Annotated in this window: 100 protein-coding genes (2 of these 100 only partly in view); 64 read left to right on the forward strand and 36 right to left on the reverse strand. The window is 67.2% G+C overall.

The annotated features are described in order from the left end of the window. The 9 genes from FVQ98_RS08365 to FVQ98_RS08405 all read right to left on the reverse strand — a co-directional run. Positions 1-572 carry the start of an NAD(P)/FAD-dependent oxidoreductase gene (locus tag FVQ98_RS08365; RefSeq protein WP_370512934.1) on the reverse strand. Its footprint begins 790 nt before the window's first position, so the window shows 572 of its 1,362 coding nt (coding positions 1-572); it begins with the start codon at positions 570-572; its stop codon lies beyond the left edge, outside the window. Between the two features lie 61 nt (positions 573-633). Beyond that, positions 634-1,296, reverse strand: a complete 663-nt coding sequence (locus tag FVQ98_RS08370) for a phosphatase PAP2 family protein (protein ID WP_147912978.1) — start codon at positions 1,294-1,296, stop codon at positions 634-636. Continuing rightward, positions 1,293-3,596, reverse strand: a complete 2,304-nt coding sequence (locus tag FVQ98_RS08375) for an MMPL family transporter (protein ID WP_222707587.1) — start codon at positions 3,594-3,596, stop codon at positions 1,293-1,295. Before FVQ98_RS08375 ends, FVQ98_RS08370 begins: the two co-directional genes overlap by 4 nt. A 133-nt stretch (positions 3,597-3,729) precedes the next feature. After that, complete coding sequence (locus FVQ98_RS08380; protein ID WP_255507703.1) at positions 3,730-4,305, reverse strand: LolA-related protein; 576 nt, start codon at positions 4,303-4,305, stop codon at positions 3,730-3,732. After that, on the reverse strand, positions 4,292-5,155 hold the full coding sequence (locus FVQ98_RS08385; protein WP_147912981.1) for an LpxL/LpxP family acyltransferase: 864 nt from the start codon (positions 5,153-5,155) through the stop codon (positions 4,292-4,294). Before FVQ98_RS08385 ends, FVQ98_RS08380 begins: the two co-directional genes overlap by 14 nt. A gap of 65 nt (positions 5,156-5,220) precedes the next feature. Then, positions 5,221-5,538, reverse strand: a complete 318-nt coding sequence (locus FVQ98_RS08390; protein WP_147912982.1) for a hypothetical protein — start codon at positions 5,536-5,538, stop codon at positions 5,221-5,223. Continuing rightward, on the reverse strand, positions 5,535-6,887 hold the full coding sequence (locus FVQ98_RS08395) for an AMP-binding protein (RefSeq protein WP_147912983.1): 1,353 nt from the start codon (positions 6,885-6,887) through the stop codon (positions 5,535-5,537). Before FVQ98_RS08395 ends, FVQ98_RS08390 begins: the two co-directional genes overlap by 4 nt. Continuing rightward, positions 6,884-7,561: a COG4648 family protein gene (locus tag FVQ98_RS08400; protein WP_147912984.1), complete on the reverse strand. Its 678-nt coding sequence runs from the start codon at positions 7,559-7,561 to the stop codon at positions 6,884-6,886. Before FVQ98_RS08400 ends, FVQ98_RS08395 begins: the two co-directional genes overlap by 4 nt. Before the next feature lie 23 nt (positions 7,562-7,584). Further along, on the reverse strand, positions 7,585-7,869 hold the full coding sequence (locus tag FVQ98_RS08405; RefSeq protein WP_147912985.1) for a phosphopantetheine-binding protein: 285 nt from the start codon (positions 7,867-7,869) through the stop codon (positions 7,585-7,587). Positions 7,870-8,202: 333 nt separating this feature from the next. On the opposite strand from FVQ98_RS08405, the gene rimP reads away from it, so the two are divergent. The 9 genes from rimP (at position 8,203) to FVQ98_RS08450 (ending at position 20,052) form a co-directional block, all read left to right on the forward strand. Next, entirely contained in the window at positions 8,203-8,772 is a 570-nt protein-coding gene (rimP, locus tag FVQ98_RS08410; RefSeq protein ID WP_147912986.1) for a ribosome maturation factor RimP, read from the forward strand. A 77-nt stretch (positions 8,773-8,849) separates the two neighbouring features. After that, positions 8,850-10,334, forward strand: a complete 1,485-nt coding sequence (nusA, locus tag FVQ98_RS08415; protein ID WP_147912987.1) for a transcription termination factor NusA — start codon at positions 8,850-8,852, stop codon at positions 10,332-10,334. 24 nt (positions 10,335-10,358) lie between these two features. Then, positions 10,359-13,241: a translation initiation factor IF-2 gene (gene infB / locus FVQ98_RS08420; protein WP_147912988.1), complete on the forward strand. Its 2,883-nt coding sequence runs from the start codon at positions 10,359-10,361 to the stop codon at positions 13,239-13,241. A gap of 73 nt (positions 13,242-13,314) precedes the next feature. Then, positions 13,315-13,692, forward strand: a complete 378-nt coding sequence (gene rbfA / locus FVQ98_RS08425; RefSeq protein WP_147912989.1) for a 30S ribosome-binding factor RbfA — start codon at positions 13,315-13,317, stop codon at positions 13,690-13,692. Then, on the forward strand, positions 13,689-14,687 hold the full coding sequence (gene truB / locus FVQ98_RS08430) for a tRNA pseudouridine(55) synthase TruB (protein WP_147912990.1): 999 nt from the start codon (positions 13,689-13,691) through the stop codon (positions 14,685-14,687). The genes rbfA and truB overlap by 4 nt, the downstream gene beginning before the upstream one ends. Before the next feature lie 234 nt (positions 14,688-14,921). Next, positions 14,922-16,751, forward strand: coding sequence for a translational GTPase TypA (typA, locus tag FVQ98_RS08435; protein WP_147912991.1), 1,830 nt, complete (start codon positions 14,922-14,924; stop codon positions 16,749-16,751). A 58-nt stretch (positions 16,752-16,809) separates the two neighbouring features. After that, positions 16,810-17,844, forward strand: coding sequence for a GSU2403 family nucleotidyltransferase fold protein (locus FVQ98_RS08440; protein ID WP_147912992.1), 1,035 nt, complete (start codon positions 16,810-16,812; stop codon positions 17,842-17,844). Continuing rightward, positions 17,841-18,788: a DMT family transporter gene (locus FVQ98_RS08445; protein WP_255507704.1), complete on the forward strand. Its 948-nt coding sequence runs from the start codon at positions 17,841-17,843 to the stop codon at positions 18,786-18,788. Before FVQ98_RS08440 ends, FVQ98_RS08445 begins: the two co-directional genes overlap by 4 nt. A 136-nt stretch (positions 18,789-18,924) precedes the next feature. Continuing rightward, positions 18,925-20,052, forward strand: a complete 1,128-nt coding sequence (locus tag FVQ98_RS08450; RefSeq protein WP_147912993.1) for an enoyl-CoA hydratase/isomerase family protein — start codon at positions 18,925-18,927, stop codon at positions 20,050-20,052. A 300-nt stretch (positions 20,053-20,352) separates the two neighbouring features. On the opposite strand, the gene FVQ98_RS08455 is transcribed toward FVQ98_RS08450, so the two are convergent. Then, positions 20,353-20,775, reverse strand: a complete 423-nt coding sequence (locus FVQ98_RS08455; protein WP_147912994.1) for a COG4315 family predicted lipoprotein — start codon at positions 20,773-20,775, stop codon at positions 20,353-20,355. A 103-nt stretch (positions 20,776-20,878) separates the two neighbouring features. Beyond that, on the reverse strand, positions 20,879-21,358 hold the full coding sequence (gene smpB / locus FVQ98_RS08460; protein ID WP_147912995.1) for an SsrA-binding protein SmpB: 480 nt from the start codon (positions 21,356-21,358) through the stop codon (positions 20,879-20,881). 92 nt (positions 21,359-21,450) lie between these two features. On the opposite strand from smpB, the gene FVQ98_RS08465 reads away from it, so the two are divergent. Both FVQ98_RS08465 and FVQ98_RS08470 read left to right on the forward strand, forming a co-directional pair. Then, a complete protein-coding gene (locus tag FVQ98_RS08465; protein WP_147912996.1) occupies positions 21,451-21,903 on the forward strand; it encodes a type II toxin-antitoxin system RatA family toxin in 453 nt (150 codons plus the stop codon). Beyond that, complete coding sequence (locus FVQ98_RS08470; RefSeq protein ID WP_147912997.1) at positions 21,900-22,265, forward strand: RnfH family protein; 366 nt, start codon at positions 21,900-21,902, stop codon at positions 22,263-22,265. Before FVQ98_RS08465 ends, FVQ98_RS08470 begins: the two co-directional genes overlap by 4 nt. 170 nt (positions 22,266-22,435) lie before the next feature. On the opposite strand, the gene FVQ98_RS08475 is transcribed toward FVQ98_RS08470, so the two are convergent. Next, entirely contained in the window at positions 22,436-22,978 is a 543-nt protein-coding gene (locus tag FVQ98_RS08475; RefSeq protein ID WP_147912998.1) for a DUF4124 domain-containing protein, read from the reverse strand. A gap of 212 nt (positions 22,979-23,190) precedes the next feature. On the opposite strand from FVQ98_RS08475, the gene guaB reads away from it, so the two are divergent. Genes guaB through FVQ98_RS08495 form a run of 4 tightly spaced genes read left to right on the forward strand, consistent with a single transcriptional unit; the run spans position 23,191 to position 26,232 of the window. Further along, a complete protein-coding gene (gene guaB / locus FVQ98_RS08480; protein ID WP_147913085.1) occupies positions 23,191-24,660 on the forward strand; it encodes an IMP dehydrogenase in 1,470 nt (489 codons plus the stop codon). A gap of 41 nt (positions 24,661-24,701) precedes the next feature. Continuing rightward, positions 24,702-25,019 carry a hypothetical protein gene (locus FVQ98_RS08485; protein ID WP_147912999.1) on the forward strand — a complete coding sequence of 106 codons (318 nt, stop codon included), beginning with the start codon at positions 24,702-24,704 and terminating at the stop codon, positions 25,017-25,019. 54 nt (positions 25,020-25,073) lie between these two features. Beyond that, entirely contained in the window at positions 25,074-25,778 is a 705-nt protein-coding gene (locus FVQ98_RS08490; RefSeq protein WP_147913000.1) for a hypothetical protein, read from the forward strand. A 1-nt stretch (position 25,779) separates the two neighbouring features. Continuing rightward, positions 25,780-26,232 (forward strand): DIP1984 family protein, encoded by a 453-nt coding sequence (locus tag FVQ98_RS08495; RefSeq protein ID WP_147913001.1) that lies wholly within the window; start codon positions 25,780-25,782, stop codon positions 26,230-26,232. Positions 26,233-26,578: 346 nt separating this feature from the next. Here FVQ98_RS08495 and FVQ98_RS08500 read toward each other — a convergent pair whose 3' ends face one another. Together FVQ98_RS08500 and FVQ98_RS08505 are read right to left on the reverse strand one after the other, a co-directional pair. After that, positions 26,579-27,472: an N-formylglutamate amidohydrolase gene (locus tag FVQ98_RS08500; protein ID WP_187265678.1), complete on the reverse strand. Its 894-nt coding sequence runs from the start codon at positions 27,470-27,472 to the stop codon at positions 26,579-26,581. A 17-nt stretch (positions 27,473-27,489) separates the two neighbouring features. Then, a complete protein-coding gene (locus FVQ98_RS08505; protein WP_147913002.1) occupies positions 27,490-28,473 on the reverse strand; it encodes a tripartite tricarboxylate transporter substrate binding protein BugE in 984 nt (327 codons plus the stop codon). Between the two features lie 135 nt (positions 28,474-28,608). On the opposite strand from FVQ98_RS08505, the gene FVQ98_RS08510 reads away from it, so the two are divergent. Next, positions 28,609-29,508, forward strand: a complete 900-nt coding sequence (locus FVQ98_RS08510; protein ID WP_147913003.1) for a LysR substrate-binding domain-containing protein — start codon at positions 28,609-28,611, stop codon at positions 29,506-29,508. A gap of 146 nt (positions 29,509-29,654) precedes the next feature. Here the strand turns inward: FVQ98_RS08510 and FVQ98_RS08515 are convergent, their stop codons facing one another. The 3 genes from FVQ98_RS08515 to map form a co-directional block, all read right to left on the reverse strand. After that, complete coding sequence (locus FVQ98_RS08515) at positions 29,655-30,227, reverse strand: hypothetical protein (RefSeq protein ID WP_147913004.1); 573 nt, start codon at positions 30,225-30,227, stop codon at positions 29,655-29,657. A 285-nt stretch (positions 30,228-30,512) separates the two neighbouring features. Continuing rightward, on the reverse strand, positions 30,513-33,266 hold the full coding sequence (locus FVQ98_RS08520; RefSeq protein ID WP_147913005.1) for a [protein-PII] uridylyltransferase: 2,754 nt from the start codon (positions 33,264-33,266) through the stop codon (positions 30,513-30,515). 35 nt (positions 33,267-33,301) lie between these two features. Then, positions 33,302-34,126 carry a type I methionyl aminopeptidase gene (map, locus tag FVQ98_RS08525; RefSeq protein WP_147913006.1) on the reverse strand — a complete coding sequence of 275 codons (825 nt, stop codon included), beginning with the start codon at positions 34,124-34,126 and terminating at the stop codon, positions 33,302-33,304. A gap of 198 nt (positions 34,127-34,324) precedes the next feature. On the opposite strand from map, the gene purL reads away from it, so the two are divergent. From purL to FVQ98_RS20230, 5 genes are all read left to right on the forward strand, one after another. Then, a complete protein-coding gene (purL, locus tag FVQ98_RS08530) occupies positions 34,325-38,416 on the forward strand; it encodes a phosphoribosylformylglycinamidine synthase (protein WP_147913007.1) in 4,092 nt (1,363 codons plus the stop codon). A 53-nt stretch (positions 38,417-38,469) separates the two neighbouring features. Then, positions 38,470-39,492 (forward strand): hypothetical protein, encoded by a 1,023-nt coding sequence (locus FVQ98_RS08535; protein ID WP_147913008.1) that lies wholly within the window; start codon positions 38,470-38,472, stop codon positions 39,490-39,492. A gap of 250 nt (positions 39,493-39,742) precedes the next feature. After that, complete coding sequence (locus FVQ98_RS08540; protein ID WP_147913009.1) at positions 39,743-40,786, forward strand: hypothetical protein; 1,044 nt, start codon at positions 39,743-39,745, stop codon at positions 40,784-40,786. A 72-nt stretch (positions 40,787-40,858) separates the two neighbouring features. Further along, the gene (locus tag FVQ98_RS08545; RefSeq protein WP_147913010.1) at positions 40,859-41,866 is read left to right on the forward strand and encodes a hypothetical protein; all 1,008 of its coding nucleotides are present in this window, start codon (positions 40,859-40,861) and stop codon (positions 41,864-41,866) included. Positions 41,867-41,908: 42 nt separating this feature from the next. Continuing rightward, a complete protein-coding gene (locus FVQ98_RS20230; protein WP_147913011.1) occupies positions 41,909-42,526 on the forward strand; it encodes a GNAT family N-acetyltransferase in 618 nt (205 codons plus the stop codon). A 1,000-nt stretch (positions 42,527-43,526) separates the two neighbouring features. Here FVQ98_RS20230 and FVQ98_RS08560 read toward each other — a convergent pair. The 3 genes from FVQ98_RS08560 to FVQ98_RS08570 form a co-directional block, all read right to left on the reverse strand. Further along, positions 43,527-43,973 (reverse strand): universal stress protein, encoded by a 447-nt coding sequence (locus tag FVQ98_RS08560; RefSeq protein ID WP_147913013.1) that lies wholly within the window; start codon positions 43,971-43,973, stop codon positions 43,527-43,529. A 70-nt stretch (positions 43,974-44,043) separates the two neighbouring features. Beyond that, entirely contained in the window at positions 44,044-46,038 is a 1,995-nt protein-coding gene (locus FVQ98_RS08565; protein WP_147913014.1) for a peptidase U32 family protein, read from the reverse strand. Positions 46,039-46,099: 61 nt separating this feature from the next. Further along, positions 46,100-48,256 carry an AsmA family protein gene (locus FVQ98_RS08570; protein WP_147913015.1) on the reverse strand — a complete coding sequence of 719 codons (2,157 nt, stop codon included), beginning with the start codon at positions 48,254-48,256 and terminating at the stop codon, positions 46,100-46,102. Positions 48,257-48,459: 203 nt separating this feature from the next. Between FVQ98_RS08570 and FVQ98_RS08575 the strand changes: the two genes are divergently transcribed. Next, positions 48,460-49,260, forward strand: coding sequence for a DUF1624 domain-containing protein (locus FVQ98_RS08575; RefSeq protein ID WP_147913016.1), 801 nt, complete (start codon positions 48,460-48,462; stop codon positions 49,258-49,260). Between the two features lie 165 nt (positions 49,261-49,425). On the opposite strand, the gene FVQ98_RS08580 is transcribed toward FVQ98_RS08575, so the two are convergent. From FVQ98_RS08580 to FVQ98_RS08605, 6 genes are all read right to left on the reverse strand, one after another. Next, entirely contained in the window at positions 49,426-50,244 is an 819-nt protein-coding gene (locus tag FVQ98_RS08580; RefSeq protein WP_147913017.1) for a peptidylprolyl isomerase, read from the reverse strand. A gap of 66 nt (positions 50,245-50,310) precedes the next feature. Further along, complete coding sequence (locus tag FVQ98_RS08585) at positions 50,311-50,583, reverse strand: BolA family protein (RefSeq protein ID WP_147913018.1); 273 nt, start codon at positions 50,581-50,583, stop codon at positions 50,311-50,313. Continuing rightward, complete coding sequence (locus FVQ98_RS08590; protein ID WP_147913019.1) at positions 50,580-51,146, reverse strand: septation protein A; 567 nt, start codon at positions 51,144-51,146, stop codon at positions 50,580-50,582. The genes FVQ98_RS08585 and FVQ98_RS08590 overlap by 4 nt, the downstream gene beginning before the upstream one ends. A gap of 13 nt (positions 51,147-51,159) precedes the next feature. Further along, positions 51,160-51,567, reverse strand: coding sequence for a peptide-methionine (R)-S-oxide reductase MsrB (gene msrB, locus FVQ98_RS08595; protein ID WP_147913020.1), 408 nt, complete (start codon positions 51,565-51,567; stop codon positions 51,160-51,162). Beyond that, positions 51,564-53,048, reverse strand: a complete 1,485-nt coding sequence (locus FVQ98_RS08600; RefSeq protein WP_147913021.1) for a protein adenylyltransferase SelO — start codon at positions 53,046-53,048, stop codon at positions 51,564-51,566. The genes msrB and FVQ98_RS08600 overlap by 4 nt, the downstream gene beginning before the upstream one ends. A 252-nt stretch (positions 53,049-53,300) precedes the next feature. Continuing rightward, positions 53,301-54,389, reverse strand: coding sequence for an ABC transporter substrate-binding protein (locus FVQ98_RS08605; protein ID WP_255507705.1), 1,089 nt, complete (start codon positions 54,387-54,389; stop codon positions 53,301-53,303). A 326-nt stretch (positions 54,390-54,715) separates the two neighbouring features. Between FVQ98_RS08605 and FVQ98_RS08610 the strand changes: the two genes are divergently transcribed. From FVQ98_RS08610 to FVQ98_RS08650, 9 genes are all read left to right on the forward strand, one after another. Further along, positions 54,716-56,344, forward strand: a complete 1,629-nt coding sequence (locus FVQ98_RS08610) for a 3-(methylthio)propionyl-CoA ligase (RefSeq protein WP_147913087.1) — start codon at positions 54,716-54,718, stop codon at positions 56,342-56,344. 122 nt (positions 56,345-56,466) lie between these two features. Then, positions 56,467-57,699 (forward strand): branched-chain amino acid ABC transporter substrate-binding protein, encoded by a 1,233-nt coding sequence (locus FVQ98_RS08615; protein WP_147913023.1) that lies wholly within the window; start codon positions 56,467-56,469, stop codon positions 57,697-57,699. A 151-nt stretch (positions 57,700-57,850) separates the two neighbouring features. Further along, positions 57,851-58,885 carry a branched-chain amino acid ABC transporter permease gene (locus tag FVQ98_RS08620; protein WP_147913024.1) on the forward strand — a complete coding sequence of 345 codons (1,035 nt, stop codon included), beginning with the start codon at positions 57,851-57,853 and terminating at the stop codon, positions 58,883-58,885. Between the two features lie 4 nt (positions 58,886-58,889). Then, positions 58,890-60,194: a branched-chain amino acid ABC transporter permease gene (locus tag FVQ98_RS08625; protein WP_147913025.1), complete on the forward strand. Its 1,305-nt coding sequence runs from the start codon at positions 58,890-58,892 to the stop codon at positions 60,192-60,194. Further along, entirely contained in the window at positions 60,191-60,985 is a 795-nt protein-coding gene (locus tag FVQ98_RS08630; RefSeq protein WP_147913026.1) for an ABC transporter ATP-binding protein, read from the forward strand. The genes FVQ98_RS08625 and FVQ98_RS08630 overlap by 4 nt, the downstream gene beginning before the upstream one ends. A gap of 2 nt (positions 60,986-60,987) precedes the next feature. Continuing rightward, positions 60,988-61,683, forward strand: coding sequence for an ABC transporter ATP-binding protein (locus FVQ98_RS08635; protein ID WP_147913027.1), 696 nt, complete (start codon positions 60,988-60,990; stop codon positions 61,681-61,683). 292 nt (positions 61,684-61,975) lie between these two features. Further along, positions 61,976-64,090, forward strand: coding sequence for a 3-hydroxyacyl-CoA dehydrogenase NAD-binding domain-containing protein (locus FVQ98_RS08640; protein WP_147913028.1), 2,115 nt, complete (start codon positions 61,976-61,978; stop codon positions 64,088-64,090). A gap of 58 nt (positions 64,091-64,148) precedes the next feature. Beyond that, positions 64,149-65,324, forward strand: coding sequence for an acetyl-CoA C-acyltransferase (locus FVQ98_RS08645; protein ID WP_147913029.1), 1,176 nt, complete (start codon positions 64,149-64,151; stop codon positions 65,322-65,324). A 20-nt stretch (positions 65,325-65,344) separates the two neighbouring features. Next, positions 65,345-65,791, forward strand: a complete 447-nt coding sequence (locus tag FVQ98_RS08650; RefSeq protein WP_222707588.1) for a PaaI family thioesterase — start codon at positions 65,345-65,347, stop codon at positions 65,789-65,791. 180 nt (positions 65,792-65,971) lie between these two features. On the opposite strand, the gene FVQ98_RS08655 is transcribed toward FVQ98_RS08650, so the two are convergent. Beyond that, positions 65,972-66,385 carry a VOC family protein gene (locus FVQ98_RS08655; protein ID WP_147913030.1) on the reverse strand — a complete coding sequence of 138 codons (414 nt, stop codon included), beginning with the start codon at positions 66,383-66,385 and terminating at the stop codon, positions 65,972-65,974. A gap of 155 nt (positions 66,386-66,540) precedes the next feature. Here FVQ98_RS08655 and FVQ98_RS08660 point away from each other — a divergent pair, with 155 nt between their 5' ends. The 9 genes from FVQ98_RS08660 to FVQ98_RS08700 all read left to right on the forward strand — a co-directional run bounded on the left by FVQ98_RS08660 (position 66,541) and on the right by FVQ98_RS08700 (position 76,544). Next, entirely contained in the window at positions 66,541-68,376 is a 1,836-nt protein-coding gene (locus FVQ98_RS08660) for an acyl-CoA dehydrogenase (RefSeq protein WP_147913031.1), read from the forward strand. A gap of 295 nt (positions 68,377-68,671) precedes the next feature. Further along, positions 68,672-69,547 (forward strand): DMT family transporter, encoded by an 876-nt coding sequence (locus FVQ98_RS08665; protein WP_255507706.1) that lies wholly within the window; start codon positions 68,672-68,674, stop codon positions 69,545-69,547. Between the two features lie 107 nt (positions 69,548-69,654). Beyond that, positions 69,655-70,446, forward strand: a complete 792-nt coding sequence (locus FVQ98_RS08670; protein ID WP_147913032.1) for an SDR family oxidoreductase — start codon at positions 69,655-69,657, stop codon at positions 70,444-70,446. Positions 70,447-70,477: 31 nt separating this feature from the next. Beyond that, a complete protein-coding gene (locus tag FVQ98_RS08675) occupies positions 70,478-70,915 on the forward strand; it encodes a PaaI family thioesterase (protein ID WP_147913033.1) in 438 nt (145 codons plus the stop codon). An 85-nt stretch (positions 70,916-71,000) separates the two neighbouring features. Continuing rightward, on the forward strand, positions 71,001-72,017 hold the full coding sequence (locus FVQ98_RS08680) for an NADP-dependent oxidoreductase (protein WP_147913034.1): 1,017 nt from the start codon (positions 71,001-71,003) through the stop codon (positions 72,015-72,017). 15 nt (positions 72,018-72,032) lie between these two features. Next, positions 72,033-73,679 carry an isovaleryl-CoA dehydrogenase gene (locus FVQ98_RS08685; RefSeq protein ID WP_147913035.1) on the forward strand — a complete coding sequence of 549 codons (1,647 nt, stop codon included), beginning with the start codon at positions 72,033-72,035 and terminating at the stop codon, positions 73,677-73,679. A gap of 27 nt (positions 73,680-73,706) precedes the next feature. Then, complete coding sequence (locus FVQ98_RS08690) at positions 73,707-74,615, forward strand: SDR family oxidoreductase (RefSeq protein ID WP_147913036.1); 909 nt, start codon at positions 73,707-73,709, stop codon at positions 74,613-74,615. A gap of 178 nt (positions 74,616-74,793) precedes the next feature. After that, a complete protein-coding gene (locus FVQ98_RS08695) occupies positions 74,794-75,735 on the forward strand; it encodes a diacylglycerol/lipid kinase family protein (RefSeq protein ID WP_147913037.1) in 942 nt (313 codons plus the stop codon). Next, complete coding sequence (locus FVQ98_RS08700; protein ID WP_147913038.1) at positions 75,732-76,544, forward strand: metallophosphoesterase family protein; 813 nt, start codon at positions 75,732-75,734, stop codon at positions 76,542-76,544. The genes FVQ98_RS08695 and FVQ98_RS08700 overlap by 4 nt, the downstream gene beginning before the upstream one ends. Before the next feature lie 4 nt (positions 76,545-76,548). Here the strand turns inward: FVQ98_RS08700 and FVQ98_RS08705 are convergent, their stop codons facing one another. From FVQ98_RS08705 to FVQ98_RS08720, 4 genes are all read right to left on the reverse strand, one after another. Further along, positions 76,549-77,706, reverse strand: coding sequence for a tetratricopeptide repeat protein (locus FVQ98_RS08705; protein ID WP_187265679.1), 1,158 nt, complete (start codon positions 77,704-77,706; stop codon positions 76,549-76,551). A 138-nt stretch (positions 77,707-77,844) separates the two neighbouring features. Then, a complete protein-coding gene (locus FVQ98_RS08710) occupies positions 77,845-79,485 on the reverse strand; it encodes a DUF4384 domain-containing protein (RefSeq protein WP_147913040.1) in 1,641 nt (546 codons plus the stop codon). Positions 79,486-79,678: 193 nt separating this feature from the next. Next, entirely contained in the window at positions 79,679-80,083 is a 405-nt protein-coding gene (locus FVQ98_RS08715) for a hypothetical protein (protein ID WP_147913041.1), read from the reverse strand. 96 nt (positions 80,084-80,179) lie between these two features. Next, positions 80,180-80,935, reverse strand: a complete 756-nt coding sequence (locus FVQ98_RS08720) for a hypothetical protein (protein ID WP_147913042.1) — start codon at positions 80,933-80,935, stop codon at positions 80,180-80,182. Between the two features lie 566 nt (positions 80,936-81,501). Here FVQ98_RS08720 and FVQ98_RS08725 point away from each other — a divergent pair. From FVQ98_RS08725 to FVQ98_RS08740, 4 genes are all read left to right on the forward strand, one after another. Next, positions 81,502-82,236: a response regulator gene (locus FVQ98_RS08725; RefSeq protein ID WP_255507708.1), complete on the forward strand. Its 735-nt coding sequence runs from the start codon at positions 81,502-81,504 to the stop codon at positions 82,234-82,236. 76 nt (positions 82,237-82,312) lie between these two features. Next, complete coding sequence (locus tag FVQ98_RS08730) at positions 82,313-83,605, forward strand: sensor histidine kinase (protein ID WP_187265680.1); 1,293 nt, start codon at positions 82,313-82,315, stop codon at positions 83,603-83,605. Between the two features lie 98 nt (positions 83,606-83,703). Continuing rightward, complete coding sequence (locus FVQ98_RS08735; protein ID WP_147913045.1) at positions 83,704-86,103, forward strand: Tex family protein; 2,400 nt, start codon at positions 83,704-83,706, stop codon at positions 86,101-86,103. Positions 86,104-86,218: 115 nt separating this feature from the next. Further along, the gene (locus tag FVQ98_RS08740) at positions 86,219-87,448 is read left to right on the forward strand and encodes an alpha/beta hydrolase family protein (protein ID WP_147913046.1); all 1,230 of its coding nucleotides are present in this window, start codon (positions 86,219-86,221) and stop codon (positions 87,446-87,448) included. On the opposite strand, the gene FVQ98_RS08745 is transcribed toward FVQ98_RS08740, so the two are convergent. Further along, positions 87,445-87,786 (reverse strand): four-helix bundle copper-binding protein, encoded by a 342-nt coding sequence (locus FVQ98_RS08745; protein ID WP_147913047.1) that lies wholly within the window; start codon positions 87,784-87,786, stop codon positions 87,445-87,447. The two genes, FVQ98_RS08740 and FVQ98_RS08745, sit on opposite strands and share 4 nt — an antisense overlap. Before the next feature lie 152 nt (positions 87,787-87,938). On the opposite strand from FVQ98_RS08745, the gene FVQ98_RS08750 reads away from it, so the two are divergent. Both FVQ98_RS08750 and FVQ98_RS08755 read left to right on the forward strand, forming a co-directional pair. Beyond that, the gene (locus FVQ98_RS08750; RefSeq protein WP_147913048.1) at positions 87,939-88,637 is read left to right on the forward strand and encodes a glutathione S-transferase N-terminal domain-containing protein; all 699 of its coding nucleotides are present in this window, start codon (positions 87,939-87,941) and stop codon (positions 88,635-88,637) included. 10 nt (positions 88,638-88,647) lie between these two features. Then, positions 88,648-89,553, forward strand: a complete 906-nt coding sequence (locus FVQ98_RS08755; RefSeq protein ID WP_147913049.1) for a crotonase/enoyl-CoA hydratase family protein — start codon at positions 88,648-88,650, stop codon at positions 89,551-89,553. A 156-nt stretch (positions 89,554-89,709) separates the two neighbouring features. Here FVQ98_RS08755 and FVQ98_RS08760 read toward each other — a convergent pair whose 3' ends face one another. Next, entirely contained in the window at positions 89,710-92,100 is a 2,391-nt protein-coding gene (locus FVQ98_RS08760; RefSeq protein WP_147913050.1) for a heavy metal translocating P-type ATPase, read from the reverse strand. 129 nt (positions 92,101-92,229) lie between these two features. Between FVQ98_RS08760 and FVQ98_RS08765 the strand changes: the two genes are divergently transcribed. The 7 genes from FVQ98_RS08765 to FVQ98_RS08795 all read left to right on the forward strand — a co-directional run bounded on the left by FVQ98_RS08765 (position 92,230) and on the right by FVQ98_RS08795 (position 100,171). After that, positions 92,230-92,883, forward strand: coding sequence for a DsbA family protein (locus tag FVQ98_RS08765; RefSeq protein WP_147913051.1), 654 nt, complete (start codon positions 92,230-92,232; stop codon positions 92,881-92,883). Positions 92,884-92,908: 25 nt separating this feature from the next. Beyond that, positions 92,909-93,370, forward strand: a complete 462-nt coding sequence (gene cadR / locus FVQ98_RS08770; RefSeq protein WP_147913052.1) for a Cd(II)/Pb(II)-responsive transcriptional regulator — start codon at positions 92,909-92,911, stop codon at positions 93,368-93,370. Positions 93,371-93,590: 220 nt separating this feature from the next. Then, on the forward strand, positions 93,591-94,754 hold the full coding sequence (locus tag FVQ98_RS08775) for a phospholipase (protein ID WP_147913053.1): 1,164 nt from the start codon (positions 93,591-93,593) through the stop codon (positions 94,752-94,754). A gap of 436 nt (positions 94,755-95,190) precedes the next feature. Further along, entirely contained in the window at positions 95,191-96,801 is a 1,611-nt protein-coding gene (locus FVQ98_RS08780) for a TolC family protein (protein ID WP_147913054.1), read from the forward strand. Continuing rightward, complete coding sequence (locus tag FVQ98_RS08785; RefSeq protein ID WP_147913055.1) at positions 96,798-97,802, forward strand: HlyD family secretion protein; 1,005 nt, start codon at positions 96,798-96,800, stop codon at positions 97,800-97,802. Before FVQ98_RS08780 ends, FVQ98_RS08785 begins: the two co-directional genes overlap by 4 nt. Before the next feature lie 16 nt (positions 97,803-97,818). Then, positions 97,819-99,024, forward strand: a complete 1,206-nt coding sequence (locus tag FVQ98_RS08790; RefSeq protein WP_147913056.1) for an ABC transporter permease — start codon at positions 97,819-97,821, stop codon at positions 99,022-99,024. Then, positions 99,011-100,171: an ABC transporter permease gene (locus FVQ98_RS08795; RefSeq protein ID WP_147913057.1), complete on the forward strand. Its 1,161-nt coding sequence runs from the start codon at positions 99,011-99,013 to the stop codon at positions 100,169-100,171. Before FVQ98_RS08790 ends, FVQ98_RS08795 begins: the two co-directional genes overlap by 14 nt. Here FVQ98_RS08795 and FVQ98_RS08800 read toward each other — a convergent pair. Beyond that, on the reverse strand, positions 100,141-101,277 hold the full coding sequence (locus FVQ98_RS08800) for an iron-containing alcohol dehydrogenase (protein ID WP_147913058.1): 1,137 nt from the start codon (positions 101,275-101,277) through the stop codon (positions 100,141-100,143). The genes FVQ98_RS08795 and FVQ98_RS08800 overlap by 31 nt on opposite strands. A 132-nt stretch (positions 101,278-101,409) precedes the next feature. On the opposite strand from FVQ98_RS08800, the gene FVQ98_RS08805 reads away from it, so the two are divergent. From FVQ98_RS08805 to FVQ98_RS08835, 7 genes are all read left to right on the forward strand, one after another. Further along, the gene (locus FVQ98_RS08805) at positions 101,410-102,261 is read left to right on the forward strand and encodes a 2-keto-4-pentenoate hydratase (RefSeq protein WP_370512936.1); all 852 of its coding nucleotides are present in this window, start codon (positions 101,410-101,412) and stop codon (positions 102,259-102,261) included. A gap of 161 nt (positions 102,262-102,422) precedes the next feature. After that, positions 102,423-103,205: a DUF3011 domain-containing protein gene (locus FVQ98_RS08810; protein WP_147913060.1), complete on the forward strand. Its 783-nt coding sequence runs from the start codon at positions 102,423-102,425 to the stop codon at positions 103,203-103,205. 376 nt (positions 103,206-103,581) lie between these two features. Beyond that, positions 103,582-104,325: a DUF3011 domain-containing protein gene (locus FVQ98_RS08815; RefSeq protein WP_147913061.1), complete on the forward strand. Its 744-nt coding sequence runs from the start codon at positions 103,582-103,584 to the stop codon at positions 104,323-104,325. Between the two features lie 214 nt (positions 104,326-104,539). Continuing rightward, on the forward strand, positions 104,540-105,499 hold the full coding sequence (locus tag FVQ98_RS08820) for an alpha/beta hydrolase (RefSeq protein WP_417629346.1): 960 nt from the start codon (positions 104,540-104,542) through the stop codon (positions 105,497-105,499). A 72-nt stretch (positions 105,500-105,571) separates the two neighbouring features. Beyond that, positions 105,572-106,441, forward strand: coding sequence for a YbgC/FadM family acyl-CoA thioesterase (locus FVQ98_RS08825; RefSeq protein ID WP_147913062.1), 870 nt, complete (start codon positions 105,572-105,574; stop codon positions 106,439-106,441). A gap of 302 nt (positions 106,442-106,743) precedes the next feature. Further along, positions 106,744-106,923: a hypothetical protein gene (locus FVQ98_RS08830; RefSeq protein WP_147913063.1), complete on the forward strand. Its 180-nt coding sequence runs from the start codon at positions 106,744-106,746 to the stop codon at positions 106,921-106,923. A gap of 12 nt (positions 106,924-106,935) precedes the next feature. After that, positions 106,936-107,631: a YoaK family protein gene (locus FVQ98_RS08835; protein ID WP_147913064.1), complete on the forward strand. Its 696-nt coding sequence runs from the start codon at positions 106,936-106,938 to the stop codon at positions 107,629-107,631. A 157-nt stretch (positions 107,632-107,788) separates the two neighbouring features. Here the strand turns inward: FVQ98_RS08835 and FVQ98_RS08840 are convergent, their stop codons facing one another. Then, positions 107,789-108,193, reverse strand: a complete 405-nt coding sequence (locus FVQ98_RS08840; protein ID WP_147913065.1) for an RcnB family protein — start codon at positions 108,191-108,193, stop codon at positions 107,789-107,791. Between the two features lie 301 nt (positions 108,194-108,494). Between FVQ98_RS08840 and FVQ98_RS08845 the strand changes: the two genes are divergently transcribed. The 3 genes from FVQ98_RS08845 to FVQ98_RS08855 all read left to right on the forward strand — a co-directional run bounded on the left by FVQ98_RS08845 (position 108,495) and on the right by FVQ98_RS08855 (position 111,016). Further along, positions 108,495-109,310: an amino acid ABC transporter substrate-binding protein gene (locus FVQ98_RS08845; protein WP_147913066.1), complete on the forward strand. Its 816-nt coding sequence runs from the start codon at positions 108,495-108,497 to the stop codon at positions 109,308-109,310. A gap of 75 nt (positions 109,311-109,385) precedes the next feature. Continuing rightward, positions 109,386-110,036: an amino acid ABC transporter permease gene (locus FVQ98_RS08850; RefSeq protein WP_147913067.1), complete on the forward strand. Its 651-nt coding sequence runs from the start codon at positions 109,386-109,388 to the stop codon at positions 110,034-110,036. Between the two features lie 200 nt (positions 110,037-110,236). Continuing rightward, positions 110,237-111,016 (forward strand): amino acid ABC transporter ATP-binding protein, encoded by a 780-nt coding sequence (locus FVQ98_RS08855; RefSeq protein WP_304653952.1) that lies wholly within the window; start codon positions 110,237-110,239, stop codon positions 111,014-111,016. Between the two features lie 27 nt (positions 111,017-111,043). Here FVQ98_RS08855 and ygfZ read toward each other — a convergent pair whose 3' ends face one another. Continuing rightward, positions 111,044-112,036 (reverse strand): CAF17-like 4Fe-4S cluster assembly/insertion protein YgfZ, encoded by a 993-nt coding sequence (gene ygfZ / locus FVQ98_RS08860; RefSeq protein WP_147913068.1) that lies wholly within the window; start codon positions 112,034-112,036, stop codon positions 111,044-111,046. Between the two features lie 47 nt (positions 112,037-112,083). On the opposite strand from ygfZ, the gene mltG reads away from it, so the two are divergent. Further along, positions 112,084-112,328: the start of an endolytic transglycosylase MltG gene (mltG, locus tag FVQ98_RS08865; protein WP_147913069.1), read on the forward strand. It continues 835 nt past the right edge of the window; 245 of the gene's 1,080 nt are visible here — the first part of the coding sequence; the start codon lies at positions 112,084-112,086; its stop codon lies beyond the right edge, outside the window.

Consider the following 112,328-nt stretch of genomic DNA (forward strand, 5'->3'; position numbering starts at 1 on the left):
ATCTTCAGGCGGCTGGCGAGGAAGGTGTCACGCCCCGATGCGTCAACCAGGAATCGCGCACGACAGGTAAATCGACGACCGTCCTCCATCCGCGCCTGCGCTTCGACGTGATCTGCTGCATCCAGATTCACCTGCTCGACTCGGCACTGCTGGAGTACCCGTGCGCCGGCGCGCGCAGTATTTTCAAGGAGAACACGGTCGAAATCCGAGCGCCTGACCTGGTAGGCGTAAGGCATCGATTTATCCCATGCCTCGCCAAACTGAAACGCCTGTTTGTGGTCGTGCCAGGGTGACATGAACTCGGCAGCCCATTTCTCAATACCGATCTGACGCATTTCGTCGGCTACCCCCAGCTTCTCGAAGAGCGGCAGGTTCGCCGGAAGCAAGGATTCGCCGATGTGAAAACGAGGATGCGCGTCCTTGTCGAGCACGACCACGTCATGCCCCATGCGCGCCAGCAGTGTGCCGACGGTGCTGCCGGCGGGACCTCCGCCGATCACCAGTACATCGCAAGCTTGGGGTAGATCGGCCAACGGAGCGGTGGCGCTGGGAGATTCGACATTCATATCCATCGGGCGCGCAGGCGACAGCCTGCTTGCTATTTCCTGAAGTGATTATTGCACCCCGACGCTGTCAAACCGCACCGCGGCGACGTACGGAAAGCCAGCCAACGGCAATGCCTAGTAGAGCACCTGCGATGACATCCAGCAAGAGATGTTGTTTGGTGGCCATGGTCGAAAAAACGATCCCGGCACACCAGAGGAGGTTAACGATATACAGCCAGGCTGGAGCCGCAACTTTTCGAAGGATCGCGTGCAGCCAAAGGCACGACATGACCGACGCAGCCACATGCAGGGACGGGCATGCATTGCCGTTGCTGTCGACGGCGTAGAGCATGGCGAACAAGGCGTTGCCGGCGGGTCTGGGCCCCACCGCCTCAGACACGGAGGAGGGCCAGAGATAGAACACCACCAACCCCAGCACACAGAGCACCGTCATGGCCACCCCGTACCCGACAAGGCGTTGCTTGTCGGGCTGCAAAGCGACCGGAAGGGCTGTGTAAACCCACAGCGAGAGATACAGGCCGATGGCCCATGGCTGGAAACCAATCCAGTGGTCGACGTCCGTCGCGGGGATCTGGGCCACTTCAAACGCGGGGTGCTTTTGAATGGCCAGGTAAAGCTGAAAGAAAACGACGAGAAAAACCGTATTGCCCAATGCCTTGAGCCATGCGAGAGTGCGCACGCGAGTGCGCAACTCCGTGCGCCAGCTAGGCGCGGGAGCGAAATGGTTCATGCGAGAGCGCCCGCCTCCTTCATGCGTTCAGAATCGCTTCTGGACCAAGCCATGGCCAGAAGCAAAGCGAGGAGGGCGCCTGGACCCACTGTCGACCCAATCGCATGGAGCACGGGTACTTTCGACCAAGCCAGGATTCCGAAACCGATCATGGTGGATACATTTGCCAGCGCGAGCGATGCGAGGGCGGCCGCGCGCGCCGGAGCTTCTGCGCTTTCTGCCGTTTCACTGCCTGTCGCCCAAGCGCTGAAGCGCTGATCGAAAAAAAGCGCATAGTTGGAGCCAACTGCCACGATCAGCAGCAAGCCGACCAGGTGCAGCAGGGTCATTGGCGTTCCCGCGACGACGTGCCCAGCCATGACAAGCGACACCGCGGCGCCTAGGGGCATGAGCACGCGCAGCACGCGCACCGGGCTTCGCAAGGATACGAACAGGATGCCAACGATGCCAACGATGCCGGCCGCGGAGAATGCCAAGGCTTCTTTCAGGTACTTGCCGAACATCTGCGTCGATTGTGAATCGACGTCAAGGAAATAGGCCTTCTGCTGCAGCGGTGCTGACATCAGCGCGGCCTCTATCGCTTGGCGGCTCTTTTCGGCAGTCGAGGGGTCAGCAGGCAAAGACAGGGGCATCAGAACCGACCACCCACTCTCGCGCTGCAGTAGCAAGGTCTGAAGGACGAACTCGAAGCTGGTGCCGTGCAATGTCTGGGTGGTTATCGGACCTGAACTGCGCGCTGTCTCGACGTCCTCGATGAACGGCTCAAGGCGCGCCGCCTTGACCGGCAGTCCGGCAGTTGCTTCGACCAATCGTGCTGACAAGGTCGACGCGTCCGGCAGCGCACTGCGCCGCGCGGTCTGAGTTTCTGAACTCGGAAGAAAATGGGCCGGACTGTCGATGCGTTCGATGTTGCGGTTCTTCAGTAGGGGCGCAAGATGGGCTTCAGTCACTTCAGCTGCACGCAGGGCTGCATCTGCAGTAGGCGCCGACACCACCACCATGTGCGCCAGGTTCGGTGCGCCTGCCTCAAGCCTCAAACGCTCGTCCAACTTCTGGAGATCTCGCGGGGCGGGGTTCAGGCCAGAAAGCCCTTGGGCCCACAGACGGTCATGATGGGTCGCAACGACGCCCACGGCCACCAATGCGGCAGCAGCTACCACCCACCGAAGCCCTTGGGCCAGAGCACAGATCTGGGCCATGCGGTGGCCAAGCCAGCGGATGCTGGACGCCGGCACTGGTTGCGAAGGCAGGGACGGGAGTACGAACCGGGTGACTGCAGCGGCCGTCAGCAAACCCGCAATGGAATAGATGCCCAACTGGCCCAAGCCCGGAAAGCTGGAAAACAGCAGGGCAGCAAATCCGCATACCGATGTAGCGACGCCCAGCCGAACCGTCGGCCAATAGTCGCGACGCCAATCGGCGTCCCCGCTTGACTGAACCAGGTAGTAAATGCTGTAGTCAAGGGTTTCTCCCAGCAGCGTGGTGCCGAATCCCACAGTGATGGCATGCACTGTCTCAAAGCCAAGGAAAACCGCCACCACCGCCACCAGGATGCCGGTGAAGACGGGCACCAGCCCGATGAGCATGTTACGAATTGAACGGTAAAAGGCAAACATGATCAGCAGGATGCTGATGCCGCCGACGAGCGAAAGGCGCTCAACCTCGCTTTTAATGCTCTGGCGCGCGTCGACCGAGAACACTGGTGCGCCAGACACTACCAACTTCAATGTGGCATCGTGCCGTTCTCTCTCGAATGTGTCTCGTATGCGAGCGAGTACCGACTCCTGGGCATCGGTATCCGTTCCCGGCGCGGCTGTCATCGCGATGAGCAGCGCTGTGTCACCCGAGGCGGAGGTCCAGACGCCATCGTGCCCCGCCGGTGCCCGTCCGCTCGTCAATCGGCCAATCAAGGCGGGCAGTTCTCCCGTCGGATCGCGCGGGAAGATGGACTTGAGAATCAGACCTGCGGATCCACCCAGCTCGTTGATTGAATTGCGAATCGCGGCATGTAAACCCGATGGGCTGAATCGCTCTGGGGACACCTGCTGACTGAGCAAATAGCGCGATTGCATCAGCAATGTTTGGTCGCGTTCACGGCTTGCGGCATCGCCGTTGATAACACTGGCGAATGCCGCGTCGTCGCGCAGCGCGGCCGCCAGCCGCTCGGATGCGCCAGCGCGCAATGAAGAATCGCCTCCTTCGATGCCCATGAGCACCATCCGCGACAAGGCGCCGTCCTTGATCTGATCGACCAGTAGGCGCTGCTGTTCGTCGGGGTTCTTCGGAAGGAACGCCGACATGTCCGTGCTCAACCGGACGCTGTTCAACGCGAGCAGACAGCACGCCACCAGCGCTAGCCAGAGCCCGACAGCGATGGTTCGATGAACTGGGGCAAACGGGGCGGTGCCGCTGCGGCCAGCTCGCGAGCACTTGTCAGCGTGCATCTGGAGCGACGGTGATCAGCGATTTGTCGCCGTCGGCCTGCAACGTCTCCACTGTGTTCACGCCTTTGTCGGTACCGGCTACTTTGATCTGCTTGACCCAGCGTCGAGTCCGATCATCAAGTGGCGTCAGGGCCAGTTGCCATTTGCGTTCCGTGCCGGACAGCGACAGAGCGTAGTGCTGCTCAAGCAGGGCGCGGTTGCCAACCAAAGTGCCGCGCAAAGCCTCCACGAATGCAAGCACTTCTGGGTATTGAGGCAGTCGAAGCTGCCGTTTCACTCCGTCGCGCACGACGGTCAGGTCGTTGCCATGGATCACCAGAGACTCTGGGGCTGGCTTCAGTGTGTGCTTTTCCAACCGATCGGGAGGGCTGTAAACCAGTTCGCCGCTGCTGACGACCGGCTGCTCCAGTACGGCGAGTGTCTTGGTTTCGGTGAAGGTCGCGCGCCCAGAGGGGTGCTTCGCAAGCTGCTGCATCAGCGCAGGGATGTCCCACTCCGCCAACGCGGCAGAACTCGCCATCACCGTGACGAGAGCCACTGCCAATCGCAGGCTAAGGTGCGTCATTTGCCCAGAAATCATAAAAATTGAACCAGTTCCAAGGAGCGTCAACGCATTGGGCTTCCAGGATTTCCACATAGCGTCGCTGGGCATTCGTCATCGCTTGGCTCCGCTCGGCCGCATCGACATTTTGAAAGTCCGCGATAGCGTCGAAGCGAAGATGGTATCGATTTCCGCCAAGATATACGCCAGCCATGAACACGACCGGGGCGCGCAACAGCGCTGCAAGGCGAAATGGCCCCGTGGGAAAAGGTGCAGGAGAGCCCAGGAACTCCACATGATCAGTGCCCTCCTGGGCATCGGCAACACTGCGATCAGCCAAGATGCCGACGCAGCCGCCCGTGGTCAAATGGTCGCGGACGCGCAACACGGCGTCGGAACGACCGAGGGCAATCACACTGTCCGCCAACGCGGGGTTGATGGCTGCCAACGTCTGCGTCACCATGCGGGCATTGTCAGGGTACATGAGCATGCGTACGTCGAGTCCATTGCGCACGCCCAATACGCGCAGGGCTTCAAAGCTGCCGAAATGGCCACCCATGAAGACCACGCCGCGTCCAGTACGTTGATACTGCTCAAGCAGATCGTCGCCGGTGATCTGAATGTCGAACAGATCGTGGCAGTCGCTCAACCAGTAAATGCGGTCGTGCACAACCGAAGCGAAAGAGAGCACATGGTGAAAGCCATCGGCGATCCATGCTTCTCTGCCCAGTGCTCGATTCAAAAACTGCTTGCTCGCCCGCTTGGCGGAAGGGGCGAAAAGCACGAAATAGGCGGCGATGGGATAGAGGATGCAGCGACTGACCCTGCGGCCGAGATGCAGGGAGAGCCATCGCATCAGGCGCATGACGGCCATGGAACTGCGCTCGGGCTGTTGGGACCACTCGCTCGTGCTTGGCGGGCTGGGTGGGGACGTCGAAGTCAAGCCAGAGGCTCCAGAGAAAGGGAACCGACGCAGGTCACTCGAGTGCCAGCGAAAAGTTCGAAACTAAGCAATGAGTCCGTGACGGAGCCGCGCAATATCAATGTGCTGCCTGGGGATGCAGCTGCCATCCACTTGACCTGCTTCAGTCCAATGACTTGGCGCCGCGTCGCCTGTTCCACCGCGATAACTACGCGATCGACCAGCGCAGCGCCTGGAATCACCACATGTTGCGGAAAATGGCCTGCGAAGCGTGCCCCCTCGTACAAAAACGTGCTTTCCAATGTGGTTGGGAAATCGCTGACGCAATCGCTCATTGACGGTCGCTCTTCGTTTGCACGCGGCGATAGAGTGCCTGAATCTCCGTCGCCAGCAATTTGCCTGTGGCATTTCGGGGCAGGGCATCCACCTTGAGCAACGGGCGAGGCAGGAACGCGGCGTCGACTTCCCTGCGCAGCAATGCCAACACTTCGTGCTCGCTCAGAGAGGGCGCAACCACCAATGCGGCAAGTCGCTGAACGCCTTCTGCCGGCAATGCATGGCCGGCATCGGGCAGGAGAAAGCACCCGTCGTCCACGCCCACGAGACTGCGCAGCGTGGTCGACAATGCGCCGATCGACGCGCGCTTGCCGGCAATGTTGACCATATCGGCATGTCGACCACCCAATTCGAAGTAGTCGCCCTTGATGCCCGCGATATGGTCGGTCAATGCGACGCGGCCCTCGACATGGCCGCCGCTGACCCATGCTTGGTCACCGTCAGACGTCATATCCAAGCCGGGCAGCAATTGCCAAGTGGGTCCAGCAGTCGTTCGACGGCTTGCAACCTGACCGCTCTCGGTGCAGCCATAGATCTCGAACAGGGAGCTCTGAAAAAGTGATTCGGCAGCACTGGCCAACGAGGTCGAAAGTGGCGCTGTGGCGCACAGCAGAAGGTCGGACGGCGGCATGTTGTTGCCGGAGTTCACCACGTTGGAGAGATGGAACGGTGTGGTGACCAGCATCCGAGGCCTAGGAGTGGCCTCAAGTGCTGCCTGGATATCGGCAGGGTAGAAAGGGCGCCCACGCCACAGGCTTGAGCCTCCATGTAGCGCAAGGAGAACGCTCGACTCGAATCCGTACATGTGCTGCGCCGGTACCGTGGCGACAATCGTGTGACCCGCGGACCGCAGTCGTTGTGCTTCCGAGGCGCCGTTAATGCCCAGGCGGCCCCAGCGCTTGACGTGTGCAGTCGGTTCGCCGGTGCTTCCCGACGTGAAAACAATGGCGGCAACCTGGTCAACAGGAATGCTGGGAACCTCAACACCGTGTTTGCCTGACCCAGGCGGCTCATCCACAATCTGCCAGCTCGCGATACCGTCCGCCTGTTGATGCCCATCGTGCAGGCAAATGACGTCGGCGTAGTGCAACTGGATTTGCTTCAGGGTGCCCGGGGTGAAACTGGATGGCATCAAAGTTGGGCGTCCATCCATCAGCGCGGCTGCCAGGCCCAGCATGAACAGATAGCGGTCCTGACAGGTGTTCAGAACATGGCGCCCAGGTGGCAGACGATCCGCCAACTGCGTCGCTTGCCGGCAGAACGTCTCGACGGTGATAGGGCCGCTTGGGCCGTACACAAGCACATCGCAGAGCGCGTGCGTGGTCAAGGGCAGACAGTCAACGCTCATGGTGCGCGCTGGGGTGCCCGCGACTGGTGACGCAGGCGTGCCTGTATCGCGCGCCATGTCCCGGTCAAGCCGACGCGATCCTGGGGGGGAAGAAAGCGGCTGCGGAGCAGGTTTTCAATCAGGAACACCGCGCCCGTTAGGAGGGGCCCTATCACCGCTGAGAACCCGGTCCAGGCTTCAGGCGAGGCATACCGGAACAGCAGCAGTGACGCAATGACCATCAATCCGAAGAACATTGCCCACCAAAAGGTCACCTGGCGCGTGTACCACAGCAACCGTGTAGACGACATGTCTTCGTGGACCCAACTGGCAAATTCGGTACACAGCGGCGTGCATCCATGTCGCAGCGTTCGCGCGAAAAGCCAGCACAAGATGGCGTGAACACCGATATGCTGAGCAAGATAAAGCAGGCGGACATTGCTCAGGAGTGGTCGCCAAGCCAGACCCAGTGCCAGCAGCGTGGCAATCAGCGGCAAGAGCCGGCCAATCCGCACGGCTGTGGGCAAACCAGCGCGCGCTCCGCCCTTGGCGTACGCAAGAGCAAACCATACGAACGGCAAGGCAGCCAAGGCCAGTGTCAACGGAGAAGGGTGTCTGCTTGTCCAGAAAACGGCTAACGCGTACAGCGCCACACCCGCCAAAGTTGCGATCAGCGGAATGGGGATACGGTTCAATGACGCCCGATGCGGCATTGGCTTCACGTGATTCGGTGCTTGGCGATGTGGTGCGCCAAGTTGCGCAGAGACGAATAAATGGCCTCGTTGTTCTCGTCGTCGGCGCGTAGCTGGAAGCCGTAGCGCTTCGAGACCGCGAGCGCCACTTCGAGGATGTCGATGGAGTCAAGGCCAAGGCCATCGCCATACAGCGGCGTATCGGGGGCAATGTCCTCTGGCGCCATTTCGAGATTGAGGGACGTCACCAGCAACTGGGCAACTTCGGGAATCAGTACTTCTTCGGACGCAGGCATCGCTGGGGTATTCATGAAACGCTCATCTGACGGCAAGACAAAATTATGGCCCAAGCGTAAGCGGACGTAGTTGCCTCAGATGTCAGCAAAAAGCCTGATTGCCGCCGCATGCTTAGCATCACCGCATATCAATGCGGACCCTTTCCGCTGGAGTCGCCGTCAGCGCCGGTGGGCCGACAGAATGGAGAAGGGCGCCGGGCACAACACCGCAGCGGCGCAGGTGATTCGCTGCTTAAGAGTGCGATTGTGGTAGAATAAGCACAATTCACGACCAAACGGGCGGGGTTTCCACCGCCCTTTTTTTTTGCCTGTCGCTTCTTGAGAGATGGGTGAGGGTGGCTTGTTGCTGTGTCACTTCAGCAAACGATCGACGATACCGTGCGCGGACTTGGATATGACTTGGTGGAGGTTGAGCGCTCCGCCGGTGGTCTGCTGCGCGTCACCATCGATTATCCATGGAGCCCTGGCGCGATGGCGGAAGTGCCGGTGACCGTTGAGGATTGTGAGCGTGTCACCCGTCAACTGCAGTACGTGCTGGAGGTGGACGGTGTTGACTACCGAAGGTTGGAGGTTTCTTCTCCCGGAATCGATCGCCCTCTCCGGAATGCTCTGGATTTCGAGCGCTTTGTGGGTGAGGTGGTTGACCTGACGCTCAAGGCCCCTATCGGGTCTGCAGCAGAAGGCTTGGTGAGTGCCAATCGGAAAAAGTTTCGCGGCGCCCTGCAGAGGCGGGAAGACGGTGGCTGGCAGATTGTTTGGCGCGATGAGCCGCCTGTGAAGCCGGGCCAGCGCGTCAGCGCCAAACGGGCGCCGGCGCCAGAGCAGGCGATGGGCTTTACGTTGGACGAACTGAGTTCGGCGCGCTTGGCGCCGTTGGTGGATTTCAAGGGGCGCAAGCCCGCTGAGGGCAAGTCCTAGCGCGGATGCGGTTTGCCCCTGGTTGAGAGCGCGTCGAGTGCTCTCATTTCATGAGTTTCAGAACGAGTTATTGAAATATGAACCGCGAACTGTTGATGCTGGTTGAGGCGATCTCGCGCGAGAAGAACGTCGAACGCGATGTGGTCTTCGGGGCGGTCGAAGCGGCCTTGGCGCAGGCCGCCAAGAAGCTGTACGAAGGTGAGGTCGACATGCGTGTGGCGATCGATCGCGACACGGGTGAATACGAAACATTCCGCCGCTGGCATGTGGTGCCCGATGAGGCCGGCCTGCAACTGCCGGACCAGGAAATTCTGCTGTTCGAAGCCAAGGAGCAGATTCCCGACATCGAAGTCGACGAGTACATCGAAGAGGGCGTGGAATCGGTCCCCATTGGCCGCATTGGTGCCATGGCGGCCAAGCAGGTGATTCTTCAGAAGATCCGCGACGCCGAGCGCGAGATGCTGCTCAACGACTTCATGAGCCGCGGCGAGAAGATCTTCACCGGCACCGTCAAGCGCATGGACAAGGGCGACATCATTGTCGAGTCCGGTCGCGTGGAAGGGCGCCTGCGCCGTGGCGAGATGATTCCCAAGGAAAACCTGCGCAGCGGCGACCGCGTGCGGGCGATGATCATGGAAGTCGACCTGACTCTGCGCGGTGCGCCGATCTTGCTGTCGCGTTCTGCGCCGGAGTTCATGATTGAATTGTTCACACAGGAAGTGCCCGAGATCGAGCAAGGCCTGCTGGAGATCAAGAGCTGTGCCCGCGACCCTGGCAGCCGAGCCAAGATTGCCGTCATCAGCCATGACAAGCGCGTGGATCCGATCGGAACCTGCGTTGGCGTGCGAGGTACGCGGGTCAACGCGGTGACCAATGAACTGGCTGGTGAGCGCGTGGACATTGTCCTGTGGTCGGAAGATCCGGCGCAGTTCGTGATCGGCGCGCTGGCGCCAGCGAACGTCTCGTCCATCGTGGTGGACGAGGAAAAGCATGCCATGGACGTGGTTGTGGACGAGGAAAATCTTGCCATCGCCATCGGGCGTGGTGGTCAGAACGTGCGCTTGGCATCTGAGTTGACGGGCTGGAAGATCAACATCATGGACGCTGCCGAATCGGCGCAGAAGCAGGAAGAAGAGACCTCTTCCCTGCGCACGCTGTTCATGGAAAAACTGGACGTCGACGAAGAAATCGCCGGCATCCTGATCGAAGAGGGCTTCACCAGCCTCGAGGAAGTTGCCTACGTGCCGATCCAGGAGATGCTGGACATCGAGAGTTTCGATGAAGAAACCGTCAATGAGCTGCGCGCACGTGCCAAGGACGCACTCCTGACACAGGAAATCGCCCGCGAAGAAAGCGTGGATTCGGTCTCGCAGGATTTGCGTGACCTGGAAGGGCTCACGCCCGAACTGATTGCCAAGCTCGCCGAAGCCGGCGTGCAAACCCGTGACGACTTGGCCGATCTGGCGGTGGACGAACTCACCACCATCACAGGCCAGTCCGAGAACGATGCCCGCGACCTGATCATGAAGGCGCGAGAGCATTGGTTCATGGACCAAGAGTAAAGATCATGGAGACTACGGAACCCTATGTCGAACACCACTGTTGCAGAACTCGCCAATGAACTGAAACGCCCGACCGATGCGCTGCTCGAGCAGCTGCAGGCCGCAGGCGTGAGCAAGCAATCCGCTTCCGACGCCCTGACGGAGCAGGACAAGCAGCGCTTGCTGAACTACCTTCAGGCCAGCCATGGCACCGCGTCCGCCGCGCGCAAGAAGATCACGCTGACGAAGAAGTCGACCAGCGAGATCAAGCAGGCCGACGCCAGCGGTCGCGCGCGCACCATCCAGGTGGAAGTCCGCAAGAAGCGCACCTTCGTCAAGCGCGAAGACGAGCCGGTGGTTGATGTGCCCGCGGCTGCGCCTGCGCCGGAGCCGGTACCGGCGCCTTCCCCTGCACCTGTGCCTGTGCCTGCGCCGGTAGCTGAGGTATCTGCTCCCACCCCGGTTGCCCCCGCGCCAGCCCCTGCTGCAGCTCCGGTTTCCGTGATCGACGATGCCGAGCGCGCCCGTCGCGAGGAAGAGGCGCGTCGCCATTCCGAGCTGCTGCGCCGCCAGGAAGAAGACGCCGCGCAGAAGCGCCGTGCCCGTGAAGGGCAGGATCAAAAGACGGCCGAGCGCGCGCAAGCTGCCAAAGCCCCCCCCGAGCCTGCACCTGTCGAGACTGCTGCGCCTGCCACTGAGGTGCCAGCGCCGGCCCCTGTCGAGGTGGCTGCCACCCCTGCGCCGGAAACAGCCCCCACAGCGGATGCCGCGCCGTCACCCGAAGACGAAGCGGCTCGAGCCCGCGAGCAGGAAGCCAGCCGCCGCAAGGCACTGGCCGAAGCCGAAGCCATTCGCGCCATGATGAGCGCGCCCCGCAAGGTCCTGGTGGCCAAGAAGCCCGAAGACGGCAAGGCCGGCGACAAGGGCGCTGCCGCCAAGACCACCGGCACCGCCGCGAAGACCGGCGCGCCCGGTGCGCAAAAGGAAGTCAAGTCCGCCAAGCTGTCGTCCAGCTGGGCCGGCGATCCTGCCAAGAAGAAGGGCATTCCCACTCGTGGCGACAGCTCGGGTGGTGTGGGTCGCAACAACTGGCGGGGCGGGCCGCGTGGCCGTCGCGGCGACCGAGGTGATCGAGACGACCGCCACGCAGCGCAAGCGCCGGTGGAGCACCGCGCCATCGAAGTGCACGTGCCCGAGACCATCACGGTGGCCGAGCTTGCCCACAAGATGTCGATCAAGGCGTCCGAGGTGATCAAGTCGCTGATGAAGATGGGCCAGATGGTCACGATCAACCAGCCGCTGGACCAGGACACGGCCATGATCGTGGTCGAGGAAATGGGCCACATCGCCGTCGTGGCGGCGCTGGACGATCCGGAAGCCTTCACCGACGAAGAGGTGCAGGCTCAGGCGGCCGACGCGTTGCCGCGCCCACCGGTGGTCACCGTTATGGGTCACGTCGACCACGGCAAGACCTCGCTGCTGGACTACATCCGCCGCGCCAAGGTCGCGTCGGGCGAAGCCGGCGGCATCACGCAGCACATCGGCGCCTACCACGTGGAAACGCCGCGCGGCGTGGTGTCCTTCCTGGACACGCCGGGTCACGAGGCCTTCACGGCCATGCGTGCCCGCGGCGCGCAGGCGACCGACATCGTCATCCTGGTGGTGGCGGCCGACGACGGCGTCATGCCGCAGACGAAAGAAGCCGTCAAGCACGCGAAGGCGGCCGGTGTGCCGATCGTCGTGGCGATCAACAAGATCGACAAACCCGAAGCCAACCCAGACCGCGTCAAGCAGGAGCTGGTGGCCGAGGAAGTCGTGCCCGAAGAATACGGCGGCGATTCGCCTTTCGTGCCCGTGTCCGCCAAGACCGGCCAGGGCATCGACGACCTGCTGGAGCAGGTGCTGCTGCAGGCCGAAGTGCTGGAACTCAAGGCGCCGGTCGAAGCCGCTGCGAAGGGCATCGTGATTGAAGCCAGCCTGGACAAGGGCCGCGGCCCGGTCGCCACGGTGCTGGTGCAGTCCGGCACGCTGAAGATTGGTGACGTGGTGCTGGCCGGTCAAACATCTGGCCGCGTGCGCGCCATGCTGGACGAAAACGGCAGGCCCACCAAGGAAGCCGGCCCCTCCATCCCGGTCGAGATCCAGGGTCTCACGGAAGTGCCGCAGGCTGGCGACGACTTCATGGTCATGGTCGACGAGCGCCGTGCCCGCGAGATCGCCACCTACCGCGCCGGCAAGTTCCGCAACACCAAACTGGCCAAGTTGCAAGCCGCCAAACTTGAGAACATGTTCTCCGACATGACGGCGGGCGAGGTCAAGACGCTGCCCATCGTGCTCAAAGCCGACGTACAGGGCTCGCAGGAAGCGCTGGCCGCTTCGCTGCTCAAGCTCAGCACCGACGAGGTCAAGATCCAGATGGTCTACACGGGTGTGGGCGGCATCAGCGAGTCCGACATCAACCTGGCGATCGCCTCCAAGGCCATCGTGATCGGCTTCAACGTGCGTGCCGACTCGGGTGCGCGCAAGTTGGCCGAAGGCAACGACGTCGACATCAAGTACTACAGCATCATCTACGACGCTGTGGACGAGCTGAAGACGGCCATGTCCGGCATGCTGGCGCCCGAAAAGCGCGAAGAGATCATCGGCCATGCCGAGATCCGCACCGTGTTCGTGGCCACCAAGATCGGCACGATTGCCGGCTCCTATGTGCTCGACGGCGTGGTGCAGCGCAACGCGCATTTCCGCCTGCTGCGCGACAACACCGTCATCTACACGGGCGAGATCGAATCGGTCAAGCGCATGAAGGACGACGTCAAGGAAGTGCGCGAAGGCTTCGAGTGCGGTATCAAGCTCAAGAACTACAACGACATCAAGGAAGGTGATCAGTTGGAGGTCTTCGAGATCAAGGAGATCGCTCGTACTTTGTAATCAAACTGGGCGCCAGCGCTCGCCTGTCGGGCGCTGGCAGCTATTGATTTCATAGTTTCAGAGGCGAGTTGTCATGCCCCGCAAAAGCTCCGTTCCCAACCGCGGATTTCGCGTCGCCGACCAGATCCAGCGCGATCTGGCCGAGTTGATCTCGCGCGAGGTCAAGGACCCGCGCGTGGGCATGGTCACGCTCAACGCGGTCGAGGTCACGCCCGACTACGCGCACGCCAAGGTCTTCTTCAGCCTGCTGACGGGCGACCCGGCGCAGACGGAAGAGGCGCTCAACCACGCCGCCGGCCACCTGCGCAACCTGCTGTTCAAGCGCCTGCACATCCACACCGTGCCGACGCTGCACTTCATCTTCGACCGCACGACCGAGCGCGCGTCCGACATGAACGCCCTGATCGCCAAGGCGGTGGCCTCTCGTTCGAAGGACGACGACGCGTCATGACCGCCACCCCTCGTGCACGGGTGCAGCGGCGCCCGGTGCATGGGGTGTTGCTGCTCGACAAACCGCTGGGCCTGTCCAGCAACCAGGCGCTGCAAAAAGCCAAGTGGCTGCTGCGCGCCGAAAAAGCGGGCCACACCGGCACGCTTGACCCGCTGGCCACGGGCGTGCTGCCCCTGTGCTTTGGCGCGGCCACCAAATTCAGCGGCCTGCACCTGGATGCCGACAAGCGCTACGAAGCCACGCTGCACCTGGGCGTGACCACCACGACGGGTGACGCCGAAGGCCAGGTCGTTGCCGAGCGCCCGGTGCCCGCCATCACGCCCGAGACGCTGGACGCCGTGCGTGCGCGCTTCACAGGCCCGATCACGCAGATCCCGCCGATGCACAGCGCGCTCAAGAAAGACGGCAAGGCGCTGTACGAGTACGCGCGCGCCGGCGTCGAGGTGGAACGGGCACCGCGCCAGATCACCATTTATGCGTTGAATCTGACGCTGGCCCTAGATGAATCTGCGCAGCCAGCTATCAAAATCGAAGTGGCGTGCAGCAAAGGCACCTACATCCGCACGCTGGGCGAAGACATTGGCGCCGCACTCGGCTGCGGCGGCCACCTGACGCGCCTGCGCCGCGTGGCCACTGGCCCGTTCACGCAAGACCAGTGCATCACGCTGGAGGCTTTCGACGCGCTGTCTGAATCGGATCGCCTGGCCGCGTTGCAGCCGGCCGACGTTCTGCTGCCCGATCACACCGCCGTCACGCTCGGCAGCGAAGATGCGGGGCGCTTTTTGTCCGGCATGCGCCGCCGTGGCGACTGGGCCGATGCCGAGCAGGTCGTTGTCTACGGCCAGGCACCGGCTGCGCTGCTGGGTGTGGGCCACGTCGCTGCGGGCGAGCTGATTCCCGATCGGCTGTTGAGCCCAGCTGAAATCGCGCAGACGCTGGCCCAAGCCACCGCCGGCCGTGGCACCGGGGAAGCGGTCAGCTGGACCAAGGCCTAGAGAACACGCATGTCCGATCGACACCAGATTTTGCTGTGGCCGTTGAGCAGCGCACAGTTTCTGCCGGCCGCTCACACCTTGCTGGTGCGGCGACGCAAACGGCCACCCGCCGCAGCGCGCTGACCCGGTACGTGCTGCGTCTGGCCACGTTGCCGGTTGACATCAGCACGCCACCCCCTTCGCCCAAATGGCGCCACCACGCCGCCCAGTTTCATTGAAAGCAATACAGCCCCTATGACCACCCCGATTCGCAATATCGCCATCATTGCCCACGTTGACCACGGCAAAACGACCATGGTTGACCAGTTGCTGCGCCAGTCCGGCACCTTCGCCGACCACGAAAAAGTCGTCGACACGGTGATGGACAACAACGCCATCGAGCGTGAGCGCGGCATCACCATCCTGGCCAAGAACTGCGCCGTGTCCTGGGAGGGCACGCACATCAACATCCTCGACACGCCCGGCCACGCGGACTTCGGCGGTGAGGTGGAACGCGCGCTGTCCATGGTCGACGGCGTGGTGCTGCTGATCGACGCGCAGGAAGGCCCGATGCCCCAAACGCGCTTTGTGACCAAGAAGGCACTGGCCCTGGGCCTGCGCCCTATTGTGGTGGTCAACAAGGTCGACAAGCCCGGCGCCAACCCCGACAAGGTGATCAATGCCGCGTTCGACCTGTTCGACAAACTGGGCGCGACCGACGAGCAGCTGGACTTCCCGGTGGTGTACGCCTCGGGCATCAACGGCTGGTCGTCGCTGGAGCAGGGCGAGGCCGGCGAGCAGTGGGGCCCCGACATGTCGGCCCTGTTCGAGACCATCCTCAAGCACGTGCCCGAGCACAGCGGTGACGCCAACGCACCCCTGCAGCTGCAGATTTCGGCGCTCGACTTTTCCACCTTCGTCGGCCGCATCGGCGTGGGCCGCGTCAACGCCGGAACCATCCGCCCCGCGCAGGACGTGCTGATCATGGAAGGGCCGGACGGCAAACAGTACAAGGGCCGCGTGAACCAGGTGCTGACCTTCCAGGGCCTCGACCGCGTGCAGGTGACCGAGGCTGGCCCCGGCAACATCGTGCTGGTCAACGGCATTGAAGACCTGGGCATCGGTGTGACGCTGACCTCGCCCGACAACCCGCAGCCGCTGCCGATGCTCAAGATCGACGAGCCGACGCTGACGATGAACTTCTGCGTGAACACCTCGCCACTGGCTGGCCGTGAAGGCAAGTTCGTCACCAGCCGCCAGATCTGGGACCGCCTGCAGCGTGAACTGCGCTCGAACGTCGCCCTGCGCGTCAAGGAAACCAGCGAAGACGGCGTGTTCGAAGTCGCCGGCCGCGGTGAACTTCACCTGACCATCCTGCTGGAAGAGATGCGCCGCGAAGGTTACGAGCTGGCCGTGTCCAAACCGCGCGTGCTGTTCCGCGACATCGACGGCGAGAAATGCGAGCCGATCGAGCTGGTGACCGCCGACATCGAAGAAGGCCACCAGGGCGGCGTGATGCAGGCGCTGGGCGAGCGCAAGGGCGAGCTGATCAACATGGATCCTGACGGCCGCGGCCGCGTGCGCCTGGAATACCGCATCCCGGCGCGTGGCCTGATCGGCTTCACCAACGAATTTTTGAACCTGACGCGCGGCTCCGGCCTGATCAGCAACATCTTCGACATCTACGAGCCGCACAAGGGTGAGATCGGCGGCCGCAAGAACGGCGTGCTGATCTCCATGGACGACGGCGAGATCTTCACCTACGCCCTGGGCAAGCTGGACGACCGCGGCCGCATGTTCGTCAAGGCCAACGACCCGGTGTACGAAGGCATGATCGTCGGCATCCACAGCCGCGACAACGACTTGGTCGTCAACGCCACCCGCACCAAGCAGTTGACCAACTTCCGCGTCTCCGGCAAGGAAGACGCGATCAAGGTCACGCCGCCGATCCAGTTGACGCTGGAATACGGCGTCGAATTCATCGAAGACGACGAGCTGGTCGAAATCACGCCCAAGAGCATCCGCCTGCGCAAGCGCCACCTGAAAGAGCACGAGCGCAAGCGCGCGAGCCGCGACGCGGCGTAAGGTCTGGGTGTCGTCGAATTTATACTGCATCTATCTTGGTTTGTAGTATAAATTTGGCATGCTCTACACGCCACTCCCTCTGGCCGCACAGACGGCCTACGCGCAACTGCACGAAGCTCTGCAGTCGCGCGAAATAGCACGCGGAGTGGCCGATGCGCCCGGTTCGTTCAACCGCAAACAGATTTCGGGGCGCGACTATTGGTACTACCAATTTCGCGATCTCGACGGCAAGCTGCGGCAGGCCTATCTGGGCCCCGACAGCGATCGCCTCGCCGCCTTGATCGCCGAGCGCGAGGGCGCCACACGCGACGCCGATGTGCAGATCAAGGCGCTGGCCCAAGCGGCCAGCACGCTGGGCGCCCAAACCGTAGCCGCGCCGCACCTGGTGATCATTCAGCGCTTGGCCGATGCCGGTTTTTTCCGGGCCGGCGGAGTGCTCGTCGGTACGCATGCCTTCCTGAGTGCGGGCAACCTGCTGGGTGTTCGCTGGGGCGACGCGTCCCGCACCCTGGATCTGGACTTCGCCCATGCAGGCCGCAATCTGCAGGTGGCCCTGGCAAGCGAGGCCACGCTGGAACTGGGCGACGTGATCGATTCCCTCGGCATGGGCTTCGTGCCTGCCACCAGCCTGTCCGGCGTGCGTGGTGGCCGTTGGGTCCATCCCAAGGAACCCGGCTTTGTGCTCGACTTCCTCACGCCCATGGGGCGGGGCGAGCAGGACCTGGTCCATGTGAAGGCCTTCAATGCGGAGTTTCAGGCCCTGCGGTTCATGGAATTTTCCTTGGAGCACATCGAGTCGGCGGCGGTTTGCACGCGTGCGCAGGCCTGCCTCGTCAACACCCCGCATCCGGCCCGCATGGCCGTGCACAAACTGATCATTGCCGGCCTGCGCAAGTCTGCCGAGCGGACCAAGTCCAACAAGGACGTGATGCAGGCCGCGATGTTGTACCGCTGGTACCAGGACAACGCCCCCCATGAATGGGAGGAGGCCGAGGCGGATGCCAGGTCGCGCGGACCGACCTGGCGACAGCAGTTGGACGTTGGTTTGGCCAGAATGCAGCGCGAGATCACTCGTACCGGCACCCCATCATGAGCACCGCACCGTTCATTGCACCCATCACCCGCCCACATTGGAGCCACGCCCGCGCCGTCTGGATGATGGTGCTGGTGGCCCTTTTGTGGTCCACCGCTGGCGTGGTCACGCGGCAGTTGCAGACGGCGCAGGGGTTTGAGGTGAATTTCTGGCGCAGCGCCTTCACCGCGCTCACGCTGCTGGTCGTTTTGCCGCTGTGGCAGGGGCCGCGGGCGCTGGCGCGCATCCCTTGGGGGCGGCCGGCGTTCTGGATCGCCGGGGTGTGCTGGTCGGTCATGTTCACCGCCTTCATGGTGGCGCTGACGATGACCGGGGTGGCGCGCGTGCTGGTGACGATGGCGTTGGCGCCGCTGCTGACGGCGTTGCTGTCCCGCGTGGTGACGGGGCACCGGCTGCCGGCGCGCACCTGGTGGGCCATCGTGGTGGCGGGGTTGGGCATGGCCTGGATGTTTGCCGGGCAGCTGGGCGCCGGGCAGGGCGGACAGCAGGCACTCGGTGCGCTGGTGGCGCTGGGCGTGCCAATCGCGTCGGCCATTCAGTGGTCGGTGTCGCAGCGCAGCCAGTCGCAGGGCGAGCCGATCGACCTGGTGCCGGCCGTGCTGCTGGGCGCGCTGATTTCCTGCGCGGTGACGCTGCCCTTGGCCTGGCCGCTTCAGACCAGCGCGCACGACCTGGGCTGGCTGGCGTTCCTGGGCGTGACGCAGCTAGCGCTGCCCTGTGTGCTGGCGGTGCTGGTGGCGCGCGTGCTGCCGGCGGCCGAGGTGTCGCTGCTGGCGCTGTTGGAGATCGTCTTCGGCATCGCCCTGGTGTGGCTGATCGTGGGCGAGGCGCCCCGGCCCGAGGTGCTGGCCGGTGGCTCGCTGGTGATCGGCGCCTTGTTGGCGAACGAACTGCTCGGCTGGCACCGCGCCCGGCGCGCCTTGCCGCCGATCGGGCCGGCCTGAGGCCACTGACGGCTGCCGTCGCCCAGGCGACTGTTTTCAAGTGTTTTAGGCCGCCAGCCCTAGCTGGGTCGGCGCGGCCAGCTATCATTTTTGATAAGATGGCTGGTCCACCTGACTACTGGACCGAACCTGCCGCATGAACACCGCCGCTACCGCATCGCCTTCTGAACTCGTCCTGGCCGAACGCACGGCCGGGGGCATGGGTCTGATCACCCTCAACCGCCCCCAGGCGCTGAACGCGCTGTCGCTGGAGATGGTGCGCGCCATCACGCAAGTCATGCGCGACTGGCAGCACGACGCCAGCGTCAAGGCGGTGGCGATCCGCGGCATGGGCAAGGTCGAAGGCGGCTTTGCGCCCTTTGGCGCGTTTTGTGCGGGCGGCGATATCCGCTTTTTCCACCAGGCCGCGCTGGCCGGTGACGACGCGCTGGCCGCCTTCTTCACCGAGGAATACGCGCTCAACCACCTGATCCACACCTACGGCAAGCCCTACATCGCCTTCATGGACGGCATCGTCATGGGCGGCGGCATGGGCCTGAGCCAGGGCGCCAGCCTGCGCGTGGTGACCGAGCGCAGCAAGATGGCCATGCCCGAAACGCGCATCGGCCTGTTCCCCGACGTGGGCGGCGGCTACTTCCTCAGCCGCCTGCCTGGCCATTTGGGCGAGTACCTGGCGCTCACGGGCCATGTGCTGAAGGGCGACGAAGCCGTGGCCGCCGGCCTGGCCGATGGCGCGGCCGACGTGGCGCGCCTGCCCGCCCTGTGGCAGCACCTGGCCGACACCGACTGGAGCGACGGCCAGGCCGTGCAACGCTGGCTGAAGGCCGAGCTGCAGCAGCCCGTGCAGGACCGGCTGGCGCACCTGGGCGAGATCAACCACTTCTTCGGCCTGCCCAGCGTGGCCGCCATCGTCAGCGCGCTGGAGGCCAGCGATTCGGCCTGGGCGCGCGAAACCGCGGCCGAGCTGCGCACGCGCTCGCCGCTGATGCTGCACGTCACCCTGGAGCAGGTGCGCCGCGCGCGCAGCATGCCGCTGGGCGACGAGCTGCGCATGGAGCGCGACCTGGTGCACCACTGCTTCCACCTGCGCGGCGCGCAGACCAGCGAGACGGTGGAAGGCATCCGCGCCCTGGCTGTCGACAAGGACCACAGCCCGCGCTGGAGCCCGGCGCGCATCGAGGACATCGGTGCCGACGAGGTGCAGGCCTACTTCGCCAGTCCCTGGGCGGCGGCACAGCACCCGCTGGCGGGTCTGGCGAACTGAAGGGGGCAGGGCAGGCGCGTCTGCCCTGCCGGAGGTTCGTTTCTCCAGATTTTGAACAAAATAGGCCTCCAGCCCTACAGCCACCTGCGCAAGCAGCTACTAAAACAGTAGCAAAAAGACCGGCTTCAAAAGCTGGCCAAGCGTCGCGCTCCGATGCCGCAGGCCGGAGCCCGACGGCCCCACCTTGCCTTCGCACCGCCCAGGTGCGGCGCGAACGCCCACAAAAAAAGCCGAGGATCGCCTCGGCTTTTTCGTGCCCAGCCAGCGCAGCGCACCGGCCGGGTTGTGGGCCTTGGCCCGTCAGGGCTTGGCCACGGACCACACGCCGCCCACGCCCTGGCCGGTCTTGTCACCCGGTTTGGCGTCTTTGGCGAAGTAGTACAGCGGCATGCCCTTGTACGCCCACTGCTTGCTGCCGTCGGCGCGCGTGATGATGGTGTAGTCGCCAATCGGCTTGGCCGTGGCGGCCACGCCCAGAGGCGGCCAGTTGACGGCGCACTGGTCCACACAGGCGGACTTGCCGCTGCCGCGGGCGTCACGCGCGAAGAAATACAGCGTGCGGCCATTGGGGCCGAGCAGCGTGCCGTCCTGCGCCACGGTGGGGGTGCTGGGCGCGGCGGCGCCTTGCTTGGCCATGTCGGCGTTGGTGGCCGGTTGCTGCGTGGAGCAGGCGCCCAGCAGTGCTGCGGCGGCGATGGCGGTGGCGGAAATCAGTGCCTTCATGAGTGGAGCCTCCATGTCCTAGGGAAACCTGGGAAGTGTAGTCCTGCCAGGCGACAGCCCCGTGTCGGACAAGGCGCCGGACAGTCAGCGCACCGGCAGCGCCTCAGCGGTGGCGCTCCTTCATCGCGCGTTCCACCTCGCGCTTGCCTTCGCGCTCCTTGATCACGTGGCGCTTGTCGTGCGTGTCCTTGCCCTTGGCCAGGGCGATTTCGCACTTCACGCGGCCGTTCTTCCAGTGCAGGTTGATCGGCACCAGGGTGTAGCCTTTTTGCTCGACCTTGCCGATCAGGCGCTGGATCTCCTCGGCGTGCAGCAGCAGCTTCTTGGTGCGCACGGCATCGGGGCGCACGTGGGTGCTGGCGGTGCCCAGCGGGTTGATCTGCGCGCCGATGACGAACAGCTCGCCGTTGCGGATCACCACGTAGCCGTCGGTCAGCTGCGCCTTGCCGGCGCGCAGCGCCTTCACTTCCCAGCCTTCCAGCACCATGCCGGCCTCGTAACGCTCTTCGAAGAAGTAGTTGAACGCGGCTTTCTTGTTCTCGGCGATGACCGGGTTGGGCGACTTGGTTTTCTTGGTGGCCATCTGGACAATATGGCGCGCTGGGCGCACTTTGCAAGCAGTTGCCCGCCGATGGCGCCAGGCGGCGCGCCTAGAATCGGGCAAACGCGCATTCTATGAAATCTGTCCACAAGTCCGTTCTGATCTGGTACACCGCCGAGGAGATGTTCGACCTGGTCGTCGACGTGGCGCGCTACCCCGAATTTCTGCCCTGGTGCAATTTCGCCAAGGTGCTCACGCAGGACGAGCACGGCATGACGGCCGAAGTCGGCATCGGCTTCAAGGGCGTCAAGCAGAGCTTCACCACCCGCAACGAGCACGTGCCCGGGCGCGAAGTGCGGCTGCACCTGGTCAACGGGCCGTTCTCCAAGCTGGAGGGCGTCTGGACCTTCACGCCCGTGGGCGACGACGGCCAGCGCGCTTGCCGGGTCGATCTGAAGATGGACTACGGCTTTTCCAACGCGCTGCTGGCCACCCTGGTCGGCCCCGTGTTCGACAAGATCGCCAGCAGCATGGTCGACGCCTTCGTGCAGCGCGCCGAGCAGGTTTACGGCGCCAGCGCCGCATGACTGCGCCGACATCGGCCGGTGAGGGCGGCCCGCTGCACATCACCGTCGCCTACGCCCCGGCGCCGCGCCAGGTGGTCGAAGTGGCGCTGCAGCTGCCACCCGGTGCCACGCTGGCCGACGCGGTGCAGGCCAGTGGCCTGTACCAGCGCTTTCCGGACATCGACCTCGCGCACGGCAGCGTGGGCGTCTGGGGCCGCAAGGCGCCGCCCGACCAGCCACTGCGCGACGGCGACCGCGTGGAAATCTGGCGCCCCTTGAAGGTCGACCCCAAGCTCGCCCGGCGCGAGCGCTACAAGGCCCAGGGCGCGGGCCAGGCGGGCCTGTTCGCCCAGCGCCGCCCGGGTGCCAAGCAAGGCTATTGATCGGTTCTCCACGGCGCTCAGCGCCTCTGAACGCCCCCGGCAGCACCCGCCCCAGCTCGCCAACGACAACGCGCCCCAAAGGGCGCGTTGTCTGTCGCTGCATCAACCGTACGATTCGCTATTGAATCAGTAGCTGGTCGCGCAGGTGGTTGTAGGGCCAGAGGCCAAAATCACTTGCAATCGCTCTGGATGATGCCGGCGATGCGCTTTTGCTCGGCCGCGCGCTGGGCGTCGTCCAGCACTTCGCGCTCCCCCTTGGCGTTGGTGCGGGCGATGCGCATGCCCGAATCCAGGCTGGCCTTGGCCGAACGGGCGCGTTTGCAGTTGTCGGCGCGGGCGGCGGCGGCCTTTTGCTCTTCAGCCTTCTGCTTGGCGGCTTCAGCGGCCTCAGCCTGCTTTTTCTTTTCTTCCAGGGCCTTGTCCACGCCCGCGCCACTGGCGGCGGATGCCGGGGCGGCTGCCGCGGTGACCGCTGAGGCTCCCGGTGCTGCCGCCGCACTGTCACCCGCCGCAGGCGCGGCCGGCGCCGAGCGCGCCGCAGTGGCCGTCGAGCCACGCGGTTGCTTGAGGATGTTCTTGGCCGGGATATCGGCCGGCGGCGCCACGTCGCTGTACACGCGGCGGCCATCCTTGTCGATCCACTGGTACTGAGCGGCGGCCCCGAGGCTGGTGGCCAGGGCAATCGCGAAAAGCAGGGCACGAGCAGGTTTCATGGGGTCAGCAGTGTAGCGACGAGTGGCGCAGGGCAACAGCTTCAATGCCCTGCCGCCGTGCTTGGTCGACAAAAGCACCGCGTGAACGTGTCTTTTGCACATCGCTGCGCCCGGCTGCGGCAAAAAAACCTTACCGATGGACTTGCTTGCGCCGCTGGTGGCCAGGCTGCCCAAGGCACCTGTTTACAATCTGGCTTTTGGAGCTTACCGATATGCGCCTCCTCGGCAATGCGCTGACTTTTGACGACGTTCTGCTCGTCCCCGCGTTCTCCCAGGTCCTGCCCAAGGACGTCAACCTCTCCTCCCAGCTCACCCGCAACATCCGCCTGAACCTGCCCTTGGTGTCGGCCGCGATGGACACCGTGACCGAGGCCCGCCTGGCCATCGCCATGGCGCAGGAAGGCGGCATCGGCATCGTGCACAAGAACCTCACGGCGCAAGAGCAGGCCGCCCAGGTCGCCAAGGTCAAGCGCTACGAAAGCGGCGTGCTGCGCGACCCGGTCGTCATCACGCCCGAACACACCGTGCTGCAGGTGATGCAGCTGTCGGACGAGCTGGACATCAGCGGCTTCCCCGTCATCGACCAGGGCAAGGTCGTCGGCATCGTCACCGGGCGCGACCTGCGCTTTGAAACCCGTTACGACCTGCCGGTGCGCGAAATCATGACGCCGCGCGACCGCCTGATCACCGTGCCCGAAGGCAGCGGCCTGGCCGAAGCCAAGCGCCTGCTGAACAAGCACAAGCTCGAACGCCTGCTGATCCTAGACGACGCCGACCGCCTGAAGGGCCTGATCACCGTCAAGGACATCACCAAGCAGACCACCTTCCCCAACGCCGCGCGCGACGCCAACGGCCGCCTGCGCGTGGGCGCCGCCGTCGGCGTGGGCGAGGGCACCGAAGAGCGCGTGGACGCCCTGGTCAAAGCAGGCGTTGACGCCCTGGTGGTCGACACCGCCCACGGCCACAGCGCCGGCGTGATCGAGCGTGTGCGCTGGGTCAAGAAGAACTACCCGCAGGTCGACGTCATCGGCGGCAACATCGCCACCGGCGCCGCCGCCCGTGCGCTGGCCGACGCGGGTGCTGACGGCGTCAAGGTCGGCATCGGCCCCGGCAGCATCTGCACTACCCGCATCGTCGCCGGCGTGGGCGTGCCGCAGATCACCGCCATCGACAACGTCGCCACCGCGCTGGCCGGCAGCGGCGTGCCGCTGATCGCCGACGGCGGCGTGCGCTATTCGGGCGACATCGCCAAGGCCATCGCCGCCGGCGCCAGCACGGTCATGATGGGCGGCATGTTCGCCGGCACCGAAGAAGCGCCGGGCGAAATCGTGCTGTACCAGGGCCGCAGCTACAAGAGCTACCGCGGCATGGGCAGCATCGGCGCCATGCAGCAGGGCAGCGCCGACCGCTACTTTCAAGAGAGCAGCACCGGCAACCCCAACGCCGACAAGCTCGTGCCCGAAGGCATTGAAGGCCGCGTGCCGTACAAAGGCAGCGTCGTCGCCATCCTGTTCCAGCAAGCCGGCGGCCTGCGCGCCAGCATGGGCTACTGCGGCTGCGCCACCATCGACGACATGCGCAACAGCGCCGAATTCGTCCAAATCACCGCCGCCGGCATCCGCGAATCGCACGTCCACGACGTGCAGATCACCAAGGAAGCGCCCAACTACCGGGCGGACTGACCGGTGCCAGCGCGCGGCACCCCTCCCGCAAGGCCCGTGGCGTGACCGCCCGCCACGCACGGCCCCTGGCGCCCCCGCCCACACCAGCGCAACGCGCGCTGGCCGCTGCGGCGCTGGCCTTGCTTGGCCTGGCCGGCTGCGCCGACCTGGGCCCCACCGCCAAGTCCGGCCCCACGGTTCACCAACTGCAAGACGCCGTCCAGCACTGCCGCCAAACCGGCCAGCGCGTGCGACTCACCGGCCCGAACGCCCCTGCGGGCCAGGGCAGCTACACCAACATCCAGGATTCCAGCGGACAGCGTCAGACGGAGAGGAGTGATCCGTCAGATGGGGGGAGTTGGTTTCGGTGTCGGCCGTAAACAGGGTAGGGGCAGTCGGATGTTCTCGTTGATGTCAACTTACTTCCGGTGCGCATGAGTCTCGACTCTGATCGCGCGGCGGAGATCTTTAAAAAGTACTTCGCTAGGAATCAAACTATTTCGAGTGTAGGGATCTTGACATTGCATGTGGGATCTCCAGAGGCTTCGAAGGAAGTGGTTGAAATAGTCAAAGAACTTAACGATCACTTGAGGCAGGAGATATCGCCTGCATTAGATGTGAATCGGTATTTTTCCAGTACGCTTTTTATTGGTTGTATTTCTGATTTCGAGTTGTTTTTGTTGGACATGCTTAGACTGATGATTTCTTCTTATCCTAGAAAAATTTCATCTTTCAAGCTTGATCTTCACGAAGTACTAGGTAAGACGCAAGAGGAAATTATTACGAATGCGGCTGAGCGTCATTTGAATGCTCTGTCCTATGCGGCGCCAAGGGACTATTTAAAACAATTTTCTGATATCATGGGGCTTGAAAAATCGGATATCAAGAAATTTTGGCCAAATTATATTGAAGCAAAAGCTCGTCGTGACTTAGGTGTGCATAATAATTGGATGGTGAATTCAGTTTACCTAAGGAAGGCTGCGGAGATCGGAGTTACGCCTATCGGGGTGCTTGGAGACTATGTGGCCCCAAGCCATGCGGATGTATCTAAGCTCGTGCAGGAGCTGATAGATTTTGCTAGTGCCTTGTATGAGGCGATCGATAAAATCCATTTTCGTCAAGGTGATGCGGAAGGTTAAATTGAAACTCGCCGAAGCCCTCCTGATCCGCGCCGATCAGAAAAAGAAAATCCTCTCCCTGCGCGAGCGCATCGCGCAGAACGCCCTGGCGCAGGAAGGCGATGCGCCGCGTGAAGACGTGGCCAAGCTCATCGCCGAATGCTTTGGCGTGATTGCCGAGCAGCAGCAGCTCATCCTGCAGATCGACGCCGCTAACGCCGCTGCCAAGTTGCCGGACGGGCGAGCGCTGGCGCAGGTGCTGGCGGCGCGCGACACGCTGATGCAGCAGCACGCCACGCTGAAGCTGGCGGTGGAGTCGACGAACAAGGAGTCCGACCGCTACAGCATGCGCGAGATCAAGTGGGTGCCGCAGCTGGACGTGGCGGCCACCCAAAAGCAGATGGAAGACCTGAGCCGCCAGATCCGTGAGCTGAACGTGCAGATTCAGGAGACCAACTGGCGCTTTGAAATCTAACGCGGTGTGCTATGAATAAAGGAGCTGGCCGCGCAGGTGGTTGTTGCGCCAGAGGCTGATTTCATTCATAAACCGCACACCGCACCTGTTTTGGAGCGTACCGGGCGAGCCGCCAGACCCCGGCCGGTCGCCAGGGGGTAGAAAACATACTGGGGACCATTGGCAATGGCGCGAAGGGCAGCGCCACAAATCACCCAGTTAGCCCGACACCCCTGACCCCGTACACCGCAGACCGCACACCTCACCACCAGGTGGCTGACGGTACGCTCCTTCTTCTTTCCGGCCCAAGCTGGCGCGGGCCGTCTGGCGCATCCTTATCGTGCTGCGGCAGGCGTTTCGAGCAGCCTCAAGCGCTGCCGACGCGCCCCCGCACGTGCGCCGCCACCACCCCCATCAACTGGTCCAGGTGCGCCTGCAGCGGCGCAAAACCGCTGTTCGGCTGGCGCGTGGCTTCGTCCATGTAGACAGGGCGGTTGATCTCGATCTGCAGGCTGTGCCGGTTCAGCGCGGGTTGGCCGATGCGGGCGATCAGCTCGACGCCCTTGTACGGCTCGTTGTACGCCACGCTGTAGCCGAAGCCTTTCAGCGTATCGCCGATCAGGTGAATGAATTCGGGCGCGCAGGTGGTGCCGTCGCGGTCGCCCAGGACGAAGTCGGCCAGCGGCGGCGCGTCGGTGCGGCCCAGGCGCCGGTAGACGTCGCTGGGCATGGAGTGCAGGTTGAGGTGCCACACGGCGCCAAAGCGCTGCACGCTGGCGTCGATGGCCTGCTGCAGCGCCGCGTGGTAGGGGCGCCAGTAGCGCTCGATCCGGTGCTGGACTTGGGCGACGGTGGGTTTGTTGGCGTACAGCTCGGTGGGCTGGCCGTCCACGATGATGCGCTGCCACACCAGGCCCAGGCCTTGCGCGGTCTTGGGGCCGGGCGTCAGCGGCGTGGGCCAGGTGCCGTCGATCTGCGCCGGGTCCAGGTCGGTCTCGCCGCGGTTCGGGTCGATGTAGGTGCGCGGAAAGGTGGCCGCGAGCAGGGTGGCGCCGTGCGCGGGTGCGCTGTGCCACAGGCGGTGGATGTGCGTGTCTTCGCCGCGGCGCAGCAGCGCAATGGGCACCTGGTGGCCGAAGTCGGCCGGGTAGGCGGTGCCGCTGTGCGGGGAGTCGCACACCAGCGGCAGCGCTTCCCCGGTGGGCGCCCAGACCTGCACCGGCATGTCGGGCAGGGGGCGCAGGTCGTCGTCCAGGCTCATCCGGTGGCGCCTCTCGCTCAGTCCAGCTTGATGTTGGCGCGCTTGGCGACGGCGGTGTAGCGGTCGATGGCGGTCTGGATCTGCTTGGCGAACTGCTCGGGCGTGTTGCCCATCGATTCGCCCGAGATGCCTTTCTGCTTGTCCAGGTAGTCGGGCATGGCCATGGCCTTGTGGGCGGCGGCGTTCAGCTTGTCGATGATGGCCTTGGGCGTGCCGGCCGGCGCGACCAGACCGAACCAGCCACCATCGCCCATGCCGGGGTAACCCAGCTCGGTGTAGGTCGGCACGTCGGGCGCGACGTCGGCGCGCTTGTGCGCCAGCACGGCCAGCGGGCGCATCTTGCCGCTCTTGATGTGCGGCAGCATCGAGGGCAGGTTGTCCGTCATCGCGGTGACCTGGCCAGCCAGCGCGTCGTTGATCGCCTGGCCCGAGCCCTTGTAAGGCACGTGCAGCAGCTGGATGCCCGCCAGGTTCATGAAGTTCTCGATGTTGGCGTGGCCCAGCGAGCCGGTGCCGGGCGAGGCGAAGGTGTACTTGTTGGGGTTGGCCTTGGCCAGCGCGATGAATTCCTTCATCGTCTTGGCGGGCACACTGGGGTGCACCACGAAGACGCTGGGCACGCTCATCACGTTGGTGATGGGGGCGAAATCCTTCACCGCGTCGTAGGGCAGCTTGCTGAAGATGGCCGGGTTGGCGCCGTGCGTGCTGACGGTGGCCATGCCGATGGTGTAGCCGTCGGGTGCGGCCTTGGCGATGGCGTCGGCGCCCAGCGATCCGCCCGCGCCGCCCTTGTTGTCGACCACCACGGCCTTGCCCAGCACCTGGGTCATCTTGTCGGCCAGCATGCGCGCGACCATGTCGGTCGACCCGCCCGGGGCGAACGGCACGATCAGCTTGATCGGACGGGCCGGGTAATCGGCCTGGGCCAGCGCCTGCGGGGCGAAGGCGGCAGCGGCCGCGCAGGCGGCGAGGGTGCTCAGAACGTTGCGGCGCAGTGCCATGGTGGGGCTCCTCTTAGTGCTTGTCAGGGAATCGAAAGGCTCGGCCGCATTCTTGGCGAGCGCTGCGGGTGTGAAAAGCGACAATGCGGCCTGCAAGTATTACCAACGCTCATACATTGGGCCCCGCCTCACGCCATGCGCATCCAGTCGCCTTCGCTGTCCGAATTGCACGCTTTCGCCGTGGCCGCGCGTGTCGGCAGCTATTCGCGCGCGGCGGACGAGCTGGCGGTCACGCAGGGCGCCATCAGCCGCGCCATCGCCCGGCTGGAGGAGCACCTGGGCCAGACCCTGTTCGCGCGCGAGGGCCGGCGCAGCGTGCTGACGCCCGCCGGGGCCGACTACCTGGCCGCCATCGCCCCGGCCATCGGCGCCATTGAAGCGGCCAGCGTCGCCGTGCGCAGCCGGCGCCCGGCCCAGGGGCTGCGCGTGTCGGTCGCGCCCACGCTGTTCAGCCACTGGCTGATCCCGCGCCTGCCGGACTTTCGCGCCCGGCACCCTGAAGTCACCCTGTCTTTCGCCCCCTACCAGCGTGACGACGCGCTGACCGCGCCCGACATCGACGCCTGGATCCGCGTCGGTCAGCCCGAATGGCCGCCCGGCATCGCCGCCGATTACCTGGTCGGGCGCGACGTGGTCCCGGTCTGCCGCCCGGCCGATCTGGACGGCCCGCAGGCCATCCGCACCCCGGCCGACCTGTTGGCCCACCCGCTGCTGTGCCACACGCATTACCCCGACAACTGGCAGCGCTGGCTGGCCGGCGTGGGCTGCGCGCATGGCCCGCTGCGCCCCGCGGCCGACCTGGAAACCGTGGCTCTGCTGCTGCAAGCCGTTGCCGCCGGCCTGGGCGTGGCCGTGCTGCAGCGCAGCCTGCTGGCCCCCGACATCGCCGCCGGCCGCGTCGCCATCGCCATCGACCAGCCGGTGTCGCTCAACCGCGGCTACTTTCTGTGCCAGCCCAGCGCCCGCCCGCCAAACCCGGCGCTGCGGGTGTGGCGGGCGTGGGTGTTGGGGCAGGCGGTGGCGACGGAGGGGTAAGGCCGCTGGCTGGCGCAGGTGCGGCGTTGCCTGCAGCTGGGACCACAAGGAGCGACCGACGACCGGGCACCTCGCATCAGCAGATTTTTGCTATGAATGATGTAGCTGTCTGCGCAGGTGGTTGTAGGGCTGAGGGTCGCCCCGTTTCACTGCGACCGGTTTGCCACCGGTGGCCCCGGTCGCGGCCACACCCATTCGCCCGCTTGCTCGGCCCCCGGCGCGGCGACCAGCGCCGTGGCCCCCGGCGTGACCGGGCTGCCGTCCAGCGCCCAGCGCAGGCGGGTGGCGAATTCGAAGCCGGGGCGCGCCTGGCGGCAGCCGATGTCGCGGGTGCGGAAGTCGGGGGCGAAGTCGTCGCAGGGGACGCCAGGGCTCAAGGGGCTGCTGCCGGCGGGGACGGTGGCCAGGCCGTCGGCGGCGGGCAGGTAGAAGGCGCGGGCGGTGCCGGCGGCGTCGCGCAGGACCAGCAGCTTGTAGCGGGCGCCGTCTTCGGGCCGCACGCCGGGCGGGGGCACGGGCGCGTCGGACCATTTGAACCGCTCGGGTGCCAGGTCGCCGATGGGCAGGCTGGGCGGGCGCTCGTCCTTGGGCGCACCGCCGATGAAACCCCAGAGCACCCAGAGCGCGACCAGCGCGGCGGCGACGGCCATGCCGCGCAGCGCCTGGGTGAGGGCAACGCGCGCAACGTCGCTGCGGGGTGTATCGGTGGGGGTGGTCATTGGCGGCGGACGGCGTGAACTAGGACAAGGCGGGTTTCAAGAGAAATGAGGCGATAGCCCTACAGCCATCTGCGCGGGCAGCTACGGATAGTATAGCTATCGCGGATGGGCAGCGACGCCGTTTCCTGCCGTGGCGGGGTGCGCGCGAGCTGCGCCAAGGGGTGGAAAAGCGGATACGGACCTGGCCAAGCGCGGGCGCACCGTTTTGCCGTGGCGCTGTTTCGCCTCTTCGCCGTCGCGCCGTGGCACCTCCTGGTGCGCCGACCCGCGCCGCCCGTGCAGCGCTCAGGCCGGCTCCAGCACGTCCAGCAGTTCCTGCTCGATCGCCAGCTGCGTCTTGTTGTGCTGCAGTTGTGCGCCTTGCAACAGGAACATGTCTTCGACCCGCTCGCCCAGGGTGGTGACCTTGGCCAGCTCCAGGTTGATCTGGTGCGCGGCCAGCACGTGGGCGATGCTGTACAGCAGGCCGACGCGGTCGCTGGCGGTGACCGTGAGCAGCCAGTGCTGCGCCTTGTCGTCGGGGCGCAGGTCGATGCGCGGGGTGACGGGGAAGCTCTTGACCCGGCGTGACACGCGGCCCAGGCGCGGGGCGGGCAGGGGGTCGGTGCTGGCGATGGCCTTGGGCATGTCGGCCTCGACCATGTGGATGAATTCGCGGTAATGCTCGGTCTCGATGGCGCTGACGATCTGGAAGGTGTCCAGCGCGTAGCCGTTGCGCGTGGTGTGGATCTTGGCGTCCAGGATGGAGAAGCCCGCGCGGTCGAAGTAGCCGCAGATGCGCGCGAACAGGTCGGGCCGGTCGCTGGCGTAGACCAGCACCTGCAGGCCTTCGCCCACGGGCGAGAGGCGGGCGCGCACGATGGTCAAGGGCTTGGGTTCGGTGCCAAATCGGCCTTCCGCCGTAGAACCATCTGCGCGGGCAGCTACCGAATGCGTAGCGTTTTCGGCGCTGTGAGCGGTCGGAGCCGTGCGCACGTGGCGCGCCAGCTGGCGCGTGTGCCAGGCGATGTCGCCGGCGTCGTGGCGCATGAAGTAGCTGACGTCCAGCGTGTCCCACAGCGGCTTGTGGCTTTCATGCCGCTCGGACGCCAGGGCCAGTTGCACCAGCGCGGCGCGCTTGCGCGACTCGATCAGCGCGCCGGGGTCGGGCGCGCGCCCGCCCAGGGTGCGCACCGTCAGCTTGTACAAATCTTCTAGCAGCTTGCCCTTCCAGGCGTTCCAGACCTTGGGGCTGGTGCCGCGCACGTCGGCCACCGTCAGCAGGTAAAGCGCCGTCAAATACCGTTCGTTGCCCACCCGCTGGGCAAAGGCGCGGATGACATCCGGGTCGCTCAGGTCTTCCTTTTGCGCGATGCGGCTCATCGACAGGTGTTCGCTGACCAGGAATTCGATCAGCCTGGCGTCGCCCTGGGCGATGCCGTGCTGCTGGCAGAAGCGCCGCACTTCCTGCGCGCCCAGCTCCGAATGGTCGCCACCGCGGCCCTTGGCGATGTCGTGGAACAGCGCGGCCACGTACAGGATCCAGGGCTTGTCCCAGCCCGCGGCCAGCTGCGAACAGAACGGGTATTCGTGCGCGTGCTCGGCCATGAAGAAGCGCCGCACGTTGCGCAGCACCATCAGGATGTGCTGGTCCACGGTGTAGACGTGGAACAGGTCGTGCTGCATCTGCCCGACGATGCGGCGGAACACCCACAGGTAGCGCCCCAGCACGCTGGTCTGGTTCATCAGCCGGAAGGCGTGGGTGATGCCCTGCGGCTGCTGCAGGATGGCCAGGAAGGTCTTGCGGTTGACCGGGTCGTTGCGGAAGCTGTGGTCCATCACCGTGCGCGCGTTGTAGAGCGCGCGCAGCGTGCGCGCCGACAGGCCCTTCAGCCCCGGCGTCTTGGCGTACAGCAAAAACGTTTCAAGAATGGCGTGCGGGTCGCGCTGGTACAGGTCGTCGCTGGCGACTTCGATCAGGCCGCTCTTGTCGAAAAAGCGCTCGTTGACGCGCTGCAACTCGGGCGCCGGCTCGCCGTGGCGCATGCGCAGGTTTTCTTCCAGGCCCTGCAGCAGGATCTGGTTGAGCTGGGTCACCGCCTTGGCCGCCCAGTAATAGCGGCGCATCAGCACCTCGCTGGCGCGCAGGGTGATGCGGCCGTTCTCGGCCGCGCGGTGCGCCATGCCGAAGGATTCGGCCACGGCGTTCTGCAGGTCGAACACCAGCCGGTCTTCGCGCCGGTTGGCGATCAGGTGCAGGCGGGTGCGGATCATGGCCAGCAGCGCCTCGTTGTGGCGCAGCTGGCGCACTTCGTGCGCGGTGGCCAGCCCGGCGCGCGCCAGGTCTTCCCAGCGGTCGCCCAGACCGGCGGCGCGCGCCGTCCACAGGATGATCTGCAGATCGCGCAGGCCACCGGGCGATTCCTTGATGTTCGGCTCCAGCGCGTAGGGCGTGTCCTCGTACTTGGCGTGGCGCTGGCGCATCTCCAGCCGCTTGGCCGAAAAGAAGTCGAGCGAATCCATGTGCGCGGCAAAGTGCTGCTGGAATTCGCGGAACAGCTTGCGGCTGCCGGTGACCAGGCGCGCTTCCAGCAGCGCGGTCTGCACCGTCAGGTCCTGGTCGGCCATGGCCACGCAGTCGCCCACGCTGCGCACGCTGGAGCCGATGTCCAGCCCCGCGTCCCAGCAACTGCTGATGAAGCGCTCGATGCCCTCGCGCAGCGGTGTGTCGGCCGCCGGGTCGACGCCGGGCGGCAGCAGCACCAGCACGTCGACGTCGGAAAACGGAAACAGCTCGCCGCGCCCATAGCCGCCCACGGCGGCCAGCGCGAGGCGGCCGTCCAGCCCGGCTTCGGCCCACAGCGAGCGCAGCGCCTCGTCGGCCAGGTGCGCCAGCCGCAGCAGCGCGGTGCGCACGCCGCGCACGCCGGGCGGCGCGTGGCGCATGGCGTCCAGCACGGCGGTCTTGCGCTGGCGGTACAGCTCGCCCGCGGTCGGCGGCGGCAGGTCCAGCGGAGTGGTGAGGGCGTCGGGCGGCATGGCGGCGGCGCGCCGCGGCATGGCGCGCGAGGGAAAGGCGGGAAGGCCGGCGCGCCTCAGGCCGGCACGGCGCGCGGCATGCCCTGCACGAAGTCGGGGATCGGCGGGCTGCCTTCGGACAGGGTCAGCACGTCGTAGCCGGTGGGGGTGACCAGGATGGTGTGTTCCCACTGGGCGGACAGCGACCGGTCCTTGGTGACGATGGTCCAGCCGTCGGGCATTTCCTTGATGTCGCGCCGGCCGATGTTGACCATGGGCTCGATGGTGAAGGTCATGCCCGGAACCAGCTCTTCGCCCGTGCCGGGGCGGCCGTAGTGCAGCACCTGTGGGTCTTCGTGGAATTTCTGGCCGATGCCGTGGCCACAGAACTCGCGCACCACTGACAGGCCGTGCCCTTCGATGAACTTCTGGATGGCGTGGCCGATGTCGCCCAGGCGCGCGCCGGGTTTGACCTGCTCGATGCCCAGCCACATGGATTCAAACGTCAGCGCGTTCAGCCGCTTGGCGGCGATCGACACCTCGCCGATCTCGAACATGCGGCTGTTGTCGCCGTACCAGCCGTCCTGGGTGATCACGGTCACGTCCACGTTGACCACGTCGCCCTTTTTCAGCGCCTTGTCGGCCGGGATGCCGTGGCAGACCACGTGGTTGACTGAGGTGCACACGTGACCAGGGTAGGGCGGGTAGCCTGGCGGCTGGTAGCCGATGGTGGCCGAACGCGTGTTGTGGCGCGCCATGCTTTCGGCGCTGAGGCGGTCGATGTCCAGCGTGGTGATGCCCGGGCGGATGTGCGGCGTGATCTCGTCCAGCACTTGCGAGGCGATGCGGCAGGCCTCGCGCATGCCTGCAATGCCGGCCTCGTCTTTGATGGTGATGCTCATGGGGCCAAATTATCCCATCCGGCGGCGCCGGGCGCAGGGCGGCTGCGCGGGCGACCCGCGGGGCGCCAGGGGCGCTTGGCCGGCCGTGGCGCCCGAGGGCGGCGGGCTAAAATCCAAGGCTTTGCGCCATGCCCCATTCAGCGGCAGGGCGCCCGCCCGAAACCGGCCCCCACGCGCCCTCCGACACAGGCCCTCGACGTGACCCAGCACATCCACTTTTTCGACGGCGGCAACGCCCTGAGCGACTTCCGCGCCCGCCAACTGCTGCCGCGCCTGCAGGCTATCCATCCGGGCATCGAATCGATCGGCGCGCGTTTCGTGCACCTGGCCTCGTTTGACGGCCAACCCAGCCCCGACGCGCTGGCCCAGCTGGCCGCGCTGCTGACCTATGGCGAGCCGGCCAGCACCGCCCCCGCGGCGGATGCCACCGTCGTGGTCGCGCCGCGCCTGGGCACCGTGTCGCCCTGGGCCAGCAAGGCGACCGACATCGCGCGCAACTGCGGCATGGGGGCGGGTGGCGCCAGCACCGCGCCGCTGCACCGCGTGGAACGCATTGTTGAGTACCAAATTGGCCTCAAGCGCAAGCTGGTCGGGCGCCACCAGCTATCACAAGAAGAGCAATCTGCAGTCGCCGCGCTGCTGCACGACCGCATGACCGAAAGCGTGCTGCCCACGCGCGACGCGGCGCGCGGCCTGTTCACCGAACTCACGCCCGAGCCGCTGGCGCATGTCGACGTGCTGGGTGGCGGCAAGGCGGCGCTGGAGAAGGCCAACATCGATTGGGGCCTGGCGCTGGCGGCCGACGAGATCGACTACCTGGTTGACGCCTTCGCCAAGCTGGGCCGCAACCCCACCGACGTCGAGCTGATGATGTTCGCGCAGGCCAACAGCGAGCATTGCCGCCACAAGATCTTCAACGCCGATTTCACCATCGACGGCGCGCCGCAGGCCAAGAGCCTGTTCGGCATGATCCGCCACACCGAGGCGATGAACCCGCAGCACACGGTGATCGCCTACGCCGACAACGCGTCGGTGATGGAGGGCCACCAGGTCGAGGTGTTTGATGCCAAATCGCCCGTCATCCCAGGCGGGACGGGCGCGGCCAGCTACCAGAAAGAGAGTGCGCTGCGCCATGTGCTGATGAAGGTGGAGACGCACAACCACCCCACGGCGATCTCGCCCTTCCCGGGCGCATCGACCGGCGCGGGCGGCGAGATCCGCGACGAAGGCGCGACCGGGCGCGGCTCGCGCCCCAAGGCGGGCCTCACGGGCTTCACCGTGTCCAAGCTGTGGCCGGGCGAAGGCGACGTCGGCAAGCCCGAGCACATCGCCAGCGCGCTGCAGATCATGACCGAGGGGCCGCTGGGCGGCGCGGCGTTCAACAACGAATTCGGCCGTCCCAACCTGCTGGGCTACTTCCGCGAGTACGAATTGCCGGTGGGCGAGGGTGATGACGCGCTGCTGCGCGGCTACCACAAGCCGATCATGATCGCGGGCGGTCTGGGCAACATCGACGCGCGGCTGACCAAGAAGATCGAATTTGGCCCCGGCGCGCTGCTCATCCAGCTGGGCGGCCCGGGCATGCGCATCGGCATGGGCGGCGGCGCGGCCTCGTCGCTGGCCAGCGGCGCCAACGCCGCGCACCTGGACTTTGATTCCGTGCAGCGCGGCAACCCCGAGATCGAACGCCGCGCGCAGGAGGTCATCACCGCCTGCCAGGCGATGGGCACGGACAACCCGATCCTGGCCATCCACGACGTGGGCGCGGGCGGTTTGTCGAACGCCTTCCCCGAATTGACCAACGACGCCGGCCGCGGCGCGCGCTTCGACTTGCGCGCCGTGCCGCTGGAAGAATCGGGCCTGGCGCCCAAGGAAATCTGGAGCAACGAAAGCCAGGAACGCTACGTGATGGCGATCGCACCCGAATCGCTGCCGCTGTTTGAAGCGATTTGCGCGCGCGAACGCTGCCCGTTTGCGGTGGTCGGCCACGCGACGGAAGAGCGTGAACTGATCGTCGCCGACGCGGAGGCGCCGGCGGACGCGCAGCCGGTCAACATGCCGATGGACGTCCTGCTCGGCAAGCCCCCCAAGATGCAGCGCGACGTCAAAACCGTGCAGCGCGCATTCAAGCCGCTGCAGCTGGAAGGCGTGAGCCTGCAGGACGCGGTGATCCAGGTGCTGAGCCACCCCACGGTGGCCAGCAAGCGCTTCTTGATCACCATCGGCGACCGCACCGTGGGCGGGCTGACGCACCGCGACCAGATGGTCGGCCCCTGGCAGGTGCCTGCGGCCGATTGCGCGGTGACGCTGGCCGACTTCAGCGGTTTTGCCGGTGAAGCCATGAGCATGGGCGAGCGCACGCCGCTGGCCGCGCTAGATGCCCCCGCATCCGGCCGCATGGCCGTGGCCGAAGCCATCACCAACCTGCTGGCCGCGCCCATCGCGTTGGACAAGGTCAAGCTGTCCGCCAACTGGATGGCGGCCTGCGGCGAGCCGGGTGAAGACGCCGACCTGTACGCCACGGTGAAGGCCGTGGGCATGGAGCTGTGCCCGGCGCTGGGCGTGTCGATCCCGGTCGGCAAGGACAGCCTGTCGATGCGCACGCAGTGGACGGACGCCGGCGGCGCCGCGCGCAAGGTCGTGTCGCCCGTCAGCCTGATCGTCAGCGCGTTTGCGTCCATCGACGACGTGCGGCCCACGCTCACGCCGCAGCTCACGCGCGAAGGCGACACCACGCTGGTGCTGGTCGACCTGGGCCGTGGCCGCCACCGCCTAGCGGGCAGCGTGCTGGCGCAGGCGCTGGGCCAGTCCGGCAGCCCGACGGTGGACGGCGTGCCCGATCTGCACGACCCGCAGGATTTGAAGGCGCTGGTCGCCGCTGTGAACCAGCTGCGCGCAGAGGGCAAATTGCTGGCCTACCACGACCGCAGCGACGGTGGCCTGATCGCCGCCGCGGCCGAAATGGCCTTCGCCGGCCAGGTCGGCGTGGCGCTGAACGTCGATCTGCTGGTGACCGAAGGCGACGGCATCAGCGACAGCCGCGCCGAGTACGGCGACGCCAAGAACTGGGCGTCGCAGATCAGCGCCCGCCGCGAAGAGCTGACCCTGCGCGCCCTGTTTGCCGAAGAGCTGGGCGTGCTGCTGCAGGTGCGCACGGCCGAGCGCGACGCCGTCATGCAAGTGCTGCGCGCGCACGGCTTGTCTAAGTGGAGCCACTATGTTGGCAAGACGCGCCCGGCCGCCGACACCATCGACAAGGGCAAGGGCCAACTCAGCGTTTGGCGCGACACCAAGGAAATCTTTGCCGCCAGCCTGCAGGACCTGCAGCAGGTGTGGGACAGCGTCAGCTGGAAGATCGCCCGCGAGCGCGACAACCCCGCCTGCGCCGACGCCGAACACGCGTCGGTGGGCGACCCGGCCGACCCGGGCCTGTTCATTTCGTTGTCCGACGATTTGAAGAAAAACATGGCGGCGGCCCTACAACCACCTGCGCAAGCAGCTAGCAATAATGTAGTGGTGGGCGGCGCGCGGCCCAAGGTCGCCATCCTGCGCGAGCAGGGCGTCAACTCGCACGTCGAGATGGCCTACGCCTTCCACGAAGCCGGCTTTGACGCCGTCGACGTGCACATGACCGACCTGCAAACCGGCCGCGTGCAACTGGGCGGCTACAAGGGCCTGGTGGCCTGCGGCGGCTTCAGCTATGGCGACACGCTGGGCGCGGGCATCGGCTGGGCGCGCTCGATCACCTTCAACCCGCAGCTGGCCGCGCAGTTCGCCGAATTCTTCGGCCGCGGCGACAGCTTCGCGCTGGGCGTGTGCAACGGCTGCCAGATGTTCGCCGAGCTGGCCGACATCATCCCCGGCGCCCAGGCCTGGCCGCGCTTCACCACCAACGTCAGCGAACGCTTTGAAGCGCGCCTGTCGCTGGTCGAAGTGGTCGAATCGCCCAGCCTGTTCTTCCAGGGCATGGCCGGCAGCCGCCTGCCGATCGCGGTGGCGCACGGCGAGGGCTACGCCAACTTCCGCGCCCGCGGCGACCAAGCCAGCGTCATCGCCAGCATGCGCTACGTCGACCACCACGGCGCGCCGACCGAGGCCTACCCCTTCAACCCCAACGGCAGCCCCGCTGGCCTGACGGCGGTGACCACCGCCGACGGCCGCTTCACGGCCATGATGCCGCACCCCGAACGCGTGTTCCGCAACATCCAGATGAGCTGGACCGACGGGCCCAAGAGCGATTTCAGCCCCTGGATGCAGATCTGGCGCAACGCGCGGCGCTGGGTGGGGTGAGCGGCCGACCGACCACCCAGCAGAATCCATAACGACGGTCCAGGGAGGGCTGTATGAAGCGGGAGAAAGACAAGGTGCGCCAGGCGCCGTTGGGCTGGCGCGCCACGCTGGCCTTGACGGCGGCGCTGGTGCTGGTGGGCTGCGCCACTGGCCCGCAGGACAGTGGCGCGCCCGCGCCGTCGTCCGACAGCCCGGCGGTGGCCAGCGGGCCCCAGCCGCCGCAGGTGGTGAATCGCTCCACCTTGCCGAACCTGACGCTCACGGGGGTAGACGGCTACGGCGAGTACACCTCGCTGGCACTGAAGATCAGCTACGACATCGACGCCCGGGGCGTGTGGCAGCCTGCCGCGGACCAGGAGCCGATGCTGAACGAAGGCCATGACCTGGCCAACGACTTCCGTTGCATGGCCCATGGCGCCGGTTACAACCAACGCACCGTGTGGTTCCCCGACACCGGCATCTTCGTGCGCGGCGCGCAACTGCGCTCGCTGGCCGACGCCAGGGGCGCGGATCGGCCGCTGGTGGTGCTGTCGGAGGGCGACAACGGGTCGCTGTCCGTCGCCGGGCCGAAAGCGCGTGAACTGGAGTACGGCTACGTGCCGTGCGTGGGCCGCCAGCGCGTCGACGTCGGCCACCGTGCCAGCGGCTACGTGAAGCCGGGTGATCGCCTCCAGTTGCGTCCGGCCGGGCGCAACGCCCGACCGGTCACCCTGACGGTGCCACGCACGATGCGCCCGTACGTGATCCTGGACTTTGCCGGCCGCCCCGCGCGTGCCCTGGTGCCTGCGAACATGGTACTGCTGTCGATCGACTGGCCGAACCGGCGCGCCGTGGCGCAGTACCAGGTGACGGTGGCCATGCAGCCGCAGGTCGCGCGCGCCGCCTGGATGATCACGCTGCCCGATCCGGGCGCGGTCCAGGACCGCAGTGCGGTCGACATCAACCGCGAGGTCGAACGCTACCTGGACACCTGCCCCTCGGCCAGCAAGCCGATGGACCCGTGTGCCAACCCGCACGGCCAGTTGCCACCGCTGTTGCGGCCTGCGCCGGCCAGTCGGTCGGTCAAGGACGTGTGATCTGCCGTTGCGCCGTGTTGGCGAGGCGTCTTGGCGGCTTTTCGCAAGGTAGATTGACACGAAGCGGGGCGATACTGGCGTCGACCGGCTGCGCGACACCGGCGCCGTCAGGCCCAGGATCCTCTGCACGCAGCCGCCCATGAGGGCGGTGGCCTGCTCCGCCAGGAGGAGCCATCGCTACGCATGCGCCGCAGGACGTCCCAACAGGACAGCGACAACAACAGGGAGAAGCAGACTGAACACATCCACCATGAACCGGGGCGGTCTGCGCGCGGGTTGTCGGCGGCTGTCGGCATCTGCTGCGGTGGCCGCAACCGCGCTGGGCAGCGCCTGCGCGGCACCGGGCAAGGCACCCGCCGATTCGCCCGCAGGCATTCCGTCTGACCGTGCGGGCGCCACCAGCGCCTCCGCGGCGACCGCGGCATCGGCCGATGCGCCCGCACCCCGTCAGCACCCTCCGGCGGTGGAAAACAGAACGCCGTTCCCCGACCTCAGCATGGCCGACGCCGACGACCCGGTCTACGGCACTTACGACGCTTTCCGCCTGAAGATCAGCTACGTCATTGACGCCCACGGCCACCTCGGCATCGGCGCGGCCGATCCCGAGCCGATGCTGACCGGGGCCGACGACCCTGCCCAGGACCTACGGTGCACCGCTCATGGCGCCGGCTTCAACCAGCGCACCGTCTGGTACCCGGACACAGACATCTTTGTGGCTGGCGCGCGTCTGGTTGCTGCGCAGTCGGGCGACGGCTCGCCACGGCCGCTGCTGCGCATGGGCTCGCAAGCGCAGGGCATTGTCACCGCCACCGGCCCGCGCGCGCGCCAGGCCGAATACGGTTACGCCCCCTGCGTCGGCAGCCAGCGTGTGCGCGGCGGCGCGCGTGCCGAGCGCTACCTGAACGGTGGCGACCGCCTCAGCCTGCGCCCGGACGGCGGCAAGGGCGGTGTGCAGACGATCGTGCTGCCCCAGGACCCCCGGCCGTTTGCCATGCTGATGTACGAAGGGCGGGCAGAGCGCGCCTTCGTGCCGGCCCAGCTGGTGCTGCTGACGATCGACTGGCCACGTCGCCGCGCCGTCGGCCTCTACCAGATCACCGTGCCCATCCAGCCGGTGGTGGCCAGCGTGCACTGGAGCACCACACTGCCGCCGTTCACCATCGCCCAGATGCCGCAGATGCAGGCTTTCAACCGTGCCGTGTCCAGCTACATCGCCACCTGCCCGGTGCCGATGAAGCCCATGGATCCGTGTGCCAACCCGAACCGCCCCTTGCCCGAGATCCTGACGCGCTAACGCAGGACACCTGTGGCCCGTGTGCGCACCCACGCCCGATTTCAATCCCACCAACCTAGGAAGACACCCCCAATGAAGCAGCCAACCCTGCGCCCCGTCATCACCCTGGGCCTGGCCCTGTGCGCCAGCGCCTGGCTGGCCGGATGTGTCAACGGTCCGAACGCCCATGGCACCACCGGCGGCAGCGCCCCCGGTCAGGCGCCCAACACCGGCGCTGCCGCGCCGGCCCCGTTCACGCCACCCCAGGTCCACAACACCACACCGTTTCCGGACCTGGGACTCACCAACGACGACGCCACCGAATACGTGTCGCTGGGCCTGAAGATCACCTACCAGATCGACGGCCAGAACCGCCTGCGCTACCTGCTCGAAGGGCAGGAGAAGATGATCGGGACGGCGCACGACGTCGCCAACGACCTGCGCTGCACCGACATCGGCGGCGGCTTCAACCAGCGCACCACCTTCTTCCCCGACACCGGCATCTTCACCCACGGCGCCGCGCTGACCGGCGTGCGTTCCGCCCGCGGCCAGGCGCGCCCGCTGCAGCGCCTGCGCGCCGTGGAAGACGGCACCATGGCCGTCACCGGCAAGCCGGCGCGCGACGTCGAATACGCCTACATGCCCTGCGTCGGCAGCACCCAGGTGCGCGCCGGCGTGCGCACCGACGGCTACCTGCAGCCGGGCGACCAGCTCACGCTCAAGCCACCGGGCAAGAACAGCAAGCCGGTGCAGCTCACCCTGCGCCCGGACGTGCGCCCCTTCGTCGTGCTGGCCTACGCCGACGGCACCTCCCGCGCCTTCGTGCCCGCACGCCCCGTGCTGATGACCGTGGACTGGCCGCGCCGCCGCGCCGTGGTGCAGTACCAGGCCACCTTCCCGATCGCGCCGCAGGTCGCGCAGGCCATCTGGAGCGGCACCGTGGCGCCCGGCACCGCAGCCGACCCGCACCGGAACGCTTTCAACGACGCGATGCTCCAGTACCTGGACACTTGCCCGGCACCCACGCAGCCGATGGACGCCTGCGGCATGCCCGGCCGCCCCATGCCCCAGATCCTGCGCGACGAGCCACTGTCGCAGTGACCGGCGTTGCCCCTGTGACTTCCGTTGTCGCCCCGCGTCCCCATGTCCGCTGACCCGTCCGCGCTGCACCTCGGCCCCATCGCCCACGCCCACCTGGCCGGCGTCATGGCCGTGCAGGCGCTGGCCTATGGCGACGCGCTGCTGGAATCGCCCGAGGTTCTGGGCAGCAAGCTGCGCATGCCCGGCGACACCTGCTGGGGCGCGTTTGCCGGGGCAGGTGGCTCGCTGGCCGCTGGTGCAACGTCGGGCGGCGCGCTGCACGTTGGCGCGGTGGGTGAGGGCGCTGGTCCGCACGCTCACCTGCACCAAGGGGCGGCCGACACCCTCAACCTGTGCGCCTACGCCATTGCCCACACCGTGCCCGATGGCGCGCCGCTGGTGCTGAACAAGCCCGCGACCCCCGCCACGCCGCAACCGGGCGACTGGCTGTACGTCCACGACATCGCCGTCGACCCCGCCTGGGCCGGCCACGGGCTGGCCGCGCGCCTGCTGGCCGAAGTGCTGGACGCGGGGCGCCGGCTGTCCTTGTCCCGCGCGATGTTGGTGGCGGTGCAGGGGGCAGACGCGTACTGGGCGCGGCATGGTTTTGTGGCCCAGGCGGCGCCGATGGCGGTGCTGGGGTTTGGGGAGGGGGCGGTGTGGATGGTGCGGGATTTGTAAGTGAAATCGGCTGTTGGCTTTGCAGCTGTCCGCGCGAGCAGCTATTGGAGTTGTAGCACTTCGTTCGTCGCGCACTCGTTGGGTGGCGGTGCTTGAACGGGGTTGGGAGGCCGGGTCTCGGCCCGGCGGCCGACCCACTTTCTTTTGCTTCGCCAAAAGAAAGTAGGCAAAGAAAAGGCGACCCCACGTCTGCGACCCCTGCGCTGCGCGCAGGGGCAAACCTGCGTCACGCTTCTGGCGTGGTGGGCCGCAGAACTCACTTCGCTGCTTTGCAGCTCCGTTCAAACAACCGCGGCCAGTCGGTTCACGAAGCGGCTGCATCCTCCGGTGCAGCCGCCACCCCGCCAGAACCGCGCCGCAGGCGCAGTCTCAAGGGGAGTTGAACAGCCACACGGGCCATCGCTGCGCTCGGCCCCAACACGCGAGCGCTACGCGCCGCGGACCCAGGGCCGAGCGAAGCGATGGCCCGTCTCGCCACCCCTCTGGACGTGCCGAGAAGCGCAGAGCGGGCGGTGGGCGTGGGCACCGAAGGATGCCCACGCTTCGTGCTCTGACTCGCTGCAGCTGTCTGAGCGGAGCGCTGCAAGCGCAAAGCGAGTTCTGCAGCGCCACCGCCCGATCGAGCATCGCAGGTTGCCCCGCAGCATCGCTGCGGGGACACGTCCAGTGGGGTCGCCTTCTTTTGCCTTCTTTTCTTGGCGAGACAAGAAAAGAAGGTGCGCCGCCGGGCGCATGTCCCGGCCTTCCACCTCAAACCCGTCACCGAATAAAAAAAGCACGCGGCACTCGTACAAGCGGCTCCGATTCGTGCGGCACCAAACTACCAATTCCATAGCTGCCCGCGCAAGCAGCCCCTGGGCCAGAAGCTCAATTCATTCAAAACCTGAGAGTGCTAAGCCGTCACCGCAAGACCGCATGCCCGGCCGCGCCGCGGCAGTTGCACCGGCGCCGGCACCACGCTGAGAAAGGCCGCGCAGCGCGGCGCCGCCTGCGCGCAGCTTCACCCCTCATCCACCACCGGCGGCGGCACCAGCAGTACCGGCACGGGCGAGCTTTGCACCAGCCGCTGCGACACCGAGCCGCCTTCCAGCCAGCGGCGAATCGGGCCCAGCGCGCGCGAGCCCATCACCACCATGTCGCAGTGGTGCTCTTCGATCAGCTCCACCATCGCCTGCGCAGGGTCGCCCTGGACCACGGCGGTTTCGTAGGCCACGCCTGCATCGGCCAGCAGGCGGGCGGACGGGGCCATCAGGTCTTCGCCCGCCTCCAGCGCGGCGCCTTCGATCAGCTCGGGGCTGTCCGCCGTCACCATCTCGTAGAAACTCGCCGGCTCCTGCACGTTCACCAGCACGAAGCTGCCCTTGAGGCCCTCGCGCAGCAGTTGCAGGGCAAAACGGGTTTCGTGCAGAGACAGCTCGGTGCCGTCAACGGGAAGCAGGATTTTCATGGTCTTGGTCTCAGATAACTATCAAATCAGGAGCTTGTCGCGCCCGCCTGGAGGGCGTTGGCGCCCAATCTCATTCGTGGAACTGCGCCGGCACGGGCTGGGCGCGGTAGAAGGTCAGGGCGTGCTCGGCGGCTTCGCGTTCGCCCTGGGCAAGGACGCCGCGCTTGATCTTACCGACGACGTGCATCTCGCAGGGCTTGCAGTCAAAGCGCAGGGTGAGCTTTTCCTTGCCGTTGATGAGCTGCAGCGGCTCGGCTTTGACGGTGCCTTTGACGCCGATGACGCCTTTGGCTTGTTTGGGGCACAGGCTCAAGGAAAAGCGCACGCAGTGCTTGGTGATCATCAGGCTGACTTCGCCTTCTTCCTGCTGGCTTTCGTAGGCGGCGTCGATGACCTTGACGCCGTGTTTGGCGTAGAAGTCGCGCGCCTTGTGGTTGAAGACGTTGGCCAGGTAGGTCAGCGAATCTTCGGGGTAGGGCGCGGGTGGCTGCACGGGATTAGCGCGCGGCAGGCGCTGCCAGGCGGCGGCGCGAGCGGCATCGAGCGCTTGCATCGCGTCGCGCCGCAGCGCGTTGGCGACGCTGGCGGGGACGAACCAGGGCGCGCTCAGGTCGATGGCGATGTCGATGGGCTGGTACAGCGTTTCACCCAGCTTGGCCAGGGCTTCGCGCAGCTTCTGCTCGGCCTGTGCTGCGTCTTTGGGAGCTTGCTGCGCAAGCTCGGCGCGGGCTGTGGCCGAATTTCCTTCTTCATCGGTGGCCGTCAGTTGCAAACCGCCTGCGGGCGACTCGGCGAGCTTGAGCCACACGCCGATGCGGCGGTCGGCCGATTTTTTCTCCAGCGTGCGGACCCAGTCCATGCTGCGGTTGCGGTTGATGACGGTGCCGCGGCGCAGGTCGTGCAGGCTGGCCATGGCGTCTTTGGGGAAGACGCGCCAGGCGCCGTCACCCAATGCATCGATGCGGTTGGCTTGGGCGCCGACCAGTTCTTTTTGCGCGTCCCAGTAGCACAGGCCGTCGCCGTTGGCCAGTTGCAGGTCGGCGCTGTCGGCCATCAGATCGAAGTGGTCGGCCGCGACGCGGGTGACGAAACCGATGGGCTGGCCGGGGTTCTTGGGCGTGTCGAAGGCGCCGATGTCGGTCTGGCGGCCGTTGACGAAGTAGTCGGTGAACTCGCGGTTGAAGTTCTGGTCCGGGTCGGGCGTGAAGGTGAAGCGCGTGCTGCCGCTGCTGGCGCGGGCCAGCTCGGGGCGCTGCTCCAGCAACTGATCGATGAGGCGGCGGTAGTGGGCGGTGATGTTCTTCACGTAGCCCATGTCCTTGTAGCGCCCTTCAATCTTGAAGCTGCGCACGCCAGCGTCGATGAGGGGGCCGAGGTTCAGGCTCTGGTTGTTGTCCTTCATGCTCAGCACATGGGCGTTGTGCGCGACGAAACGGCCTTGCGCGTCGACCACCTGGTAGGGCAGGCGGCAGGCCTGCGAGCAGTCGCCGCGGTTGGCGCTGCGGCCGGTGTGGGCGTGGCTGATGTAGCACTGGCCGCTGTAGGCAACGCACAGCGCGCCGTGGATGAAGAATTCGATGCTGCAGCGGGACGGGTCGAGGGCGTCGCGCACGGCGGCGATCTGGTCCAGATCCAATTCGCGCGCCAGCACGATCTGCGACAGGCCGGCGTCTTGCAGAAAGCGCGCTTTTTCAGGCGTGCGGATGTCGGTCTGGGTGCTGGCGTGCAGCTGGATGGGCGGCAGGTCGATTTCGAGCAGGCCCATGTCCTGGATGATCAGCGCGTCGGCGCCGGCGTCGTACAGCTGGTGGACCAGGCGGCGCGCGGGCTCCAGCTCGTCGTCGCGCAGGATGGTGTTGAGCGTGACGAACACGCGTGCGTTGAAGCGGTGCGCGTGCGCGGCCAGGCGGGCGATGTCGGCGATGCTGTTGCCGGCGCTGGCGCGCGCGCCAAAGCCGGGGCCGCCGATGTAGATGGCGTCGGCGCCGTGGTTCACGGCTTCGATGCCGATGTCGGCGTCGCGCGCGGGGGAAAGCAGCTCAAGGTGGTGGGGGCCGGAAGACATTCGGCGATTATCCCAGCGGGGTCGCGCCCGTGGTGGTGCGCGGGCGCGGGTGAGCGCCACCTCAGCGTGCGCCGCCCGAGAATTCACCCGCGGCGGGCATGGCCGGGGCGCTGGGGCGCGTGGCCGGGGCGGCGGCCGACGCGGCGGCGCTGCCGGGCGCAGCGACCGACGTGGGCCGGCCGGCCTTGGGCGCTTTGCTGCCTTGGGCCAGCAGCGGGGCGCAGCTTTCGTCGTCCTCGGCGCCGGGCACGGTGATGGGCACCAGCGCCAGCGCCCCGGGCGCAACCGCCAGCGCGGCCACAGCGGCGGCGGCGCGCACGATCAGCGGCCCGGCCTTGACGCCGACGTGTGGCTTGGCGAACGGGCCCTTGACCTCCAGGGGCGTGCGCAGCGAGAACAGTTTCAGCTCGTACGCCTTGGGGTTGACGTCGATGTCGAGCATCTCGTCGCGCAGGTTGGCGGTGCCGGTCAAGTCGATCAGCGCGTCGTCGGTGTTGATCTTGACGTTGCGCAGATGAGCCACGCCGTCGCGCACCGGCACGTCGGCAATTGCGCAGCGCAGGCGCACTTCCTTGTCGGTGCCGAACAGCTTGGCGACCACCACGCTGCCCAGGTTCAGCCCGGCCAGGTCGAGCAACTGCTGGCTCATCACGCCGTCGCGCACGTACAGGCGCGCCTCGCCATTGGCCGTGGCGGCCATGCGGGCGATGGATTCGCCGCGCGCGTCGAAAGCGATGCCGCCGTCCACGCGGCCCAGGCTCTTCTTCATCAGCTCGACCTTGGGGAACAGGGCCGACAGCTTCAGCCCCTGCACGTCGCCGCGCAGGGACACGGCCATGGGCTTGGTGCCCGGGTTCATCTGCACCTGCGTCTTGAAGCGACCGCCGGCCACGCCGAAGTCCAGCGGCGCGAGCTTGAGCTGGCCGCCATCCAGCAGCGCGTGCACGTTGAGGCTGTTGATCGGCACGGCTTCGGGGCGCTCGACGCGCTGGCCGGTGTAGACCAGGTCCAGGTCCATCTTGTCCCAGCGGGTGGTGTCGAACGGGTCGTCGGGCAGCACCTTCCCGGCGCGCTTGGGTCGGTCGGGGTTGTTGGATTTGGCGCCGACCACCGGGCCCAGATCGGCCAGGCGCAGCAGCCTGGAATGCAGCTTGCCCTTGAGGCGCGGGCGCGGCTCGGCGGAGGTGTAGGTGACGTCGCCGGCAATGTCGCTGTGGCCGATGGTGCCGGTGAACTTCTGGTAGTCCCACACCGCCGCGCCCTGCTTGAGCGTGCCGACCAGATGCCCTTGCGTGGCGAATTCGGGTGTGTCGGGCAACACGATGCCTGTGAGCGGGTACAGGTCGGCCAGGCTACCGCCGCGCAGGTTGACCTTGAAGTCCACGCCCGACAGCTGGCGCGGGTTGGCGATGATGCCTTCGGCCTTGGCCGCCACGCGCCCGGCGCGCGCGTCCAGCTGCAGCGGGAAGTCCAGCTGCTCATCCTTCAATGACAGCAGTTGCCCGGCCTTGCCGCTGCCACGGATCTGCGCCTTGCCCTGCCAGCCGGTGAATTCAAACCCCACGCCGTAGCGCCCGTCCTGGCTGTCTTCCGGCTTGAGCGTGTCCAGCGAGCCGGCCACGCTGAGTTGGCGCGGCGCGTCGTCGTAGCCGAGGCGACCCTTGCTCAGCACCACCTGGCCGATATCGACGCTCCAGCGCGGGCGGTCGGCGTCGGCTTCGGGCAGCTGAAGGGTCCAGTTGTTGTGGCCGTCCTTCTGGCGCTCCAGGCGCACGTCGGGTTCGGTCAGCGCCACGCGGCGGATCTCGATGCGGCGCGCCAGCAGTGGCAGCAGCGCCAGATCGGCCGTCACGCCGCCGATGTGGGCGAAGTGCGGCGCGCGGGCGTTGAAATCGGGCGGGTTGCCGATCAGCACGTCGTGGGCGTGCACGGTGGGTCCGGGGATCCAGCGGCGCCAGCCCGTGCCGCGCTGCTGCGGCCATTCCCAGTCCAGATCGAGCGGTCCGCGGATGGCGAAGGGCCGGCCCAGCGCCTGCGACACCTCTTCGGACACCCAGGCACGCGAGCGGTTCCAGTCGTTCCAGGTCAGCCAGGCCAGGGCCATCGCGGCGACCGCAGCCAGCGCGATCAGGAGGGTGACGACCCAGCGCAGCACCGAGGTGCGCGCCGGCACGGGCGAAGCAGAGACTTGGGGGCGGTAAACGGGTTCCGGAGACATGCTGTTGGCAGGTCGGCGCGCCCTGGGCGTACGCGGCCTGCTCCGACGACAATAGCAACAATGCCCCGATGCTAGGCCCGATCAGGCCCGTCGGGCCGCTAAGATGGCGGCTTGAGGCGATCTCCTACACCGGCTTGCGCGGGCCGAGCACATGGCTTGCAGCGCGCACCGACAGACCCGCGCGCCACCCCGTTTTTTTTGCCATGGCACCTGTTCCGCGACCCGATTCCCGCCGCGCCCGCCCGCTCGGGCGGCTGGCGCGCGTGGACGCCTTGCGCGGGCTGGCGATGGTGTGGATGACGGTCTACCACTTCGTCTTCGACCTCAACCACTTCCATCTGGTCCGTCCGCAGGACTTCTATTTCGACCCGTTCTGGATCTGGCAGCGCACCGGCATCGTCAGCCTGTTTCTGTTCACCGCCGGCATCGGCCAGGCCCTGGCCGTGCAGGCGGGGCAAAGCTGGCCGCGTTTCTGGCGGCGCTGGGCGCAGGTGGCGGGCTGCGCCCTGTTGGTCACGGCGGGTTCGTGGTGGATGTTTCCGCAAAGCTGGATCAGCTTTGGCGTGCTGCATGGCATGGCGGTGATGCTGCTGATCACGCGCTGGGCGCTGCTGCGCGGCCTGCGCGGTGCGTGGCCGTGGGTGCTGGGCGCGCTGCTGATCGCCGCCGGGCCGCTGGGCAGCGCCTGGCTGCAGGCCCAGCCGCCGGGCCCGCTGGCGGCGGCGCTGGACAGCCGCTGGCTGAATTGGCTGGGTTTTGTCACGCACAAGCCGCCGACCGAGGACTTCGTGCCGCTGTTGCCCTGGCTGGGCGTGGTGTGGTGGGGCGTGGGCGCCGCGCAGTGGCTGCAGGCGCGCGCGCCGGGCGGCCTGGCGCGGCCGGCCGGGCCACTGGGCGCGGCGCTGGGTTGGCTGGGCCGATGGAGCCTAAGCTACTACATGCTGCACCAGCCGGTGCTGATCGGTGCGCTGACGGCGTGGACCTGGCTGGTCGGGCGGGCTTGAGCGGGTAGCGCGGTGTTTGTGAGGGAAATAGGTCTCCAGCCCTACAACCACCTGCGCGAAAAGCTATCAAAAGCAGAGTAAAAAGCGCCAAGAAAAGGGCAGGGTCTTCAACGGAGCCTGCCCTGCTGCGGCGCTCAAACGCGGCGCGCTGCGCCGCTGCCCGCCTTATTCGATCTTAGCCTTGCCGCGCAGATCTTCCTGAAATTTGGCCAGCTTCTGCTGTTCCATCTGCTGCTTGACCTGGGCCTTCACGTCTTCAAATTTCGGTGGTTCAGGCGCCTTGGCGTCGCGCGTGTCGTCCACGCGGATGATGTGGTAGCCGAACTGCGTCTTGACCGGCGCGTCGGTCATTTCGCCCTTCTTCAACTTCGACATGGCTTCGGCGAACTCGGGCACGTAGCTGCTCGGGTTGGACCAGCCCAGATCGCCGCCTTGCGCGCCGGAGCCTGGGTCCTTGGAAGCTTTCTTGGCCAGGTCTTCAAACTTGGCGCCTTTCTTGATCTGGGCGATCAGGTCCTTGGCTTCGGATTCTTTTTCGACCAGGATGTGGCGCGCCTTGATTTCCTTGGTGCCGGCGGCCGGGGCCTGGGCGGCGACCAGACGGTCGTACTCGGCCTTGGCTTCGGCGTCGGTCACTTCGTTCTTGGCCTTGAAGTCCTCGAACAGGGCGTTGATCATCACGCTCTGGCGCGCCAGTTCCATGTTCTTGCGGTAGGCGTCCGAGCCCTGGATGCCGCGGCGCTCGGCTTCTTGCATGAAGACTTCGCGGGCGATGACCTCGTCGCGCAGCTGTTGCGTGACTTCGGGCGGCACGGGTTGGCCGGTGCGGGCGGCCTGGGCCTTGACCTGGGCTTCCAGCGCTTCCAGGCGGGCCTTGGGCACGGGCTTGCCGTTGACGATGGCGACGTTCTGCGCCACGGCGGGCAGCGCCAGGGTGCCGGCCAGCAGGGCGGCCACGGAGACAGACAGCAGGTGTTTTTTCATGGGTTGCGGGGAAGGTGGTCGGATGACCGGAAGCCCCGGCCAGCGCGGCCGGGCAGAAAAACGGGATTATCGCGTCTCGATCGCCAGGGCATGGACGCCATCGCGGTCGATGAAGTCTTGCAGCGCTTCGTACACCAAACGATGGCGCACCACGCGGCTTTGGCCTTCGAAACGCGGCGAGGCGATGCGCACCCGAAAGTGCGTGCCGAAACCGGTGCCGTTGGCGCCGGCGTGGCCGGCGTGCTGCCAGCTTTCGTCGAGGACTTCGAGCTCGGTTGGCGCCAGGGCGCTGCGCAGGGTGTCGGCCATGCGGTCGGCAAGAGACGGTTCGGTGCTCATCCTTGGCTCTCGGAAGGTGGGGTGTCGGACGCGGCGGGCTCGTCCTGCAAATGCCGGGCCACGTAAAAGCCCTGGCCGATGATGAAGGCGACCGGGAAGACGTAGCCCCACAGCTTGAAGTTGGCCCAGGCGTCGGTGGTCCAGAAGGCGGCCACGTAGCCGTTGATGGCGGCCATGAACAGGCAGTAGATCATCCAGGCCACCGTGAGGCGGTTCCACACCGGGTCGGGCAGGTTGAGCTGGCTGCCCAGCATGATCTTCAGGAAGTTCTTGCGGTAGACCCACAGCGCCACCGCCAAGGCCACGGCCATGGCGGCGTACAGCACGGTGGGCTTCCACTTGATGAAGCGGTCGTCCTGCAGCACCAGGGTGAGCGTGCCGAAGACCAGGATCAAGGCCAGCGTGGCCTTGTGCATGGTGGTCAGCTTCTTGTCGATGGCGTAGATGATGGCCATCTGCGCCGCGGTGGCCGCCATCAGCACGCCGGTGGCGGGGTAGATGCCCCACAGCTTGTAGGCACCGAAAAACAGCAGGATGGGCAGGAAGTCGAGCAGGGCTTTCATCTGGCCGCGCAGTTTACCGGGGCTCGAAATCCAGGGCGGCCGAGTTCATGCAGTAGCGCAGGCCGGTCTCGGTCGGCCCGTCGGGGAAGACGTGGCCCAGGTGGGCGCCGCAGTTGGCGCACACGGTTTCGACGCGCACCATGCCGTGGCTGACGTCGCGCCGCTCTTCGATGGCGCCGGGGAGGGCCAGCGAGAAGCTGGGCCAGCCGCAGCCGGCGTCGAACTTGGTGCCCGATTCGAACAGCTTGGCGCCGCAACACATGCAGTGGTAGCTGCCGTCGGCCCAGTGCTGCTCGTACTTGCCGGTGAAGGGCCGCTCGGTCGCGGCGTGGCGGGTGACCTGGTAGGCGCCGGGTTCGGCCTGCTTGTCGGCCAGCAGTTGGCGCCATTCGGCATCGGTTTTCTGGACAGGGTGGGTCATGATGAGCAGCTGATCTGGATGTGGTCGGCCCATTCCGGCGGGAAACCGGCCCAGGCGGCGTGTGCGGGGTGCTCGTCAAACGGGCGCTCCAGCACGGTGAGCAGGTCTTGGACCATGGAAAAGTCTTTTTGTTTCGCCAGCGCGATGGCTTGTTCGCCCAGGTAGTTGCGCAGGATGAAGGCTGGGTTGGATTTAAGTGCCAAATCGGCATCCGGCCTTACACCCACTTGCGCGGGCAGCTCCTGCAATTGTAGCAAGATGCGGTCAATGGCGGCCCGGTCGTGGAACAGCGCCTGCACCGTGTCGGCTGGCGCGCCGGCCAGGTGGCGCGCCAGCGTGCGCCAGGCGATGGTGAAGTCGGTGCGCTCGGCCGCCATCAGCTGGAGCAGTGCATTCACCACGGCGTTGACCGGTGCGCTGGCCTGCGCAAAGCCCAGCTTGGCGGCAAAGCGCGCGTCCAGCTCGGCGGGCAGGGCGGTTTTGTAGGGCTCCAGCGCGGCCATGGCGGTGTCGTGGTCGCCGATCAGCGGCAGCAGCGCCTGGCCCAGGGCAAACAAATTCCAGTGCGCGATCTGCGGCTGGCGCGCGTAGGTGTAGCGCCCTTGGTGGTCGGAATGGTTGCCGATGTGGTTGGGGTCGAACCCGTCCAGAAACTGGAACGGGCCGTAGTCCACCGTCAATCCCAGAATGCTCATGTTGTCGGTGTTCATCACCCCGTGCGTGAACCCCACCGCCTGCCACTGCGCCACCATGGCGGCGGTGCGGCGCGTCACCGCTTCCAGCAGCGCGGCGTAGGGGTTGGCGGCGCTGCGCGCGTCGGGGTAGAAGTGGTCGATGACGAAGTCGGCCAGCTGGCGCAGCGCGTCGTGGTCGCCGCCGTGGCTGAAGTGCTCGAAATGGCCGAAGCGGATGAAGCTGGGCGCGGTGCGGGTGACGATGGCGGCTGTTTCGATCTCCTCGCGCCGCACCGGCTGGTCGGAGCCGACCACGCACAGCGCGCGCGTGGTCGGGATACCCAGACCGTGCATCGCTTCGCTGCACAGAAATTCGCGCACCGAGGAACGCAGCACGGCGCGCCCGTCGCCCATGCGGGAATAGGGCGTGAGGCCCGCGCCTTTGAGCTGCACTTCCAGCGACGCGCCCGAGGGCGTTTGCACCTCGCCCAGCAGCAGCGCGCGCCCGTCGCCCAACTGCCCGGCCCACACGCCAAACTGGTGGCCGCTGTAGACGCTGGCCAGCGGCACGCTGCCCGGCAGCACGGTGTTGCCGGCCAGGGCCTGCAGGGCCTCGGGCGTGGCCCAGTCGGCCGGCAGACCGAGGTCACGCGCCAGGGCGTCGCTGCGCGCGACCCAGTACGGGTCGCGCAGCGGCGCGGCGGCGACGTGGCTGTAAAAGGTGGGGCCCAGACCGGCAAAGCGGTTGAGCCAAAGCCGCTCCGGGGCAGGCCCGGGCGCCAAAAAAGTGTCTGTGGACAACAACATAGGGCGATTGTCCTGCGTTCACGCCAGCTGCCGCGGGCCCGTGGCGGACAGCCCTATGCAAAGTCGGTCTTGGCGCGTGGCACCGTGCAGGGCGCCGCGAAAGTCCGGTGCCGCAGGCCCGCTGGCGCCCTGCGTCACCCCCATGAAAAAAGGGTGCCGAAGCACCCATTTATTCCTGATTTGATAGCTGCCAGCGCAAGTGGTTGTAGGGTCAGAGGCGAATTTCTATAGGAATCGGCGCGTGCTGGTCGGTCAGGCGATCAACTGGCCGCGCGCGCCCAGGGTGGCGATGTCGACGAACGAGCAACCCTCGCGGTTGGTGCGGCCGAAGGTGAACTGCATGCCGCCGACGTCGTAGTTGTCCAGCCCGGCCAGGCCGTTGATGACGGCGGCGCGGCTGGGCGCGGGGCCGGCGCGGCGCAGGCCTTCGGCCAGCACCATCGCGTTGACGTAGCCTTCCAGGCTGGTGGTGGACGTTTCCTGGGACTTGCCTACGGCGGCCATGTCGGTTTGGTAGCGGCGCACCAGCGCGTGGCGCGGCGAATTGGGCGTGGGCACGATGACCGAAAAGGCCAGGCCGCGCCCTTCGGGCCCCATGGTGGCGAAGGAGCCTGAGGCGATCGACAGCCCGTAGATCGACGCCGCCGAGCCGGCCTTGCGCAGCGCGCGCACCGTGGCCGGCGCCGTGCCGGCCAGGCCGAGGATCACCATCTGCGGCTTGGCGGCGGCGACCTGCTGGGCAGCGCCTTCCACTTCCATGCTGTTGGTGCTGGGGGTGACGCCGATCACCGCCGGCTCCAGCTTGGCCTTGCCCAGCGCCAGCTTGTAGCCGGCCAGCAGGGCCTGGCCGAGCGGGTCGTTGGAGTGGATGAGGCCAATGCGGTTGATGCCCAGCACGGCCGCCTGGGAGATCAGGCGGTCCATCTCCTGGTCGAAATTGGCGCGCACCCAGAAGGTGTTGGGCGAGGGCTTCTTGCGCAGGCTGACGTTGCCGGTGTTGGGGCCGACCAGGGCCATGGTGGTGACGGCGTCCATCATGGCCGCCGACTGGCGCGTGCCCTGCGGGTGCAGGATGGCCAGCACGGACGAGTCGGCCACGTACTTGAGGGCGTTGGCCTTGGCCTGTTCAGGGGTGAACTTGTCGTCGGCCACCTGCAGCTCGACCTGGGCGCCATGGATGCCGCCAGCGCGGTTGAGCGCGGTGAAGTACGCCAGCGCGCCCTGGTGCAGGGCCAAACCGTTGATTTTTTCGACCCCGCTGGTGTCGACACTGCTGCCGATACGTAACACATTTGACTGCGCGCGGGCGATCTGACCAAAGGGGGCAATCGCAGCAGCCATTCCATAGCAAATCAAGGCTCTTCGGCTGGAGGCAAGGGTTTGTGGGGCCAAATCGGAGTGCATACAAAACGTCTCCTAAGGATGAATTGCGTCACACAATGCAACATTAGTAAGTTAGCGCCAATTTAGCGGAATGTCCTTTTGGCATGTGAGTTCTGCGCAGTTTGAGGCGCAAAACATACACATTGGGGTGTATGTATTCGGTCACAGCCGCCCTGGCCCAGGTGTCGCGCAGGTGGCGCGCTTGGCGTTTGCCCTGCGTCAGCTTCATGAAGCCGTCGACTAGGATCATGGCGACAACCATTTCACAGCCCAACGGAGAACCCATGCTCGGCCTGATGCAGCAACACCCGCTCTTGATTTCCAGCCTCATCGACTTTGCTGCGCGCCACCACGGCGACGGTCAGGTCGTTTCGCGCCGGGTCGAGGGAGACATTCACCGCTACACCTGGGCCGACGTGCAGCGACGCTCCAAGCAACTGGCGAAGGCGCTCGACGACGAAGGGCTGAAAGCTGGCGAGCGCGTCGGCACGCTGGCCTGGAACGGCTACCGCCACCTGGAGCTGTATTTCGGCGTGAGCGGCTCCGAGCGCGTGCTGCACACCATCAATCCGCGCCTGCTGCCGGAACAGATCGCCTGGATCGCCAACCACGCCGAAGACCAGATCATCTGCTTCGACACGACCTTCCTGCCCATCATTCAGGGCATCCATGCACACTGCAAGACCGTCAAACGCTGGGTGGCGCTGTGCGACGCTGACAAGCTGCCACAGGACACCGGCATTCCGAACCTGGTCAGCTACGAAGCCTGGATCGGCGCGCAGTCGCCCGATTACACCTGGCCCGTGTTCGACGAAAACACCGCCTCGAGCCTGTGCTACACCAGCGGCACGACCGGCAACCCCAAGGGCGCGCTGTACAGCCATCGCTCGACGGTGCTGCACGCCTATGCTTCGGCCCTGCCGGACGTGATGGGCCTGAGTGCCAGTGATTCGGCGCTGCCGGTGGTGCCGATGTTCCACGTCAACGCGTGGGGCATGCCGTATTCGGCTGCGATGGTGGGCTGCAAGCTGGTGTTCCCTGGTCCAGCGCTGGATGGCAAGTCGGTGTACGAACTGATCGAGGGGGAGAAGGTCACATTCGCTGCCGGCGTGCCCACGGTGTGGCAGATGCTGCTGGGTTATGTGGGCCAGAACAAGCTCAAGTTCTCGACGCTCAAGCGAACCGTGATCGGTGGCTCTGCTTGCCCGCCAGCCATGATCACGGCGTTCCGCGACCAGTATGGCGTGGACGTCCTGCACGCCTGGGGCATGACCGAGATGAGCCCGCTGGGCACGCTGTGCAGCCTGAAGGAAAAGCACCGCGATCTGCCCGAAGCCGACAAGATGAAGCTGCGGCTCAAGCAGGGTCGGGCGATCTTCGGGGTCGACATGAAGATTGTGGGCGCCGACGGTCAGGATCAGCCTTGGGACGGCACGACCTACGGTGACCTTTACGTCAAGGGTCCGTGGATCCTGGGCCGCTATTTCAAGGATGAGGGCGGCGACCCGTTGGAGGACGGCTGGTTCCCGACCGGCGACGTGGCCACCATCGATGCCGACGGCTTCATGCAGATCACCGACCGCAGCAAGGACGTGATCAAGTCCGGCGGCGAGTGGATCAGCTCGATCGACGTGGAAAACACCGCCATGGCCCATCCGGCGGTGGCCATGGCCGCCTGCATTGGCATGCCGCACCCGAAGTGGGACGAGCGCCCGATCGTAGCGGTGGCGCTCAAGCCTGGCGCGCAGGTCACGCGCGAGGAACTGCTGCAGTTCTTTGAGGGCAAGATGGCCAAGTGGCAGATCCCCGACGACGTGGTGTTTGTTGACGCGATCCCGCTTGGCGCCACCGGCAAGATGCTCAAGACCAAGCTGCGCGAGCAGTTGAAGGACTACAAGCTGCCCTCGCTTTGACGTCGTCAAATTTTTGGGGTTGACGCGTCGGCGACACCCCCTCGGGAAAGCCCGGCTGTGTTTCGTTGGCTGCGCACTTACTCTGCGGATTGTTCGTGATCGACAACCCAGGAGACCAGACGATGAAGTTCGCAGTGAAGGTGCTGGCCGGTGCGGCCATGGTGGCGGCCCTGACCGCAGCCCATGCGCAAAAAGGTGAAACCGTCAAGATCGCGCTGATTGACCCCCAAACCGGTCTGATGGGCCCGCTGGGCACCAACCAGATGCACAGTTGGCAGTATTTTGCCGACGAGTTCAGCAAGAACAACCCGGCGGGCGTCAAGTTCCAGATCGTCGCGTTCGACAACAAGCTGAGCCCCGCCGAAAGCGCCAACGCGCTGAAAGCCGCCATCGACCAGGGTGTGCGCTACGTCGCGCAGGGCAATGGTTCGTCGGTGGCCGCAGCGCTGATCGACGGCATCACCAAGCACAACGAGCGCAACCCCGGCAAGGAGATGATGTATCTCAACTACGCGGCGGTCGATCCGGACTTCACCAACAGCAAGTGCAACTACTGGCACTTCCGTTTCGACGCCGACACCTCCATGAAGATCGAGGCGATGACGACCTTCATGAAGGACCAGAAGGACGTTCACAAGGTCTACCTGCTGAACCAGAACTACTCGCACGGCCAGCAGGTTGCCAAGTTCGCCAAGGAAGCCCTGAAGCGCAAGCGGCCCGACGTCCAGATCGTCGGCGAAGATCTGCACCCACTGGCCCAGGTGCGCGACTTCGCGCCCTACATCGCCAAGATCAAGGCCGCGGGCGCAGACACCGTCATCACGGGCAACTGGGGGTCGGACCTGGCGCTGCTGATCAAGGCGGCGAAGGAAGGCGGCTACGACGGCAAGTTCTTCACCTACTACACCGGCGTGACCGGCACGCCCACGGCGCTCGGCAGCACGGGTGAGGGGAAGGTGTTCCAGGTCGCCTACTCGCACTACAACATGGGCGGCCAGATGGGCAAGTGGATGGAAGGGTTCAAGGCGCGCTTCAAGGACGACATGTTCACGGGTGCCATCCCCGCTGCCTTCATCGGCCTGACACAGGCCATGGCCAACGCCAAGTCGACGGATCCGGTCAAGGTGGCCAAGGCGCTCGAAGGGCTCAAGTACAAGAGCTACAACGGCGACGTCGAGATGCGCAAGACCGACCATCAGCTGCAGCAGCCGCTCTACATCACGATGTGGCAGAAAGCCGGTGGCAAGTACCCCTACAGCCCCGAGAACACCGGCATGACGCTGGTGCCGGTGGCGGAGTACCCCTCGTACGTCTCCAGCACGCCGACCAGCTGCGCAATGAAGCGCCCGTCCTGAGGCCGTGGCGCCCACTGGCGTTGCTTTGGCAACGCCAGATTTTTTGCATGCGCGTCCTGCGCGTGCGTTCTGCAGCTAGCATGAGACAGCGCGCCCAGAGCCGATGCGGCGAGGGCGTGCGGCGGTGCCGCATTCGAGAAGGGTTTTCCGGATGGAGTTTTTCATCATCTCCATGCTCAATGGCTTGAGCTATGGGTTGTTGCTGTTCATGCTCAGCTCGGGGCTCACGCTCATTTTCAGCATGATGGGCGTGCTCAATTTCGCCCACGCCAGCTTCTACATGCTGGGCGCCTACATCGGCTACACCTTGTCGGGGATCGTCGGCTTCTGGCCGGCGCTGATCATCGCGCCGCTGGTGGTGGGGTTGCTGGGCGCGATGTTCGAGCGCTACAGCCTGCGCAAGGTGCACAAGTTCGGCCACGTGCCAGAACTGCTGGTGACCTTCGGTCTCTCGTACATCATCCTCGAGGTCGTGCAGCTGATCTGGGGTCGCCCGGCGGTGGAGTTCCGGCCGCCGTCGATCCTGCAGGGCCCAGCCTTCACCCTGATCAACAGTTCTGTTGACGGCATGCGTTTCGTCTGGGGTGCGGCCCCTGACGGCGCTTGCCGCGCGGCCGATGCCGCGGTGCGCATCGTCTGCTCGCCGTTCCCCGCCACGCGGGCGCTGATGATGCTGGTGGCGGTGCTGATGCTGCTCGGCATCTGGCTGCTGCTGACGCGCACGCGCATCGGCTACGTGATCCAGGCGGCGCTGACGCACCCGGACATGGTCGAGGCACTGGGCCACAACGTGCCGCGCGTGTTCATGCTGGTGTTTGGTGCGGGCACGGCACTGGCCGGTCTGGCCGGCGTGATCGGCGGCAGTACCTTCGTGACCGAGCCGGCGATGGCCGCCACGGTCGGCTCGATCATCTTCGTGGTCGTCGTCGTGGGGGGCATGGGATCGCTGGCGGGGGCGTTCGTGGCCTCGCTGCTGATCGGTGTGATCCAGACCTTTGCCGTGGCCATCGACTATTCGTTCCTGACCTTTGCCGATCAGGTGGGGCTGCAGCTCAGCGACGCGCTGCGCGACAAGTCGGTGTTCAAGCTGACGTTGTCCCAGGTGGCCCCCATCCTGCCGTATCTGTTTCTGGTGCTGATCCTGATCTTCCGCCCCCGCGGACTCTTGGGCGCGAGGGAGAGCTGAGCGCATGACCACCGCAGTTCAACCCACCGCGCCCGCGCGCTTCACCACGCGCCGCGCGCTCATCTGGGGCGGCTTTGCCCTCGTGCTGATCGTGGCGCCGCTGATTTTCTCCAGCAACCTGGGCGTGACCATGCTCGCGCAGATGGGCATCGCCATCATCGCCTGCCTGTCCTACAACATCCTGTTGGGGCAGGGCGGCATGCTGAGCTTTGGCCACGCCGTCTATACCGGCCTGGGTTCGTACGCCGCCATCCACGTGCTGAACGCCGTGTCTGCCGGGCGCTGGCACCTGCCGGTCAGCCTGATTCCGCTGGTGGGCGCCGTGGCAGGCGTTTTCTTTGCGTCGCTGCTGGGCTACGTCACCACCAAAAAGTCCGGCACCACCTTCGCCATGATCACCTTGGGCATCGCCGAGCTGGTGTTCGCCATGTCGCTGATGATTCCCGAGTTCTTTGGGGGCGAGGCAGGTGTGTCCGGCAACCGCGTGGTCGGTGAACCGGTTCTGGGCATCACGTTCGGCCCGGCGCGCCAGCTGTACTACCTGATTGCGCTCTACACCTTGGTGTGCGTGGCGGCCATGTACGCATTCACGCAAACGCCGCTCGGGCGCATGCTGAACGCCGTGCGCGACAACCCGGAACGGGTGGAGTTCATCGGGTACAGCAGCCAGCGGGTGCGCTACTTTTCCTTCATCGTCGCGGGCTTTTTTGCCGGTATCGCGGGCGGGCTGGGCGCACTGCAGTTCGAGCTGGTGACGGCCGAGGTGGTGGGGCCGGTGCGCTCGGGCGGCTACCTGCTGTTCACCTTCCTGGGCGGCGCCACGGTGTTCTTCGGGCCCATCATCGGCGGCGTGCTGATGATTCTGGCTTCGGTCCTGCTGTCCGAGTTGACCAAGGCCTGGCTGCTGTACCTGGGCCTGATCTTCGTCTTCATGGTGATGTACGCGCCGGGCGGTATCGCCAGCCTGATCATGATGAACGTGCGTGTCGCGGCGCACGGCAAGTTCGGACGCGTGCTGCCCAGCCTGCTGGCCATGCTGGCCGCTGGCCTGGTGATGCTGGCAGGGGCCGGTGCGCTGATCGAGATGATCTACCACCTGCAGCTCAACAGCGCGATGGGCGACGAGCTGCGCTACCTGGGCCTGAGCTTGCACGCGCGCAGCGCGGCGTCCTGGCTCGGTGCCGCGGCGGTGTTCGGCGTGGGCGTGGTTCTGCTGGAGCTGGCCCGCCGCCGGTATGCGGCGCACTGGGGCCAGGTGCAGTCAGAGATCGAGAACGCCGCACGCGCCGGGGAAGGAGCGCCCGCATGAGCGAGTCCACCCACCACTCGGCCCCCTGTGCCATCGAACTCAAAGACCTGCACAAGAGCTTTGGCAAGACGCAGATCATCCGCGGCGCCAACCTGGCGGTGCGCCCGGGCGAGCGCGTGGCCATCATCGGCCCCAACGGCGCTGGCAAGTCCACGCTGTTCAATCTGATCAGCGGGCGCCTGGTGCCCACCAGCGGCGAAGTGCTGCTGAACGGCCAGCGCATCGACGGCAAGAAGCCGTACGAGATCAACCGCATGGGGCTGTCGCGCAGTTTCCAGATCACCAACATCTTCCCCAAGCTCAGCGTGTTCGAGAACCTGCGCTGCGCCGTGCTGTGGAAGCTGGGCTACCGCTACACCTTCCTGCGCTTTCTCTCGCGCATGCACGATGCCAACGCACGCACCGAAGAGCTGCTGCGCATGATTCAGCTGGAACATAAGCGCGACGTGCTGGCCACCAACCTGCCGTACGCCGAGCAGCGCGCGCTGGAGATCGGCGTGACCATCGCCGGCGGCGCCGACGTGATCCTGCTTGACGAACCGACCGCCGGCATGAGCAAGAGCGAGACGCGCCACTTCATCGAGCTGATCCGCCAGGTCACACAGGGCAAGACGCTGCTGACGGTGGAGCACGACATGGGCGTGGTCTTCGGCCTGGCCGACAAGATCGCGGTGGTCGTCTACGGCGAGGTGATCGCCTTCGACACGCCCGAAGCCGTGCGCGCCAACGCGCGCGTGCAGGAGGCGTACCTCGGGTCGTCCATCGCGGACGCGCAGGCACAGGGGCATTGAGCATGTTGAAAGTCCAGGACCTGCACGCCTACTACGGCAAGAGCCATGTGCTGCACGGCGTCAACTTCGACGTGCAGCCGGGCGAGATCGTGGCGCTCCTCGGGCGCAACGGCTCGGGCCGTTCCACCACCGCCAAGGCCATCATGGGCCTGGTGCACGCCGAAGGCACGATCGACTGGAACGGCCAGTCGCTGCTCAAGCGCAAGGCCTATGAGATCGCCAAGCTCGGCCTGGGCTACGTGCCCGAGTCGCGCGACATCTTCCCGCGCCTCACGGTGCACCAGAACCTGATGCTGGGCGAGAAGGGCGGCAAGAAGGCCAGCCGCTGGACCTACGACGACATGTACGCCATGTTTCCGCGCCTTCAGGAGCGGCAGAACACCGAGGCGGGCGTGATGTCGGGCGGTGAGCAACAGATGCTCACGCTGTGCCGTACGCTGATGGGCGACCCCGACCTCATCATCATCGACGAGCCGACCGAAGGCCTGGCGCCCAAGATCGTCGAACTGGTGGGCGAGTACCTGAAAAAGCTGAAGGACCGCGGCATCTCGGTGCTGCTGATCGAGCAGAAGCTCACGATCGCCATGCACATCTCCGACCGCACCCTGGTCATGGGGCACGGCAGCATCGTCTTTGACGGCACGCCCGACCAGCTGCGCGCCGACGCGGCCACGCGCAAGGAGTGGCTGGAGGTCTGATCTGCCATGCCCGCCTCGGCGGTCGGTGCTCAGGCCTGTGCGGGGGGAGCAGCGTGGTAGCGGTTTTTGCTATCAATAGACTAGCTGACCGCGCGGGTGGCAGTAGGGCCAGAGGCCAAATAGTCTGGTATTTGTAACGAGCGGCAATTCCTCTGCCGCGGTACTTGTCCCTGCGGCGACATTCGCCGTTGCGGGGCCTCGGCGCATCTTCCACAATCGACGGTTGATCCCGGATACGGCGCCCGGCGTTGTATCGTTCGCTTCGTTGCACAACCCAGAGGAATTCGCATCCATGACCGCTGAGTACAAAGTCCAAGGAGACGTGGCCGTCATCACCCTGAACAACCCGCCGGTCAACGGCCTGGGTTACGACACACGGGTGGGCATCACCGACGCCCTGGAAAAGGCCAACAACGACCCGGCCGTCAAGGCCATCGTGCTGACCGGCGCGGGCAAGGCGTTTTCAGGTGGCGCGGACATCCGCGAGTTCAACGACATCACCAAAGCCATGCGCGAGCCGATCCTGTTGTCGGTCATCCTCGCGGTCGAAAATTCGCGCAAGCCCGTGGTGGCTGCTGTGCATTCGGTCGTCATGGGCGGCGGGCTGGAATTGGCGCTCGGCGCGCACTACCGCATCGCCGCGCCGGGCACCAAGGTCGCGCTGCCGGAAGTCAAGCTGGGCCTGATCCCCGGCGCGGGCGGCACGCAGCGCCTGCCGCGCGTGCTGGGCGTGGAAACCGCGCTGAACATGATCGTCAGCGGCGAGCCCGTCAACAGCGACGTGCTGGCCGGCCTGCCGGGCCAGAAGCTGTTCGACCAGCTCAGCGCCACGCCCGAATCGCTGATGGACGAAGCCATCGCGCTGGCGCAGAAGGTGGCTGCCCAGCATGCCGACGGCAGCGCGCTGCCGCTGGTGCGCAACCTGCCGTGCAAGCACCCGCAGGGCGACGCGTACTTCCAGTTTGCGCGCAACATGGTCAAGGGCATGGCCAAGAACTTCCCCGCGCCCGTCAAGTGCGTGGACGCGGTCGAGATCGCCACCAAGTACAAGTTCGACGAAGGCCTGGCGCGCGAACGCGAAATCTTCACCAACCTGATGCAGACGCCCGAGTGCAAGGCGCTGCGCCACATCTTCGCGGCTGAGCGTGCCGCGTCCAAGATTCCCGACGTGGGCAGCGACGTCAAGCCGCGCGACGTGAAGACCGTGGGCGTGATCGGCGCCGGCACCATGGGTGGCGGCATCGCCATGAACTTCCTGAACGCTGGCATCCCCGTCACGATGCTCGAGACCAAGCAGGAGGCGCTGGACCGCGGCGTTGCCACGATCAAGAAGAACTACGAAGCCCAGGTCAAGAAGGGCAAGCTGAAGGCAGACAAGTACGAGCAGCGCATGGCCCTGCTCAAGACCACGCTGGACTACGCCGACCTGAAAGACGCCGACCTCATCATCGAAGCGGTGTTTGAAGAGCTGGGCGTGAAGGAACAGGTCTTCAAGAAGCTGGACGAAGTGGCCAAGCCCGGCGCCATCTTGGCGTCCAACACCTCGACGCTGGACGTGGACAAGATCGCCGCGTTCACGAAGCGCCCGCAGGACGTGGTCGGCATGCACTTCTTCAGCCCGGCCAACGTGATGAAGCTGCTGGAAGTGGTGCGCGGCCAAGCCACGGCCAAGGACGTGCTGGCCACGGTGATGGGCATCGCCAAGAAGATCAAGAAGACGGCCGTGGTGTCGGGCGTGTGCGACGGCTTCATCGGCAACCGCATGATCGAGCAGTACAGCCGCCAGGCCGGCTTCATGCTGGACGAGGGCGCCACGCCCCAGCAGGTCGACAAGGCGATCGAGAAGTTCGGTTTTGCCATGGGCCCGTTCCGCATGGGCGATCTGGCGGGCAACGATATTGGCTGGGCGATCCGCAAGCGCCGCGCCGTCGAGCGCGCCGACATGAAGTACAGCGCCACCGCCGACAAGCTGTGCGAGCTGGGCCGCTTCGGACAGAAAACCGGCGCCGGCTGGTACGACTATCAGCCCGGCAAGCGCGACGCCATCCCGAGCGAGCTGGTGAACAAGATGATCGAAGAGCACCGCGCGTCGCTGGGCATCAAGCCGCGCAAGATCAGCGACCAGGAAATCGTCGAGCGGCTGGTGTATTCGCTGGTCAACGAAGCCGCACACATCCTCGAAGACGGCATTGCCAGCAAGGCGAGCGACATCGACATGGTGTACCTGACCGGCTACGGCTTCCCGATCTGGCGCGGCGGCCCGATGCGCTACGCCGACCAGGTGGGCCTGTTCAACGTGGCCGAGAGCATGAAGCGCTTTGCGCGCAATCCGAACGACGACGCCAGCTTCTGGGAGCCAGCGCCGCTGCTCAAGAAGCTCGTGGCCGAAGGCAAGAATTTCAACTGAAATTGGCTTCTAGCCCTTACCAGAAAAGCGCAACCAGCTATCAATTCAGGAGTATTCAATGACATCGGCCGTTATCGTTTCCACCGCCCGCACCCCGCTGACCAAGAGCTGGAAGGGTGCTTTCAACATGACCCACGGCGCCACCCTGGGCGGCCACGCTGTGCAGCACGCGATTGCGCGCGCCGGCATCGACGCGGGTGAAGTCGAAGACGTGATCATGGGCTGCGCCAACCCCGAAGGCGCGACCGGCGCCAACATCGGCCGCCAGATCGCGCTGATGGCCGGCTGCCCGGTCACGGTCTCGGGCATGACCGTCAACCGCTTCTGCTCGTCCGGCCTGCAGACTATCGCGCTGGCCGCGCAACGCATCATCGCGGGCGAGGGCACGACCTACGTCGCCGGCGGCGTCGAAAGCATCTCCTGCGTGCAGCAGGAAATGAACCTGCACATGATGAAAGACCCGGCCCTTGAAGCCAAGGTGCCCGCCATCTACTGGAGCATGCTGCAGACCGCCGAGCAGGTCGCCAAGCGCTACAACATCGGCCGCGACGCCATGGACGAGTACGGCGCCGCCAGCCAGCAGAGGGCCGCCGCCGCGCGCGCCGCGGGCAAGTTCGACGACGAGATCGCCCCCATCACCGTGCTGGCCGGCGTGGCCGACCCGGTCATGGGCCTGCGCACCAAGGAAGTGACGGTGTCGCAGGACGAAGGCATCCGCGAAGGCACGACCAAGGAAGGCATCAGCGGCATCCGCCCGGCACTGCCCGGCGGCGTAATCACCGCCGGCAACGCCAGCCAGTTCTCGGACGGCGCTGGCGCCTGTGTGGTGATGGACGAGGCAGAGGCGTCGCGCAAGGGTCTGAAGCCCCTGGGTCGTTTCCTCGGCTTTGCCGTGGCCGGCTGCGAGCCCGACGAAATGGGCATCGGCCCGGTCTTCGCCGTGCCCAAGGTGCTCAGCCGCCTGGGCCTGAAGGTCAGCGACATCGACCTGTGGGAGTTGAACGAAGCCTTCGCCGTGCAGGTGCTGTACTGCCGCGACAAGCTGGGCATCCCGGCCGACCGCCTGAACGTCAACGGCGGCGCCATCGCCGTGGGCCACCCGTATGGCGTGTCTGGCCAGCGCCTGACGGGTCACGCACTGATCGAGGGCAAGCGTCGCGGCGCCAAGCGCGTGGCGGTGACCATGTGCATCGGCGGCGGCATGGGCGCGGCCGGCATCTTCGAAGTGCTCTGAGCACCGCGCGCGAGAGCACGGTGCCGTCGACGATCGACCTGGACACCCTGCGCCGGTTCTTTCGCATGGCGCCCTTCATGGTCGACCTGGGCATCGAGCCGGTCGCCCTGGAGGGCGGGCGCCTGCGCACGCGCCTTGAACTGCAGCCGCGCCATTTGCAGCACACCGGCGTCGTGCACGCCGGCGTAATGGCGTCGATGGCCGACCACAGCATGGGCGCGGTCGCGCAGACGAAGGCGCCCGAAGGCCACTGGGTGCTGACGGCCGAGTTCAAGACCAGCCTGCTGCGTGGCGCGCGCGGCGTGGCGCTGGAGTGCGAAGCCTGGGTCGTCAAACCCGGGCGGCAACTGAGCTTCGCCGAGGCCGAGGTCTACACCGTGGCGGCCGACGGCCAACGCACCTTGGTGGTCAAGGCCAACGGCACGATGGCGCTGACGCGGGCCGAGGCGCCCGCCCCAGCGGCTTGAGCGCACTCCGCCTTCTTGCTTGCAGGCGTGGCAGTCATCACCGGGTGGCCGGCTTTGGGCCGGGTCGCGCGGCGCTGATGCAGCAGCGGGGAAGCAGTCCCGCTTCATCGAAATCGCTAGCTTTTGTATAGCTGCTCGCGCAAGTGGGTGTAGGGCGGAGCGGCTATTTGGCTCGAAGACCTATTCCGCCATGTGGCACACGGCTTCGATGTTGTTGCCTTCCGGGTCGATGACGAAGGCGCCGTAGTAGTTGGGGTGGTAGTCGGGCCGCAGGCCGGGCGCGCCATTGTCGCGGCCGCCGGCGGCGATGGCGGCTTTGTAGAAGGCGTCGACCTGCGCGCGGCTGGTGGCGCGCCAGGCGAGGTGGCAGCCCGACGTGGCGGGTGGGCCACCAAAGGGCGAGGGCCCGTCGATGAACCACACGTCGGTCTTTTTGCCGTCCGGTTCGGTGGGGTCGGGGTGGGCGAAGCCGAGGATGTTGGCGCCGTAGTTGGCTTCCATTGCCACGCTGTAGCCCAGCGGGGCGAGGGCGGCGCTGTAAAACGCCTTGGCGCGGGCGATGTCGGTCACCCGAAATGTCATGTGGTCGATCATGGGAAGCGCTCCTGTTGGGGTGTGTCGGGCTGGCAGCGTAGCATGAAAACTGTATAAAAGCACAGTCAAAAGGGGCGTATCGCGCGCACTGGTCCACCCACCCGCGTCACGCATCGGACACGCGCCGCCCGCCACTCGCTTCGATAATTTGGCGCATGACGACACCGCTGCGCTCCACGCTCGACTTTTTGCTGCACGACTGGCTGGATGCCTCCGCGTTGACGCAGCGACCGCGCTTTGCCGACCACTCCCGCGAGACGTTCGACGCGGTGTTGGACACCTGCGAGCGCATCGCCCGCGAGAAGTACGCGCCGTTCAACCGGCTGGTGGATACCGAAGAGCCGCGCACCGAACAGAACGCCGACGGCAGCTTGCGCGTGGTGCTGCCGCGCGCCACGTACGAAGCGCGCGAAGCCTATGCCGAATCTGGCATGCTGGCCGCAGCGCAGGACTACGAGCACGGCGGCATGCAATTGCCGTATCTGGTGGAGGCGGCGGCCAATGCGTTCTTTGGCAAGGCGTCGATCAGCATTTCGTCGAGCCTGCTCACCGTCGGCAATGCCAACCTGCTCATGGCGCACGGTACCGAAGCCCAGAAGCGCGTCTTCGCCGCCAACGAGTTCAACGGCCGCTGGACCGGCACGATGTGCCTGAGCGAGCCGCAGGCTGGTTCGTCGCTGAGCGATGTGGCCACGCGCGCGGTGCTGGAAGACGCGGGCGACCCGCTCGGCCCGCGCTACCGGTTGCGTGGCAACAAGATGTGGATTTCGGCGGGCGAGCACGAGCTGGCCGACAACATCGTGCATTTGGTGCTGGCCAAGATTCCGGGCGCCGACGGCAAGCTGGTGCCCGGCGTCAAGGGCATTTCGCTGTTCGTCGTGCCCAAGAAGCTGGTCGATGCCGACGGGCAACTGACCGGGGTGCGCAACGACGTGTCGCTGGCGGGCTTGAACCACAAGCTGGGCTGGCGCGGCACGACCAACACGCTGCTGAACTTCGGGGAAGGGCAGTTCAAGGTGGACGGCCAACCGGGTGCCGTCGGCTACCTGGTCGGCCAGCCGGGCGAGGGGCTGCGCTGCATGTTCCACATGATGAACGAGGCGCGCATTGCCATCGGCATGGCGGCGACCATGCTCGGCCTGGCAGGCTACGAGGCTTCGCTCGACTATGCCAAGACGCGCACGCAGGGCCGCCCCGTGGGCCCGGCAGGCAAGGACCCGTCGGCGCCGCCTGTGCGCCTGATCGAGCACGCCGACATTCGCCGCATGCTGCTGGCGCAAAAGAGCTATTGCGAGGGTGCGCTGGCGCTGCTGCTGTACTGCGCCAAGCTGGTGGACGAGCAGCACACCGGCGACGCCGCGCAGGCCGATGAAGCGCGCCTGTTGCTGGAGGTGCTGACGCCCATCGCCAAGAGCTGGCCCAGCGAGAACTGCCTGGAAGCCAACAGCCTGGCCATCCAGATCCACGGCGGCTACGGCTACACGCGCGACTTTCCGGTCGAACAGTACTGGCGCGACAACCGCCTGAACATGATCCACGAGGGAACGCACGGCATCCAGGCCATGGACCTGCTGGGCCGCAAGGTGCTGATGGAAGGCGGGCGCGGGCTGCAACTGCTGGCTGGGCGCATCAACGCGACCATCGAGCAGGCGATGCAGCGCCCGGCGCTTGCCGCCCACGCCAACGCGCTGGCGCAGACCCTGGCGCGCGTGGGCGCCGTGACCAAGGCGGCGTGGGCGACCGGCGATGCGGGCGAGGCGCTGGCCAACGCCGTGCCTTACATGCAGGCCTTCGGCCACATGGTGCTGGCCTGGGTCTGGCTGGACCTGTTACTGGTCTCGGATGCTGCAAAAAATGCAGCTGCCCGCGTAGGTGCAGAGGGCGCTGCGGCCTATTTCTTTGCCTATGAGCTGCCCAAGACCGAAGCCTGGTTGCAGGTGGTCGAGCAGCGCAACATGACCTGCGCGCAGCTGCCCGAAGAGGCGTTTTGAGCCGGCCCAGCCCGCTGGCCATGCGGTGGCGCAGCGCCTGCGCTAGACTGCGCGCATGGCATCCCTGCTCATCCATGTTCTGACCGCGCGGCCCGCGCGTGGCCGGCGCGTGGGCATGGGTCCACTGCCACCTCCCATCCTCCGTGCGGCATCGGTCTGCACGGCGGGCGTTTGCCCGCCGCCGCCGGTCGCCGACGCGGGCTGACGTTCGTCGGCCCGTTTCTCGCTTTCTCCTTGTGCGCTGGGGCCGATCGGCCCGGGCGTCGGTCTGGTTTTGCGATGGATGGGAATTTCCATGACTTCTTCTTTTCGGGCGCGCCCCTGGGCTACCTGGGGTGCCATGTCCTTGTTCGTGCTGCTGTGGGGCAGCGCGGCGATCTTCACGCGCTGGGGGCTGGACCACGGCTCTGCCTCGGCGCTCCTGCTGGTGCGCTACGGCGTTGCTCTGATGGCGCTGGGCTTGCTGGTGCCACTGACGCGCGGCCCGTGGCTGCCCGAGCGCGGCACGCGCCGCACCGTGGCCTTCGCAGGGCTGCTGATGGTGGCGTGCTATTCGGTCTGCTATTTCCAGGCCATGGCGCACGGCATCACCCCCGGGCTGATCGCCACCTTGCTCGGCGTGCAGCCGATTCTGACGCTGCTGCTGGTGGAGCGGCGCTTCAGCGCGGCGCGCCTGCGCGGCTTGCTGCTGGCGCTGGCCGGGCTGGCATTGGTGGTCCGCCAGAGCCTTCAGGCCACGGGGTTTGACACCACCGGGCTGGCCTATGCACTGGCAGCGCTGGCCTGCGTCACCTTGGGTGCCATCGTGCAAAAGCGCGTGAAGCAGGCGCCGCTGCAGGTGCTGCCCTTGCAGTACGCCGTCACGCTGTTGGTGTGCCTGGGGTTTGCGGCCCTGCAGCCGCTGCGCTGGGACGGCAGCCTGGGGTTCTGGGCCCCGGCGCTCATGCTGGGCCTGGTGATCTCGGTGCTGGCGCAGTGGCTGCTGTACCGGCTGATCCAGCGAGGCAACCTGGTCAACGTGACCAGCCTGTTCTACCTGGTGCCGGCCGTCACGGCGCTGCTCGACTGGGCGGTGCTGGGCAACGTGCTGGGCGGATGGGCCGTGCTCGGCATGGGGTGCATCCTGGTGGGCGTGGTGTTGGTGCACCAGCAGGGCGCGGTGGTGCGCTGACGGGCGAAGCCGGTGGCCTGTGCGGTCCAATCGCACAGGAGACAGCGGCGTTTTCACCGTCTGCGCACAATACGCGTTTGCCAACCACCGACACTGGAGACCTTGCCGTGACCCGAACCGTTCAACAACTCTTCGACCTCAAGGGCAAGACTGCACTGGTGACGGGCGGCTCGCGCGGGCTGGGCCTGCAGATGGCGCAGGCGCTGGGCGAGGCGGGCGCGCGCGTGATGATCAGCGCGCGCAAGGCGGACGAGCTGGAAAGCGCCGTGGCCGATCTGCAGGCCGCCGGCATCGACGCGCGCTGGATCGCCGCCGACGCCGCGCAGGAAGCCGACATCCACCGCCTGGCCGACGAGACGCTGGAGCGCATGGGTGACGTCGATATTCTGGTCAACAACGCCGGTGCCGCCTGGGGCGCTCCTGCCGAAGACCACCCGACCGAGGCGTGGGACAAGGTCATGAACCTCAACGTGCGCGGCTACTTCCTGCTGAGCCAGCGCCTGGCCAAGAAAAGCATGATCGCGCGCAAGCAGGGGCGCATCATCAACATTGCCTCCATCGCCGGTCTGGGCGGCAACCCGCGCGGTATGGAAACCATTGCCTACAACACCAGCAAGGGTGCGGTGATCAACTTCACCCGCGCGCTGGCCTGCGAGTGGGGCGAGCACGGCATCACCGTCAACGCCATCTGCCCGGGTTTCTTTCCCAGCAAGATGACGCGCGGCACGCTGGAAAAGCTGGGCGAGGAAGAAATGGCCAGCCATTCGCCCCTGCTGCGCCTGGGCGACGAAGAAGACCTGAAGGGCATCACCCTGCTGTACGCCAGCGACGCCGGCAAGCACATCACCGGCCAGTGGCTGGCGGTGGACGGCGGCGTCAGTGTCGTCACGGGCGGCTGATGGCGCGGCGCGGACGACCCGGGGGCCACGCATGAGCCTGGACTTCGGCGCCGTCATCCCCTTCATCCACCACCTGGGCATGACGCTGGAGCGCTTTCAGGACGGCGAATCGACGCTGCACTTTCCGGTGCAACCCATCCACTTCAACTCCCACGGCGTCACGCACGGCGGGGCCCTGATGACGATGATGGACGTGACCCTGGCCACCGCGGCGCGCAGCGCCAACCTGGGCTGGGGCGTGGTCACCATCGAGATGAAGACCAGCTTCGTGCGACCCGCCACCGCGACCGCCGGGCGCCCGCTGGTCAGCCACGGCAAGCTGCTGCACCGCACGCGGTCGATGGCCTTCGTCGAGGGCTCGGTCTACGATGCCGACGGGCAGCTGTGTGCGCACGCCACCGGCACCTTCAAGTACGTGCCACCGGCCGAGCCCCAGGGCGGCCAGCCGGGCCGGCTGTCGACCGACTGAGGCGCCCGATTTTCCAGAGAAATCGGCCCCCAGCCCTACAACCACCTGCGCAAGCAGCTACCGCATTCATAGCAAAGGACCTGCCATGCCGACCAACCGTCAGATCGTTCTGGACAACCGGCCCGAGGCCGAAGCCACCGCGTCCAACTTCAAGCTGGTCAGCGCCGACACGCCCGCGCTGGCCGACGGCCAGGTGCTGGTGCGCCACCACTACCTGAGCCTTGACCCGTACATGCGTGGCCGCATGAACGACAGCAAGAGCTACGCCGCGCCGCAGCCGCTGGGCGAGGTGATGATCGGCGGCACCGTGGGCGAGGTGGCCGAGTCGCGCCACCCCAAGTTCAAGGTGGGCGACCCGGTCGTGGGCATGGGCGGCTGGCAGGAATACAGCGTGGTCGACGGCAACGCGCCGGGCCTGCTGCGCAAGGTCGACACCACGCACGTGCCGCTGTCGTACTACCTGGGCGCCGTGGGCATGCCCGGCGTCACCGCGTGGTACGGGCTGACACAGATCATCAACCCCCAGGCGGGCGAAACCGTGGTCGTCAGTGCCGCCACCGGCGCCGTGGGCAGTGCCTACGCCGCGCTGGCCAAGGCGCGTGGCTGCCGCGTGGTCGGCATCGCGGGTGGGCCAGAGAAATGCCGCTATGCGGTGGAAGAACTGCACTTCGACGCCTGCATCGACTACCGTGAACACGGCGACGTCAAGGCCATGGCCAAGGCGCTCAAAGAAGCCTGCCCGAAGGGGATCGACGGCTACTTCGAGAACGTCGGCGGCTACATCCTCGACGCCGCGCTGCTGCGCACCAATGCGTTCGCACGCGTGGCGGTGTGCGGCATGATCGCCGGCTACGACGGTGCGCCGCTGCCGCTGCAGAACCCCGCGTTGATCCTGATCAACCGGCTGAAGATCGAGGGCTTTATCGTGACCGAGCACCTGGATGTGTGGCCGCAGGCGCTGCAGGAGTTGGGCACGCTGGTGGCCCAAGGCCAACTCAAGCCGCGCGAAACCATCGCCCAGGGCATCGAGGCTGCGCCGGAGGCGTTTCTGGGCCTGCTCAAGGGCAAGAACTTCGGCAAGCAGCTGGTCAAACTCATCTGACTTGCGGAGACCGCCATGGCCGCCACCCACGAGGTTTTCAACCAGCCCACGCCGCTGGCCGACACCAACCTGTTCAGCGCCAACCGGGCCTTGCAGGACGCGCTGCGCCTGAATGCGCCGGGCCTCGCCACCGATCGGCTGCAGGCGCTGGGCGCCCTGGTTGGCAGTGCCGCGATGCAGGACCACGCGCGTCTGGCCAACGTGCACACGCCCGAGCTGCGCACGCACGACCGGCAGGGCCACCGCATTGATGAGGTCGAGTTCCACCCCGCCTACCACGCGCTGATGGCGGCGGCCACCGGCGCTGGCCTGCACGGCACGCCGTACGCATCAGAAGAGCAGGCCACCGGGCACGCCCACACGCAGCGCGCGGCCGCGTTCATGCTGTTCACCGAGCTCGAGCCGTCGATCCTGTGCCCGATCTCGATGACCTACGCCGTCACGCCCGCGCTGCGCGACAACCCGGCCATCTACGCCGACTGGGCGCCCAAGCTGGCCGCGCAGGCCTACGACCCGGCGCTCAAGCTGTGGCGCGACAAGCCCGGTGTGACCATGGGCATGGGCATGACGGAAAAGCAGGGCGGCTCCGACGTGCGCGCCAACACCACGCAGGCGGTGCTGGACGGGCAGGACGAATGGGGCGCGCGCTACCGGCTGGCGGGGCACAAGTGGTTCTTTTCGGCCCCGATGTGCGACGCCTTCCTGGTGCTGGCGCAGGCGCCGGGCGGCCTGTCGTGCTTCTTTTTGCCGCGCGTCCTGCCGGACGGCAGCCGCAATGGGCTGCGCATCCAGCGCCTGAAGGACAAGCTGGGCAACAAGGCCAACGCCAGCTCCGAAGTCGAATTCGACGGTGCCAGCGCGTGGCTGGTCGGCGAAGAAGGCCGCGGCGTGCCGCAGATCCTGGCTATGGGCACCATGACGCGGCTGGACTGCGCCCTGGGCACCAGCGGGCTGATGCGCCAGGCGCTCAGCCAGGCCATGCACCACACGGCGCAGCGCCAGGCCTTTGGCAAGCCGCTGATGGAGCACGCGCTGATGCAGAACGTGCTGGCCGATCTTGCTATCGAGAGCGAAGCTGCTTGCGCTCTGTCCATACGCCTTGCACGCACTTTTGACCAACAAAGCGATGCGCGTGAGCAGCTGCTGTCGCGCGTGCTCACGCCGATCGCCAAGTTCTGGATCTGCAAGCGCGGCAGCCTGTTCGCGCAGGAAGCCATGGAATGCCTGGGCGGCAACGGTTACGTGGAAGAGGGCGGTGAAGGCGTGCTGGCGCGCATCTACCGCGAAATGCCGGTCAACAGCATCTGGGAAGGCGCTGGCAACATCATGGCGCTGGACCTGCTGCGCGCCATGCGCAAGGGCGACGTGACCGAGGCGCTGATGCAGGAGCTGGCCCCGGCGCGCGGCCAGCACGCCGCGCTGGACCGCATGATCGACGCCGTGCCCACGCTGCTGGACGTGCAGGCCAACGAAAGCGCGGCGCGCACGCTGGCGCGCGACGTGGCGCTGACGGTGCAAGGCGCGCTGCTGGCGCAGACGGCGCCGGCGGCGGTGTTCGGTGCGTTCTGCGATTCGCGCCTGGCCACGCGCCACGACGTGTTCGGCACGCTGGGCAGCGGCGCCGACATACACGCCATCATCGAGCGCGCCAGGCCCCACTGAACCGGCATCACGTCAAGAAGGAACCTCATGATCACGGATTTCAAAGGCAAGACCGCGGTGCTGACCGGCGCCGGTTCGGGCTTTGGGCTGGAATGCGCGCGCATCGCGGCGCAGCGCGGCATGAACGTGGTGCTGGTCGATATCCAGCCCGACGCGCTGGCCGCGGCCGAGAAGGAAATCCAGGCGCTGGGTGCCCGCACGCTGGCGCGCCGCATCGACGTCAGCCAACCCGCGGTGATGGACCTGCTGGCCCAGCACGTGAAGGAAGAGTTTGGCGCGCCGCACTTCGTGTTCAACAACGCGGGCGTGGGCGCCGGCGGCCTGATCTGGGAAAACTCCGTCAAGGACTGGGAGTGGGTGCTGGGCGTCAACCTGTGGGGTGTCATCAACGGCGTGCGCGGCTTCACGCCGATGATGCTGGAAGAGGCGCGCCGCAACCCCGCGTACCAGGGCCACATCGTCAACACCGCCAGCATGGCCGGGCTGCTGACACCGCCCAACATGGGCATCTACAACGTGAGCAAGCACGCCGTGGTCGCGCTGACCGAAACGCTGTACCAGGACCTGCGCCTGGTCACCGACCAGATCAGCGCCAGCGTGCTGTGCCCATACTTCGTGGCCACCGGCATCAGCCACAGCGAGCGCAACCGCCCGGATGCCCAGCCAGCCGGTGAGATGACCGCCTCGCAGCGCATCAGCCAGGCGCAGACCGACAAGGCCGTGACCAGCGGCAAGGTGAGCGCGGCCGAAGTGGCGCACAAGGTGTTTGAAGCGATCGAACACGACCAGTTCTACATCTACAGCCACCCCAAGGCGCTGGGCAACGTGAAGTCGCGCACCGACGCGATCCTGGCCACCCAGAACCCGCCCGACCCGTTTGCCGAGCGGCCCGAGATCGGGGAAGGCCTGCGCGCGGCGCTGCGCGGACAGCCCTGAACCAGTTGTTCAGCGGCCGGCTGGTGCAGGTTGATCACCAGAACGCTTCTTTTTCGATAGCTGGTTGCGCAGATCTGGTACGCGCTACAGCCATATTCTGCGAAATTTTTGGCGGCATGCTTTCTTCGCGGCGTTGACCGACAGACGCTGAGCATGGGCGCCAGTTACAGTGGGCCCCATGGCTTTGCCGTCGCCACCGCTGTTCATCGTTTTCAACGCATCGTCTGGCGGGGCGGATGCCGAGCAGGCCAGTGGCCGCGTTGGCGATTTGCTGACCGCGGCCGGCAGGCCGCACGAGATCATCCGGGTGCGCGGCGATGAGGAGTTGACGCGCGCCACGGTCCGCGCATCGCACGCAGCGCGGGAAGCCCATGGTGCCGTCGTTGCAGCGGGTGGCGATGGCACGCTGAACGCGGTGGCCCAAGTGGTCTGGAACGCCGACCAGGTGATGGGCGTGCTGCCACAAGGCACTTTCAACTACTTTGGCCGCACGCACGGCATGCCTACCGCGCTGGACGACAGCGTGGCCGCGCTGCTGTCTGCGCGCGAACAGGCGGTCACCGTCGGCTTGCTGGGCGAGCGGGTCTTCCTGGTGAATGCCAGTGTTGGACTGTACCCGCGCCTGCTGGAAGAGCGCGAATCGGCGAAGCGCCGCTTCGGGCGCCGCCGCGTTGTCGCCTTGCTCTCGGGCCTGGGCACCATCCTGCGCGGGGGCAGCGTGCTGACGCTGGAGCTGAGCGTCGAAGGGCAAACGCGCGTGGTGCGCACGCGAACGCTGTTCGTGGGCAACAACGAACTGCAGTTGCAGGAAATCGGCCTGCGGCACGCCGTCGACGTCGAGCAGGGTCGGTTGGCGGCGATCACGTTGCAGCCGGTGTCGACGCTGCGCACGCTGTGGCTACTGATTCGCGGCGCGCTGGGCCGCCTGGACGGTGCCGAAGGGGTGGACAGCTTCGCTTTCGACCAGCTGGTGGTGCGCATGCGCCGGCGCGTGCGCTGGGTCAAGGTGGCGCTGGATGGCGAGGTCCTGCGCATGCCTCCGCCACTGGTTTTCCGTACCGCACCGAGGCCACTGCGCCTGTTGCTGCCCGCCGCAGAGGCAGAGGAGGGCTCGGCGTGATCCTGCACCTGACCGACCCCCACTTCGGAGCCGAACGGCCCGAGGTGGTGCAAGGCCTGATAGCGCTGGCGGCGTACCGCCGGCCGCGGCTGGTGGTTGTGTCCGGCGACATCACGCAACGTGCGCGGCAGGGCCAGTTTGCCGCTGCGCACCGCTTTCTGAACAGCTTGTGCGCCGAATGCGGGGCCGATCCGCGCACCGATCTGCTGGTCATTCCTGGCAACCACGATCTGCCCCTGTACAACCTGGCGCTGCGTGTCGCCGACCCCTATGGACCTTACACGCGCTGGTTCGGGGCGGACCTGGAGCCCACCGTGGCGCAGCACGGCGCCTGTCTGCTGGGTGTCAACACCACCCGACCATGGCGTCACAAGCACGGCGAAGTGTCGACCGCCCAGATCGCACGCGTGGTGGATCGCCTGCACCGCTGTGCACCCGCGGCGCTGAAGATCGTAGTGACCCACCAACCGGTGCACGCGATCGAGGCGGACGATGCCAAGGACCTGCTGCGCGGGCACGCCGCCGCGGCACAGGCCTGGGCAGATGCTGGCGCGGATCTGCTGCTGTCGGGCCATACGCACCAGTCGTTCGTTGCGCCCCTGCCGCCACCGCTCAATGCCACCTGGGTGGTGCAGACTGGCACGGCGGTGTCGCGGCGCATCCGTGAGCGCGTGCCCAACAGCGTGCACTTCATCCGCTACGCAGGTTTGCCGACGGATCAGCGCGCGGCGGTAGAGCGCTGGGATTGGGACGATGCCGGGGCGTTCGAGCAGACGGCAGACACGGTCATACCGGCGCGCGGCGGCTGAAACGTCATCGCCCGACCTGCGTCAGTTGGTCGCGCCAGAACCTGGGCATCAGATCGAACAGTGGCGTGGCTTCGCGTTGCAGTGTGTGTGCATTCAGAACGGTGCCCACCACGGGCAGCGAACTGGCGGTGTCGACAAAGGCCAATTGGCGCATCCACGCCAGGTTGATGCCGCCCAGGGGGTCGGGCTGCGCGTAGATGAGTTGCAGCATCCGGCGCGCTTCCAGGCTGCCGCGCGTCTCGGCCAGGCGATAGAGACGTATCGCTTCCGCGTAGTTCATGGGAACGCCCACGCCACGGTGGTAGCGCCGGGCTGCCTCCAGCGCTTCGCTGGCGCTCGGCGACGGCGGGACGCGCTCGGGCTTGAGTGCCTGGTCTGCAAGGCGTGCCTGTACCTCCCTTAGGTTGTAGGCAGCAGCATCGGAGTGGGGCGCTGCACGGCGGAAATAACCCACGGCTTGCTCGAGTTGGCCGCGCCCCACCGCCAGCATGCCGAGCTCCGTTAGCGCCTGCACATCGCCGTCGGCGGCGGCCCGCTGCAGCAGGCCCATGCCTGGCCGAGGCGCCTCCATGCCGTCCGGACCGGGTGGCCCGACCTGCAGGGGCGTCTGGCGCTGCGCAAGCAACCAGCCAAGATAGTCGGCACGCGCCGCGTGGCTGGCGCGCAGTTGCGCGATGCTGCGATCGGCCACCAGCGGCTGCGCGGGTCCCACGCAGCCGTCGATGGCGCACCAGGCCAGACCGGCATCGGCCCAGGGCTCACGCCCGTTGGAGGCGGCACGCTGAAACCACAGCTGGGCAGAGGAAGGATCGCGTCGCACACCCGCGCCATGCAGATGAATCAAGCCAAGCAGCCAAGCCGCCTGAGCCGATCGCGCGGTGGCGCCGTAGCGACCACTGCCGCTGGGGTTCGCGGCGCGCTGCAGTTGCCTGAGTTCGCGCGCCACAGCCTGAGCGCGAATGTCCCGCGTGCCGGGCAGTTCCGAAACCAGTGGAGCGGCTTCGATCCGGGGGGTATCGCCCGGTGGTCGCGGGTGGATCGGATCGCGCGCGACGGGTGCGGCTTCCAGTGGCGGCAGTGCTGGCGTTGCGCGTTCCGCGGCTGGCTCTGGCAGGGCGATGCGCGAAGGCGCTCCGGGCAGGTTGGACGGGGCGCCGGTCAAGCTGAACGCTGCGCCGGCGACGAGGCACATCACACACGCACAGGCAGCACGTTGCGCTGGCCGTGCCGCGCCGCTGGCGGGCATCGCGGGCAAGACGTCGCGGAGGACGGTCGCGAGCATGGCCGGGCCCCAAGGCGCTCACTTGGTCGCGGGCGCGGCTTCGGTGGGAGCCGGGGCCGGACGCGGCACGACATTCCATTGCACCAACTGCGTCACGTAACCGGCCGATCCCATGGCTGCGGCATAGCGCTGCTGCAGTCCTTCCGCGCCATTCACGCCGATCAGGGCGGTAAGTGCCCGCCCTTGCAGCTCTGGTGGCAGCAGCGGATCGGCAGCCTGTGCCGTGGCCAGACAAATCACCGTCTCGACGCCGGGGCGCCCCGCGTCCAGGATGAAGCCCGGGTTAGGGCCCATCCAGTCGGGAATGCGCACCGCCAGGTTGGCCGAGACCAGCGAATTGGGCTGCAGGGCGTTAGGAAGAATGCGCATGGTCTGGCCACGCGAGTCGATGAAGTAGCAGTACAAGTGAGACGTCCTGTTCACCCGTGCCGACAGGAAGATCTGCTCACCTTCGGTGAACGGTTGTCGCTCGCCTGCGGGTTGCGGGTTTTCGATCTGCATGTCGATCAGCCAGGGGGCGGGGGTGCCGCCGGTCAGGCCGGCGACACGCTGCCCCTCCGGCCCCGTGATCTGCATCGGGCCGTTGCTCGCCCAGCCGATGCGGGAGAGCGCGCCGCTCTCGTTCAGCGCAACGAAGTTGCGCAGGGCCGCGTCGTAGGTGGGGAAGTCCACCACGCCGCTGACCACCACGCCACGGTCGGATTGGAAGCGTGACAGCGCATACCGCATGGCGGGCTCGTTGATCGGCATGACTTCCGAGCCTGCCGGCAGGTAGCCGCGGCTGATGAGTGAGGCCTTGACCAGCGCAAATTGACCCGCAGGGCCGCTTTCCGCGTACCAGTCGCGCATCTGCCGCTGAAAGTTCGGGTTGGTCTGATCGAGCATCAGGCATTGCCAATAGGGCACACGCGCCCACTTGCCGACGAGCTCGATCATGGCCAGGTCCACCAGCGTGCGCACCGCGCCACCGGCGCCGAGCGCGTAGTCGCGCCCGATGTTGAACTTGACGCCGTAGTCGCCAATTCGGCCAGCCAGATCGAACCCCTGGCCGGCCCCGCCAATCACAACCTCGTTCGCGGAGTCCAGCCCCGGAATGATGGTGCGGGTACGGAAGTCGCCCAGGTGGGCTTCCAGCGCGACCACGGTGGCGGCCTTGCTGTTGCTGTAGCCCGTGTCCAGTCGGCTGGCGGACGTCCCGGCCGACAGGCGGTTGCTGAGGACATTCTGATCAACGAACGCGATGGCGCCGGACACGTACAGTGCCGGTCGCTGCAACTGCATCTGGTTGTTGTTGAGCAGAATCGTCGAGAGGTTCTGAACGGTGTCCTGGCGCGCGATGTCCACTTCAAAATCGACGAAGCGGAAGGCATTGCTCACGTGCGACATCTGCGAGAGCGAGGTGATCACCATGTCCTTCACGGCGGCCGGCACCTTGCCCGAGAAGTCCGGAAACTGCTTGCTGGTGATCAAGGTGGTCGGCAGATTGGCCGCACGCAGCATGTGGTCCATGCACACCAGCGATTCGGAGAAGCTGGAAATCGAACGCACCGGCCGCACGGTGGGCCGGTCGGCCGTAAAGGCGGCCTCGTGGTATTCGGTATCCCTGCGTGGATCCAGCGGAGCGCACCCACTGATCAAGCCGAGTCCCAGCAGGCACATGTAAACCCAGGTGGAAAAACGGCCGCGACGACGATTCGTCCGGGTTGCCAGTGCCCGGTCACTCGACAGGGTCCGTGGTGCGTCAAGGTGTTTCATCTTCCCTTCCTCCCGTGGATGCCCTTGGAACCGGACCGATTTCAGTCCCGATCACGGCGGTGAGCGGATCGGCCCGGTAGCCGCGTGAACGTGGCCGTCAGTTGCACAGGTTCACGAGGTCGCCGCGCAGCACGACCACTTGTTCGTTGTTGCCCAGCTTGTTGCCGGGGGTCGTAGTACTTCCAACCGACTGATAGCAGGTCGTGCGCAGTCCCTGCGTGCGCACCGACTGCACGACGTCGCGCTCGGTCGCCACTTCACCCGGCGTCGCGCCATAGGCCTTGGCCGTATAGCGCGACACCTTGGCCTGCATGTCGTCGGGCATGTCGCGGCGGTAGTTGATGTCGCCCGACTTCGCCGGTGCGGCGGTGGGCAGTTGCAGGTAGTTCACCCGGCCTTGGATCTGTACGGGATCCTCGCCAGGCGCGGCCGCCTGGGCTGGCGTCAAACCGACAAGCCACAGGGGCAGCGTGGCCAGCGCGAGTGTGTTCCAGATCGACATGGTGTGCCTCCTTGCGTGGTGATGGTTAACCCGTTCCGGCCCCGCGCGTGCGTCGGGGCCAGGACAAGTCAGGGCATCGGACGTTCCGATGCCGACTCACGGCCGCGTGAGCGATGCGAATGGGCCACAGGCCGGGCCTACGCAGATCGGGGGTGGCGGCTCGCAGGCGTCGTTCGAAGCGAGGTTCTGGTAGGCGACCGCTCCGTCGCCGTTGGCGAGGTTGCCCACGAAGGACTGGCCTGTGATGTAGGTGGTCTGGTTGGACGTGCCGCTGATCAGCACCTTGCCGTAGTTCGACGACATGTTTTGCACTGCGACAGCGTTCGCGCCCTTGGCCTTGTTGTCCGCCACCGAGCCGCCTGACATGCCGAAGTACTGGTTGCTGGTGCCGCTGATCGTCACATCGCCATGGTTGGAAGCGGCGTTCTGGTACGCAACAGCCGTTCCAGCATCGCAGCCGACGCAACCGTTGCCTTCGGCCGTGTTGTACATCGAGCTTTCGATGACATTGGCCGTCTGGTTGGAGGTGCCGGACACGGACACTTTGCCCACGTTCGATGCGAGGCTCTGTACCGCAATGTCACCCGCATTCTTGGCGTGGTTCTCGACCGTGGCTTTTTCCAGCGTGGCGCTCTGGTTGGAGGTGCCGGTGATGCTGACGGAGCCCTTGTTCGATGCGAGGTTCTGGTTCGCATAGGCGTTCGAGTCGGCCGTGTTCTTTACCACCGAATTGTTGACCGAAGCGGTCTGGTTCGAGGTGCCGGTGATCCGGATCTCTCCCATAGGAGCCGGTGTGAGGGCGTACGACGCGGTCGCAAGCGCACTCAGGGCGAAAAATGCAAGCGTTTTCATGATGACGATCCTCCAAAGGTTGTTGACACCGTGTCCGGCGCCCGACGCATGTCGAGCGCTGGCTCTGACGCCCACCGGCCTGGCCCGAAACGGTATTGCTTTGGACTGCCGGTGCCGTCGCATGCAGTTTCAAATGGGCGGCGAACTCGTCCCATCGCCGATTGGAGATACCTACTTGGGCATAGGTCTGATGGTTCATAGGTTTGAGCGAGACTGGTCATCAGCGTTGACAGTAAAGCGCGGAAAGCTAGCAAAAAGATAGCTTCACCTTGATTTATCCGAGTTAGTAACCGAATGTGTCAACAGAAAAATTTAGCAAAGAATGCCAACAAATACTCACATTCATCTCGGGAAGCGCCTAACGTAGAGCCATAACGCGCCGGGGCGCAGCGGTTCCCGGCTTCAACCCGGCACCCTATACACGGTGGGCTGAAGACCGATTTCGCGCCTCTACAAGTACGTCGTACATGGGCCCATGAGGCCCAAGGAAGGTCTCCATGAACACCGCAGCCCCCGCTGTCGAAGGTTTCGACATACCGGTCCGTGTGCGTCCGGGCGCTACGGCCATGGCGCCGATTGCTGCGGGCGGTGTGCCGTGGCCGGATTTCCTCACCGGCCAGCCCGACCAGCCAGTTAGAGTGCTGCTGGTGGACGACGACCCGCACATACGCCGGGTCATCGCGCAGGAGCTGCTGGGCGATCCGCGTGTCCTGCTGGTGGGGCAGGCCAGTTCGCTGCGTGAAGGCAAACGGCTGGTTGCGCTGCACGCCTTCGACGTGATGCTGGTGGACCTCAACCTTGGCGACGGCACCGGGTTCCAGTTGATCGAGTTCATGAAACACACCCACCCGGTGGCCGAGGCGGTGGTCGTATCGGCCATGGAGGACGAAGAGCACGCCATTCACGCGTTTGAACTCGGAGCGACCGGCTACCTGATCAAGAATTCCTGGTTCGGCAATTTCGCGCAGGCCGTGCTGCAGGTGGTGAACGGCGGCGCATCGGTCACGCCCAACCTGGCGCGTCGCCTGCTGCGTCGGCTCGAATCGAGTGGGCCAGCGGGACGCCATAAAGGTTCGGCACGTGCAGGCGCGCGCGGCGTCGGGCCCGACGCGCTGTCGACGCGCGAGCGTGAGATCCTCCGTTTCGTGGCGATCGGACACACCAGCGGCGAGATCGGCGTGCGCCTGGGCATTAGCACGCAGACCGTGAACTGCCACGTCAAGAACGTCTACCGCAAGCTGCAAGTGCGTACGCGCGCGCAGGCGGTCAGCCTGGCCTCCATGCACGGCTTGTTGTACTGAGGGGCCGCATGAGTACGCCACTCTTGTGAGCTCGCGCCGCTCTGTACTTTCACCAGCAGCCTACACGGCCCGCACCATGTCCAGCGCCACCATGCTTCTGTTTGCGCTGGCTGCTGCGGGCGGCGCCTTGTGGGTTGCCTGCCGCGGCTGGCGCACCAGATCCTGGAGTGACGGCGCCTTTTTCGTGGCGATGGGAAGCTGGGCCGTCTTGGGCGCGGTTTCCAGCTTGTGGCCATTCGAATTGCCCGGCGCCACGGGGCATGTGCTCCAGACGGCGCTGCTGCAACTGACCTTGCTCGGGGTCGAAGCCTTCCTGTTGCTGAGCGCCGGGGTCTGGAGCCAGTGGGTCTGCCTGGCGTGGTTGGTGCACGCTGCGTTCAGCGCCCTGTACGCGGTGGCTTGTGTGCTGGATTGGCACGACGCTCAGGCGCGGGTTGCGCTGCTCGCCATCAACGTCGGCTTCTTCGTGGCCATGGCGCTCGTTCTGGCGGGGCAGGCCTGGCAATTGGGCTCCGCGCAGGCCTGGGCACTGTTACTCGTCGCATTGCCGGTCGGTGTGGTTCTGCTGGCGGACATGCCGATATCGAACCGCCACATGCCGCTCATATCCCCGCTGCAGCCGTTGGTGGGGCTGGAGTTGTTCGTCCTCTGGCTGGCTTTGCAGCGTGATCGGCGGGGATCCGGCACCTCCATGAACCGGGAAGATGAACTCTATGGTCGGCTCATACAGGACTTGCACGACGGCGTGGGTTCGCGGTTGACGTGCATCGCCGCGGCGTTGGAGCAGGGTACGCCGCAGCAGCGCGGCACTGCCGCCCAGTTGCAGCAGTGCCTGGTTGAGCTCAAGTTGCTGATCGACGGGGCCCGCACCGAGGGGTCGGTGGTGGCGCACCTGGCCAATCTGCGCTACCGCGCTCAGCCGCTGCTGAACGTCGCCGGCATCGCGCTGCACTGGGACGTTGAACCGAGCGAGCAGCTGGAAAGTGTGCAGGGCGACGCCGCCACCCAGGTGCTGCGCATTGCGCAGGAGGCGCTGGCCAACGCGATCCGGCATTCGGGCGGACGGGCGGTGAAGGTGTGCTGCCGGGCGCTGTCGTCCCCGGCTGCGCTGCTGCTGGAGGTATACGACGACGGACGTGGCCTGCCGTTTCCCACCGGCAGTGCCTGGGTTGAATCGCACTGGGCGCACGGCAAGGGCCTGGGCGGCATGCGTTCGCGCGCCGTGCGACTGGGCGGCACGCTGCAGCTGGATTCGCTGCCGGGGGAAGGCACCTGCGTGCGCCTGCAGGTGCCGATCGGTGGCGCCATGCCGCCGCCTGGCCCATCCGGCCGCTGGTTCCTGCCGCGCAAGCGAACGGCCGGCCACTGAGCCTTGCCGGTGTGCCTGGGGCGCAAAGCGCTATGGCAAACTCCCCAGCTTTTTGAGGGGCGGCCCGCCCAGGCCGGCGCGGCGCCCGAGCGCATCCGATGTCATCTTCTTCCCTCATCGCCCAGATCGCCGCCGAGTTGAAAGTGCGCGACGCGCAGGTCCAGGCGGCCGTTGACCTGCTGGACGGCGGCGCCACCGTCCCCTTCATCGCCCGTTACCGCAAGGAGGCCACCGGCGGCCTGGACGACGTGCAGATGCGCGAGCTGGAAGCGCGCCTGGCGTACCTGCGCGAGCTGCACGAGCGCCGCGCCTCCGTGCTGAAAAGCATCGAAGAGCAGGGCAAGCTGACGCCCGAGCTGCGCGCCGCCATTGAGGCGGCGCCGACCAAGCAGGAGGTGGAAGACCTGTACCTGCCGTACAAGCAAAAGCGCCGCACCAAAGGCCAGATCGCGCGCGAATTCGGCATCGAGCCGCTCGCCGATCAGCTGTTTGGCGACCCCACGCTGGACCCGGCCGAAGCCGCCAAGCCCTTCGTCAAGGCCGAGAAAGGCGAGGGCGGTGAAGACTTCACCAGCGTGCCCGCCGTGCTGGACGGCGTGCGCGACATCCTGTCCGAGCGCTGGGCGGAAGACGCCCAACTGGTGCAAGGCCTGCGCGAATGGCTGTGGGCCGAAGGCCTGCTGCAGAGCAAGTTGGCCAGCGGCAAGAACGAGAACGACCCCGAGGTCGCCAAGTTCCGCGACTACTTCGATTACGACGAGCCGATCGGCCGCGTGCCCAGCCACCGCGCGCTGGCCGTGTTCCGCGGCCGCCAGTTGGAGATTTTGGACGCCAAATTGGCGATTCCTGAGGCGGAGCCTGCGCAGGCAGCTCCTAAAACCGCAGCAACGCCCAGTTTGGCCGAGGGCCGTATCGCGCTTCACCTGGGCTGGTCGCACAGCGGCCGCCCGGCCGACGACCTGCTGCGCAAATGCGTGGCCTGGACCTGGCGCGTCAAGCTTTCCTTGAGCACCGAGCGCGATCTGTTCTCGCGCCTGCGCGAAGATGCCGAAAAGGTGGCGATCAAGGTCTTTGGCGACAACCTGCGCGATCTGCTGCTGGCTGCACCGGCTGGCGCCAAGGCCGTGATGGGGCTGGACCCGGGCATCCGCACCGGCGTGAAAGTCGCCGTGTGCGACGCCACCGGCAAGCTGGTGGAGACCGCCACCGTCTTCCCGCACGAACCACGCAAGGATTGGGAAGGCAGCCTGCACACGCTGGGCCGCCTGGTCGCCAAGCACGGCGTGCAGCTGATCGCCATCGGCAACGGCACCGCCAGCCGCGAGACCGACAAGCTGGCCGGTGACTTGATCAAATTGGTGCAAAAAATGGCTTCAAGCCAGGACGGGCTTGCGCAGCCAGCTATCGAAAAAGTAGTGATCAGCGAAGCCGGCGCCTCCGTCTACAGCGCCAGCGAATACGCCTCGCAAGAGCTGCCCGATGTTGACGTCAGCCTGCGCGGCGCCGCTAGCATTGCGCGGCGCCTGCAGGACCCGCTGGCCGAGCTGGTCAAGATCGACCCCAAATCCATCGGGGTGGGCCAGTACCAGCACGACGTGAACCAGAGCGAGCTGGCGCGCCAGCTCGATGCCGTGGTCGAAGACTGCGTGAACGGCGTCGGCGTAGACCTGAACACGGCCAGCGCGCCGCTGCTGGCGCGCGTGTCCGGCCTGTCGCCTACTGTGGCCAAGGCCGTGGTGCGCTGGCGCGAACAGCACGGCGCCTTCGCCAGCCGCCAGCAGCTGCTGGACGTCAGCGGCTTGGGCCCCAAGACCTTTGAGCAGAGCGCGGGCTTTTTGCGCATCCGCGGCGGCAGCCAACCGCTGGACATGACCGGCGTGCACCCGGAAACGTACCCGGTGGTCGAGCAGATCATCGTCAGCACCGGCAAACCGATCGACCAACTGATGGGCCGTGCCGAGCTGCTCAAAGGCCTGAAGGCCGAGCAGTTCGCCACCGCGCAGTTCGGCGCCGTCACCGTGAAGGACATCCTGGCCGAGCTGGAAAAGCCCGGCCGCGACCCGCGCCCGGATTTCAAGGTGGCGCGCTTCAACGACGGCGTGGATGACATTGCCGACTTGCGCGAAGGCATGGTGCTGGAAGGCACGGTCAGCAACGTCGCGCAGTTTGGCGCCTTCGTCGACCTGGGCGTGCACCAGGACGGGCTGGTGCACGTCAGCCAGCTGGCCAACCGCTTCGTCAGCGACGCGCGCGAAGTCGTCAAAACCGGGCAGATCGTCAAGGTAAAGGTGCTGGAAGTCGACGTGCCGCGCAAGCGCATCAGCCTGACGATGAAGCTGGACGCACAAGCGCCGCGCCGCGATGCGCCGCGCGACAACCGCTTTGAAGGCGCTGGCCGCGGTCAGCGCGCCCCGCAAGCCGGCCGCCGCGACGCCGGGCAGGCGGCAGGCAGCCAGATGGCCGACGCCTTCGCCAAGCTGCAGGGCTTGCGGAAATAGGGCACAGCCGGCGCGCGTCTGAAGCGCGCCGCGCGTGGTCACCGGCCCACACTGCCGCCGATTTGGCGACAATCGGCGGCCATTTTTCGTTCGCTGTTTTTCTCATCGCGTCACCATGCCCGCCAGCCACACCCAATGGAATTCCCTCAGCCGCGTCATCGCCTTTGCGATGGGCGGCGCGTTTCTGGTGTGGATGCTGTGGGGCCAACTGGCCCGCATGCAAGGTGGCGCGCCCGGCGCGGCGCGCGACCAGAGCGTGTGCTACGGCGGCAAGCTGGGCACCGCCGGGCGCGAAAAGGCGATGGAAGAGGGCTACGAGATCAACCGCCGGTACGACTGCATCAGCCGCGCCAGCTACGACGCCATGCAGGCGCAGCAAGCCCAGCGCACGGCCGAGCAGCGCCGCCGCCAGCTCGATGAAGAACTGGCCGCGCGCCGCCAGGCCGACCGCGCCCAGGCTGCTGCTGCCGCGCCACAGACGCTGGCCGATGCGCGCCGCGGCTTCATCACCCAGGTGCGCGCCGAGCCGGGCCGCCCGCACCCTTTGCCGCAGCCGCCTGCCACCCTGTATGAGCGCAGCGACTACGTCAGCAACGGCCAGACGCTCGCCGCCTTCGTCACCCCCAGCCCGAAAGACCGCCAGTTACACCCGGCTATCGTCTGGCTCACGGGCGGCGACAGCAATTCGCTGGACGACTTCTGGGTGCGCGGCCCCGCCGGTAACGACCAGTCGGCTCAAGCCTTCCGCGAAGCCGGCGTGGTGATGATGTTCCCCACCCTGCGCGGCGGCAACCGCAACCCCGGCCAGCGCGAGCTGGGCCTGGGCGAGGTGGACGATGTCATCGCCGCCGCCGAGCACCTGGCCAAGCTGCCTTACGTGGACCCGCGCCGCATCTACCTGGGTGGTCACAGCACCGGCGGCACGCTGGCCCTGCTGGTGGCCGAAACCTCACCGCGCTTTGCCGCCGTGCTGGCCCTCGGCCCGGTGGGCGAGGTGGGCGACTACGGCGCCGCGTACGGACGGATCGACTGGCGCGCGCTGCCGCCGCAGGAGCAGGCCCTGCGTTCCCCCGCGCGCTGGCTCGACAGTATCCGCTCGCCCACCTACCTGATTGAAGGCCAGAAGCCGCCCGGCAACCTCAGCAGCCTGACCAGCCTGTGCCAGAAGGCCGCGCGCCACCCCATGGTGCGCTGCCTGCCGGTGCCCGGCCACGACCACTACACCCTGGTCGACGCCGTGGCGCGCGTCGCCGCCGCGCAGATGCTGATCCCGAGCGAGCGCGGGTTCGACCTGCGGGTGGACCAGTTGACGGCGCTGGGCCAAGCTGGCGGCGCGGTGCGTTAGGCGGCGGCGCCCGCCATCGCACGGCAACTCTGCGCGCAGGCGCGGCAGGCGTCCACGCATTCCTGCATGTCGCTGACGCGTTCGCAATCGTCGGCGCACTCCTCACACACGTCGGCGCACAGCGCGCAGGTGCGCTGGTGCAGCGGCGAGCCGCTCAGCATGATCGCGGCGCTGGTGCGGCAGATCTCGGCGCAGTTCAGCATCAGCCGGAAGTGCGTGGGCTCAGTGTGCTGGCCGCCGAGTTTCAGGCAATGCGTCAGGGCCATGCCCTGGCAGACCTGGTAGCACTTCAGGCACTGGTCGATGCAGGCCTGCATCTGGGCGTTGGTGTGTTCCATGGTGGTCTCCATTGGTTCTGGACAGAAGAATCCCATCGTGGCCGCTGCGCCGAGGTGCCAGCGGGAGAGAGCGTCCCCCCTGTCCGTGGTCGCAAGGGCCGCTGCGCCGTCGGGCCGCTCCTACAGGTGGTCGCCGTGTTAGCGTTGACGCCATGAGCCTGCCCCTGCTGTACACCTTCCGCCGCTGTCCCTACGCGATGCGCGCGCGCTGGGCCATTCAGGCGGCGGGCGTGGCGGTGGCGCAGCACGAAGTCAGCCTGCGCGCCAAACCGACCGCGATGCTGGCCGCTTCGCCCAAGGGCACGGTGCCGGTGCTGGTGCTGCCCGGCGGCCAGGTGATCGACCAGAGCCTGGACGTCATGCTGTGGGCCTTGCACCAGCGCGACGCCGAACACTGGCTGATGCCCGAGCGCGGCACGCTGGCCGGCATGCTGGCGCTGATCGCCGCGTGCGAGGCGGATTTCAAGCCGCACCTGGACCGCTTCAAGTACCCCAGCCGCTACGCCGCGGAATGGTCGGCACCGGGTGGCGCAGCGCCGCCGGCGGCCGAGCAGGCTTTCAGCGACGCACATTTCGAGGCCGCGCAGCCCTTCCTTGCACGCCTAGCCGAGCAGTTGGCGGCGGGTGGGTGCGTCGACGAAACGGCCTACCTGTTCGGCACCTGTCCCAGCTTGGCCGACTTCGCCACCGTGCCCTTCGTGCGCCAGCTGGCGCGCCACGCGCCGGAGCGCTTTGCCGCTGCGGTCCCGCCGGCGCTGCTGCGCTGGATGGACGCCTTGCTGCGCCGCCCGGACTTCGACGCCATCATGCGCAAGGCGCCCGCAGCGCCTGCCGACAACCACAACCCTTGAGGAGACGCCGATGCCCCGCTTCACCACCCTGCAGATCGAGCCCGACCCGCAGCGCCCGCGCATCGCGCGCCTGCTGCTCAACCGGCCGGAGCGGCTGAACGCCATCAACAACGAGACGCCGCGCGAGATCCGCCAGGCGGTCGAATGGGCGCAGGACAACCCGGCCATCCACGTGATCGTGGTCGAAGGCGCGGGCAAGGGTTTTTGCGGTGGCTACGACCTGGCCGAAAGCGCCGAACAGGCCATCGACCACCCGTGCCAGCAGGAAGCGTACCCGTGGGACCCGATGGAGGACTACGCCTTCATGAAGCGCAACACCGAGGACTTCATGAGCCTGTGGCGCTGTAGCAAGCCGACCATTGCCAAGGTGCACGGCGCCGCGGTGGCGGGCGGCAGCGACATCGCTCTGTGCTGCGACCTGCTGGTGATGGCGAACAACGCGCGCATCGGCTACATGCCCACGCGCGTCTGGGGCTGCCCGACCACGGCGATGTGGACGCAGCGCCTGGGCCCCACGCGCGCCAAGCAGATGATGTTCACCGGCGACGTGATCAGCGGCCAGCAGGCCGCCGACTGGGGCCTGGCCAACGAAGCTGTGGACGAGGCCGAACTGGAAGCTGCCACCCTGCGCCTGGCCGAGCGCATCGCCGGCGTGCCGCGCGGCCACCTGGCCATGCACAAGCTGGTGGTCAACCAGGTGATGCTGACCATGGGGCTGGAGCAGGGCCAGACGCTGGCCACGGTGTTCGACGGCATCACCCGCCACAACCCCGAAGGCCTGTGGTTTCGCCGCTATGCGCAGACCGAGGGCTTCAAGGCCGCCGTGCAGTGGCGCGACTCCGGCCGCGACATCCCGGAAGGCGACGAGGCCCGCCGCGAGATCGCGCGCATGGAAGCGCAGCTGAAGGCGCGCTGAGGCGACCAGGGCAGAGCGCTGGCGTGCTCTGTCGCCCGTCGCAGTGTGGCGGTTGAGGTTGAATGCTATCTAACCGATAGCTGTCTGCGCAGTTGGTTGTAGGGCTGAAGGCCGATTTGATCGTATACCGCGCGACGCTGGCCTTGGCGTCGGCGCTTAGCCGCTGGACGCCGTGCCCAGCGCCGCCGGCCGATCCGCCGCGCCCTCAGCCCGTCGCAGCATCCGCAACCCATTGCCCACCACCAGCAGGCTTGCCCCCATGTCGGCAAACACCGCCATCCACATGGTGGCGCTGCCGGCGACGGCCAGGACGAGGAAGGCCGCCTTGATGCCCAGCGCCAGCGAGATGTTCTGCCACAGGATGCCGTGGGCGCGTTTCGACAGGCGCACGGTCTCGGGCACACGGCGCAGGTCGTCGTTCATGATGACCACGTCGGCCGCTTCGGTGGCGGTGTGGGTGCCGGCCTGGCCCATGGCAAAGCCCAGGTGCGCGGCGGCCAGCGCGGGCGCGTCGTTGATGCCGTCGCCCACCATGCCGATCATGGCCGGGGCTTTGCGCGCTGATGCGCCGCCGGCAGCCAACGCCTGGACAGCGTCCTGCTTTTGCTGCGGCAGCAGGCTGGCCTGCACCTGTTCGATGCCGGCCTGGTCGGCAATGGCGCGGGCCGTCAACGCGTTGTCGCCGGTCAGCATGACGGGGGTGATGCCGAGGGCTTTCAGCTCCTGCACCGCTTGTTGAGAACTCGGTTTGATCGCGTCGGCCACGGCGAACAGGGCCAGCACGCCGTCGTCGTCGGCCAGCAGGCTGATGGTGCGGCCTTGCTGCTCGTGCGGCAGCATGCGCGCCTCCAGCTCGGGTGAGCATTGGCCGCGCTCCTCGATCCAGCGGTGGTTGCCCAGCACCAGCGTCTGCTGACCAGCGCGGGCGGTGGTGCCGCGCCCGGCTTCAGCAGCGAAGCCGTCCAGCGCGGGCAGGGCGCTTGCGTCGACAAGCGCGCCTTCGGCCCCGGCCGCCAGGCCGCTCGCGATCGCGCGCGACACCGGGTGGTCGGACCGGCCGGCCATGGCGGCGGCCAAAGCGCGCACCTGGGCGGCGTCGGCACCGGGGCGAACGACGTCGTGCGCGACCAGGCGCGGGCGGCCTTCGGTGACGGTGCCGGTCTTGTCCAGCGCGATGTGGGTCAGCTTGCGCGCTTCTTCCAGGTAAGCGCCGCCCTTGATCAGGATGCCGCGCCGCGCCGCCGCGGCCAGGCCGCTGACGACGGTGACGGGCGTGGAGATCACCAGTGCGCACGGGCAGGCGATGACCAGCAGCACCAGCGCTTTGTATACGCCGGTCAGCCACGGCCAACCCATCAGCCACGGCCCCAGCAGCGCCACTGCCAGCGCGATGACGAAGACCAGCGGCGTGTAAATGGCGGCAAAGCGGTCGACAAAGCGCTGCGTGGGCGCGCGCGAGCCCTGGGCCTGCTCCACCGCGTGGATGATGCGGGCCAGCACCGTGTCGGTGGCGGGCGCGGTGACTTCAAATTCCAGCGCGCCTTGCTGGTTGATGGTGCCGGCAAAGACCTCGTCGCCCGGGCCTTTTTCGACCGGCACGCTTTCGCCCGTCACCGGCGCCTGGTCGATGCTGCTGTGGCCGGCGACCACGCGCCCGTCCAGCGCCAGGCGCTCGCCGGGCTTCACGCGCACCACGGCGCCGACGGGGATCTGCGCGGGAGGCACGGGCGACCAGGCGCCGTCTGGCTGGCGCACCTCGGCCAGTGCCGGGGCCAAATCCAGCAAGCCCTTGATGGCGCCACGCGCGCGCTCCACGGCGCGCGCTTCGATCAGCTCGGCAATCGAATACAGCGCCATCACCATCGCCGCCTCGGCCCACTGGCCGATCAGGAAGGCGCCGGTCACGGCCACCGTCATCAGCGCCGAAATGCCCAGCTGCCCGCGCAGCAGCGACGCCAAGCCCTTGCGGTACACGCCAAAGCCCGACAAGGCGATGGCCACCGCCGCGATCGCCATGCTGACGACCTGCCAGGTACGTGTATCGGGCGCAAAGAAATGCACCGCTTCAGCGCCCAGCGCCAGCGCCAGCGCGGCGCCCAGTTGCCAGGCTTCGCGGCGCTGGCGCTGGGCGGTCTCGGCGGCGGACACGGGCTGGGTCAGGCGCTCGGTCGACAGGCCCGCGGCCTGGATGGCGCGCTCCACCGCGTCCCAGGCCTCGGCCGGGGCGTCCACGCCGAGGGTGCGGGCGGTCAGGTCAAAGCTCAGGCTGCGCACGGCCGGTTCAGATTCCAGCGCGCGGCGCACCTGGCTTTCTTCCACCGCGCAATCCATGCCGGGGATGAGCAGCAGCAGGCCGCCCTCGGGCATAGGCGCGGCCGGCGCCATGGCGACGGGTGCGTGGGCCGTACTGCAAGCGCTGCCGCAGCAGGCAGCGGCGGGGGCAGACGCGCCGACATGGCTGTGGTGGCTATGCCCGAGGTCGTGGTGGTCGTGGCGCGCGTCCGTCTTTGCGGCGGCGTGCTCAAGGGTCGCAAGGTCTTTGCTCATGGGGTAGTATTGAAAACCCTGAAGTAACTCCAAGGTCAAGCCCTGCAACAAGACCCTGGCGGCCGTGCTGGCTGGGTGTTCAGCCGAGCCCATCCTCCCTATTTTTTTCAACCCCTGGAAAGCCCACGCATGACCCGAAAGACCTGGCTCATCCTCGCCGCCTTGGTGGCCCTGTTGTGCGCCGCGGCAGGCGCTTGGTGGTTCACGGCGCGCGACGCGGGCAGCGGCGCTCCGGCGGCGTCTGCTGAAGTGATGGTGCGCCCCCATTCCCCGGTGCAGGGCCCGGTGGCCGCGCCCGTCACCATCGTCGAATTCTTCGACCCCGCCTGCGAGGCGTGCCGCGCGTTCTACCCCTACGTCAAGGACATCCTGGCGCGCCATCCGCAGGACGTGCGCCTGGTGCTGCGCTACGTGCCGCTGCACGGCGAGGTGTCGCAGCAGGCGATCCACATCCTGGAGGCCGCGCAGGCGCAGCAGCGCCTGGCCCCGGTGCTCGACGCGCTCATGGCCACGCAGCCCACCTGGGCCGCGCACGACAAACCTCAGCCCGACCTCGCCTGGGCCGCCGCCGTGCAGGTGGGCCTGGACCGGGCAAAGGCCCAGCAGTTCATCGCCTCGGGCGCGCCCGACAAGCTGATCCAGGCCGACAGCGCCGACGCGCAGGCGGTGGGCATCAGCGGCACACCCAGCTTTTTCGTCAACGGCCAGCCGCTGACCACGCAACACCCCGACGCGCTGAACGCCATGGTCCAGCAGGCGCTGGGGAAATCGCCCGGCCGCTGACGCCGGGGTTGAAGGAGAAACCCGCATGAAGATCGGAGACCTGGCCGCCGCGTCCGACACGCCGGTCGACACCATCCGCTTTTACGAGCGCGAAGGCCTGTTGCCCGCGCCCGCGCGCAGCGCCGCCAACTACCGCCAGTACGAAGCGGCGCACCTGGAACGCCTGCAGTTCATCCGCCACTGCCGCACGCTCGACATGTCGCTGACCGAGGTGCGCGAGCTGCTGCGCGTGCGCGACGACCCCCAGGCCGACCCGCACGCCGCCGACCGCGTGCTGGACGCGCACATCGGCCACGTCAGCCAGCGCATCCGCGAGCTGCGCGCGCTCGAGCGCCAGCTCAAAGGCCTGCGCGCCCGCTGCGCCAGCGCCGGGCACGCGGACGAATGCGGTGTGCTGGCCGGTCTGGCCGATGGCGCCGCCGAAGCCCAGGCCGAGCCGCCGCGCGGCGCCGCGCGCCATCTGGCGGAAGTGCACGGCAGGGGCTGAGGCAGGGCGAGGGCGGGTCGTTTTCAAGAAAAATCGGTCTCTGGCCCTACAACCACATGCGCGGCGTGCTTCCAAAGGCATAGCAAAAAAAGGATCGCCAACCTGCCGCATTGGCACCCACCATGGCGCCGCGCCGGCTAGCGCAGGCGTGCGGCCCGCTGCCACGGCCACGCGATACGATCCCTCGTTGCCCTTGCGCAGTCCGATACCGCACACCGCCATGCACGCCCTCCAGCTCTACGCCGGCCCCGCCGCGCGCCGCCACATTGCGCGCCACGGCCTGTCGGCGGGCGATGTGGCGACCATTCCCGCGGCAGCGGGCGGGCCGAAGGGCTTGATCCTCGGCCCGCTGGACCGCTTCATCTTCGGCCACTGGCTGCCGCAGTCGGCGCAGCCGGTGGACCTGGTGGGCGCGTCGATCGGCGCGTGGCGCATGGCCAGCGCCTGCATGCCGCAGGCGGTGGCGGCGTTTCAGGCGCTGGAGACGGGCTACATCCACGGCGACATGAAGGCGCCGCCCGGGCGCCGGCTGCCGCTGCCGGAGCAGGTCAGCGCCACCTTTGCGCAGAACCTGCGCACCATGTTCGACGGCCACGTGGCCGATGTGCTGGCGCACCCGCGCTACCGGCTGCACGTGGTGGCCTCGCGCGGGCGCCATGTGCTGGGGCGCGAAGGGCGCTGGCGCACGCCGGTGGGGTACCTGGGCGCGGCGCTGAGCAACGTGGCCAGCCGGCGCGCGCTGGGCGCGTGGATCGAACGGGTCGTGTTTTCCGGCCCCGCCGCAGGGCAGGGCACCGCGCCGGCGCCGCTGCCGTTTGGCACGGGCGACTTGCGCACGCAGCACGTGCTGCTGGACGCGGCCAACTTCTTCCCGGCGCTGCAGGCCAGCGGATCGATCCCCTTCGTGCTGCGCGCGGTGCACGACATTCCGGGCGCACCGCACGGCGCGTACTGGGACGGCGGCATCACCGACTACCACCTGCACCTGCAGTACCACGCTATCAAAACAGAAGCTGCTCGCGCAGGTGGTTCTAGCGCTGATGTCCGATTGGGCTTGAAACCTGCGACCGAGGCGGCGCATGGCGGCATCGTGCTGTACCCGCACTTTCAGCAGGCCGTGGTGCCCGGCTGGCTGGACAAGGGGCTGAAATGGCGCCACGCCAGCAGCGCGCGGCTGGACGCGATGCTGGTGCTGGCCCCGCGACCGGAATGGGTGCGCCAGTTGCCCGGCGGCAAGCTGCCCGACCGCACCGACCTGCAGCGCCTGGACCACGCCGAGCGCATGCGCGTCTGGAAAGCGGCGGTGCAGGCCGCGCAACAGCTGGCCGACGAATTCGAAGCCTGGCTGGCCCGGCCCGACGTGGCGCAGGTGCAGCCGCTGTGAACGGCTGACGTCGGCGCATGGACCCGGACGCCCGGTCGCCTGAAGACCTGGCGTACTTCCAGGATCTGCTGGAAGGCCGCGCCCCGCGGTCCTGGGCGGATCCGAGGCCCCGCGGGACGATGCTTCGTCCTGCCACCGAGATTCAAGCCAAATCGGCCTCCAGCCCTAGAACCACCTGCGCGACCAGCTTCTGAAAACATAGCGCCGAGTCGTCGATCACAGGGCCTTCAGCGGCGCAGCGCTGCATGGGCAGCGGCTCGAACGCGGCTCGGTGCCCCACACGCCGACGCGCACACCAACTGGATGGCGCCCGCCGCGGCCACCGCCATCGCGCCGGCCGTGCGGCGTCGGGTGTTGCGCGTGGGTGACACCTGGGCCAGTACACCCCGCGCGGCGGCACAATCGTCGGCATGAAAGCCTGCACCCGACGCCCGTCATGAAGCCGAAGAGGGCCCGCGCCCGCCCCGCGCCATGGGCTGCGACCGCCGTGTCGCTGGCCTGCGCCAGCGCACTGGCGCCGTGGCTGGTCGCATCGGCTTGGGCCCAAGCCGCGCCGGCCACGCCCACGGCGGCGAGCGTGCCGCCGGCGCCCACAGCGGCCACGGCCGCAGCGTCCACCGCCGTGCCGATGGCGCTGTCGTTTGAACAGGCTGCCGCCCTGCAGCGCGACGGTTCGCCCGCGCTGGCCGGCCGCGACGACGCGGTGCGCGCCGGCGAAGCCCACGCGCGCGCCGTGCGCCACGTGGGCGGGCCGATCGTGTCGCTGTCGGCCAACTACCTGCGCTACCAGAAGACGCTGTCGGTCGACCTGGCCGGTGCGCGGCGCGACGCGCAAGGCCGCATCGACGACTACCTGAACGCGCTGCCGGGGCAGTTTCCGCCGTCCTTGCAGCCGGTGGTGGGCGATGTCACGTCCAACATCAGCGGCGCGCTGCCGGGTTTGCTGGGCCCGCTGCCGGACCGGCTGACGTACACGGCGCGCGACTCGGTGTTCCGCCCATCGCTCACGGCCGTGTGGCCGATCTACACCGGCGGCGCCGACAAGGCGATCCGCCAGGGCGCCGAAGCCCAGGTCGCGCTGGCGCAGGCCGCGCGCAGCGGCGTGGCGACGGTGTCGCAGCTCGAACTGGCGCGGGCCTATTTCGGCCAGCAGGCGGCGCGCCAGCTGCTGGTGACCAGCGAAGCGCAGTTGACGGCGCTGCAGGCGCACGCCCACAACGCCGAACGCATGCAGGCACAGGGCGTTCTGGCGCGTTCGCGTGTGCTGGAAGTGGACGTGGCGCGCGACGCCGCCCAGCGCACCGTGGACCGCGCGCGCCTGCAACTGCGCAACGCGCAGGACGATCTGGCGCGTCTGCTGGACGTGCCGAGTGCCGTGGCGCCGACCACGCCGCTGTTCGTGCGCGCCCACCCGCTGCCGCCGGTCGAGCAGTACCTGGACACCGGCACCACGCTGCGCGCCGAAGTGCGCGCGGCCGAGGCGGCGCGCCTGGGCGCGGGCGCTGCGCGCGACCTGGCGGCGGCGGCGCTCAAGCCCCACGCCTTTGTCTACGGCACCTACAACTTCAACCGGCGCCACGCGATCGCGGTGGATCCGGACTGGATGGTGGGCATTGGCGTGCAGTTCACGCTGATCTCCAACATCGACCGGCGCGAGATGCTGAACGCCGCCGAATCGCGCCAGCGCTCGGCCGACCGCGCCAAGGAGGCGGCCGAACGCACGGCGCGCCAGGAGATCACCCGCGCCTGGAACCAGACCGAGCTGGCGCGCCAGAGCTTCCTGTCGCTCGAATCCAGCCTGGTCGCCGCGCGCGAAAACCTGCGTGTGCAGCAGATCAGTTTTCGCGAAGGCGTGGGCACGGCCACCGACGTGATCAGCGCGCAGACGGCGCTGTCGCAGGCCGAGGCGCAGCGCGTGGCGGCCGCCTTTGAATACGACTTGGCGCTGGCCGCCTTGCTGGCCGCCAGCAGCCGCGACGACGAATTCGCCCAGCACATGGCGCAGGCCGAGCACCGCCTGACGCCGCCCACGGGGAGCACACCATGAGTACACATCCGCGCGCCTCGAGCCGCTGGCGCCTGTTCCTTTTGTGGGCGGTGCTGATCCTGATCGCCATCGCGCTGGGCATTGGCCTGTGGCTGTCGGGCAAGCCGCAGGCGCAGCGCCTGCAGGGCACGGTGGAGGCCGACCAGGTCAACGTGTCGACCAAGGTGCTGGCGCGGGTGGAAAAGCTCAACGCCGTGCTGGGCCAGCAGGTGAAGGCAGGTGAAGTACTGGCCGTGCTGTCCAGCCCCGAGCTGACCGGCGCGCGCGAGCAGGCCGCCGGCGCGCTGGCGATGGCCGAAGCCCAGCGAAAGGTGGCCGACGACATGGCGCGACCCGAGGACATCGCCGCTGCGCGCGACGTGTGGCTGGCGGCCAAAGCCCAGGCCGATCTGGCGGCCGTGTCGGCCAAGCGCGCCGACACGCTGTTTGCCGAAGGCGTGATCGCCGCCCAGCGCCGCGACGAAGCGCGCGCCGCCAGCATTTCCACCGCGCGCAGCGCCGACGCCGCCCATTCGCAGTGGAAAAAGCTGGAAGCCGGCGCCCGCCCCGACGTGCGCAACGCCGCCCAGGCGCGCGAAGACGTCGCGCGCTCGGCCCTGAAGACCGCCGAAGCCATCAACCAGGAAACCACGCTGGTGGCGCCCGTGAACGGCGAGGTCGCCAGCCGGCTGGCGCAGCAAGGCGAGATCGTCGGGCCGCTGACGCCGGTGTTCCAGATCGTCGACTTGGCGCATGTGTGGGTGCGCCTGGCGGTGCGCGAGGACGACTACAAGGGCATGGCCAAGGGCCGCACGCTCAAGGGCGAGGTGCCCGCGCTGGGCAAGAAGGACGTGGCTTTCACCGTGGCGGCGATCGCGCCCATGGGCGAATTCGCCACCTGGCGCGCCACGCAGCAGTCGTCCGGCTTTGACGTGCGCACCTTCGAGCTGCACCTGAAGCCGGCCAGCCCGGTCGACGGCCTACGCCCGGGCATGAGCGTGCTGTTCGACTGGCCGCAGTAAGGGCAGGGCGCGCGCGATGCGGTCGTTCTGGCGTGCCTGGGTGGCCGAATGGCGCCACCTGCTGGCCAGCCCCGGTGACCTGGCACTGCTGACGTTGTTTCCGCTGGCGGCCATGGCCATCGTGGCCAGCATCTTCATCGGCGGCGTGGCGCGCCAGCTGCCAGTCGCCGTGATCGACGAGGACGGCGGCGCCTTCAGCCGGGCGCTGCGCAGCGAGCTGGCCGCGTCGCCCACGCTGCGCGTGGTGGCGACCACGCAGGACACGGCGGCGGTGATGACGGCCTTCCGGCGCGGCGAGGTGGTCGCGGCGCTGCAGATTCCAAACGGCGTGGACGAAGGCCTGGCGCGCGCCCGCGCGCCGGTGCTGACCATCTATTACAACGCCAGTTTCCTGACCACCGGCAAGCTGGCCGAAGGCGCAATCGCCACGGTGGTGAGCGCGGCCGCCGGCCGTTCGCTGCTGGCGCAACAGGTCAACGCCGTGGTGCCGGTGGTGCGCCGGGCGGTGCCAACGGTGCAGACCAGCATTTTGTTCAACCCGCAGGCTTCGTTCGAAGGCTACCTGCAGGCGCTGATTCACCCGGCGGTGCTGCACCTGATCGTGGCCTGCGCCACCGTGATGGCGCTGGGGCGCGAGCTGCGCGGCGGCAGCCTGGGGCGCTGGGCGCGGCGCCAGCGCTTGCTGCCCCTGGCGCTCGTGGGCAAGCTGGTGCCGGCGGTGCTGATCACGTCGGCGTGGGGCGCGGTCTGGCTGATCTGGCTGGCCGGCGTGCGCGGCTGGCGGCCGGAAGGCAGCATCGCGCTGATCTGGCTGGGCCAGGCGCTGCTGTTTGCGGCCACGGCGGCGATTTCGGCGCTGCTGGTGGTCGGCACGCGCCGCGTGGGCACGGCCTTGTCGATGAGCGCGATCTACGCCGGTTCGGCGCTGGCGTTTTCGGGCGGCACGCTGCCGCTGTCGGGCGCCTCGTGGTTCGCGCGCAGCTGGAGCGCTGCCTTGCCGTACCCGCACTACCTGCCACTGGCGATGGACCAATTCATCGGCGCGCCGCCCAGCTTGGCGCTGCGCCCGGCGCTGACGCTGCTGGCCTATGCGCTGGTGGCGGGCGGCGTGGCCTGGGCGCTGATCGCCTGGCAGCGCGGGCAGCGCGGGCAGCCAGCGCAGCCGTCAAAGCCTGCCGCGCCCGCTGTGCCCACCCGGGAGGTGCCCGATGCGGCGCACTGACGCGGGCTTTGGCTCGGGCCTCGTCGAAACGCTGATGGAGATCGTGCGCACGCGCGATCTGGTGTTGACCATGGTGCTGGCGGTGGTCTTCTACGCCTTCTACTACCCGGCGCCCTACCAGCACCAAACGGCGCTGAAGCTGCCGATGATCGTGGTGGACGAGGAGGGCACACCCGCCACGCGCGCGCTGGCGCAGGCCCTGAACGCCACGCGCGAAGTCGCCGTGGTGGGCACGGTGGGCGACTACCGCGTCGCCGTGCAGGACGTGAAGGAACGCCACGCGGACGGCATCGTCCTGCTGCCCAAGGGCATCAGCCGCGCCCTGGCCGCGGGCGAGGCAGGCGCGGGCGCAGCGGTGTGGGTCAACGGCGCCTACCTGACGCGGGCCAGCGCCATTGGCGCGGCCGTCAAGGGCGTGCTGATGGACCAGGTGGCCGCGCAGGCCGCGCCACTGGCGGCGGCCGTGCACCGCAACGTGCCGATCGAGCTGGTGGTGCGCCCGCTCTTCAATCCGAACGAGGGCTACGCCAGCTACATCTACCCGGCTGTGGCGCTGCTGATCCTGCAGCAGACGCTGATGTTCGGCAGCGCCATGCTGGCCGCCACGCGGCGGCGCGCCGGGCGCCTGCCGTGCACGCCGGGCTACTTTCTGGGCACGCTGGCCGCGCTGGTGGTCGTTGGCAGCGGGGCGGCGGCCTTCTTCTTCGGTTGGGCGTTCTGGGTGGAAGACACGCCGCGCACGCTGCAGCTGGCGCACCTGGCGTGGATGGTGCCGCTGTACGCCGCCACGGTGGGCGCGCTGGGCCTGGCGCTGGGAACCCACATGCCGTCGGCCGAGCGCGCCATGATGTGGCTAGCGCCGACCTCGGTGGTGCTGTTCTTCCTGACGGGCGCCGCCTGGCCGCTGGACCAGATGCCGCGCCCCGTCGCCTGGCTGGCGCAGCTGTCACCCGCCACGGCGGGCGTACAGGCCTTCGTGCCGGTTAACCAGATGGGCGCCAGCCCGTCCGACGTGGCGCGCTGGCTGGGCCTGCTGGGCGCGCTGCTGGCGGGGTACGGGATCTGGGCGTCGTGGCGCCTGTGTGGCGTGCGGCCTGCGGCGCCGCACGCCGCCGATCACATGGATTCGACCAGCATCGCGCGGTAGTCCTCGGGCGAGGCGATGCGCGGATTGGTCTTGTGACAGTGGTCGAGCAGGGCGTGTTCGATCACCGCGTCGAACAGGTCTTCGGTCACGCCCATGGCGGCCAGGCCGGTGGGCAGGCCCAGGCGTGCGGTCATGGCGTGCACCGCCTCGGCGACATCAGCAGCCGAATCGAGCCCCATCGCTACAGCCATCTGCGCAAGCCGCTTCTCTTTTTGTAGCGATTCGGCGCCCGCGTTGAAGCGGATCACGGCCGGCAGAAACACCGCGTTCAACGTGCCATGGTGCAGCTTCGGGTTGACGCCGCCCAGGCTGTGGCTGAGCGAATGCACGCAGCCCAGGCCCTTCTGGAAGGCCATGGCGCCGTGCATGCTGGCGGCCAGCATGGCCAGGCGGGCGTCGCGGTCGCTGCCGTCGCGCGTGGCGCGCTCAATGTGGGCCCAACCGCGGCGCAGGCCTTCCAGCGCGATGCCGTCGGCCGGCGGGTTGAAGGCCGGCGCCATGAAGGTTTCCATACAGTGGGCGATGGCGTCCATGCCCGTGGCGGCGGTCAGCATGGGCGGCAGGCCGAGCGTCAGCGCCGGGTCGCAGATGGCGGCCTTGGGCATCAGGTGCCAGCTGTGAAAGCCCAGCTTGCGCCCGTCGTCCACGATGACGATGGCGCCGCGCGCCACCTCGCTGCCGGTGCCGGCGGTGGTAGGCACGGCGATCAGCGGCGCCACGGCCTCGCTGATCTTGGGCGAGCCGCCTTCGATGGTGGCGTAGGTCTTGAGCGGCCCCGGGTGCGTGGCGGCGATGGCCACGCCCTTGGCGCAGTCGATGGCGCTGCCGCCGCCCACGGCGATCAGCCCGTCGCACTTTTGCTGCTGGTAGAGCGCCGTGGCGGCGCGCACGGCGGCTTCGGTCGGGTTGGACGGCGTCTGGTCGAACACCGCGCAGGGCAGGTCACCCAGCGCATCCAGCACCGGCTGCAGCACGCCCGCGGCGCGCACGCCAGCGTCGGTGACGATCAGCGGGCGGGTGATCCCCACGCGCGCGCAGTGCGCGGGCAGCTGCGCCACGGCGCCATAGTCGAATTCGATCTGGGTCAGGTATTGGATAAGTGCCATGGCGCAAAGGTGGGGGTAGGATCAACCGGCCATTATTCACGCAACAACGAGGAGACCGCCTTGCCCACCATCCGCACCGTTTTCGCCACCCGCACGCTGGGCGTGCTCAGCCTGGTGGGCGCTGCCGCCTTCATGGCCGGCTGCGCCAGCACGTCCGCGCCGGTGGTCGCCAACACGCCGGGCTGCCTGAGCGACGTGGCCGTCAACCAGCTGGTGGCCGACTACAACGCGCGCCGCCCGACGGCCGATCTGCCCGCCATGACCGCGGCGGATGCGCACTGCACGCGCTCCAAGATCCAGCAGCGCCTGGCGGGGCAGGCCGGTCGCCTGGTCGGCTACAAGGCGGGCCTGACCAATCCGGCGGTGCAAAAGCGCTTCAACACCGACCAGCCGGTGTGGGGCGCGCTGTACACCGACATGCTGGTGGGCAACTTCGCGTCGGTGGACGCGGCCTTCGGCGCCCGCCCGCTGTACGAGGCCGACCTGCTGGTGCGCGTGAAGGACGCCGCCATCAACAACGCCAAGACCCCGGCCGAGGTGCTGGCCCATGTGGACCAGATCATCCCCTTCATCGAATTGCCCGACCTGACGGTGCAGTCGCCGCCCAAGCTGAACGGCACGGCGCTGAGCGCGCTCAACGTCGGCGCGCGCATGGGCGTGCGCGGCTCGCCGCTGATGGTGCCGGCCGACGCGGCGGCGCGCGCGAAGCTGCTGGACCAGCTGCGCGACATGAACGTGCGGCTGGTCGACGGCAACGGTGCCCAGCTGGGCGGCGGAAAGGGCTCGGACGTGCTGGGTCACCCGCTGAACGCCGTGGTGTGGCTGGCCGGTGCGCTGAAGACCGACGGCCTGTCGATGAAGCCGGGGCAGCTGATCAGCCTGGGCTCGTTCTCGGCACTGCTGCCACCCAAGCCCGGCCTGAAAGCCACGGCCCACTACGACGGCGTGGCGGGTCTGCAGCCGGTGACCGTCAGTTTTCGCTGACATTCGGTCGTTTGCGCGCTGCCTATCATGCTGAAGCGGGGTGGGCGAACTACCCATCGAAGTACCGGTGCGGTACATTTGGTTACCCCGCTCGCCGTCCGCCTTGCCGCTCTGGTCGGCGTTGACAGCCCATGACAGGAACGATTTCGAGGAGTTTTCGCATGACCGGCTCTCGCTTTGCTTGGACAGCCCTGGCCACCCTGGCGTTCGCCGCGCCACTATCGGCCTCGGCCCAGATGAACATCCCCGTCGGAGGCGGGGGTGACAGCGTCGTCTGCGAAAGCCAGGACGGCAACTTCCGCGAATGCCGTGCGCGCTTTGCCAACGCACCGGTGCTGGTGGAAAACCTGTCGGCCACGCCCTGCGTGGAGGGCCGCAACTGGGGCAGCCGCGGGCCGGGTTCGGTGTGGGTCTCTGGCGGGTGCCGCGGCCGCTTTGCCGATTCCTATTACGGCGGCGGCTACAACCCTGGCTATAACCCAGGGCACAACCAAGGCTATGACAACATCGTCCGATGCGAGAGCGACGATGGCCGTCAGCGCGAGTGCCGCACCGGCATGCGTGGCCGCGTGACCCTGGTGCGCCAGTTGTCGCAATCGCCCTGCATCGAAGGGCAGACCTGGGGTAGCACGCGCAATGGCACGGTCTGGGTGCGCCAGGGCTGCCGCGGTGAATTCGCTGCCGGCGGCTATGGCGGTGGCTACAACCCGGGCTACAACGGCGGCTACGCGCCGGGCTATCCTGGTGGCGGTGGCTACACGATCACCTGCGAAAGCCAGGACCGTCGCTACAGCTCGTGCCACTGGGATTCGCGCTGGGGCTGGCCGCGCCTGGTCGAGGAAATGTCAGCATCCAGCTGCCGCGAAGGTCGCAGCTGGGGTTACGACGGTCGCGGGCTGTTGTGGGTCGACAGGGGCTGCCGCGCCCGTTTCTCCACGCGCTGATTCACCCCAAGTGGGCCATATGGCCACCTGGCCCGGGCGACCATCGGTCGCGCCGGGCTTCTTTTTTGCTCCGCAGGACTCAGCGTCTCAAGGGCATGGCCGGCCAATGTCGAACTGCGCGGTGCTGTTGCCCTAACCGTCGGGTGCTCGACGCCCAAGTCGGGCGGTTCGTGACAGTGCGCGGCACCTACGCCTCAGTCATGTGCGGTTTCGCACGATTTCAAGTCGCCATCGAACATGCATCACGGCGTATTAGTACATATAGGTTAAATTCACCATCAGGCGGGCATAGATTGTGCTTTTGCTCGCCGGCGGGTGAGGCGGATGGTCCTCTCATCCACAGAACTCCAAAAGACGATCAAGAGGAAGGTTTTCCATGAAGAACAGTCGCATCGCCGCATTGCTGGCCTTGCTGGCCGCGGCGCTCAGCGCGCCGGCTCAGGCGCAGATCGGCTCGGGCGCCATGCCCGTGTCAGGCCGCACCGTCCTGTGTGAAAGCCGCGGCGACCAGTACCGTGAATGCAGCACGCCGTTCCGCTCGCCGCCGGTGCTGATGAACGTGCTGTCGTCTGCGCCCTGCGACCAGGGCCGCAGCTGGGGCAGCCGCAGTCCGGGCATGGTCTGGGTCAGCAACGGCTGCCGCGCCGAGTTTGGCGAAGGCTACGCGCCGCCGCCCCGGCCGGACATCGGCGGTGGCGCCGTTCCGATGGGCCCGATGCGCTGCGAGAGCGAGGACGGCAACTACCGCGAGTGCCCGGTGCCCGCCGGCATGCGCATGGCGATGACGCGCCAGCTCTCGTCCACCACCTGCGTCGAGGGCCGCAACTGGGGCAACCGCTACGCCAGCGTGTGGGTGCGCAACGGCTGCCGGGCCGAGTTCCAGCCAGCCGGCGGCTGGAACCCACCCGCGCCGCCATTCCGCCCGAGCGGCCGCAGCATTGAATGCAGCAGCGACAATCGCGCGCACGAGACCTGCTACTGGAACCCGCGCTGGGGGTATCCGCGGATGGTGGAGCAACTGTCGGACCACAGCTGCCGCGAAGGCAACAGCTGGGGCTACGACGGCCGCAGCCAGATCTGGGTCGACCGCGGCTGCCGCGCCCGCTTCTCCGCGAACTGAAGCGACCAACGGCCCCACTGAGGGCCGTTGCTGGCTCTGGCGCACTGGGCGAGGGCGCCCGTGATCGAGCGCTGGGCGCTGGCCCGAGAATGCCGGAGTGAAGAACGGCCATGGCGCAACGCCATGGCCAGGCGTCGGTAGAAGATGGCTCGCTACCATACGGGGCCACAGCGGGTTTTCCGTGCCGGTCGCTCGGGGCGCTGTGCCGCCAGCCATGACACTGCCCTCCGAGATCCAGACCCAACTCAAGCCCGCCATGCGCCTGCTCGTGCAGCGCATGGCGCAGGCACCGTACCCGCCCATGCACACGCAGACGCCGCAGCAGGCGCGCGCCGCGTACGAGCTGGGCAGCAGCGTGCTCGACGTGCCCAAACCCGACCTGGCGCGCGTGGAAGACCTGCGCATCACCGCCCGCGATGGCGCCGTGTTGCCGCTGCGCCTGTACGCGCCGAGCGCCGCCGCCGGCCTGCCGGTGCTGCTGTACTTCCACGGTGGCGGTTTCACCATCGGCAGCATCGATTCGCACGACATCTTCTGCCGCACGCTCAGCCAGCTGAGCGGTGCGGCCATCGTCTCGCTCGACTACCGGCTGGCGCCAGAACACCGCTTTCCCACTGCCGTCCACGACAGCTGGGACGCTTTGGCCTGGCTGTCGGATGAGGGCGGTCGCGGGTTGGGGCTCGACACCGCTCGCCTGGCCGTGGGCGGCGACTCCGCCGGCGGCACCCTGGCCGCCGTGGCGGCCGTCCACGCGCGCGACCAGGGCATTCCCCTGGCGCTGCAACTGCTGATCTACCCCGGCACCACCGACCACCAGGACACGCCATCGCACGCCGGGTTCGAACACGGCCCGGTGCTTGAAAAAGCGCTGATCGACTGGTTCTTCGCCCAATACATCGACCCGGAAGACCGTTCCGACTGGCGCTTTGCGCCACTGAAGAGTGCCGATGTCGACGGCGTGGCTGCCGCCTGGGTCGGCTTGGCCGAATGCGATCCGCTGGTGGACGAAGGCGTGCTCTACGCCGACAAGCTGCGCGCAGCGGGCGTACCCGTGGACCTGGAGATCTACCGCGGTGTGGTGCACGGCTTCATCAAGATGGGCCGCGCCATCCCCGAGGCGCGTCAGCTGCACCAGGACGCCGCGCGGGCACTGCGACAGGCGTTTGGCCTGTGATGCGGTGCTACCGTTGTAATAGCTGACTGCGCAGGTGGCAGTAAGGCCAGGCGCTTGAAAGACACCCCAACCATGCAACCCACCGATTTCCGCTTTCACCACCATCTGCGCGTGCGCTGGGCCGAGGTCGACGTGCAGAAGATCGTCTTCAACCCGCACTACCTGATGTACTTCGACTGCGCCATCGCGGACTACTGGCGCGCGCTGGCGATGCCTTACGAAGCGACCATGCAGCGCCTGCAGGGCGACATGTACCTGCGCAAGACGGCGGTCGAGTTCAACGCCTCGGCGGTGATGGACGACCGGCTGGACGTGGCGCTGCGCTGCGAGCGCATCGGCACCTCGTCCATGACGTTCTCAGGCGGCATCTTCCGCGGCGGGCAGTTGCTGATCGTGGGCGAGCTGGTCTACGTCTTCGCCGACCCCGCCACCAAGACCAGCCAGGCAGTACCCGCCGCGCTGCGCGCGTGGATCGAGGCCTACGAAGCCGGCCGGCCCGTGATCCGCGTACAGACGGGCGAATGGGCCAGCCTGCAGGCTGCCGCCAGCGAGGTGCGCACCGCGGTGTTCATCGAAGAGCAGGGCATTGCGCGGGAAGACGAATGGGACGAGGCCGACCTGACCGCCGTGCACGCCGTCGTCAGCAACCCGCTGGGCATGCCGGTGGCCACCGGCCGTCTGTTGCGCGAGGGCGCGGCGGACAGCGGCGTGTCACGCATCGGGCGCATGGCGGTGCTGCAGCCCCTGCGCGGCGGCGGTGTGGGGCGCCAGGTGATCGGTGCGCTGGAACAGGTGGCGCGCGAGCGCGGCGACCGCGAGGTGGTGCTGAGCGCCCAGCGCAGCGCCGAGGGCTTTTACCGCCGCTTGGGCTACGTGCCCTACGGCGAACCGTACGACGACGTGGGTATCCGGCACATCGGCATGCGGCGGGCGCTGGCCTGAGGTCGCACCGGCGGGCGCAGGCCCGCTGGCGCAGGCGTGGTCGTGCCGGCTGATCCGCCGCAGGGGGGACACCGCGGCTTTTTGCTATTGATCATGTAGCTGGCTGCGCAGTGCCAGCAAGCGCTGAGGCCTGATTTTGATCGAAATTTTCTTCGGCCTCCTCGCTGTGGGCGCCGACGAGTCACGCCCGCACCCGCGTCAAGAGTTTGACCGGATCAAGCTTTTTGCCTCTACCATGCGCCACCAGCCAGGCGCCCAGGCGGTGGTCGCTGGGGCGCTGACGGTGGATCACCGGGGCAGCCATGGCTCGACCGCATCCCGAACGCATTCTTCACAACGCGCGCACCACCACACTGCTGTTCGACACCCACACGCACCTGGTGCGCGGCGAACACCAGGTCGACGAGCGCCGCCTGCCCACGCTGGACGAGATCAACGCCCTGGCGGCCAACATCCCGGGCAACGGGGTTCAACCGATTTGAAAGTGCATCCTCATGAGTTTCACCGAAACGCCCGCGCCCGCGGGCCATCTGCTCGGCTTCAACGCCGGTTACGTCGACACGGCCGGGTTCCTGGCGCTGTCGGGCCTGTTCACCGCGCACGTCACGGGCAACTTCGTGACGCTGGGCGCGTCGCTGATCCACGGCACCTCGGGCGCGTGGGCCAAGCTGTCGGCGCTGCCGGTGTTCTGCGTAGCGGTGGTGCTGACGCGGCTGTTGAGCCAGGCCATCGTGGCGCGTGGGCAGCCGGTGCTCGGTCGCCTGATCGTCTGCAAGGTGGTGTTGCTGGCGGCCGCGGCAGCGCTCATGATCGCGCTCGGGCCGTTCAGCAACGGCGATCAGGCGCCTGCGTTTCTGGCAGGGATGCTGATGGTAGCCGCCATGGCGATCCAGAACGCCATGCAGCGTATGCACATGAAATCGGCGCCGCCGTCCACGTTGATGACGGGCAACACCACCCAGGTGATGATCGACCTGGCCGACCTGTTCCGGGGCGCCAGCGGCAGCGCGCGCGGCGAGGCGGTGGGGCGCCTGCGCCGTATGGTGCCGGCAATCATCGCCTTCGCCGCCGGCTGCGCGGTGGCGGCGCTGGCCTATGTCAGCGTCGGCATGTGGTGCTTTGCGCTGCCGCCGCTGGTCGGCCTGTTGACGCTGCCGTGGCTGCGCGAACCCTTGGCGCCGCGCAGCTGAGTGGCGTGGCGGCGCGCCCTGGCGCTCGCAAATACGAACGTTTCAGGCACGCAGCCTTACAGCCATCAGCGCGACCAGCTATCCATTGGATAGCAAAAAAGGGGTGGGGCCGGGCGGCGGGTTCTCGCGCACCAGCGGCTGCCGGCCGCGCGCACGCTCAGTTCAGCACCAACTGGGCAATGATGCCGGTGGCGATGGCGATCAGCGCGTAGTCGCCGCCGACCTGCACCCAGTTGTAGCCGCGCGGCGGGGCTGACAGGCGGTGGGCGCGCCAGTTGTTCACCACGTATTGACGGTGGCGGTAGGCCGGTGGCAGGCGGTCACCGCGGTGCCAGCGGCGGTCGGGGCCCACGCCGCGCGCATGCGGCGGCGGGCCGCGGCGCCCGCGGTAGTCGCTCGGGCGGTAGGGACCGCGGCGCGGGCCGCGGTCAGGGCCGCGGTCAGGGCCATGGTTGGGGCCGCGGCGGTCGTCGTGCCCGCGCGACTGCGCAGTGGCCGGCAGCACGGCAGCGCCCAGCACGCCAGCGAGGGCAAAGGACAGGAGGTTTCGTCTTGGCAACATGGCGGTTTCCTTTCTGTGGCTTGAGGTCCAACGCAGTCAGTTTGCGCCGCGTTTTCGGTCGTGGGCAAGGGCGCAAGCCCGATTTCGCCCGGGTTTTACCGTCCGATTACCGGGGCTTTACACGCCCTGTCGGACAGATTCGATCCGCCTTGAAGGCGTGGTTCGCCAGGTCTGTCGGACAGCGCCCACTGGCAACGGCCGCAGCGTTGGAGGCGCGCTTGGTACCATTGCGGGTTTGCCAGAAACCGCGGCGCTGCGCGGTTTGGCCTGTCTTTCTCTCTTTTCCCGGACCTTTTTTCTCATGCCCAAGATTTCCCGTCGCGTTCTGGTGGTGGCCCTGTCTGCCGTGGTGCTGGCCGCTTGCAGCAAGCCCGATGCCAACGCACCGACCGCCGCCGGCTCGGCCCCGGCCGCCGCGCCCGCGCTGCCGGCAAAGATAGTGATCGGCTTGGACGACAACTTCCCGCCGATGGGCTTTCGCGACGACAAGGGCCAACTGGTCGGCTTTGACATCGACATGGCCAAGGAAGCGGCCAAGCGCCTGGGCATCGAGGCCGAGTTCAAGCCGATCGACTGGAACGCCAAGGAGGCGGAACTCTCCGGCAAGCGCGTGGACGCCCTGTGGAACGGCCTGACCATCACCGAAGAGCGCAAGCAGAACATCGCCTTCACTGCGCCGTACATGGAGAACCACCAGATCATCGTGGTGAAGGGCAACTCGCCGATCAAGACCAAGGCCGATCTGGCCGGCAAGCACATCGGCGTGCAGGACGGCTCCAGCGCCGTGGACGCCATCGCCAAGGACGAGGCCACGGCCAAGAGCTTCAAGGACATGAAGAAGTACGGCGACAACGTCACCGCGCTGATGGACCTGAGCGCCGGCCGCGTCGACGCCGTGGTGCTGGACGAGGTGGTGGGCCGCTACTACACCGCCAAGAAGCCGGGCGACTACGCCGTGCTGGACGAGAACTTCGGCACCGAGGAATACGGCGTGGGCCTGCGCAAGGACGACAACGCGCTGCACACCGCGCTGGACAAGGCCATGGCCGACATGAAGGCCGACGGCAGCGCCGCCAAGATCGCCGAGCAGTGGTTCGGCAAGAACATCATCAAGTAAGCCGCGGCGCGCAGTCTGCTACAAAACAAGAAGCTGCTTGCGCATATCTGACCTGGGCCAGCGCCACTTTTGACCATGGAATACATCCTGCGCCTGCTGCCGCCGCTGGCCGAGGGTTCGCTGGTCACGCTCAAGCTGTTCGCCATCACGCTGGTGCTGGCGCTGCCGCTCGGCCTGGCGCTGGCGCTGGCGCGCGTGTCGCGCTTTGGCGCGCTGCGCCGCGCCGTCAGCGGCTTCATCTGGCTGATGCGCGGCACGCCGCTGATGCTGCAGCTGCTGTTCGTCTACTACGCGCTGCCCTTTGTGCCCTACGTGGGCATCCGGCTGCCGGACTTCCCGGCCGCGGTGGTGGCCTTTGCGCTGAACTACGCGGCGTACTTTGCCGAGATCTTCCGCGCCGGCATCCAGTCGATCGACCGCGGCCAGTACGAAGGCGCCAAGGCGCTGGGTCTGAGCTACCCGCAGACCATGCGCCGCATCGTCATGCCGCAGGTCATCCGCCGCACGCTGCCGCCACTGGCCAACGAGACGATCACGCTGATTAAGGACACCTCGCTGATCTACGTGCTGGCGCTGAACGACCTGCTGCGCGCCGCGCGCGGCTTTGTGCAGCGCGACTTCACCATCACGCCCTTCATCGTCGCCGCGGTGTTCTACCTGCTGATGACGCTGATGCTGACCTGGGTGTTTCAGCGGCTGGAGCGCAGGTATGCGGAGCAGGATTAACCCCCCTGTGGCGCCGATAGCGCCTTCCCCCCTTCTGCTGCGCAAGGGGGGACAACGCCACCGCGCGGCGCAGGTCCGCGCCGGGCGTTCGCTGGCTTGGCCTGCTCCGCGGCCGTTCGATCAGGGGGTGGCGGCGCGTTGCAGGGCTTTCGCTGGCGGGTGGCGGTGTGCTCAGCGGCTGCACGCAAGGGGATGCGCTCATGCCTGAAACCTCCGTCGATTCACCCATGATCAACGCCATTGGCGTGCACAAGCGCTTTGGCGCGCTGGAGGTGCTGCGCGGCGTCGACCTGACGGTGCAGCGCGGCGAAGTGGTGGCGGTGTTGGGCGCTTCGGGCTCGGGCAAGTCGACGCTGCTGCGCTGCCTGAACCACCTGGAAACCGTGGACCGCGGCACCATCCAGATCGCGGGTGACACCCTGGTGGCCGACGACGGGCAGGGCGGTGTGCGCTACCCGGCCGACGCCGAGGTGCGCCGCGTGTGCCGCCACACCGGCATGGTGTTCCAGCATTTCAACCTGTTCCCGCACCTCACCGTGCTGCAGAACCTGATCGAAGCGCCCATCACCGTCAAGAAAATGCCGCGGGGCGAAGCCACTGCGCTGGCCGAGCGCCTGCTGGCCAAGGTGGGCCTCGCCGACAAGCGCGACGCCTACCCCAACCGCCTGTCCGGCGGCCAGAAGCAGCGCGTGGCCATCGCCCGCGCCCTGGCGATGCAGCCCGAGGTGCTGCTGTTCGACGAACCGACCAGCGCGCTCGACCCCGAGCTGACCGGCGAAGTCCTGCGCACCATGCGCGAGCTGGCGCAGGAGCGCATGACCATGCTGGTCGTCACGCACGAGATGGCTTTTGCGCGCGAAGTGGCGCACCGCGTGGTCTTCATGGACGGCGGCCAGATCGTCGAAGACCGGCCCGCCAAAGACTTCTTCGCCGACCCGCGGCACGAGCGGGCGCGGGCGTTTCTGGAGCACATGCTGTAGGCAGCGGACGCCGGAGGCGTCGGCCGGTCAGATGTCGTGCAGCAGCGCAAACGGCAGGTGCAATCCCGACAGTGACGGGCCGTCCGCCGCGCCGACGCGCAGGTCGGGCGCGTGCTCGGCCGCCAGCTGCAGCGACACGATCACCGCGGTGCCGCCGCCCGGCGCGGGGGCGGCCTGGGCGATCAGGCCGACGGGTTGGTCGGGCGCGCTGGGGTCGAACACTTCCTGGCCGGCTTCGGCCGCGCCCGCCACCTGGGCGACGAAGGCGCGGCGTTTGATGGCGCCGCGGAACTGGCTGCGCGCGACGACTTCCTGGCCGGGGTAGCAGCCTTTCTTGAAGTTCACGCCGTCGGCGCTTTCGTAGTTGAGCATCTGCGGCACGAAGGCTTCGACCACGGGCCCCACGACGCGCGCCACGCCGGCGCGGATCTCGGCCCAGCGCCAGTCGGCATCGCTGAGCGCCGGACCGGCGGGGGCGGGCGCGTCAGGCGGCAGCAGCTGCAGCGCACGGGCGGCGCCGTCGGCGGCAGGCAGATCGATCACCATGGGTTTGGCATCGTTTTGGCCATCAGCCCTAGAACCATCTGCGCTAGAAGCTACCGATTGTGTAGCGTTTTGCACCCAGGCAGCGGCCGTGGGACCCAATGCGCCATAGATCGCGAAGTCGCCGCTGGCGTCGCTCAGCTTGACCTTGGCGCGCAGCACGAACATGGACAGGCGCTTGAGCGTGGCGGGCAGCGTTTCGGCGCTGGTGACCAGCAGCAGTTCGTCGGCGCGCGTTTTCAGCACGCGAAAGCTGGCCAGCATGCGGCCCTTGGCGGTGCAGAACGCCGCCAGGCGGCTGCTGCCGACCGGCATCAGCACCACGTCCTGCGTCAGCTGGCCTTGCAGGAACGTCGCGGCCTGTTCGCCCACAGCGCGGATCACACCCAGGCCGTGCAGACGCACCACGCCGTCCAAGGCGGCGGCGGTCGTGGCGTCGGGGTGGGCGAAGACGGGGGAGGCAAGGGTCGAGCACATGGCTGAATTATCATGGCCGACCCTTTTCCTCGCTGGTGAAGCGCCTTTTGCGAACCCTGATCAAACTGCTGTTTTTGCTGCTCGTGCTGGCTGTGGCCGCTGCGGGTGGTGCGTGGTGGTGGCTGCAGCAGCCGCTGACGCTGTCCGCCCCCAAGGTCGAGGTGTCGGTGCCCAACGGCGCGTCGCTGCGCACGGCCGCCAACCGGGCGGTGCAGGGCGGCGTGAAGCTGCCGGCCGAGCTGCTGTACGCCTATTTCCGCGTCAAGGGGCATGAGCAGACCATCAAGCCCGG

Origin of the sequence: Ottowia flava (genome assembly GCF_008017535.1) — a bacterium.
In the GTDB taxonomy this organism is placed as follows: Bacteria; Pseudomonadota; Gammaproteobacteria; order Burkholderiales; family Burkholderiaceae_C; genus Ottowia; species Ottowia flava.

What these genes read in the sequence shown, in the direction of transcription:
- FVQ98_RS08370 (WP_147912978.1), bottom strand. Translation starts at nt 1,296, where the DNA reads ATGAACCATTTCGCTCCCGCGCCTAGCTGGCGCACGGAGTTGCGCACT.
- FVQ98_RS08375 (WP_222707587.1), bottom strand. Translation starts at nt 3,596, where the DNA reads ATGTCGGCGTTCCTTCCGAAGAACCCCGACGAACAGCAGCGCCTACTG.
- FVQ98_RS08380 (WP_255507703.1), bottom strand. Translation starts at nt 4,305, where the DNA reads ATGACGCACCTTAGCCTGCGATTGGCAGTGGCTCTCGTCACGGTGATG.
- FVQ98_RS08385 (WP_147912981.1), bottom strand. Translation starts at nt 5,155, where the DNA reads ATGGCCGTCATGCGCCTGATGCGATGGCTCTCCCTGCATCTCGGCCGC.
- FVQ98_RS08390 (WP_147912982.1), bottom strand. Translation starts at nt 5,538, where the DNA reads ATGAGCGATTGCGTCAGCGATTTCCCAACCACATTGGAAAGCACGTTT.
- FVQ98_RS08395 (WP_147912983.1), bottom strand. Translation starts at nt 6,887, where the DNA reads ATGAGCGTTGACTGTCTGCCCTTGACCACGCACGCGCTCTGCGATGTG.
- FVQ98_RS08405 (WP_147912985.1), bottom strand. Translation starts at nt 7,869, where the DNA reads ATGAATACCCCAGCGATGCCTGCGTCCGAAGAAGTACTGATTCCCGAA.
- nusA (WP_147912987.1), top strand. Translation starts at nt 8,850, where the DNA reads ATGAACCGCGAACTGTTGATGCTGGTTGAGGCGATCTCGCGCGAGAAG.
- infB (WP_147912988.1), top strand. Translation starts at nt 10,359, where the DNA reads ATGTCGAACACCACTGTTGCAGAACTCGCCAATGAACTGAAACGCCCG.
- rbfA (WP_147912989.1), top strand. Translation starts at nt 13,315, where the DNA reads ATGCCCCGCAAAAGCTCCGTTCCCAACCGCGGATTTCGCGTCGCCGAC.
- truB (WP_147912990.1), top strand. Translation starts at nt 13,689, where the DNA reads ATGACCGCCACCCCTCGTGCACGGGTGCAGCGGCGCCCGGTGCATGGG.
- typA (WP_147912991.1), top strand. Translation starts at nt 14,922, where the DNA reads ATGACCACCCCGATTCGCAATATCGCCATCATTGCCCACGTTGACCAC.
- FVQ98_RS08440 (WP_147912992.1), top strand. Translation starts at nt 16,810, where the DNA reads ATGCTCTACACGCCACTCCCTCTGGCCGCACAGACGGCCTACGCGCAA.
- FVQ98_RS08445 (WP_255507704.1), top strand. Translation starts at nt 17,841, where the DNA reads ATGAGCACCGCACCGTTCATTGCACCCATCACCCGCCCACATTGGAGC.
- FVQ98_RS08450 (WP_147912993.1), top strand. Translation starts at nt 18,925, where the DNA reads ATGAACACCGCCGCTACCGCATCGCCTTCTGAACTCGTCCTGGCCGAA.
- FVQ98_RS08455 (WP_147912994.1), bottom strand. Translation starts at nt 20,775, where the DNA reads ATGAAGGCACTGATTTCCGCCACCGCCATCGCCGCCGCAGCACTGCTG.
- smpB (WP_147912995.1), bottom strand. Translation starts at nt 21,358, where the DNA reads ATGGCCACCAAGAAAACCAAGTCGCCCAACCCGGTCATCGCCGAGAAC.
- FVQ98_RS08465 (WP_147912996.1), top strand. Translation starts at nt 21,451, where the DNA reads ATGAAATCTGTCCACAAGTCCGTTCTGATCTGGTACACCGCCGAGGAG.
- FVQ98_RS08470 (WP_147912997.1), top strand. Translation starts at nt 21,900, where the DNA reads ATGACTGCGCCGACATCGGCCGGTGAGGGCGGCCCGCTGCACATCACC.
- FVQ98_RS08475 (WP_147912998.1), bottom strand. Translation starts at nt 22,978, where the DNA reads ATGAAACCTGCTCGTGCCCTGCTTTTCGCGATTGCCCTGGCCACCAGC.
- guaB (WP_147913085.1), top strand. Translation starts at nt 23,191, where the DNA reads ATGCGCCTCCTCGGCAATGCGCTGACTTTTGACGACGTTCTGCTCGTC.
- FVQ98_RS08490 (WP_147913000.1), top strand. Translation starts at nt 25,074, where the DNA reads ATGAGTCTCGACTCTGATCGCGCGGCGGAGATCTTTAAAAAGTACTTC.
- FVQ98_RS08500 (WP_187265678.1), bottom strand. Translation starts at nt 27,472, where the DNA reads ATGAGCCTGGACGACGACCTGCGCCCCCTGCCCGACATGCCGGTGCAG.
- FVQ98_RS08505 (WP_147913002.1), bottom strand. Translation starts at nt 28,473, where the DNA reads ATGGCACTGCGCCGCAACGTTCTGAGCACCCTCGCCGCCTGCGCGGCC.
- FVQ98_RS08510 (WP_147913003.1), top strand. Translation starts at nt 28,609, where the DNA reads ATGCGCATCCAGTCGCCTTCGCTGTCCGAATTGCACGCTTTCGCCGTG.
- FVQ98_RS08515 (WP_147913004.1), bottom strand. Translation starts at nt 30,227, where the DNA reads ATGACCACCCCCACCGATACACCCCGCAGCGACGTTGCGCGCGTTGCC.
- FVQ98_RS08520 (WP_147913005.1), bottom strand. Translation starts at nt 33,266, where the DNA reads ATGCCGCGGCGCGCCGCCGCCATGCCGCCCGACGCCCTCACCACTCCG.
- map (WP_147913006.1), bottom strand. Translation starts at nt 34,126, where the DNA reads ATGAGCATCACCATCAAAGACGAGGCCGGCATTGCAGGCATGCGCGAG.
- FVQ98_RS08535 (WP_147913008.1), top strand. Translation starts at nt 38,470, where the DNA reads ATGAAGCGGGAGAAAGACAAGGTGCGCCAGGCGCCGTTGGGCTGGCGC.
- FVQ98_RS08540 (WP_147913009.1), top strand. Translation starts at nt 39,743, where the DNA reads ATGAACCGGGGCGGTCTGCGCGCGGGTTGTCGGCGGCTGTCGGCATCT.
- FVQ98_RS08545 (WP_147913010.1), top strand. Translation starts at nt 40,859, where the DNA reads ATGAAGCAGCCAACCCTGCGCCCCGTCATCACCCTGGGCCTGGCCCTG.
- FVQ98_RS20230 (WP_147913011.1), top strand. Translation starts at nt 41,909, where the DNA reads ATGTCCGCTGACCCGTCCGCGCTGCACCTCGGCCCCATCGCCCACGCC.
- FVQ98_RS08560 (WP_147913013.1), bottom strand. Translation starts at nt 43,973, where the DNA reads ATGAAAATCCTGCTTCCCGTTGACGGCACCGAGCTGTCTCTGCACGAA.
- FVQ98_RS08565 (WP_147913014.1), bottom strand. Translation starts at nt 46,038, where the DNA reads ATGTCTTCCGGCCCCCACCACCTTGAGCTGCTTTCCCCCGCGCGCGAC.
- FVQ98_RS08570 (WP_147913015.1), bottom strand. Translation starts at nt 48,256, where the DNA reads ATGTCTCCGGAACCCGTTTACCGCCCCCAAGTCTCTGCTTCGCCCGTG.
- FVQ98_RS08575 (WP_147913016.1), top strand. Translation starts at nt 48,460, where the DNA reads ATGGCACCTGTTCCGCGACCCGATTCCCGCCGCGCCCGCCCGCTCGGG.
- FVQ98_RS08580 (WP_147913017.1), bottom strand. Translation starts at nt 50,244, where the DNA reads ATGAAAAAACACCTGCTGTCTGTCTCCGTGGCCGCCCTGCTGGCCGGC.
- FVQ98_RS08585 (WP_147913018.1), bottom strand. Translation starts at nt 50,583, where the DNA reads ATGAGCACCGAACCGTCTCTTGCCGACCGCATGGCCGACACCCTGCGC.
- FVQ98_RS08590 (WP_147913019.1), bottom strand. Translation starts at nt 51,146, where the DNA reads ATGAAAGCCCTGCTCGACTTCCTGCCCATCCTGCTGTTTTTCGGTGCC.
- msrB (WP_147913020.1), bottom strand. Translation starts at nt 51,567, where the DNA reads ATGACCCACCCTGTCCAGAAAACCGATGCCGAATGGCGCCAACTGCTG.
- FVQ98_RS08600 (WP_147913021.1), bottom strand. Translation starts at nt 53,048, where the DNA reads ATGTTGTTGTCCACAGACACTTTTTTGGCGCCCGGGCCTGCCCCGGAG.
- FVQ98_RS08605 (WP_255507705.1), bottom strand. Translation starts at nt 54,389, where the DNA reads ATGGCTGCTGCGATTGCCCCCTTTGGTCAGATCGCCCGCGCGCAGTCA.
- FVQ98_RS08610 (WP_147913087.1), top strand. Translation starts at nt 54,716, where the DNA reads ATGCTCGGCCTGATGCAGCAACACCCGCTCTTGATTTCCAGCCTCATC.
- FVQ98_RS08615 (WP_147913023.1), top strand. Translation starts at nt 56,467, where the DNA reads ATGAAGTTCGCAGTGAAGGTGCTGGCCGGTGCGGCCATGGTGGCGGCC.
- FVQ98_RS08620 (WP_147913024.1), top strand. Translation starts at nt 57,851, where the DNA reads ATGGAGTTTTTCATCATCTCCATGCTCAATGGCTTGAGCTATGGGTTG.
- FVQ98_RS08625 (WP_147913025.1), top strand. Translation starts at nt 58,890, where the DNA reads ATGACCACCGCAGTTCAACCCACCGCGCCCGCGCGCTTCACCACGCGC.
- FVQ98_RS08630 (WP_147913026.1), top strand. Translation starts at nt 60,191, where the DNA reads ATGAGCGAGTCCACCCACCACTCGGCCCCCTGTGCCATCGAACTCAAA.
- FVQ98_RS08635 (WP_147913027.1), top strand. Translation starts at nt 60,988, where the DNA reads ATGTTGAAAGTCCAGGACCTGCACGCCTACTACGGCAAGAGCCATGTG.
- FVQ98_RS08640 (WP_147913028.1), top strand. Translation starts at nt 61,976, where the DNA reads ATGACCGCTGAGTACAAAGTCCAAGGAGACGTGGCCGTCATCACCCTG.
- FVQ98_RS08645 (WP_147913029.1), top strand. Translation starts at nt 64,149, where the DNA reads ATGACATCGGCCGTTATCGTTTCCACCGCCCGCACCCCGCTGACCAAG.
- FVQ98_RS08655 (WP_147913030.1), bottom strand. Translation starts at nt 66,385, where the DNA reads ATGATCGACCACATGACATTTCGGGTGACCGACATCGCCCGCGCCAAG.
- FVQ98_RS08660 (WP_147913031.1), top strand. Translation starts at nt 66,541, where the DNA reads ATGACGACACCGCTGCGCTCCACGCTCGACTTTTTGCTGCACGACTGG.
- FVQ98_RS08665 (WP_255507706.1), top strand. Translation starts at nt 68,672, where the DNA reads ATGACTTCTTCTTTTCGGGCGCGCCCCTGGGCTACCTGGGGTGCCATG.
- FVQ98_RS08675 (WP_147913033.1), top strand. Translation starts at nt 70,478, where the DNA reads ATGAGCCTGGACTTCGGCGCCGTCATCCCCTTCATCCACCACCTGGGC.
- FVQ98_RS08680 (WP_147913034.1), top strand. Translation starts at nt 71,001, where the DNA reads ATGCCGACCAACCGTCAGATCGTTCTGGACAACCGGCCCGAGGCCGAA.
- FVQ98_RS08685 (WP_147913035.1), top strand. Translation starts at nt 72,033, where the DNA reads ATGGCCGCCACCCACGAGGTTTTCAACCAGCCCACGCCGCTGGCCGAC.
- FVQ98_RS08690 (WP_147913036.1), top strand. Translation starts at nt 73,707, where the DNA reads ATGATCACGGATTTCAAAGGCAAGACCGCGGTGCTGACCGGCGCCGGT.
- FVQ98_RS08695 (WP_147913037.1), top strand. Translation starts at nt 74,794, where the DNA reads ATGGCTTTGCCGTCGCCACCGCTGTTCATCGTTTTCAACGCATCGTCT.
- FVQ98_RS08710 (WP_147913040.1), bottom strand. Translation starts at nt 79,485, where the DNA reads ATGTGCCTGCTGGGACTCGGCTTGATCAGTGGGTGCGCTCCGCTGGAT.
- FVQ98_RS08715 (WP_147913041.1), bottom strand. Translation starts at nt 80,083, where the DNA reads ATGTCGATCTGGAACACACTCGCGCTGGCCACGCTGCCCCTGTGGCTT.
- FVQ98_RS08720 (WP_147913042.1), bottom strand. Translation starts at nt 80,935, where the DNA reads ATGAAAACGCTTGCATTTTTCGCCCTGAGTGCGCTTGCGACCGCGTCG.
- FVQ98_RS08725 (WP_255507708.1), top strand. Translation starts at nt 81,502, where the DNA reads ATGGCGCCGATTGCTGCGGGCGGTGTGCCGTGGCCGGATTTCCTCACC.
- FVQ98_RS08730 (WP_187265680.1), top strand. Translation starts at nt 82,313, where the DNA reads ATGTCCAGCGCCACCATGCTTCTGTTTGCGCTGGCTGCTGCGGGCGGC.
- FVQ98_RS08735 (WP_147913045.1), top strand. Translation starts at nt 83,704, where the DNA reads ATGTCATCTTCTTCCCTCATCGCCCAGATCGCCGCCGAGTTGAAAGTG.
- FVQ98_RS08740 (WP_147913046.1), top strand. Translation starts at nt 86,219, where the DNA reads ATGCCCGCCAGCCACACCCAATGGAATTCCCTCAGCCGCGTCATCGCC.
- FVQ98_RS08745 (WP_147913047.1), bottom strand. Translation starts at nt 87,786, where the DNA reads ATGGAACACACCAACGCCCAGATGCAGGCCTGCATCGACCAGTGCCTG.
- FVQ98_RS08750 (WP_147913048.1), top strand. Translation starts at nt 87,939, where the DNA reads ATGAGCCTGCCCCTGCTGTACACCTTCCGCCGCTGTCCCTACGCGATG.
- FVQ98_RS08755 (WP_147913049.1), top strand. Translation starts at nt 88,648, where the DNA reads ATGCCCCGCTTCACCACCCTGCAGATCGAGCCCGACCCGCAGCGCCCG.
- FVQ98_RS08760 (WP_147913050.1), bottom strand. Translation starts at nt 92,100, where the DNA reads ATGAGCAAAGACCTTGCGACCCTTGAGCACGCCGCCGCAAAGACGGAC.
- FVQ98_RS08765 (WP_147913051.1), top strand. Translation starts at nt 92,230, where the DNA reads ATGACCCGAAAGACCTGGCTCATCCTCGCCGCCTTGGTGGCCCTGTTG.
- cadR (WP_147913052.1), top strand. Translation starts at nt 92,909, where the DNA reads ATGAAGATCGGAGACCTGGCCGCCGCGTCCGACACGCCGGTCGACACC.
- FVQ98_RS08775 (WP_147913053.1), top strand. Translation starts at nt 93,591, where the DNA reads ATGCACGCCCTCCAGCTCTACGCCGGCCCCGCCGCGCGCCGCCACATT.
- FVQ98_RS08780 (WP_147913054.1), top strand. Translation starts at nt 95,191, where the DNA reads ATGAAGCCGAAGAGGGCCCGCGCCCGCCCCGCGCCATGGGCTGCGACC.
- FVQ98_RS08785 (WP_147913055.1), top strand. Translation starts at nt 96,798, where the DNA reads ATGAGTACACATCCGCGCGCCTCGAGCCGCTGGCGCCTGTTCCTTTTG.
- FVQ98_RS08790 (WP_147913056.1), top strand. Translation starts at nt 97,819, where the DNA reads ATGCGGTCGTTCTGGCGTGCCTGGGTGGCCGAATGGCGCCACCTGCTG.
- FVQ98_RS08795 (WP_147913057.1), top strand. Translation starts at nt 99,011, where the DNA reads ATGCGGCGCACTGACGCGGGCTTTGGCTCGGGCCTCGTCGAAACGCTG.
- FVQ98_RS08800 (WP_147913058.1), bottom strand. Translation starts at nt 101,277, where the DNA reads ATGGCACTTATCCAATACCTGACCCAGATCGAATTCGACTATGGCGCC.
- FVQ98_RS08805 (WP_370512936.1), top strand. Translation starts at nt 101,410, where the DNA reads ATGGCCGGCTGCGCCAGCACGTCCGCGCCGGTGGTCGCCAACACGCCG.
- FVQ98_RS08810 (WP_147913060.1), top strand. Translation starts at nt 102,423, where the DNA reads ATGACCGGCTCTCGCTTTGCTTGGACAGCCCTGGCCACCCTGGCGTTC.
- FVQ98_RS08815 (WP_147913061.1), top strand. Translation starts at nt 103,582, where the DNA reads ATGAAGAACAGTCGCATCGCCGCATTGCTGGCCTTGCTGGCCGCGGCG.
- FVQ98_RS08820 (WP_417629346.1), top strand. Translation starts at nt 104,540, where the DNA reads ATGACACTGCCCTCCGAGATCCAGACCCAACTCAAGCCCGCCATGCGC.
- FVQ98_RS08825 (WP_147913062.1), top strand. Translation starts at nt 105,572, where the DNA reads ATGCAACCCACCGATTTCCGCTTTCACCACCATCTGCGCGTGCGCTGG.
- FVQ98_RS08830 (WP_147913063.1), top strand. Translation starts at nt 106,744, where the DNA reads ATGGCTCGACCGCATCCCGAACGCATTCTTCACAACGCGCGCACCACC.
- FVQ98_RS08835 (WP_147913064.1), top strand. Translation starts at nt 106,936, where the DNA reads ATGAGTTTCACCGAAACGCCCGCGCCCGCGGGCCATCTGCTCGGCTTC.
- FVQ98_RS08840 (WP_147913065.1), bottom strand. Translation starts at nt 108,193, where the DNA reads ATGTTGCCAAGACGAAACCTCCTGTCCTTTGCCCTCGCTGGCGTGCTG.
- FVQ98_RS08845 (WP_147913066.1), top strand. Translation starts at nt 108,495, where the DNA reads ATGCCCAAGATTTCCCGTCGCGTTCTGGTGGTGGCCCTGTCTGCCGTG.
- FVQ98_RS08850 (WP_147913067.1), top strand. Translation starts at nt 109,386, where the DNA reads ATGGAATACATCCTGCGCCTGCTGCCGCCGCTGGCCGAGGGTTCGCTG.
- FVQ98_RS08855 (WP_304653952.1), top strand. Translation starts at nt 110,237, where the DNA reads ATGCCTGAAACCTCCGTCGATTCACCCATGATCAACGCCATTGGCGTG.
- ygfZ (WP_147913068.1), bottom strand. Translation starts at nt 112,036, where the DNA reads ATGTGCTCGACCCTTGCCTCCCCCGTCTTCGCCCACCCCGACGCCACG.